A 112,469-nucleotide genomic window follows, 5' to 3' on the forward strand; every position below is an offset into this window, starting at 1 on the left:
CAGTCGCTTGATCACGCCTTCTACGGTCTTCTCGTTGTCGTTGAGCGTCTTGGAGAGCTTGGAGAGCTCGGAGATGTCCTTCTTCAGGGCCGGCCGGGTCTGGTCCAGCAGCCCGGTGGTGGCCGCCGCCAGCTTGTTCATACCGGTGAGCGAGGAACCGATCGCCTTGCGGTCGGCGGACAGCCCGGAGATGACCCGTTGCAGCTGCTTGATCAGGTCGGAGAAGCGGCCGCTGCGCTTGTCGACCGTCTTGAGCACCGTATTGAGGTTGGTGATCACCGAGCCGATGAGCTCATCGCGGTTGGCGAGGGTCGTGGTGAGCGAGGCGGTGCGGGCCAGCAGGCTGTTCACCGTGCCGCCCTCGCCCTGCAGGGTCTTGATGATCTCGGTGGCCAGCTGGTTCACATCCTTGGGGCTCAGCGCGGCGAACAGCGGCTTGAAGCCACCCAGCAGCGCGTTCAGATCCAGGGCGGCCTGGGTCCGGGAGAGCGGGATTGTGGCGCCGGGCTTGAGCTCGGTGCCGTCCCCGGCGCCCTCGGTCAGCGCGATATAGCGCTGGCCGACCAGGCTGCGGTAGCGGATGTGGGCGGCGGTGCTGGTGAGCAGTGGCCGGTTACGGTCGACGCTGAACTCGACCTCCGCCTTGGTGCGGTCCTTGATCCGGATGGCCTTGACCTCGCCGACCCGAACTCCGGCCACCCGGATGTCATCGCCCTCCTCCAGGCTGGTGACATCGCTGAACACCGCCCGGTAGGTGTCCTTGGGGGCAAAGGAGATATTGACGATGGTGGCCGCCAGCACCGCGGTCACCGCGATGGTCACCACGGCGAAGAGCAGAAACTTGACCAGGGGCCCGGTGATGGACCGCGCGTTCATCTGGCTCATGCGACGCTCACCTCCGTGCCCCGGGCCATCGGACCGAAGAGCAGGGTGGCGGCCGCGGGCACCTCGTCGGCGGATACGCCCATGACGGGGGCCACCAGGGGGCCGATGAGCCGCTGCTCCGCCTCGGTGGCGGAGACGGTGTCCGCGCCGCCGGACCCGAGGGGTGCGGTCTTACGTTCCTTGGTGCCGTCGTTCAGCTTGTGGTACCCGGCAGGGGTCGGCGGGTGCGGCAGGCCCGCGCAGTTGGGGCCGGAGCGTTCGGCGTAGCGCGGCTCCTCGCCGGGCTCATAGCCGGGCCTGGCACGGACGAATTCAAGGGTGATACGCATCTTCCCGCCCCGGAAGGCCCGTTCGGACCGCTTGTTCTGCTCGACCAGACCGGCCAGCAGACAGGGGTACTGCGGTGAGTAGCGGTCGAAGAGGGCGAGGGTGGGCCGGGAGACCCGGCCGATCCTGATGAACCGGTCGCCGTTGCTGTCCAGGAACTTCTCGCCGGTGTTGGCGGCGGTGGCGGTCCTGGTGAGGAAGGCGGCCAGGGTGTCCTGCTTTTCGACCAGCGTCCTGCTGTTGGTGATGGTGTTCTTCAGGGTGCGCAGCAGATCGGGTGCGGCGTCATCGTATATCTCGGTCACATCAGCGAATTGGGAGATATTCTTCTGAATGGTTGGCATATGGGGGTTGAGCTGGCGCAGATACTTGTCGACCTTGACGAGGTTGTCGCCGATCTCATCGCCCCGGCCCTCCAGCGCGGTGGCGAAGGCGGTGAGGGTGGCGTTGAGCTTGCCGGGCTGGACGGCGCGCAGCAGCGGCAGCAGATCGTCCATCAGCTGCTGCAGCTCGATGCCCACGGTGGTGCGGTCCTGGGTGATGGTGTCCCCGGCGCGGATGGGCCTGCCCGTGGAGTTCTCCGGGACGACCAGGTCGACGTACTTCTCGCCGAACAGCGTCTTGGGCAGCAGCCGGGCATGTACATCGGCGGGGATGAGCGCGGTGTGCTCGGGCTTGAGCGCGAGGTCCAGGGTCGCCTTCGCCCCGTCCGCCCGTACCTCCCTGACCTCACCGACGAGCAGTCCGCGCAGCTTGACGTCGGCGCGCTCGTTCAGCTGGTTGCCGAGGGAGTCGGCTTGCAGGGTGATCCGTACGACGGAGGTGAACACCTGCTGGTAGACGGCGACGGTCAGGGACAGCAGCAGTGCGAGCACAATGAGGAAAACGATTCCGTAGAGCCGCAGGCGCGTGGTGGGTGCTGGACTGAGCATCGGCTACCCCGCTATTCGTACGGTCGTGCTGGCGCCCCAGATGGCCAGGCTGAGGAAGAAGTCGAGGATATTGATGGCGACGATCGAGGTACGCACCCCTCGGCCGACCGCGACACCGACACCGGCCGGGCCGCCCTTGGCGTAGTAGCCGTAGTAGCAGTGCACCAGGATGATCACGATGGCGAAGACGATCACTTTGCCGAAGGACCACAGCACATCGATCGGTGGCAGATATTGCTGGAAGTAGTGGTCATAGGTACCGGCCGACTGTCCGTAGTAGCCGGTGGTGATGGTGCGGGCGGCGAAGTAGGAGGAGAGGAGCCCGACGACATAGAGCGGGATGATCGCGATAAATCCGGCGATCATCCGGGTGGTGGCCAGGAACGGCAGCGAGGGGACGGCCATCACCTCCAGGGCGTCGACCTCCTCGTTGATCCGCATCGCGCCCAGCTGGGCGGTGAATCCTGCGCCTACGGTGGCGGACAGCGCGAGCCCGGCCACCAGTGGGGCGATCTCCCTGGTGTTGAAGTAGGCGGAGAGGAAGGCCACGAAGTTGGAGGTGCCGAGCTGGTTGAGCGCGGTGTATCCCTGAAGGCCGACCTCGGTACCGGTGAAGAAGGAGAGAAAGGCGATGACGCCGACGGTGCCGCCGACCACCGCCAGCGCGCCACGGCCGAAGCTCACCTCGGCCAGCAGCCGCAGCACCTCCTTCTTGTAACGGCGGAGTGTACGTCCGGTCCAGGCGAGCGAGCGCCCGTAGAAGACCAGCTGGGTGCCCAGCTCCTCAAGGGATCTCAGCGGGCGCTGGATGAGGCGGCGGCTCGCCTGTTTCGGCCTGTCCGGCAGGGCCATCGCTATCCCCTCTGCGGAATGATCTGGAAGTACACGGCGGTCAGCACAAAGTTGGTCACGAAGAGCAACATGAAGGTGATGACCACCGACTGGTTCACGGCGTCTCCGACGCCTTTGGGTCCTCCCTTTGCGGTCAGCCCCTTGTACGAGGCGACAATCGCGGCGATGGCACCGAAGATGAGTGCTTTGATCTCGCCCGCCCAGAGATCGGGCAGCTGGGCGAGGGTGGTGAAGGAAGCCAGATAGGCACCGGGAGTGCCGTCCTGCATGATCACGTTGAAGAAGTAGCCGCCGGACACCCCGACCACCGAGACCAGCCCGTTGAGCAGGGCGGCGACCACCATCGTGGCCAGCACCCGGGGCACCACCAGCCGGTGGATGGGATCGATGCCCAGCACCTGCATGGCGTCGATTTCCTCGCGGATCTTGCGGGAGCCAAGGTCCGCGCAGATCGCGGTGCCCGCGGCCCCGGCGATCAGCAGCGCGGTCACAATCGGCGCGGCCTCACGCAGTACGGCCAGCACCGAGGCGGCCCCGGCGAAGGACTCCGCGCCCAGCTGCCGCGTCAGGCTGCCGATCTGCAGCGCGATGACAGCGCCGAAGGGGATAGCGACCAGCGCCGTGGGCAGGATGGTCACGCTGGCGATGAACCAGGCCTGCTGGATGAACTCCCGGATCTGGAAGGGCCGCCGGGGCAGGGTGCGCAGCACATCCAGGGCCATGGCGAACAGGCTGCCCGAGTGGCGGGCCGCTGCCTTGGGGGAAAGGCTCATGAGCCGGTCCCCTTCGACGCCTCGAACGCCCGCTCCAGCTCGGCGATCCGCTCCCAGCGCGGCGAGCGGGGGACGCCGGCGCTGGGCAGCAGCCGGGGCACATCGCCGATGCCCGCCCCCTTACCGCCCTGCGGACCTCTGCGGTCGCCGTTCTCCAGCTGAGCGAGCTCCTCCTCCACCTGGGCGGCGTCCTTCTCCTCGGCCATGCCGATCGGCCCCTGCATACGGCCGCCCAGGAACTGCCCCACGACGGGTTCCTCGCTGTGCAGCAGGAGCGCCCGGGGGCCGAACATCACCAGCTCACGGCGGAAGAGCAGCCCGATGTTGTCCGGTACCTGGCGGGCGGAGGCGATGTCATGGGTGACGATGAGGAAGGTGGCGTCGGTCTGCGCGTTGAGATCGACGATGAGCTGGTTGAGATACGCCACCCGCACCGGGTCCAGGCCCGAGTCGGGCTCATCGAAGAGGATGATCTCCGGGTCGAGGACCAGCGCCCGGGCCAGTCCGGCCCTTTTGCGCATACCGCCGGATATCTCCCCGGGCAGCTTCTCCTCGGCGCCGATCAGGCCGACCATATCCATCTTTTCCAGGACGACCTTCTTGACCTCGCTCTCCGTCTTACGGGTGTGCTCCCGCAGTGGGAAGGCGATGTTGTCGTAGAGGTTCATCGAGCCGAAGAGGGCACCGTCCTGGAAAAGGACACCGAACAATTTCCGCACTTCGTACAGATCGTGCTCGCGGAGCTTGGTGATGTCCTTGCCCTCGATGGTGATCGAGCCCCGCTCCGGCTTGAGCAGCCCTACGAGCGACTTGAGGAATACCGATTTGCCGGTGCCCGAGGGGCCAAGCATGACCGAGATTTCCCCGGCTGGCAGAGTCAGCGAGACGTCCTGCCAGATGACCTGCTGGCCAAAGGACTTCGTAAGCCCTTTGACAGAGATCTCAACACCCATCCGGTACACCCTTCAGCCGTGGAGCAGGTCCGTCAGCTGCTCTACGGGGAGGGGCGGGGCGTCCGTCGCCGTGGGGCGGAATTTTTTTCTAGGGGATGTCGGGAAGGTTGCCGGAAGGGTTTACGGGCAGGTCAGTGGGTGCATCCATGGAGGGACGCGGGCTACCCGAAGACGGCGCCGAGGAGGACGGCAACGGAAGTGGCACATCCGGAGATTCCGACACATCAGGGATTTCCCCGGCTTCGGGAAGACCGGGGAGGCTCGGAGTATCGGGGAGGCTCGGAGCATCGGGGAGGTGAGTATTAGGCAAGTGAGTATTGGGGAGATCAGGGACGCTGGGGATATCCGGCATATTCGGTACATCGGGAACGTCCGTCAGGGCGGGCACCTCCGGCACCTCCACCTCGGGGAGCTCCAGATCCAGCAGGGACATCCCGGAGCGCGACGGGCTCGGCGAGGGACCGCTCTCCCGCGCCGCCGGGGGCCACGGCGAGGGATTACGGCCGGACCCGGTCCGGCCGAAGTCACCCGGGGACGGTGTATCGGCGTGGGAGGTGGCGGGCTGCCGCGGTTTGCCGCTGTCCGGGGGCGGGCTGCTGCTGGGCAGCGCCAGGCCCAGTACGGCCAGCGTCGCCACGGTGGAGACCGCACCCATGGCCTGAACGCCGCTGCCACCGGTCCGTGGTCGGCGGCCGATCAGCCACAGCGTGAGGGCGAGTGTCCCGGCGAGCGAGTTACGCAGGGTCCGGCGCGCACGGGCGAGCAGTGACTCCACCGTGCGGTAGTTCAGGCCCATCTTCCGGGCGACCTGTCCGACGTCCAGGTCCTCCGCCTTGAGCCACAGCGCCTCCGCCTGGCGTACGGGCAGGTCGCAGCTGCGGCGGGCCAGCCAGCTGGCCTCCGCGCGGTCGCACACCGCTTCCTCGACCGGCACCACGACCGTATGCGCGCTGCGGCTGCCCACGGCGGCGTCCCGGTTGAGCTGCCGGTGCCGGTCGACGCACAGCCGGATGGTCACGGTCGTCAGCCAGCCGCCCAGCCGTTCATCGTCCAGATGCGGGCGTTCCGAGGCCCGCACCATCGCCTCATGCACCGCGTCCTCGGCATCGTCCATGCTGACAGAACGCCGCCGGGCCACCTTCAGCAGCTGCTCACGGTGGCTCCATATGCGAAGCCACCGCTCCGTTTCCTTCGTCATCAGGGCCCCTTCGTGCACCGGGGGCATGACCCTACCGTCCAGTAGGCATCATGTGGAGGGGTCTGCATGACCGGAATCCGCCCGTCCGGACCAGCTCAGCGGGCGGACCGGTGGCGGGCGCCGCACGATGAGGGAGAACTCGCCCACCACCTTCCGCGGGGAGAAGAACCGCTGTGACCCTCAGCCATGAGCAACTGCGCCGCTGCACGCTAGCCGTCGATATGGGGACAACCCGGACCCGTATCTATGTGAAGCAGTCCGGGCTCGTCGTCGATGAGCCGTCTGCCGTCGCTGTGAATACCCGGAGCGGGGGGCTGATGGCCGTGGGCCAGCCCGCCGCGCGGATGGCCGGACGCACCCCGGCCCATATCAAGCTCGTGCACCCCGTCTCGCAGGGGACGGTGGTGGACATCCAGATGGCACAGCGGATGCTGCGCGCCATGGCCGGCGAAAAGCTCCACCGGGCCTGGCGGCGCAAGCCGCTGCTGCGGGGAGCGGTGTGTGTGCCGCATGACGCCGATCCGCTGGCTCGGCGGGCGGCCGAGGAAACGCTGAAGGGGCTTGGGGTCCGGCGGGTGGAGCTGGTCGACACGTTGATCGCCGCGGGAATCGGCTGCGGCCTGCCGGTCGGGCAGCCCGAAGCGACGATGATCGCGGTGTGCGGGACCGGGGTCACCCAGGTCGCGGTGCTGTCACTGGGCGAGATCGTGGCCGCCGCGACGGTGCCGGTCGGCGGGGAGACGATCGACCAGGCGGTGCTGCAGCATCTCCGGAACCAGCATGAGCTGATGCTGCCCGGCCAAGCGGTACGGGAGCTGCATCTGGAGGTGGCCGCCGCCGGCCCCATGTCGCCGGTCACCGAGGTGCACGGCCGGGATGTGGCCACCGGGCGGTCCCGTACGGCCAAGGTCGACCCGCGGGAGGTGCAGGCCATCATGCAGAGCCTGCTGGCGGGTCTGGTCGACGCGATCCGCGACGTACTGCACCGCTGCCCGCCCGAGCTGGTGGCCGACCTGGCCGACCGCGGGATCATGCTGGCGGGCGGCAGCGCGCTGCTGCCCGGACTGGACGAACGGCTGCGGCGGGCGACAGCGATGCCGGTACGTATCGCGGAGAACCCGGCGGTGGGAGCCGTCAACGGCCTGGCGGCGATGCTCAAGGGCAAGGTCCAGCCACTGGTCCTGGACCCGCTGGCGCGGTGAGGCGGGTACAGCGGTAGGGCGGTAACCGCTCGTGGAAGATCTCCGGTCGGTTCCCCGTCATTGACAGCAGCGCGAAAACAGTGGACAAATGGTGAGCAAGGGCCTTCGGTCCATGCAAGGAAAGGCTGGCATTCGCGATCTCCTTGAGCAGCTGCGCACCATCGAAACCCGGCAGAACAGACTCCGTGAGGAGCACGCGGCGGTAATCCGCGAGATCGTGGCGAGAGCCGGCGGGGTCAGTCAGGCCGCCGCCCTGCTGGGCCTGGACCCCAAGACCGTACGGGCCCGCGAACGCGCCGCCGGTGTGGTCATGGTCGTCTACCGCGGCATACACACGGCGAAGGTCGCCCCCGACGGGCGGCCCCACGGCGAGACCGGCCGGGGCGAGGACAGCCCGGCCCAGCGGGACGCCGACCGCATGTGGTTCACCATTGGCAAGGACAAGCGCCCGCTGCTGCGTGGCGTTGTTTACGTGGTCGACGGGCGGGTCGTACGCGTCCGTGAGGTCGAGGACGGCCCGTGGCAGGAGGACGCCGCGGGCAAGGTCGCCCTCCCCCTCAGCCCGCCGCTCACCCCTGCAGCCCTGGCCGACCGCTTCGCCACCCTCCCCCTGTCCATTGGCGCCCCCAGGCCCATGGTGCGGGGCAGAATCCGCGAGTACATCGCGCTGTGAGACCGGGCCACGCGGCCCGTCCCCACCGCGAGGCGCGGTGCGGCCAGGACACCCCCCAGACACCGGGACACCGCCCGGACCATCCCCCCACCTGCAACAGAGAGGACTCCTCCCGATGACGACGCACACCGCGGTCCGCCCCCCACCACCGCCCACGTCCGGCAGTGACTTCGCCCGGCTGTCGAAGAAGATCGCCGACGCCGGTCTGATGGGCCGCCGCCCCGGCTACTACACGGCCCGTATCACGGCGGTGGCCGCGCTCTACGCCGGCGGCTGGACCGCCTTCGTGCTCGTCGGCGCCAGCTGGTGGACGCTGGCGGTCGCCGCCTTCCTCGCCCTGGTCTTCGGCCAGGTCGCCCTGGTCGCGCATGACGTCGCCCACCGCCAGGTGTTCCGGCGGCGGAAAGCCAGCGAGATATCCGGGCGGATCGCCGGGAACGCCGGCATCGGAATGGGCTACGGATGGTGGCAGGACAAACACACCCGCCACCACGCCAACCCCAACCACGAAGAACTCGACCCCGACCTCAATCCCGATGTGCTGGTCTGGTCCCAGAAGCAGGCCCGCGCCGCCAAGGGGCTGCCCCGCCTGATCGGCCGTACGCAGGCGTTCACGTTCTTCCCGCTGCTCACGCTGGAAGGCTTCAACCTGCATGTGGCGGGGGTAAGGGCGCTGGCCAACCGCTCGCTCAAGAACCGCACGCTGGAAGGCACGCTGCTGATCGCGCACTTCGCGGTCTATCTGGCCGCGCTCTTCCTGGTGCTGCCGCCCGGTATGGCGATCGCCTTTCTCGCCGTTCACCAGTGCCTTTTCGGCGTCTACCTCGGCTCCATCTTCGCCCCCAACCACAAGGGCATGCCGACTCTGACCGGCAAGGACCGCCCGGACTTCCTGCGGCGTCAGGTGCTCACCTCACGCAACGTGAGCGGCGGCTGGCTCACCGATCTCGCGCTGGGCGGGCTGAACCACCAGATCGAGCACCATCTGTTCCCCAGCATGCCCAGCCCCCACCTGCGCAAGGCCAAGGCCATCGTCCGGCACTACTGCGAGGAACTGGGCGTGGACTACGTGGAGACCGGACTGATCACCTCCTACCGGCAGGCCCTCACCAGCCTCCACCGCGCCGGCGCCCCACTCCGGCAGGCCCGCGTCCCCGTCCAGGGCTAGCGGCACCGGCGGTCCCTCGCCGACCGGCTGCCGGCCCCGCCCGGCGGCACCGGTCCCCTCCGGGTGGGGCCCGTCGCTCAGGCCGTGGCCGGGTGGCCTTTCCCCAAACGCCGCCCCTTCCCGGCTGTGCCGATATGCGGCTCCGCCGCGTGGCGGGGGCTTCGCCCGGCTGCTGCGGGGTGCCGTGGGTGGGTTTCCCCGTATCCGCCCCTTCCCGGAAACCGGGGCTCCGCCCCGGGGCCCCGGGGGTGGCCGGTGCGGGCCGGTGGCCGGGTGTTGTGCCCACCAAGCGTCGCGAGCTCCATTGCGGGGTTGGCCGGAGCGTCGTGGCTGGTGTGGATGGGTGGTTGCGTAGCAGGGCGGGCCCACGCCCCTCGCGGGGCTGCGAGTGCCCACAACACTCGGGGGTCCGGGGGCGGAGCCTCCAGTTTTCGGGAAGGGGCGGGGTTGGGGCTAGGCGCTCGCGCCCTCGTCCGGGCGCAGGGCGTCGAGGATGAGGGTGAGGCCGAAGGTGAACTCGTCGGCGTAGTCGTAGCCGGGCTTGAGGGCATGTTCGGTGACGAGCTCGGTGAGGTGGGGGTAGGCGTCGGCGGGCATCTCGCGCAGGATGGCGCCCGCGACCTCGTCCAGCTCCGCCGAGCCGCTGAACGGCAGGCTCAGCTCCTGGATCACGAAGCCGTACAGGTAGCTGTCGATCAGCGAGAAGGCGTGCGCGGCCATCGGGACGGAGAACCCTCCGGCGCGCAACGCGCCGATGACGGCGTCGTGGTGGCGCAGGGTCGCGGGGCCGGGCCGAGTGCGGGAGTCCATCAGGGCGACTGCCCACGGATGGCGCCGGAGCACGGCGCGGGCGGAGGCCGCGCGGTGGCGCATGGCGCTCTTCCAGTCCGTGTCGCGCGGCGGCAGGTCGATCTCGCCGAACACCGCGTCCACCATGCCGTCGAGGATGTCCTCCCTGCCCGCGACGTGGTGGTAGAGCGACATCGCCTCGACGCCCAGCGGTTCCGCGATGGCCCGCATGGTGAGCGCGGCCGAGCCCTTCTCGTCCGCCACCGCCATCGCGGCTCGGATCACGCGCTCGCGACTGAGCGGGGTGCGCGCCGACGCCCTGCGCTGGCCCTTGCCTCCCTCGCGCATCCGCCCCTCCTTTCGCTCCTCTTGACTGCCTTACAGCATAAGGCTAGCGTACCTTACAACATAAGATCAGCATTCCGGCGAAAGGGCTGCGCCATGGGCACGGATCGTGTGAAGAAGGTCTGCATCATCGGGGCTTCGGGGAAGCTCGGGCAGTACATGGTCCGGCACGCGCTGGAACGCGGCTACGAGGTGGTCGGCGTGTGCCGGGAGCGCAGCGTGCCGAAGCTGGCCGCGTTCGAAGGCCGGATGACCGTCGTCCCCGGACCTACGAACGACCCGGAGGTGATCCGGCGGGCGGTCGCCGGGTGCGACGGGGTGCTGACGGTGCTGGTGCCCTGGGGCGTGCAGCAGTACGCGTCGGGCACGGCGCAGGCGGTGCTCGACCACGCACGGCCGGGCGCACGCCTGGTCTTCTCCTGCGGCTGGCACATCACGCGCGACGGCAAGGACAAGTACTCCCGGATGTTCAGCATGGGCGTCCGGATCGCCGCCGTGCTGGGCAAGCTGGTCCGCGCCGTCGAGATCGACGACCAGGTGGAGGCGTGCAGCCGGGTGTTCGCCAGCGACACCCGGTGGACCGTGGTGCGCGGCAGCACCCTGGAGGAAGGCGAGAGCCAGGGCCTGCCCGTGTGGAGCCGGCACGTGGGTGACCCGGTACTGGCCAGCAACCTGACGCGCCGTGTGGACTTCGCGCTGTTCATGGTGGAGGCGCTCACCGACGACGCGCTCGTCCAGGAGGCCCCGGCGATCGTCGGCCGCCTCACCCCCAGCGCCCTCGCCCACACCGGCGTCCCCCACGACCACGCCTAGAGCACGTCTCACGGATCAAACCGGGCCCGCGCCCCCTGGCCCGCACTCCCCCAGACTTCTCCCCCAGCTACCGCTGGGGGAGCTAGTTGGGGGATCCGCTGTTCCGGCAAGATCCACAAGACGGGCCCTAGTCCCGTTCGCGTTCCCGGATGCGTTCGGCGATGACGGCAGCCTGGACGCGGCGGCCTACGCCGAGCTTGGCGAGGATCGAGGAGATGCGGTTTTTCACGGTCTTCTCGGCGAGGTAAAGGCGCTCAGCGATCTGGCGGTTGGTGAGGCCGTCGCCGATCAGCTCCAGGATCTCCCGCTCCCGGGGGGAGAGCCGGGCCAGTTCGGCGGGGGTGTCCGGCTCCGGTGTGCTGCGCAGCCTGGCCATCACACGGGAGGTGGCGCCCGGGTCAAGCGTGGACTGGCCGCTGGCTACGGTGCGGATGGCCGAGACCAGGTCAGAACCCTTGATCTGCTTGAGGACATAGCCCGAGGCACCCGCCATGATGGCGTCGAACAGCGCCTCATCGTCGTCAAAGGACGTCAGCATCAGACAGGCCAGCTCCGGCATCCGGGCGCGCAGCTCACGGCAGACCTCGATGCCCTCCTCGTCGCTGCCCTCCGCCGTGTCACCGAGCCGTACATCCAGAACGGCGACATCCGGGCGCAGCGCCGGGGCGCGGGCCAGGGCCTCACGGGCATCCGCCGCCTCGCCGACCACGGTGAGGTCGGCCTCGGCCTCCAGCAGATCACGCAGGCCTCGGCGTACGACCTCGTGGTCGTCGAGGAGGAAGACACCGATGGGGGTGGCCGGAGCAGTCATACGTCCCAGCGTCGCTCAACGCGGGTTGCGCAGCCAGGGCCGTTCGGCCCTGTCCCCCGTGCAACTCCCGTACTAGTCCCCTCAGCAGGTCATTGCCGCTGACGTTGCTGACGTCGCAGGTGTCGCCCGGCGAGACAGAGCTGGAGACGCCGGTACGCAGCCGGGAGAGCGTCCAGCAGGGAGGTGCCCCGGGCGGTGCCGGGGGACAGGCCAAGGCAGTTGGGGCCGACCAGCCGCATGCCGTAGCCGCGGCAGATCTCCTGGAGAGCGACTCCCTGGGCATCGGTGAGCCGAGAGCTGACGGCGATCAGTGCCCGTATGCCCTGCTTGCCGCAGCGTTCGGCCGCCTCGGGAACGGCGTGCGCGGCGATGACGAGTACGGCCAGATCGGCCCCGGCGGGCAGCGGGTCCCGCTTGCCGACCGCGTACAGCTCACCGGTGAAGCCGTGTTCGCGGATCCTGCGCAGGATCGCGCGGTCGGCCGAGTCCGGTCTTCGCCCGGTTCCGATGACGACGACCGAGCGGGGTCGCGGCAGTGGCTCGTCGACCGCGCTCAGTTCTATGGTGCAGTGCATCTCGGCGTCCGCGCAGCGGATGGTGGTACGCAGTCCGAGGTCGGCGACCAGCCTGAACAGCGGGCCGTTCGCGGCGAGCGCGTCGGCGGTCAAGGCGCGGACGCCGTCCCGGCGGGCCAGCGGTACCAGGTGTTCCATCAGCAGGGTTCCCACACCCCGGCGGTGCCAGTCCCCGGCGACGGCGATACCGACATCGGCCGTATCACCACCGGGCTCATTACGGTGGAACTCCGCTGCCCCCAGCACCTGTTCGCCCCGCAGCACCACCAGCGCCCGGTCACCAGGGCGGTCATCGGCACAGATGCGCTCGGCGGACCGTTCAGTGACACGGTTGCCCGCCCCGAGGAATCGCATCCGCAGATGCTCCGGCGACATCTCCCGGTACATCCGCAGGACCGCCTCGCGGTCCGCCGCCCGTGCGGACCGGATGCGTACGGGCGTCCCATCGGCCAGCAGTGCGTGTGCGCCGTCCATATGAGCGGTGGGCCATGCTGCGGTCGTCGTCATAGATGGCTCCCTGGGTCTCTCGCTACTGACACATGGGTCCGCCCGGCTCACCGAGTGAGCCGGGCGGACCGGACCCACGGGCGGGTCACCCCCCACGAGTGCCACAGCCCGTGTACCCCCCGGAACACAGCGTGAGGCATGAGGCAGTTGTCCGCATGGGGCCGAATGGCCCCTTCCAGGGACCGGCGCGCCTCTGTAGCTGTGGGACCAACCAGGACACGGTTGCGAAAACGCAACGAAAGGCAGCGAAAGGCGGTGTGGGGATGGAACTGGTCAAGCCCGTGGTCGTAGGGATCGATGGCACTGAGTCGGCGCTCGACGCCGTGGAGTGGGCGGCCGACCGCGCGCAGCGGCAGGGCGCCCCGCTGCTGCTCGTACACGCGGTTCTGCGGGAACGGTACGCGGGCGCGGATCGGTTACCGGCCGAGCGGATCCGTAAGGAGGCGATGCTGGCCACGGCGGCGGGCCGGGCCGCGCTGCGGGCTCCCATGGTGAAGGTGATGACCAGGCTGCTGCCCGATCCTCCCGTGTGGGATCTGCCGCGCGTAGCCGTGGAGGCCTCCCTGCTGGTGGTGGGCTCGCGTGGCCGGGGCACGCTGGTCTCGCTGCTGCTGGGGTCGGTGGGCTCGGGGGCAGCGGCGTTCGCGGGTTGTCCGGTGGTCGTGATGCGCGGCCGGGTGGGGGTACCACAGACCCCGCGCCCCCGGGTGGTGGTGGGGGTGGCCGAGCAGGAGCCGCACGCTGCCGTTGTGGAGTTCGCCTTCGGCGAGGCGGCACGGTGCGGCGGTGAGCTGCTGGCCGTACGGGCCTGGCGGGGGCAGCCCCAACAGGCCTCGGATTCCCTGGAAGACGCGCTGGCCGAGGGGCTGCACGGGCGCCATGGGGTGCGTGTGGTGCGCCGCGTCGTCGAGGGCTCCGCACACTCGGCGCTGCTGGACGCCTCCTATGGCGCGGAGCTGCTGGTGGTGGGGGCCAGGCCCCGGGAGGGCCGCAGGGGGATACGGCTCACTCCGCTGCATCACGCCATATTGCACCGGTCACACTGTCCGGTGGCGGTGGTCCCCGTACCCTGTTGAGGGGGAGAGACGAGCTGGGAGGGGCACATGCCGGATGCCGCGGGACAGGGGCGGCAGAAGCATCAGTCGCCGGATCTTCCCCAACTGCGGCTCGATGAACTGCTGGATGAGCTTCAGCAGCGGCTGGACGCTGCCCGTACCTCACAGAACCGGATGCACAGCCTGCTTGCGGCCGTACTGAGCGTAGGCCGCGAGCTGGACTTGGAGCAGGTACTGCGGCGGATCATCGAAGCGGCGGTGGCACTGACCGATGCCGCGTACGGTGCGCTGGGCGTCGTCGGCGACCAGCAGCGGATCTCCAAGTTCCTTACGGTCGGCGTCCCGGAGGAGCTGATCCAGAAGATCGGCCCCTGCCCCTCCGGACACGGCATTCTCGGGGAGCTGATCCGCAATCCGGAGCCGCTGCGGCTGACCGACTTGACGAAGCATCCGGCCAGCTATGGCTTCCCCGCCCACCACCCCCCGATGCGAAGCTTCCTGGGCGTGCCGATCCGGGTCCGCAATGAAGTCTTCGGCAATCTCTATCTCACCGAGAAGCACGGCGGCGCCCAGTTCGACGCCGATGACGAGGCGGTGCTCACCACCCTCTCCGTCGCCGCCGGGGTCGCCATCGACAACGCCCGGCTCTACCACGAGAGCAGGCGCCGCGAGAAGTGGCTGGAAGCGAGCGGCGAGATCACCCGCACCCTGCTGTCGGGCGCCTCGGCCGAGGCCGTGCTGAGCCTGATCGCCCAGCATGCCCTCCAGGTCGCACAGGCGGACTCGGCGTGTGTGCTGCTGCCGACCAGCGACCGCAGCGAGCTGTGTGTGACGGTCGCCGAAGGGCTGGAGGCCAGGAAGCTCACCGGTCGCACCGTGCCGATCAACGACTCGCTGGCCGGTGTGGCCGCGCGGACCGGTGAGCCCACCGTCACCGCGGACATCCGGACAGATGAGCGCGGCCACGCCTTCCCGGAGCTCAAGGAACCCCATGGCCCGACCGTCGCCGTACCACTGTTCTCCGCGCAGGAGCAGGCACCCGGTGCACTCCGGCTGGCGCGGCTGGCGGACCGTCCGGAGTTCGACGCCACCGAGGTCAAGCTGCTTTCCAGCTTCGCCGCCCAGGCGGCCCTCGCCCTGGAGCTGGCCCGGCACCGGGCGGAGGCCGAGCAACTCACGCTGCTCCAGGAACGGGACCGGATCGCCCGCGATCTGCACGACCTGGCGATCCAGCGGCTGTTCGCCACCGGCATGACGCTGCAGAGCGCGGGTCGCCTGATCGAGCGGCCCGAGGCGGCGGACCGCGTGGTCCGGGCGGTGGACGATCTGGACGAGACCATCAAGATCATTCGATCCACCATCTTCGCCCTCCGGTCCACCGGGGGCAGGACGGACGAGAAGGGTCTGCGTCACCAGATGATCCAGACCGTGGAAGCCGCCGTACCGGCCCTGGGCTTCCTGCCCTCCCTGACCATGGACGGCCGCCTCGACACCGACGTCCCAGCCGAGATCGCCGACCACGTCCTGGCCGTAACCGCCGAAGCCCTCAGCAACGCCGCCCGGCACGCTGTCGCCCGCCGAGTCGACGTCGCCCTCACGGTCGCGGACGAGGTCACCCTGACGGTCACCGACGACGGCGTAGGCATCGGCGCCACCCCGCACACGGGCGGCCTGACCAACATGCGCTCCCGCGCCGAACAGCTGGGCGGCACCCTGACCGTGGGCCCGCCGCCAGAATCGGGCACCGGCACCCGCATCAGCTGGCAGGTCCCGCTGCCCAGCGACTGATCGGCGGCTCGCTCGGGGCGTTTCCCAACGGCCGCAGCGATGAGTTTTGGCGGCGCAGCCGGTCCGTCTGTTCGCAGGCACTCAAGCTCGGGCAGCGAGGAGAACGCATCATGCAGAAGATCACCAACTGTCTGTGGTTCGACACCCAGGCCGAAGAGGCGGCGAACTTCTACACATCGGTTTTCGACGACTCCCGGATCGTGGATGTGCAGCGGTACGGCGAGGTGGGGCCCGGGGAGCCGGGGTCGGTGATGACGGTCACCTTTGAGCTGGCGGGACAGCGGTTTGTCGCGCTGAACGGCGGCCCGCACTTCACGTTCAACGAAGCCGTCTCGCTCCAGGTGGACTGCGCGACGCAGGAAGAAGTGGACTACTTCTGGGCGAAGCTCGGCGAGGGCGGGCAAGTACAGCAGTGTGGCTGGCTGAAGGACAGATTCGGGCTGTCGTGGCAGGTCGTCCCGAGGCAGTTGACCGAGCTGATGAGCGACCCCGACCCCGCCAGGTCCGGGCGGGTCATGAAGGCGATGCTAGGCATGGAGAAGATCGATATTCGGGCTCTGGAGGACGCCCACCGGGGCTAGGACCTGTCAGACAAGACCTAGGCGCCCCCGCTGAGCCCGTTCTCCGGTGGCCAGTGGCTCCAGGGGGTGGGCCGGACGTCCCGCGCGCTGGGGCCGGTCAGCCGTATCTTGCGGGAGCCCCCGGGGGCCACGGTGAAGGACTGGCCGGGGACCACGATCTGGATCGGCGCCTGGGCCGAACGCGGCAGGCTGATCCGGAAGGTCTCGTCCTGGAGCCGTACCCGTACGCCCCAGTGGCCCCGGTAGCGTATGGAGAAGCTGAAGCCGGACAGCTCCGGCAGCGGTGCCGGGTCGAACCACAGCTCGTCCTCGCGGGCCTCCAGGCCGGTCAGCCCGCGCTGTACGAGGTCCAGGGTGCCCGCCATGGCGCCCAGGTGGATGCCCTCTTCGGTGGTGCCGCCGTGCAGGTCCGCGACATCGCCGAGCAGCGCTTCCTGCATATACGTCCAGGCGTCGGGCCGCCGCACCCGGGCCAGCACCCAGCCGTGCACCAGACCGCTCAGGGTGGAGCCATGGCTGGTCCGGCGCAGGTAGTAGTCGACCGTGCGGTGCCAGAGGGCTTCGTCCAGGGGATAGCCGAGCCGCTGGAAGAGCGCGGTCAGTTCGGCGGGTGAGAAGAGGTAGCCGAGCATCAGCACATCGGCCTGCTTGGACGCCTGGTAGTGGTTGACGGAGTCGCCCTCGGCCTCCAGGATCCGGTCGAGCCGGCGGATATCCCCATGCCGCTCGCGCAAGCCGTCCCAGTCGAGCTCGGCCAGCTCACCGTAGCCCTCGAACTGGCTGATGACGCCCGCGTGGAACGGGATACGCAGCCGCCGGGAGACCTCTTCCCAGTGGTTCAGCTCGGCGGGGTCCAGCTCGAGTTGTTCGCTCAGCTCCTGACGGCGCGGGGCCGGGAGGTCGTGCAGCAGATCAAGGGCGCGGGCCAGGGTCCAGGAGGCGGTGACGTTCGTATAGGCGTTGTCGTCGATACCGGCCCGGTCGGCGTCCGGATACGCCTCGTGGTACTCATCGGGGCCGACCACGCCCCGTATCCGGAACCGTGCCTCAGCGGGGTCCCATTCGGCGATGTCGGACCAGAAGCGGGCGATCCGCAGCAGCATCTCGGCGCCGTTGGTGTGCAGGAACTCCGTGTCGCCGCTGGCCTGCCAGTAGTGCCAGATGTTGTACACGATGGCCGAGCCGACATGGTGCTGAAGCCGGGAGAAGTCCGGCAGCCAGCGCCCGGAGCGCGGGTTGAGATGCAGCGTCTGGGTCTCCTCACGGCCGTCGCTGCCGCTCTGCCATGGGTACATGGCGCCCTTGTGCCCGGCGTCGGCGGCCGCCCGGCAGGCCTGCGCCAGCCGCTGGTGGCGGTAGTTGAGCAGTGCCCGGGAGACCTCGGGGAGGTGCAGATTGAGGTAGGGCAGCACGAACAGTTCGTCCCAGAACACATGGCCGCGGTAGGCCTCACCGTGCAGACCGCGGGCCGGTACCCCGACATCGAGCCCGGCGGTGTGCGGCGAGAGGGTCTGCAGCACATGGAAGAGATGGAGCCGCAGGATGTCCCCCGCCTCGTTCGGTACGGACAGCTGGGCGCGCTGCCAGAGCAGCCCCCAGGCCTGCCGTTGCGAGACCAGCAGCTTGTGGAAGGCGGGCGCGCGGGCCACCTCGTCGAGCGAGGCGTGCAGCGGGTCGCTGATGGCCGGGTCCCGGGAGGTGTGCAGGGCGACGGTCTTCTCGACGGTGACGGGCTGACCGGGCGCGATGGGGACGGTGAGCAGATAGGCGGCCCGGTCGTCGGTGAGACGCGGCTCCATGGCCTGTGGCTCGCCCTCGGTGACCCGGGTGCGGGCGGCGAGCGCGATCCGGATATCCGACTCCGAGGTGCGGCAGCGCAGCCACATCTCACCGCTCCCGGCCCCGGGTACCCCGGTGTGTATATGGGTCAGATGCTTCCCGGCCAGCGCGCGGTAGCGCTCCACCCCCTCATTGGCCACCGCACCGTCGAGCGCGGACTCGATCTCCAGCGTGCCCGACCAGTCCTCGGCGGTGAAGGTGGTGCGCAGGGCCGCCAGATGCGGGTCTCCCATATGGACGAGCCGGCACTGCTCGACCCGCAGCCGCCGGCCCTGTGGGTCCTCGTACCGCAGCGACCGGGTGAGGGTGCCATGGCGCAGATCGAGGATCTGCCGGTACTCCAGCAGCCCGTCCTGGTCCGGTGTCCACCAGGACCCGTCGGGCAGGACGCGGAAGCGCAGCGGCAGCCAGTTGGGCAGGTTGACCATGTCCTCGTTCTCGACCTGCCGCCCGGCCACCTCCGACACCAGCCGGTTGTAGCAGCCCGCGACATAGGTGCCCGGATAGTGCACATCGCACGCGGTGGTCTCCGGCGCCGCGCCCCGGGTGGCGAAGTAGCCATTGCCCAGAGTGCACAGGGCTTCCCGCAGCCGCTCTTCCCTGGGGTTGTACCCCTCGTACTCCCACACCCAGCCCGGCATCGTTCGCTCACTCCTCCCCTGGCAGCAATTCCGACAGATCCCGCACCACCAGATCGGCGCCATGGGCGCGCAGCTCGGCGGCGGTGTCCGGTCCCGCTGTGCGGTCGACCCCGATGACCGGGCTGAAGCCGCCCCGGCGGCCCGCCTCCACCCCGGCCAGCGCGTCCTCGATGACCGCCGTACGGGAGGCGGGCGTGCCCAGCCGCCGGGCCGCCTCCTCGAACAGCGCGGGGTCGGGCTTACCCGGCAGCCCCAGCTCGGCCGCCGTACGGCCGTCGACCACCGTCCGCAGCAGCTCCAGCACCCCAGTGCTCTCCAGCAGCTCGCGGGCGTGCCGGGAAGCGGATACGGCGGCACAGGGCACCCCGGCGCCGCCGAGGGCGCGCAGCAGCCGCACACTGCCCGGCCAGACCTCGGCCTCGTTACGCCGCAGCGCGGCGGTGAACGCCTGCTCCTTACGGGCGGCCACGGCCTGCACCGCCTCGGGCGGCAGCCGCAGGCCGCGGGCCGCGAGGAAGTCGGCGGCGCCATCGAGCCGGGACTTGCCGTCGACGAAGCGCCGGTACTCCTCCTGGGCGTCAAACGGCCGGAACGGGGTGCCGCTGAGTTCCGCCTGCTCCCGCAGACAGGGGTCGAAGGCCTCCTTCCAGGCCGCCGCGTGCACCCGCGCGGAGTCGATGATCACTCCGTCGGTGTCGAGCACCACGGCCCGCACTTCCCGCAGCCACGGCGCGAAGGGCACGGAGCTCATCTGCTCACCTCCCGTCCTCCCAGCGTAGGGACGCAGGCGAGCCGGCGCCGGTCGAGTCTTCCCGGGCTGAGGCCGACTGGTCCCCGTCAGCGGTGGATGGCCGGTGGCGCGGGCAGCCGGAAGCGGCGGGCGGACCGGCGGGGCTGCTGGCCGATGCCCATGCCTTCCAGGCCCCGTCCGGGCTCAAAGCCCACATCGGCGACTTCCTCGGTGCCGGTCAGCACCTCGTACAGCCGCTGTGCGTCCTCGGGCAGATCACGCCGCCAGCCCATCGCCACCACCGGCCAGAGCAGCAGCAGGCCTCCGGTCAGCGATGAGGTGACCTGGACCCCAACCCGGCAGCTGTGCGGTCCCCGTGGCCACAACCGGAAGTCAAAGCGCGGTACCTGGGTGCCCAGGGGGGTCCACATCCGCTGGCCCAGAAACCCGATCCGGACGCCGGGCTCATAGACGCAGCGCTCCAGCCGGAAGTCACGATGCCGCCCCGGGAACCGGTACTGGTAGGTGCGGCCCCCGACCCGTTGCTGCCCGCTGTTGGTATCGGAGTGGACCTCCATCACACCGGAGTGCCAGCGGGGCAGGTTTCGCGCGTCGGCGAGGAAATAGAACACCTCGTCGACGGGAAGTGGAATGGATACGTAGACGTGCACCTGCGGCATGCGGCACCTCCTACGAGCGAGGTGCCTAGCACGTAGCGGCTGGGCACCCGCTCCCCGGCCCGGGTGTACCTCGTGAACCCAGATTGGGAGGATTTATCCGCACTGTCTCGCGTAACTACTCCATTCAGGCGATCGCGCTGTGTGTTCAGCCGATCAGCCTGATGACCCCATTCAGCCCAGGATGTGCACCAGGAACCACCCGGCGAACACCACCCAGACGGCCGCGAAGACCGCGCGACCCGGATGGGTGTGGGTACGGAACCAAGCGCGGACGCGCTCAGAAAGTGTGTCACCGGCTTTGGTGTTGAAAATTGCGAAAACCTCATAGCCGACCCCGGCCAACAGCAGGACGCCCCAGATCAGGTCGGGTGTCATAGCACCGACCTCCTTTTGACGGTATATACCCGCGAAGCCCGCACCCGAGTCAGCGAACCCACGGTTGACTGGCCCCGGTTGCGGGCCACGGTCGGCATCCCGGAAGCGGGCGCGGCGGTACGGCGCGCAGAGGGGCACTGGCGGTACGGCGCGCAGAAGAGGGCGTTAGCGGGAGGCGTCCGGTCCTCCGCGCGCCGCGCGCTCGGCTGACGTAGCGGGACAGCGCGGCGCGGATCACGGCGCCCGGCGCGTCGTTAAGCGGGGGTTGCGAGGAGGAGGGCGAAGCGGGTGGTGGGGTCGGTCCACCAGTGGTGGACGGTGAAGCCGGCGTGGGCCAGTTCGGTGGTGAGAGGGGCGCGGTGGAATTTGACGGAGATCTCGGTGCGGAGTTCTTCGCCCCGGTCGAAGTCGACGGTGAGGTCGAGCGCGGGGAGGGCCACGGTCTGGGTCAGCCGGGAGCGCAGCCGCATTTCGATGCGGGAGGCGGGGGCGTTCCACACGGCGCGGTGGTCAAAGGTGTCCGGGTCGAAGTCGGCGGAGAGTTCGCGGTTGAGGACGTGCAGGACATTCTTGTTGAACTCGGCGGTGACGCCCTGGGCGTCGTCGTAGGCGCGTACCAGTGTGTCCGGGTCCTTGACCAGGTCGACGCCGAGGAGCAGCGCGTCGGTGCCGGTGAACTGACGGCGCAGGGAGGCGTAGAAGGCGCGGCGCTCGGCGGTGTCCAGATTGCCCAGGGTGCCGCCGAGAAAGGCGACCAGGCGGGGGCCCTCGGGCGGGAGGGTGAGGTCGGTCTCGTAGTCGGTGACGGTGGCGGTGACGCGTAGTCCTGGGTAGTCGCGGCACAGGGCTTCGCCCGCTTGGCGCAGTGCGTCGGGGCTGACGTCCAGGGGGGCGTAGCGCTCCAGGCCGCTGTGCCGGGTGAGGGCGTCGAGCAGCAGGCGGGTTTTACGGGAGGATCCGGAGCCGAGTTCGATGAGGGTGTGAACCTCGGCGGGCAGGGCGGCGGCTATGGCGGGGGCGTGGTCACGGAGGATTTCGTGTTCGGCGCGGGTCGGATAGTACTCGGCCAGTCCGGTGATCTCCTCGAAGAGCTCGCTGCCCCGGGCGTCGTAGAACCACTTGGGCGGCAGGGTCTTGGGCTGGTCCGTCAGGCCCTTGAGCGCGTCGGCGCGCAGCGCCTCGGTGAAGTGGCCTGCGGGCAGCCGGTGTTCAAGGGAGAAGCAGCTCATCATGCGGTGCGGTCCTCTCGACGGCGCGGACGGGAGCCAGCGGGATGGTGCGGACAGTGCGGGGGGTGGCCATCAGGAGGGAGCCCTCGGGCACCTCCTGCCAGCCGTCGGTGGCGTCCGGCTCGGAAGCGACCAGGACGCTGGGGACATCGTCGAGGCCCCCGCGGTACCAGAGGGTGTCACCGTGCCGAACAGCGGTGATCGTGCGGCCGTCGGTGAGCAGAAGGTTCAGCCGGGCGCCGGGCCGGACCGCGGCGATACGCCGGGTGACGTCGGCCAGCGCACCGGCGGGCGGCTCACCGGCCCGTAGCCGCTGTTGGAGCAGCGCCCACAGCAGAGCGGAGTCACAGCCGGCCTCCAGACCGAGCAGATCGGCCGTGGCCAGCCGGACTCCGAGATCACCGGGGAGCTGCCGCCAGTCGGGGATGGAACCGTTGTGGCTGAACAGCCAGTGGTCGTACGCGTAGGGGGCGGCGGCGCACTCGTCCTGGCTGGTGCCGGGGGTGGCGTCACGCACGGCGGCCAGCACGGCCGGGCTGTGGATCGTACGGGCGAGATCGGGCAGGTTGGGATCGGCCCAGATGGGCACCGAACGGCGATAGCGGGCGGGACGGGGCGGGCCATCGGCGATATACGGGTACCAGCCGAGCCCGAAGCCGTCGGCGTTGACGGTGCCGTGCCGCTGCATACGCGGCGCCCAGGACTGCTCATACAGCCCGCACTTCGGCTCGGTCACCAGCCCGGCCAGTGTGGTGGACGGCCCCAAATAAGCGAGGTGACGGCACATCACGCATCCCTCGCCGTACGGAACCCCGCGAAGATCTGTCGCCGGATGGGGAAGTCCCAGTTCCGGAAGGTGGACCGGCAGGCGACCGGATCGGTGCCGAAGGAGCCACCCCGCAGCACCTTGTACGTGGCGGCCTCCCCGCCGAAGAACACCTCGCTGTACTCCCGGTAGGGGAAGGCGGTGAAGCCCGGATAGCCGGTGAAGTCGGAGGCGGTCCACTCCCATACGTCGCCGAGCAGCTGCCGCGCCCCGCAGGGGGCCGTACCGGCCGGATACGCACCGGCGGCCGCGGGTTCGAGGTGGCACTGGCCAAGGTTGGCGTGCTCGGGGCCGGGGTCCGTATCGCCCCAGGGATGGCGTGCCGAGTGGCCGGTGTCCGGGTCATGGCGGGCGGCCTTCTCCCACTCCGCCTCGGTCGGCAGCCGCCGCCCGGCCCAGCGGGCGTAGGCATCGGCCTCGTACCAGCTCACATGCATCACCGGTGCGGCCGGTGGTACGGGCTCCAGGCTGCCGAAGCGTCGGCGCAGCCATATGTTGCCCTCGCGCCGCCAGAAGAGCGGGGCGCTCAGCTGGGTCTTCCGTATGTACGCCCAGCCGTCCGGGTGCCACCAGCGGGACTTGGTATAGCCGCCGTCGGCTATGAACTCCTGGTAGGCGGCGTTGGTGACCGGTGTGGTGTCCAGCCAGAAGGCCGGGAGGTCGACGGTGTGCGCGGGGCGTTCGTTGTCCAGCGCCCAGGGGTCGGTCTCCGGGTCGGTGCCCATGGTGAACGGTCCCGCACGCACGAGGACTTCGCGGGGCAGGTCACCGCCGACGGCTGATGGCGGCGGCGGGGCCTTGAGCACGGCTGGGCCACGGCGCAGCTGGTGGGTGGCGAGCATCGTCTCGTCGTGCTGCTGCTCATGCTGGGCGACCATCCCGAAGACAAAGCCGCCGTGGAAGAGCGGATGGCCGGTCAGCGGCGCGACGGCCAGCACGTCCAGCGCCCGCTCCCGGACCTCGGCGACAAAGCGGCGCGCGCGGTCGGGCGACAGCATCGGCAGCCCGGGCCGGTCGGCGCGCGGGGTGCGGAACGCGTCGTAGACCGGGTCGAGTTCGGGCCGTAGCGCGGGCTGGCCGCCCGCCTCGCGCAGCAGCCAGATGTCCTCCTGGTTGCCGATATGGGCCAGATCCCAGACAAGCGGTGACATCAGCGCCGAGTGCTGGGCCATCAGCTCCGAATCATCCAGGCAGCTGGTCAGGGCGTGAGTGCGGGCCCGGGCCTGCTCCAGCGCGGTGAGCGCACGTTGTCGGACAGCGGTGTCGGCGGTGTCGTTCAGCACGGGCATCTGGGGCTCCTAGTCGGTGCTGGTTGGCGCTGGTCGGCGCCCATCGGTGCTAGTCGGTGAGGTGGTCGTCGGCGGGGCAGCGGCCGCGGTCGGCGTACCGCTCGGCGAAGGCGGCGACGGCGCGATGCGGTACGCCGCCGGGGTCGCTGCGGTACAGCGCGGACTCGGCGGCGGCGACACAGGTACGTACCGCCGGGCCCAGCAGCGGATCGGCGGGCCCATGGCGGGCGGCGCGCAGCCAGATGTCGGGCGCGGTGAGCGGCTCGGTCGCGGCATGGGCCAGCTTGGCCGCGTAGGGGTCATCGAGGAGTGTGGTGGCGATGGCGGTGGCAGCGATCCAGCCGTCACCGCGCTGGGCGTCGATCATCCGCAGCTCCAGCCAGCCGCGCGGCCGGACCGGCGGGAAGAGGGTGCTGAGGTGGTACGCCAGGTCGGCGCGGGTGGGCGGCCGTTCCGGGTGACCGCCGCGCAGCCAGGAGCGGAAGGAGAGCTGCGGCGGGGCGGTCCAGTCGGCCGGGGCGCCGTTGTGGGACCGGCGCCGCAGGCACAGCAGGGGGGCGTCCAGCGCGTAGCGGGTCCACTGCTCGCGCGGCGCGGCGCTGGGCGGTGGGGGGAGGGTGCGGCCCGGGTCGGTACGGGCCCAGACCCGTTGCCGGGTGGAGACCCAGCCGGTGCGGCGGCCGCGCCACAGCGGGGAGTTGGCGAAGGCGGCCACCAGGACCGGGCCCAGCCGGTGGGCGAGCTGCCAGCGGTGCCGGTAGCCGGAGGGGCCGTCGGAGTCGTCTCCGGCGTCCAGGCTGATCTGCACGGCGGCGGTGGCCCGCATCATCACCCGGCCCCAGGGGCCGTCGCGGTCGAAGTGGGTCTCCATCGCCTGGTAACGGGGATGGTCCAGCACCCGGGGCGGACTGCGGTACGGATCGAGCCCGCGGCCCTCGAGCGCCGCACCCGCCCTGCCCAGCGCCGCCTGTAGTACGTCCACGTCAGCCGCGGCGGTGGTGACGCATTCGGCCAGCGACTCGCCCGGCGGAGTGCTCAGCTCCAGCTGCCCGCCGGGTTCCCGGGTGAGCCTGCTGCCGCCCGGCAGCCCCCCGGGTGGGAAGAGCGGCGCGAGGACCGGATCGAGCCGTTCGGGCGGTACGAGGCGGGTGGAATCTGCCTGATCACGTACGAGCCATTCCAGCTCCACACCCACCCGCGTGGGTGGCCCGGTCTTGAAGCAGATCCCTCCGACATACGCCTCGGCATCGGCCTCCGACAGAGGCTCGGACAGAGCGGTATCCATGGCAACTCCTCCCGGGATGGCAGACCATGGGAACCCACTGGGGCGCACAAGACATTTCCCTGCCCCGGGAGGCACCTTTGTCAAACCTGCCTACGCCGCCCGGTCCTTCGCCCGGTCTTTCGCTCGGTCCTTGCGCAGGAACCGGCGCAGTCGCCGCAGCGTCCAGGTGTTGATGACGTCCTCGCCGGTGAGCCAGCCGCGCTGCGCCGTTCCCACCCCGTAGCGCAGATTGCCCAGTTCACCAATGGAGTGCGCGTCGCTGTTCACGGCGAACTTCACGCCATACCGCTTGGCCCGCAGAATGTGCTCATCGGACAGGTCCAACCGGTCCGGGCTCGCGTTGATCTCCAGTGCGGTACCGGTGCGGGCGCAGGCGGCGAACACCTCGTCCAGATCGGCGTCGACGCCCGGACGTTTGCCGATGAGGCGGGTCGTCGGATGGCCGATGATGTGCACATACGGGTTCTCGCAGGCCCGGATGAGCCGCCGGGTCATCGCGTCCCGGCTCTGGCTGAAGTGGGAGTGCACCGACGCGACGCACAGGTCGAAGTCCTGGAGGAACTCGGGCGGCCAGTCCACACCGCCGTCAGCGTCGATATTCAGCTCGGTCCCGTGCAGCAGCCGCGGTCCACGGTGGTGACGGCGGTGCTGCTCGTCAAGCTCGCGCACCCGCTTCCGCTGGGCGAGCATCTTCTCGTCGGTCATGGCCTGCATCCGGAGCCTGGGCGCGTGATCGGTGATCGCGTAGTACGAGAGTCCGCGCTCCGCCGCCGCGGCCACCATGTCCTCCAGCGACGCGCGGCCGTCCGTGAGGTCGGTGTGGGTGTGCAGATCACCGCGGATGTCCGGATCGGCCACCAGCTGGGGAAGCTCACCGCTCTGTGCGGCCGCCACCTCGCCACGGTCCTCGCGCAGCGTTGGCGGGATCCAGTCCAGGCCGAGCCTGGCGTATACGTCCTCCTCGCTCTCCGAGGCGATCTTGTCGCCACTCTCCGCGTCGAAGAGGCCGTACTCGGAGAGCTTGAGCCCATGGCGTACGGCGATGGTGCGTACCCGGATGTTGTGCGCCTTCGACCCGGTGAAGTACTGCAGCCCGGCGCCCCAGGAGTCCGGCGGCAGCACCCGCAGGTCCGCCTGCGGTCCCGTGGTGGTGCGGATCGACGACTTCGTATCGCCGTGCGCGATGACCTCGGCGGTGAAGGGCGCGTTGATGAACGCCGCCATGAACGGGCCGGAGTCTTCCGCCGCGACCAGGATGTCGATGTCCCCGGTGGTCTCCCGCATCCGGCGCAGCGATCCGGCGTACGCGCACCGTTCACAGCCGCTCACCTCGGAGAGCGTGGCCAGGATCTCCTCGGCCAGCTCCATGGTGGTGTTGAGCTGGAAGCGGTCGCTGGCCGCCCGCATCAGCTCAATGCCGTGGCGGATGTTGTCCTCGGTCTTCGGACCGAAGCCCTTCAGATCGCGCAGCCGCTCGTCGTCGAGCGCGTCGGCCAGCTCGTCGACGGAGGAGATGTCCAACTCCTCATACAGCACCATGGCCTTCTTGGGCCCGAGGGTGGGGATGGCCGTGAGCTGCCGCACCCCCTCCGGGATCTTCGCCCGGGCTTCCTCGACGGTGGAGACGCTGCCCTCGCGGAAGTACTCGACGACCTTCTCAGCGATCGATTTTCCGACGCCGGGGATCTCCTTGAGGTCCTTGAGGTCAAGCTGGGAGACATCGGCGTGATGCCCGCCGATCGCCCGGGCGGCCCGCTCATAGGCACGCACCTTGAACGCGTCGCCGCCGGTGATGGAGAGGAGGTCGGCATACTCCTGCAACAGAGCCTCGACCTCCGTATTAGGTCGGGCCATGTGTCAATTTTAGGCAGCCTGGTACCCGGCTCGCAGGCCGGGACAGACAGTCCGATGGACCGACAGGCCGACGGAGCAACAGGGAACGATGGCGCGACAGACCGATCGGAGGTAGTGCCATGACACTGCCGGTACGCCGTTCAGGCGGCGCCCCCGCCCGCCGTACGCACCCCTGGGGGATCCGGGATTCCTTCAGCGAGTTCGAAACGCTGTGGGACGAGATGGGACGGCTCGTCGAGCGGGCCGCGGCCCCCGTGGGCGAGCACCCCTGGATGCCGCTCGCCGAGGAGATGGAGACCGAGGACGCCTATGTGGTGCGGGCTGAGCTGCCCGGTGTCCCCAGCGAGAACGTGGCGGTAGAGCTGGAGGGCAATGAGCTGTGCATCACCGGTGAGATCACGGAGGAGCAGCAGGGCAAGGTGCTGGCCCGCCGTACCGGACAGTTCAGCTACCGCAGCACGCTGCCCGGCGGTATTGACAGCGACAACATCGAGGCCGAGCTGGCTGACGGGGTGCTCACCGTACGCGTCCCCAAGGCCGAGCAGGCCAGGCGCCGCAAGATCGAGATCGGCAGGGGCAGGGAGTAGCGAAGCAGTCCAGCGCGCTCAGGTGAATGTGGGCATGTCTCCCTTGGTCGTCTTGGGGTCGATGAGAGCGAACTTCGCGCCCTGCTGGTCGGCGACGCCCGAGATACGGCCGAAGGGAGTGTCCATGGGCTCGAAGCTCACATGACCGCCGAGCCCGGTGACCGTGGCGACCGCCTCATCGCAGTTGTCGACGGCGAAGTAGACCTCGGTGTACGGCGGCATCTCAGCGGGCATGTCCGGGGTCATCTTGAAGCGGCCCGCCACGGTCTCGCCTGCGATGCCCCACGCCTTGTAGTCCATGGCGGGGTCCTCCATCCGCTTCACCCCGAAGGGGAAGACGGCCGGGAAGAAGGCATCCGCGGCATCGGGATCGCGGGTGGCGATCTCGGTCCAGCAGAACGATCCCGGCTCGCCCTTCTTCTCAAAGCCCCGGTGGGTGCCCGCCTGCCAGACGCCGAAGACGACGCCGCCCGGATCCTGGGCGATGAGCATCCTGCCGAAATCCCCCACGGTCATCGGCTCCAGGAGGATCTGTCCGCCATGCTCCCGGACCTTGGCGGCGGTCGCATCGACGTCCGGTGATGCGAAGTAGACGGTCCAGGCCGTGGGCCACTCCTCGCCGCCGGGCATCGGGGGCGCGAGCGCGGCGACCTTCTTGCCGTCGGAGAACGCTTGCGTGTAGTAGCCGTACTCCGCTGAGCCTTCGTCGAAGGTCCAGCCGAACAGCTCACCGTAGAACCTCTTCCCCGCCGCCAGATCGGGGACCGTGACGTCGGCCCAGCAGGGCATACCCTCGGGCTGTTCAGGCATGGCAGGCATGGCAATGCCTCCTCAAGGTGAGGAATCAGTGTGCCTGCCACGCTAGCGACGCCTGGACCATTCCGCAGCCGAAGTATTCGAACGCTTGGTCAATTACCTTCTGGTACAGGCCCGATCCAGCCCGATCCATGGCGCCGCCGTCCAGGGCCACGACGTACGCGGCGAGTTCGTGGGGGCAGGCCGCTCTGTGCGGGTCACCACGTCAGATCCGCACAAGGGTGGTCTCGGTGGCCTTGACGCTCGTCCATACGGGTGTTCCGTCCGTGAGGCCGAGCTCGGCGGCTGCCTCCGGGGTGATTTCGGCGACGAGGTCGGGGGCCTGGCCGGAGGTGATCAGGACGCGTAGCCGGCTGCCGACGGCGGTGATCTCCCTGATGGTTCCGGGCCACACATTGCGCGGGCTGCCGGAAGGCCTTCCCCGGTGGACGGAGACGGCTTCCGGGGCGATGATCGCGAGCGCTTCGGTGTCCGCGAGAAGCGGGTCGGCGACGATGAGACGGCCGCCGCCGGGCAGTTCGAGGCCGTCGGCGGTGGCGGTGCCGGGCCAGGCGTTACGGCCGAGCATGCGGGCGACCCAGGGTGAGCGCGGGTGCCGGGTGACTTCGGCGGGCGGGCCGTCCTGGAGGGCACGGCCTTCGTCGAGTACGAGGACCCGGTCGGCGAGCGAGACCGCCTCCACCGGGTCGTGGGTGACGATCAGGCAGACACCGCCGAACCCTTCGAGGTGGCTGCGCAGGGTGTGCCGGACATGGGCCCGGGTGGTCTGGTCGAGGGCGGCGAGGGGTTCGTCGAGGAGCAGCAGCCGGGGGCGGGTGGCCAGGGCACGGGCGAGGGCGACCCGCTGGGCCTGACCGCCGGAGAGCTGGGCGGGCTTGCGGTGGGCGAGGTGGCCGACACCGAGGCGGTCAAGCCACCGCTGGGCGGTACGACGGGCCTCGGCGCGGCTCGCCCCGTGGGCACGCGGTCCGTAGGCGGTGTTGGCGAGGGCGTTCAGGTGCGGGAAGAGGGCACCGTCCTGGGGCACCCACGCGACCCCACGGCGGTGCAGGGGCAGGGTGGTGGCATCCAGGCCGCCGAGGCGAAGGGTGGCATGGGCACGCGGGGTGAGGCCGAGGAGGGCCCGTAGCAGGGTGGTCTTACCGGCGCCGTTGGGCCCGACCACGGCGATGGTGGTCCCCGGTTCGGCGTCCAGGGTGAGCTGGGTGAAGCCGGTCAGGTCGGCGCGTAGGGACCAACGGTCGGTTGTCGCCGGGGACTCAGTCTCCCCGGCCTCTGCGGCCTCCTCACTCTTCGCTTCCGGCTTCCGCTCGCGTTGCCGCCCTGGGCCGCGTGAGCTGTCCGCCGTCGCGCCGGTCCAGCGACCGCGCAAAGCGATCAGCACGGCCATGGCGATAACGAGGAGCAGGAGGGAAACGGAGGTCGCGGCCTCCGGCTGGTCCTGGAGCAGCAGATAGACCTGCAGCGGCAGCGTCTGGGTGGCGCCGGGGAGATTACCGGCGAAGGTGATGGTGGCCCCGAACTCGCCCAGCGCCCGCGCCCAGGTCAGCGCGGCTCCGGCAACGAGGCCCGGGGCGACCATGGGGAGGGTGATGGTGAAGAAGACCCGTACCGGCGAGGCGCCCAGCGAACCGGCGGTCTCCTCGTAACGGGGCCGCAGCCCGGCGATGGTGCCCTCCAGGCTGATGACCAGGAAGGGCATCGAGACAAACGCTGCGGCGAGTACGGCACCCGAGGTGTGGAAGGGCAGCGTTATGCCGAAGGTGCCCTCCAGCCAGGGCCCGAGCAGCCCCCGGCGGCCGAACCCGAGAAGCAGGGCGACACCGCCGACGGTGGGCGGCAGCACCATCGGCAGCAGGACCAGCGAACGCACCAGTGCCTTGCCGGGGAAGTCCACCCGCGCCAGCGTCCAGGCAAGCGGCACTCCGAGCAGCAGGGACAGGGCCAGTGCCCAGCAGGACACGACCAGCGACAGCCGCAGTGCCTCGGTGACCCCTGGGCTGGTCAGATGACCGCCGACGTCGCTCCACGAGGTGCGGGCCAGGATCCCGAGCAGCGGCAGAAGCAGAAACGCGACCGCCAGCAGGGCAGGGAGGGCCAGGGTGACGGGGATACGCGCAGGCGTACGGGTGTGTCTCATCTGGGTCTCATCTGTGTCTCATGGCAGCTGGAAACCCGTATCCCGCAGGATCTTCTGCGCCGCGGGCGTGCTCAGCCACCGCACGAATGCCCCCGCGGCGCCCGCTTCCCCGGAGCTCTTCAAAGGAGCGGCCGGGTAGGAGGCCACGGCGTTCTGCGCGTCCGGGATGCCGATGGCATCGACCTTGTCCGCCGCCGTGGCGATATCCGTGGCGTAGACGATGCCGGCGTCGGCCTCACCGAGCTCGATCTTGCTCAGTACGGCCCGGACACTCGGCTCCTGGGAGACCGGCTTGACGTCGACTCCCCCGGCCGCCTCCAGCACCTGCTTGCTGTACCGCCCGACCGGCACCTCAGGGGCCGCGAGGACAACCTTCAGTCCGCCGCCACCAAGATCCTTCAGACCCCGGACCTTCCTCGGGTTGCCCTCACCGGTAGCGATCACCAGACGGTTCTCGGCGATCACGGTCGGGGTACCGGTCTCGCCCCTCAGCCCGTTCATGGTGTGGGTGTCCGCCGTGACCACAACATCCGCGGGGGCGCCCTGCTTCACCTGCGCGGCCAGCTCCTGAGACCCGGAGAAGGAGAACCTGACCCTCATTCCCGGGTTCTCCCTCTCATACACGGCACCGGCGGTCTTGAAGGCATCGGTGAGCGAGGCAGCAGCCAGCACGGTGATCTCAGTCCTGGACGCACCGCCGTCATCTGTCCCCTTCCCGCATGCGGCCAGCGGCGCGGTCAGGGCAGCGGCCAGCAGAGCCGCAGCGACGCCGCGTCCGCCGAAGGCTCTCGGCATGGTGATGACACTCCAGATCAGCTGCGGTCGATGTGCACATTGGTGGACTTCACCCGGGCGGTGGCCCGCATGCCGACCTCCAGTCCCAGCTCCTCGACGGCCTCCCTGGTCAGCAGGGAAACCAGCCGGTGCGGGCCGGCCTGGATCTCCACCTGGGCCGCGACATCACCGAGCTTCACGGCGGTGATGATGCCGGGGAAGGCGTTGCGGGCCGAGGTGTAGGGGGCGTCCTCCTCCCCCGTACCGTCGGCACCGCTCTGCGCGAGCTCGACCGAGAAGGCGGCCAGATCCCGGCCGTCGATAAGCCGCCGACCGGCCTCATCACGGTGAGTCGCCACCCGTCCAGCGTCCGCCCAGCGCCGCGCGGTATCAGGGCTGACACCGAGCAGCCGCGCCGCCTGACCAATCGTGTAGGACTGCATGTGCGCCAAGATAAGCCAGGTCTGCTGGCAGCTGCAGCCTACAGACCACATCTCTGTAGCAAATGCCACCCTCATTGGAGAAAGCCCCAAGGCCTTCCAGGGTGAGCACCGCGCCCGGGCGGCCCGCGGCACTCCGGCGCGGTAGGAAGATTTACTGGACTCTTAGGTAAGACCCGTAGGGTGGCGCCTTATGGTTACCAAGCGCAACAAGGACACCGAGATGGCCGACAGCAAGCCCGAGGGCAACCAGGAGGAAGCCACAGACCCGGAGCAGTCCCGGGAACCCTCCCCGGAGAAGCCCACAGACACCGACACCGAAAAAGACACTGAAGCCGGCGCCGGAACAGACGCCGCCTCCGGCACCTCCGAGGACAGCGACAGCCTCGACGACTCCGATGAGGGGCACGACGACTTCTCGGACCTCCCCGCCGACACCGGCTCCGCCGGCGGCTTCGCGGCGGGTGCCGCCGCCGTCGTCAGCGCCGCGCTCGGGCTGAGCTCCCTCGTCGGTACCTCCCTCAGCGACATGCTGCGCTCCCGCAGGGAGATCATCGGCCAGATCGAGACCGGCGGCGGCGGTGGTGGCGACCAGATCGAGGCCTTCTACGGCGCCCCCTGGCACACCGCGGCTCTCGTCAACAGCGTCTTCGCCCTGATCGCCCTCGCCATCGGCGGTGTGCTGCTGGCCGTGCTCACCGGGCGGGCCGACACCCGGCCCTGGGTGAAGTCCGTCGCCCTGGGCGGCGTCATTCTCGGCGTGCTCGGCCTGCTCGTCGCGGCTGGCATGTACTTCGACCTCTTCGCGGCCGCACCCACCCTGCCCGGAGCGCCCTCCTGAGGCGCCTGGGGGTGTCTGGTGGATCTCCGTGGAGGAAGGAGCGGCGTCTGGTGCGTGCGATCGCAAGGCGGAGGAGGAAGCCAACCTGGTTGGTTGGCGACCGACGACAACGCGGCGAGCGTGCGTGCCAGGCGTCGCGACGCCGCGGAGACCCACCAGACACCCCCTGCCGCAGGCATCGCGGCGTGGCAGCGTGGTGCCTGCGGCAGCTTCCGCACGCTCACCGCAGAGTGAGCGTGCCGTCCGGCTGGCGGCCGACGCGTGCGCCGAAGCCGCGGCTGAACCGGTCGAGAGTCGCCCGTAGCCATTCGGAATCCTTACCCGAGGCGTGCTCCAGCCGCATCCGCCGAGCCCGCATCGGCACCATCCGCATACCGGCCAGCTTGCCGGTCTCCGGCTCCACCGAGACCAAGTACAGCAGCCGCAGGTCATCCCGGTACTCCTCATAGCCGCTGATGCCCTCGTAGTCGTCAATGAAGTCACCGCAGCCGTAGAGAACGAGCCTGTCCCGGTACACCTCAAGAGGACGCGGATGGTGTGAGGAGTGCCCGTGCACCACATCGACGCCGCCGTCGATCAGCGCATGCGCGAAATGGACCTGCTCATCTGAGACTCCATAGCCCCAGTTGGACCCCCAGTGAATGGAAGCGACCACAACATCGCCCGGCTGCTTCGTCTGCCGGACGCGGTCAGCGATCCCGGCCGCCGCGGCGTCCGACAGCTCGGGTACGAAGTCAACACCGGCCCGCTCCTCACCCGCGGCCCAGCTCCGCGGAATACCGCTGGACGGCATCCCGAACGAGAAGACCAGCACCCGCCCCCCGCCCGTAACAGGGACAGTCGCGGGCCGACGCGCCCCGCTGAGGTCCCGCCCCGCCCCCGCCACCCGTAGCCCCGCACCTGCCAGGGCATCCAGCGTGTCCTCCAGCCCCTGATGGCCGAAGTCCAGCACGTGATTGTTCGCCAGCACACAAGCGTCGGGCCGGACTGCCGCCAAGCCGGGGAGGTTGGCCGGGTTCATCCGATAGTGCACAGCCTTCCCCGCCGCGAACTCGCCCCGCCGTGTCGCGCTCGTCTCCAGATTCACCACCCGGGCATCGGGCGCGACCTCATCGAGTACCGAGAGGGCATCTCCCCACGGCCAGGAAAAGTCGACGGGCCGGGGAATCGCCCCGTTCACCGCCTCCGCCAACCCGACGTAGCTGCGGGCATCCGAGACATACGTTTCCCGCAACACCGGGTCACCAGGGTGCGGAAGGATCTGGTCCACGCCGCGGCCGAGCATCACGTCGCCGCAGAGAAACAACGTCACCGGGTCGGCAGGCATTGCTCCACGTTAAGCGCTCGCACACCCACTAGCCGGGAGGCCGGGCTCGGCTACTGATCGGGCTGGTCGGGCGGCGGCTGAGGCGGGTCGGGCTGATCCGGCTGCGGCTGGTCCGGCGGCTGGGGCGGGTCGGGCTGCGGCGGCTGGGGCTGATCCGGCTGGTCCGGCGGCTGCGGCTGGTCCGGCGGCTGCGGCTGGTCGGGCTGAACCGGCGCCTGGGTCTGCTCGGATTCCGTGACCACGTCCACCTTGTTGGACGCCGCGGAGGCGTTGCCCGAGGCGTCGACCGCCCTCACCGTAAAGGTGTATTCGCTCCCGGCCTCAAGGCCGGAGACGCGTGCTCCTTTGCTGTCCGGGAGGACTTCCTGGACCGGCTTACGCTCGCCCTTCTGGAAGACCTGGTAACCGGCGACCTTGACGTCGCCTTTGGACGGCTTCCAGGTCAGCTCGACGGTATTGGGCCCGGTGGCCCGGCCACGGAACTTCAGCGGCGGACTCGGGATGACCTTGTCCTTGTTGTTCTTCGCGCTCTTGCTGTTGATCGGGCGCTCGATCCAGGTCTCCTTGACCACGTCAAAAAGCCGGATCTTCGTGAGCGGCCGGGATGCCGGGGTGACCACGATGGCCCGTTTCGGGTGGTAGCCGCGCCAGGCGGTGCCCTGGTGACGCGCGGTGCGCTTCAGCGCCGTCGGTGAGGTCAGCGGGTTGCCGCAGGCACAGCGGACCCGGGGCACACCCTCGTTGTCGACCAGGACCGCGGTGCCGGCCTGAAGCACCGAAGGAAAGTCTGTGGCGCGGCCATCCGCGAAGCCATGGCTGGTGACCCGGATGTCCTTGCGCAGGACGACCGAGGTCAGTGAGCGCAGATAGTCAGGGAGGAGGGACGTGCCGACCCCGGCCACTTTGGCGAAGGCACGCTCCCTGTCCTGGTCCTTGGTGAGGAAGCGGATCTGCTGTTCGACATCACAACTGTCGACACCCCGCGAACCGCCGTACAGGGTGTCGCTCGAGCCCTTGACGGACCGGTGACTGGCGGGCTTGGCGGGCGGCCGCCGTGTGGGCGTCGGTGAGTTGGCCGGGGACGGCAAGGCATCGGCGGGTGGCTTGGCGGCCGTCGACTGGGTGAAGGGGTCCGGCCCGGTATCCGCGACTGACTGCAGGAGGAGATCCCCGGCGGTGTCCGCTGCCGCAGGCTGCTCATCCTCACCGCCGCCGCAGGCAGCCGCGGAGACCACGACTGCGAGGGCCACCACAGTGGCGCTGGCCATCCGCACGGTGCTACGCGCCGCAGATCGACGAGACACGGGACCGCCTCCGGTGATCAGTTCGGTATCGTCCATCCCAATTGTCAGCTTCGTCGCCGCAGATTCCGCAAACCAAGAGCGTCCATCAGTGGCCCCCAGCCACTACGCCACCACCGTGGCCGAGACCATGCTTGTCAACTATTGCGGACGCGGATATCCATGTGCACATGAGTTCTGTTCGCATAAGCGGGCAGCCAGGCCAGCGGCGACCCAGACATGAAGGACGGCCATGAGCAGCGAATCAGCAGGCGACGCCGCTGGCCCTCCAGTGCTGGGGAAGTTCGACCAGCGACTCAACGAGCTGATTCAGGCCATGTACCCCGATGAGCGAAAGAGACCCGGGTACGCCCGGCTGGCCAAGGAGATCAGCGATACCACCGGCGGCGCTATCTCCGGGACATATCTGTGGGAGCTGGCCACTGGAAAGAAACGGAACGTAACACTGGAGCAACTCGACGTTCTGGCACGCTTTTTCGGAGTCCCGCCGGAGTACTTCCTCAACGAGGAAGCCTCGGAACGGGTCAGAGCCCATCTGGCGCTGGCCACCGCGCTGCGTGATGCCAAGGTCCGCAATCTGGCACTGCGCGCCGAGGGGCTGTCGCAGGCGAGTCTCGACGCCCTGCTGACGATGGTGAATGAAGCCCGCAAGGTCCAGAACCTGCCCAAGTTGGATTCGCGCGAGGCAGAGAACGAGGCAGAGAACACGGATGTGGACAGCTGACGTCACGTGCGATTTCTGTCCGTGGGAGTGAGGGCTTGCACGCCCAGACCGCAGAGGTGGGGACCGCCATGCCACGTTGTACGAGCGCCTATCGACGCTGCCCGAGGAAGGGCCCCAGGGAAGACCATATGCCGTACCGATATCTCAGACTGCGTCAGCGCTGCCAGTCCGTAGTCGATCAGATCAGCCTCCCCCAGCCGTTCTCCGTCGACGCTCTCTGCCGGCACATCGCCGGCCAGCGCGGGAGACCGCTCTATCTCCATCCCCTTCCGCCGGAGGCCTCGTCGGCCGGTACCTGCGGTCTGTGGCTTGCCACTGCCACCGACGACCACATCTTCTACGAGCGGCACACATCCCGACTGCACCAAGAGCACATCGTGTTGCACGAGCTCGGCCACATGCTCTTCAACCACTATGCGGTGGAGGAGGGGGATGCCGACGGTGTGGGACGCCTGCTGTCCAGCTTGGACCAGCAAGCGGTGAAACATCTCCTCGGCCGCACCAACTACACCACCCGCCAGGAGCAGGAAGCGGAGATGCTCGCCAGCCTGATACGGACGACCGCCGACCAGCCGGTCCAGGAACAGCCACGCGGTGTCACCGGCAAGCTCGGATCGGCCATGGGCATAGGGACATTGGACGATGAGTGAGCTGAGCGACTTCGGGCGGGCGCTCGAGTATCCCGGAATCCTCTGCCTCTGGATCGCGGTACTCGTGCGGCTGCCCTCGGCCGTCCGCTCCCCGCAGCAACGCGGGTTGTGGCTGGCCGTGGCCACCGCGGCCGCCGCTATGACGCTGCATCTTCCAGCCACCACCGATCTCATCGCCCGGCTCTCCGGGCCGGTCCATCTCACCGCACTGACCAGGAACATGTCCGGGGCGCTGTCAGCCGTCGCCGTGCTCTACTTCGTCGCGTCCTCCACCAGTGGCCGACGGCTCAGAACCGCTGTGTGCGTCGCCGGGAGCGTCGCGTTAGGAGCCCTGCTCCTGCTGGATGCGACAGCACCGCCGCACCGGGAGCACGAGATCCCCGCGACCGGTGATCCGGTCCCCTCCCTCGCGTACTGGCTGACCTTGATGGGCGCCCATCTTGTCGCCAACACCGTCTGTGTCTTCATCTGCTGGCGATACGGCCGACGGGCGCAGAACCGCTCCCTCGGTCTCAGCCTGTACCTGTTTGGACTCGGTACCGCCCTCGCTGGACTGTTCTGGCTGGTCTACCTGCTGCGGATCACCTTCGGCACCGGCTGGGCCATGCCGTTGATGCCGCTGTTCATGAACCTGCACGCGCTGCTCAGGGCAGCAGCCATCCTCGTACCGACCTTCCTCACCCTCAGCCGGGCGACCGCCGATATCGTGACCGCGTGGCGCCTGTGGCCGCTGTGGCGTGATCTGGTGGACGCCGTGCCGCATGTGGCCCTGACGAAGCCCCGCAGGAGGACGCTTGAGTTCCTGTGGCCACCCGTCCCCCGCAAGCTGCTGATCTACCGCAAGGTCATCGAGACCCGGGACGCCATCCTGGTCCTCAACGACTACGTCCCGCCCGGCACCCACGCTCTCGCGCGCGATCATGTGACCGAGGCCGGGGTCCCCCACTCCAATATCGACGCGGCCGTACTCGCGTGCATGATGAGAGCGGCCCGGAGCGCCAAGCTCGCCGGTCGTCCCCAGCAGCCGCCCGCCACCGGCTCATTCAGCCTCGACAGCGGCGGCCTCGCGGGCGAGAAGGCGTTTCTCCTCGACATGGCGCGAGCCTATGCGTCCGCCCCCGCAGCAGCCTTCACCATCACCCCAACCGCATCCGAAAGCAAGTGAGTTCGATGACCACCGTTCTGATCACCGGAGCCACCGCTGGCATCGGCGCGGCCTTCGCCCGCCGGTTCGCGGCCAAGGGCAGCGACCTCGTGCTGGTCGCCCGGGACAAGGACCGCCTGGACCGCACAGCTGCCGACCTGCGGACGCGGTTCGGTATCACCGCCGACGTCCTGGCGGCCGATCTCCTCGACCCGGCGCAGTGCCGTACGGTCGAGGAGCGCCTGGCCATGCCCGACCGCCCCATCGACGTCCTCGTGAACAACGCCGGCTTCGGGCTCCCGGCGCCGTTTCCGCACAGCCCGGTCGACGACGAGGAGCGGATGCTCGACCTTCTGGTCCGCGTCCCGCTCCGCCTCACCCACGCGGCCGTCCCCGGCATGACCAGCCGACGGCGGGGTGCCATCATCAACGTCTCCTCCGTGGCCGGTCTGCTGCCCACCGGAACATACGGCGCCGCCAAGGCCTGGATCACCAGCTTCAGCGAGTCCCTCCGCGTCGACCTCGCACCGCACGGCGTACGCGTCCTGGCCACCTGCCCGGGCTTCACCCGTACCGAGTTCCAGAAGCGAGCGAAGATGGACGTCAGTTCCCTGCCGTCCTGGGCCTGGCTGGACGCGGACCGAGTGGTGAGCCAGACGCTGAAGGACCTGCGCAACAACAGGCCCCTGAGCATCACCGGCTGGCAGTACAAGGCGTACGCCCTGGCAGCACGGCATCTGCCGCGCACAGTGGCCGCCAGGATGGCCCGGTCCCGCAAGCCTCCGGAGTAGGGCACGCCCGCAACACACCAGCCGTGCCGCGTGTGGCGTGTGGTACCGAAGGGCTATGGGAACAGCGTGTTCAGGAAGGGGCTACTGAAGACCCCTGCGGGGTCATGCCGGTTCAACACGGCGGCGGCCGAGCGCAACCAGTCGTTCCAGTCGTCGGGCCAGACGCTGGCGAGTTGACGGCTGTCCGACCAGGCTCCGTTCGCGCCGTATGCCCATCCCTTGGACCACTCGGGACGGACCGCCGACCACCCGCTGAAGTGCTGGATCATCCACTGCTCAAGAGAGCGAAGGAACGCGTCGGCCCCGGGCGTACCGGGAAACGCCATCGCGTTGAACCACACCACGGTGTCCCAGGCGGGCCGGCCGGGCCGGGGACGGGCAGCCGAGAGCAGGGGCACACCGGCACCCGCGTGGTCCGCCGCCGTGACCCGGATACCGACCGGTCCATTGACCGGGTACACGCCCCGTGCCCGGTCCGCTGCGAGGCGCTGTGCGAACCGCGAGTAGAAATCGTGCACCACCCGCTGGACATCGCTGCGCGCGCACAGCACCGCCCAGCCCCCGACCGCGTACCGCAGCGTGTTGGGCCGCAGGTAGAGCAGTGTGTTCTTCGACCAGCCCCACAGGTCCCAGGTGACCGTCGCGGTCAGGCCCAGCCGGATCGCCCCCTCCACGGCAGTGGTGAACAGGGGAGTGGTCGCGGCGGCTCCATGAAGAATCTCCCGCGCGAGATCCGAGACCGGTTCGGGCAGGTTGTCGTAGAAGGAGTACGGATACGGGGCGTCAATCCGGCGCGACGCGGCGGGCCGCACCGGCTCCTGGGTCCACACTTTCAGCCAGGGCCACCGGGTGTACGGCAGCCACTGGACCTCGATCCGGCCGGCACGCGCCACATCCTGTTCCAGCGTGTGGCCCCCGCTGCCGGGCGGACCGAGCAGTTCCTCTACGGGTACGTCGAGGGAACTGCGGCAGCGCAGCCGGATGTTGACCGGAACCCGCAGGGTCGCCTCGGTGATGAAGGCACGGCCGAGGTGGACCAGCAGCGCCGCGGTGTCCGGGTTCTCGCGCGAAAAGGTCCTCAGTGTGTGGCGTCCGGCCGCGTCGTCCCAGACCACGGCGGTGAGCGAGTCCACGAGATCGCTCATGGTGCCGAAGCCGGTGCCCGCCGGAACGGCCCGACCGGGCAGCGGCACACCGGTGCCGTGTGCGCCGATGGCCAGAGCGCCGCCGAGGGTCAGGTCACCGATCTGAGGAACACCCGTCAGACCGTACCCCCCGGCCTCCAGGGCGCCGTGCAGCACGTCCATGGTCGTACCGGCCTCAGCGGTGAGCATCGCGGGGTCGCCCCCGCGCAGCCGGAAGCCGGTCAGATACGCCGTCGTGTCCACCAGGACAACGCGACCGATGTCCTCACCGTTGCGCACGATGAGCGGTGACCAGCCATGGCCCATGCCCTTGGCGCGCAGCCGCCAACGGTGGTTACGGGCCCAGTCGGCCAGAGTGACAACGTCGCCCGCGGAGGCGGGGAGCGCGGTCCACACCGCGTCGAGGGCGATCTCCCCCGACCAGTTGCGAAACGCCTGCCGTACCAGGCGGATCCCTGCCGGGAACCCCGCAGGGGCCGCAAGGCCCGCGGCATGCGCCTCCAGCCGGAAAGCCGGCGTCCAGCCGACAGCTGCCCCGGCGGCAACCGCGGCAGCGGCGAGCACCCGGCGTCGGCCCAAGTGCTCCGGACTTTCCCGCTTTTCACCCATCGACCGGCCCTTTCTGCTGATGACCACATCAACGAGTGACCCGGGCACGGATTACGGCCATATGGCGTCCATATGACGGCCATACGGCCGTGACCAGCTGGCCTGTTCAGGATGAGCGGGCCACCGCCCAGGCGAAGCCCAGCGCGGTGAGGGTGAGCCCGCCCAGGGCCAGGGCCGTGCCCGGGTAGCCGGCCAGGCTCAGGCCCAGGCCGCCGAGGGCCGCGCCGACGAAGACGCCCAGGCTCATCCCGGCCGCGTTGAGGCTCAGCGCGGTGCCGCGCAGAGTGCCGCAGCGGCGGACGAGGAGCGTAGTGACGCAGGCGGCGACCGTCGCGTGGCCGACACCGATCAGCGCGGTCAGTGGCAGGGCGAGCAACAGGGAGTGGGTGAAGTAGAGGGCGACGAGCGCGCCCAGCGCCACTACCAGGGCCAGGAGCATAAGACGTTCGGTGGTGATCCTCGGCCGGTCGGAGCTCAGCACACGTCCGGTGAGGAAGTTGCTGACGAAGAACGCCGTGCCGCTCAGGGTCCACACGAGCGCGAAGGGACCGGGTTCAAGGGTGAAGCGCTCGTGGTAGAAGGCCGCCAGGTAGGCGAGATAACCCATGAAGGCGGCCGTGCGCAGGAGCGCGACGAAGAGGAGCGGGATCACCCCGGGGAGAGCGGCCAGTGCCCGGAAGGAGGCAAAGTAGCCGAGTTTCTCCTGCTGGCTCGGCTCGCTCGGCTCGCTCTGCCGGCTCTGCTGGTTTCCGGCGGCTGGGGTCTCTTCGCTGCGGGTGCGGCCCTTGGCGAAGAAGAGCGCCGCCAGGAGGCAGGAGACGACGGCGACGGCCCACATGTTTCCCTGCCAGCCCCACAGCACGGCTGGCAGGGCCACCGCGGGTGCCGCCATCAGCGCGGTGAACGACTGGGTCGCGGTGACGAGGGTCGCCGCCCGGCCGGCCGCGGCACCGTTGCCGAAGCGATCCGCGGCCGCTGCGGTGAGCGCCGGGTTCAGTACGGCCGTACCGGCCCCGACAAGCAGGCAGAAGGCGGCGATCAGCAGGAACTCTCCGGTGGCGCCCAGGGCCGCGGAACCAGCCAGCACGGCGAGGCCTCCGGCGGCCGCCCAGTCCTTGCGTACCCGGTCGATCAGCGGGGCCAGTGCCGTTCCCACGGCGAGGGCGGCCAGGCCACCCAGACCGCGCAGTTGACCCATGGCGGCGTTGCTGCTGTCCGCCGATTCGGCGATCGGCACCAGGAAGGTGCTGTAGATGGTGAAGGGCAGCAGCCCGACCGCCGAGGCCAGCAGCAGCGGCCACAGGGTCCGGGTCATCCGCAGATCGCCGGGTATGGGTTCGGCGGCCTCTTCCCTGGCCTCAGCGGTGTGGTTGGCGTGCTTCGTTTCGCTGCTCATGCGGGGGCTCCCCGGTACCGGTAGAGGACGGTCGCGTCGGCGCTGAACTGGGAGAAGGGAAAGGGCTCCGCGGACAGAGCGGTGACACCGGCGCCCAGGAAGGCGCGGGCCACGGCGCTGCCGGTCTGGGCGTACACCACCAGCGGGATGTCCCGGGTGCGGCAGTGGTCCAGGATCGCGTCGAAGCTGCCGTTGCTGAGTGTCATGCCGGTGGCGACCACGGCGTCGGCCGCTGCCAGGACCTCGGCCATATCGTCGGTGACCGGGTCTCCCCATTGCGTGCTGCGGAGGTTGAAGTCGCAGGGCAGGCAGGTGCCGCCGCGTTCCCGGATCGCGGCGACCAGGGGGTTGACGACGCCGATGAGGGCGACCTTGGCACCGGGTGCGATGTCCAGCAGCCCAGCGACGGCGGCGTCCCTGGCCTGCGCCCTGGTTTCGGGGGTGCCGGTGGGCAGGGTGACGGGTTCGGCTTCGGGTGCGTCGCGGTGCGGGTGGACCCGGGCGAGATAGGCGTCGAGGGCGGCGATGCGGACCGGGGGAACGCTGTGCCGTATGAGGGTGTCGAGGGTGTGCCCCGAGGCGTTCGCGCAGAAGTCGGGGTCGAGTTCGCCGGCCTCGAAGGAACAGGCGCCAAAGGCGTCCCCGGTGCGGGTCAGCAGATAGTGGTTGCGGTAGGTGACCTGGCTGCCGGCCAGCCGGGTGGTGTGGTGGAGCCAGAACGCGCTGGTGACGGTCAGTTTTTGGGGCGGCGTCCCGTAGGCACCGGCGAGCACGGCGTCGCTGAGCTCGGTCACGGTCTGCGGTTGTGGGTGGGCCATGTCGGCGTCTTTCTTCTGGTGTTGTTCTGGGTTGTGCGGGGTCAGGGCGAGTCAGCTGCCGAAGAGCCGTGTCATGCGGTTTCGGTCAGCAGGGCTGGTTCCCGACGCTCGTCCGCGTCGTTCGGTGCGCTGTCCAGGACGCTGTCCGGGGGCGGCCAGGACAGTGCGGACCAGGGGTGCCTGAGCTCTTCGCGGGTGGTGGCCTCGTACGGGCGCATCGATCCGAGGCCGTGCGCCCGGGGGTGGCTGGCGTAGGCGTTGTCGACATAGCGGTGGCCGGTGTCGGCGGCGATGAAGACATACGTCCTGGACGCGTCCCGCTTGGTCTCCCTCTCCCGCTCCCTCTCCCAGAGCGTGGCCAGATAGGCCGCTCCGGCCGAGAGACCGGCGAATATGCCGCTCGCTCGCAGGAGTTCGACCGCACCGGACATGGCGTAGTCGAAGTTCACCCAGTGGATACGGTCGTACAGCTCGTGGCGGACGTTCTCAAACGGTATGGAGCTGCCGATACCAGCGATGATCATGTCCGGATCGGAGATGTGCTCGGCGCCGAAGGTGACGCTGCCGAACGGCTGGACGCCGATGAGCGTCACATCCCGTCCGGCCTCGCGCAGATACGTGGCGATGGAGCCGGTCGATGCGCCGGTGCCGACGCCCCCCACCAGGGCCAGCGGGCCCTGCGGCACCTCTTTCTCGATCAGGTCGGCGACGTCGCGGTAGCCGAGATAGTGGATGGCATCGTGGTACTGGCGCATCCAGTGGTAGTCAGGGTTGTCCCGCAGCAGCTCGCCAATGCGCTCCACCCGGAGGTTCTGGTCAAGTCGCAGGTTCTTGGAGGGGCGGACCTGTTCGAGGGTGGCGCCGAGTATCTCCAGCTGGACACGGAGCGTCCGGTCCACGGTCGTCGAGCCGATGATGTGGCAGTTCATTCCGTAGCGGTGGCACGCCAGCGCCAGCGCGTGGGCGTAGATGCCGCTGGAGCTGTCGACGAGTGTGTCGCCGGGCTTGACCTGCCCGGTCTCCAGGAGATGCCGTACCGCGCCCAGCGCCGAGTAGATCTTCATCGTCTCGAAGCGCAGGCAGACCGCTCCCGGCGGGACGGTGACCACGTCCGGCTCCTTGATGGCCTCCGCGATGTGCTCATGCATGGTGTCTGTCCCCTCAGCTGTCGGCGCGGAGCTTGAAGAAGTACGCCTGGCGGTTGTCGTCCTCCCGGGCTTGGCGGTGCAGCACCTCGGGCGTGAACCCCGCGTCCATGGCGTAGCCGGTGATCTCCTTCAGCTGGGCGGTATTGGACATGACCAGGTAGACCTCACCGCCGGGCGCGAGCAGCTTCCGGTCGGTGAGCTGGTCGAAGAAGCGCGTCACGATGTCGGTGCCGACGCAGACGTTGCGGATCACCGTCGGGTCGTCGCTGGTCTTCACGCTGACCGCGGGCGGGTTGAAGGTGATGACGTCCAGCCGGACGGAGCCGGGGAACTCCTCGAAGAGGTTGGAGACCAGCGGGTGGAAGAGGGTCTCCGGGCGCTCGCCGACGATCCGTTCGTAGTGCCCGGCCGCGGTGGCGACGCTGTCGGGGTGGATGTCCGCCGCGTAGATCTCACGGGCTTCCCTGGTTCCGGCGATGACGGCCTCGACTCCGGCGCCGGCGCCTATCGCCGCGTACGAGCGTCCGGCCAGCTCAATGGTGCCGTCCAGCAGCCGGTCGTGGACGATGCGGCTGCTGGCGTCCGGGCGGAAGACGCCGGGCGGCAGCTCGAAGGTCCAGCCGTTGTAGGCGTAGGTGCGGTGCGTGTGGATGTCGGTGGTATGGCTGTTGAGGGCGAGGACCTCCGCCAGCGGGAGGGTGCCGGGCAAGCTGGCGAGCAGCTCCCGGGCGCCGGTATGGGATTCGGATCGGGCTTCGGATCGGGCTTCAGTTCGGGCTTCGGGCTCGGGCAAGGTTCCTCCGTTGATCTGCGGTGGGCGGGGGTCTCCCGGCGTCAGGTGCCGGGGGCGGATACGGCGGCCCGGTCGGGGGCCGAGGGGGCCGGTTGGGCCGATGGGGTGACCAACGGGCCCATGGCACACACGAGTTGCCGGGTGATGTCGGCTTGCGGGTGGTGCAGCACCTGCCCTGCCGCGCCGCTTTCCACGACGTGGCCGCCGTCGATGACGACAATGTGCTGGGCGAGGGCCGCCAGAAGCTCCAGATCGTGGCTGACCCAGAGCAGCGCGGTGCCATGTTCGGCGCGGAGCCGGGAGAGTTCGGCGAGGACGGCGTCCCTGGCCTCGGGGTCCAGGGCAGTGGTGATCTCGTCGCAGATCAGCACATCGGGGGCGGCCAGAAGGGCGCGGGCCAGGGCGGCCCGCTGGAGTTCGCCGCCGGACAGCCCGCCGGGGCGGCGCTGGGCGGCGCCGGGGGCCAGGCCGAGCCGGGTGAGCAGCGCCAGGGCTTCCTCCCGCGCCTCGCCCGGGCTCTGCCCGTGCAGCCGAATACGGGTACGGGCAACCTGTTCGGCGACAGGGCGGCGTTCGTCGAAGGAGCCGCGCACCTCCTGCCAGACGTACTGCACCCGCCGTTTCTGCTCCCGGGTACGGCGGCGCAGTACGGGCAGCGCGGCGCCGTCCAGCAGCACCTGGCCGCGGTAACGCTCGTGGAGTCCGGCGATACACCGGGCGAGGGTCGTCTTGCCGCCGCCGGAGAGCCCGGCCACGCCCACGCAGCCGCCGGCGGGCAGCGCCAGGTCCACGGCATGCAGCACCGGGTCACGGCGCCGGGTGCGCACATAGGCCGTAAGTCCCCTGACCCGCAGCACCGGTGGTACCGGCGGCACCGGTGGCTGCGCGGCGTCGGCGGGGGCGGGGGCGGGGGGCGGTCCGGGCGCCACGGTGCGGGTCAGCGGGCGGCGGTCGGGCAGCGCGTGTCCGGTCACGCGTCCGCCGCCGAGCACCACCACGTGGTCGGCCAGCGTACGTACCAGGTCGTGGTCGTGGCTGAGCAGCAGGATCCCCAGGCCCGTCCGGGCCAGCTCAGCCAGCTCTCCGGCCAGCCGCATCCGGGTGACCGTATCGAGGCCGGTGCTCGGCTCGTCCAGGATGAGTACGCGGGGGCGGCAGACCAGGGTCTGGGCGAGCGCGACGCGCTGGCGCTGGCCACCGGAGAACTGGTGCGGGAAGCGGCGCTCGGTGTCCCGGCCCGGCGGCAGCTGGGCGGACCGCAGCGCCTCGGTGACGGCGGCCTGCCCGGCGGCACCGTGGTGCAGCCGGGCGAGCTCGGCCAGCACGCTGCCGGTCCGGCGGGCAGGGTTGAGGGTGCTGCCGGGGTGCTGCGGCATATACGCGACCACCCGCCCGCGTACCCCGGGGGCCTGCTCCGTGGTCCCGTCACCGTCCACGACCGCTACGCCGTCGACGGCCACCCGCCCGCCCAGCCGTACGCCGGGTCCGGCCTCCCCCAGGAGCGCCAGGGCGGCCGTGGTCTTGCCGCTGCCCGAGGGACCGACCAGCGCGGTGACCCGACCCGCGTGGACCTCGAAGTCCACCCCGTCGAGCAGCACGGCGTCGCCGGTGCGCGCGGTGAGCCCGCGCACCGTGATGACGGGGTTCATCGGACCTCCCGCGTACGGCGGTTGTGGGCCAGCAGCCGGTCGGCGAGCAGGTTGAGCCCCACGGTGAACATGACGAGCATCGCGGCGGGTGCCAGCACCGCCCATGGCTGGAGCAGCAGCGCCTCCCGGCTCCGGGAAATGCTCACCGCCCAGTCCGGTGCGGTCGGATCCAGGCCCAGGCCGAGGAAGTTGGCGGAGCCGACCAGGAAGACGGCGAAGGTGATCCGGGTGCCGATGTCGGCGGCGACCGGGGAGAGCGCCGAGCGCGCGACCCAGTCGAGTTGGATACGCGCCCGGGACTCGCCCTGCACCCGCAGCGCCTCGGCCACCGGGCTGCTGGCCGCCTCCAGCGCCGCAGCGCGCACCAGCCGGGCCACGGGCGGTACGTTGACGACCCCGACGGCCAGCGTGATCGCGACCGGGGAGCCGCGCCACCCCACCGCCACCACGCTGATGACCAGCAGCGTGGGCAGCGGCAGCAGCACGTCCAGGGGGCGGATCAGCAGTTCGTCGGCCCAGCGGCGCCGGGTGGAGGCCGCCGCCAGGCCTACGATGCCGCCCACCAGACAGGCGACCGCCACCGCGCCGATCGCCATGCCCAGCGCACTGCGGCCGCCGAGCAGCAGCAGGGCGAGCACATCGCGGCCCAAGCCGTCCGTGCCGAGCGGGTGTTCCGCGCCTCCGGCCGCATAGGGCGCTCCCGCCCCGGGGGCCGCCGGTTCCGCGAACAGCGGGCCGAACAGCGCCATGCCGACCGGCAGCACCAGCAGCAGCCCACCCATGGACACCACCGGCAGAGGTATTCGCGAGCGCCTCACCGAAGGGCCTCCGTCCTCGGTACCAGGCGGTGGCACACCAGGTCCGCCGCCAGGCTGAACAGCAGCGCCGCGACCGCCAGTACGAGCGTCAGACCCTGCACGGTGGGCACGTCCCTGGCCTCAACGGCGCGCACCAGTGCCGTGGCGACGCCGGGAATGGCGAAGACGGCCTCCACGATCAGCACGCCGCCGATGAGGTTGTCGCCGACCCGGGCGAGTTCCTGGATGCCCGGGACCGCCGCGTTGGGCAGCACATGGCGCAGCAGCACCGTCCGGCGCGGCACGCCAAGGCGCCGCGCCTGGGTGACGTAACCGGTCTCCAGCACCGTCACCATGCCCGCCCGTATCTGCCGGGAGAGCAGGCAGACCATCCGCGCGGCGACCACCGTGACCGGCAGCACCAGCAGGGCAGGCTGCCCGAGCAGGTCGCCGCCGCCCACACCGACCCACGTCGCGGGCAGCCAGCCCAGCCGCAGCGACAGGCCCGCGATGAGCAGCAGGGCCAGTACGAAGTCGGGGATGGCGTTCAGGGCGAGGGTGACCGAGGTGACGGCCCGGTCCAGGCGGCCGCCCTCGTGCAGGCCGGACGCGATGCCCAGCAGCATCGCGAGCGGGACCACCACCGCGATGGTGACGGCGGCGAGCACCAGGGTGGCCCCGGCCGACTCGGCCAGCACCCCCGCCACCGGGCCGCCGCTGACCAGTGAGGTGCCGAGATCACCGGTGAGCACGCCGCCCGCCCACTGGGCGAAGCGTTCCAGCGCGGGACGGTCCAGCTGGAGCTGCTCCCGCAGGGCGGCGACCTGCTCTTCGGTGGCGTCACCGTCGTAGCGCACCGCGGCGGCGTCACCGGGCAGCAGTGAGGTGAGGGCGAACACCAGCACCGCGAGCAGCGCCAGCTGGACCACGCCCAGCGCGAGGCGCTGCAGGACGTACCCACGCACGGTCAGGCCAGCCACACCTGGTCGAAGCGGGCCGAACCCAGCGTGTTGGGCGGCGCGGGCTTCATCCCGCGCACCCGGGCGGAGGCGGCGTTCAGCCAGTCCGCGTGACCCCACATCAGCAGGCCGCCCTCCTCGTGGATGGTGCGCTGCAGGCCGGAGTAGAGCTTGGCGCGTTCGTCCTTGCCGGTGGTGGACTGCGCCTTGGCGAAGGTGGTGTCGAAGTCGTCCCTGCGCCAGCCGGAGGCGTTGAAGGGGGAGTCGGACAGCAGCCGGTCGTTGATGTAGTTGGGAATCGTCATCGCGCCGGAGCGGTGGCTGCCCATGACGCCCTTGGTGAGCTGGTCGGCGTAGTACGTCTCGGCGGAGCCGGTGGTCACCTTCACCCGCAGCCCGGCGTCGGCGGCCTGCTCCGCGAAGAGGGTCGCCGCCTCGACGAACCCGGCGGCGACATCCGAGGTGTAGAACGACAGTGTCTTGTTCAGTGCCCCCGCCTTGCGCAGCAGCGAGCGGGCCTCATCCACATCGCGCTCACGCTGTGGGATGTCCTCGGGGTAGTACTGGTAGCCCTTGCCGAACATGTCGTTGCCGACCGCCCCGCGGCCCGCCAGCACCACATCGACCAGCTTCCGGCGGTCGGCGAGCAGCTTGAAGGCGAGCGTCACCTTCGGGTCGTCAAAGGGCTCCTGATCGCACTTCATCACGATGGCGTGCGCGGCTCCGCCCTCGGCGGCGAGGATACGAACCCCCTGGTCGGCTTCCGCGCTACGGGCGAACGTCGGGGTCATCTCGTAGGCGAACTCCGCCTCGCCGCCCCGCAGGGCGTTGCCCCGGGCATCGGTGTCGGCGGGCAGAATCCGCAACTCATCCACGTACGCGCCGCCGTCCCAGTGGTCGTCGAAGCGCTCGGCGACGAAGGACCGGCCGGCCGCGAAGGACTTCAGCCGGAAGGCGCCGGTGCCGACCGGCTTGGCCGGGTCGTCATAGCGGGAGCTGACGATGGCGGTACCCAGGGTGCCCAGCAGTGCGGGGAACTCGGCGCTGGGCTCGCTGAGCGCTATCTCGACGGTCCGCTTGCCGGTCTTCCGGCAGTTCTTGAGGTCGATGGCGGACAGCAGTCCCTGGGCGAAGTGGTTGCTGGCCTTGGGGTCGAGAATGCGGCCGAGGCTGAAGAGCACATCCTCTGGGCTGAGCTTCTTACCGTCGTGGAAGAGCGCGTCCCGCAGCGTGAACCGCCACACGGTGGCCTCGCTGTTGGACTCCCACTTCCGCGCCAGCCGCGGCACCGGCGCCATATCAGGGCCCAGTTCAACGAGCCGGTCGAACATGGCCTTGGTCCGCGCCATGTCGATGGCCAGGCTCTCCGCGTGCGGGTCGATGGTCTCCGCCTTCCCCCCACCAGCGAACACTGCCCGGAACCGCCCGCCCCGCTGCGGCGACGCCTTGGCATCCGCGCCACCGCCGCCGCTGCCACCACAGCCGGTGAGGACCAGGGCCCCGGCTGCTCCGGCGGCACCCGCCAGACCTATGAACTCTCTGCGGCTACGGGCGTTCGGCATGTCGCTCCCCACACATCAGTTGGCACAGCCGGACGACCGGCGCGGTGTGAAGCCTGCCAGTAAATGAAAATGATTGTCAATATGGATGCGTCATCGGCTAGAAAAATGAAACCCGCAGGTCAGAACTAGACCTACGGGTTCCGGTCGCAACCGCCGCAGGGAAACGACCCAACCTAGTCATGACAAAAGCCCCAGTGATCGTGACGCCCGTGACGCCCGTCGGCGAGCATCTCCACCCGGATCTGGTTCTTCGCGGTGCCGTCTCAGGCAGGGCCGCTCTGGTTGCGCTGGGTGGTACCGGGCTCTCCCGTCTCCCGCCTCCACTGCACGAGAAGTCCGGACGACGCCCTCGACTGCGATGGCATCACCCTCTACGCCTACCGCGGGCACTGGGCCATCGGCGCCCAACTCACCCCCGACGGCGACGTGCTGGGCAAGATCGGTACCGCACCAGAGCCCAACCCCGAGGCCGCCATGGAGGCCGTTCAGCTGTGGATCAAGAACTACTGCGACCGGAACGGCCTGACGCTCCTCAGCGCTGAGAACCTCAACCGCCACCCCCGTCCGAGCTGGCCCCCCTACTCTGTCCTGGCCCGCTTCACGATCGCTCGCAAGCGCGCTGAGACCACCCAGGTGGCCACCTTCCGGGGCGTGTTCACCCGTTAGGGGCATGCGGGGAAGCCTGGTGGATGGCCTTGGGGGTAGTGGACAGGATCGGGGGCATGTCTGAGTTTCTGAATGACAAGCTGTCCCGGCGCTTTCGGACCTGGGACCGTGACGGCAACGGGTACCTGGAGCGGAGCGACTTCGTGCAGGGCGCGGATCGGCTGGGGGATGCCTTCAACCGGCCCGCGGACTCCCCGCAGCGGCAGCAGATGCGGGAGATGTGCCAGCGGCTGTGGGAGGGTCTAAGGAAGTTCGCGGATGCCGACGGGGACGGCCGCGTCTCCGAGGCCGAATACCGGCGAGCGTTCACCGAGCTGATCGTTAAGCAGCCCGGCGCGTTCGACGCGGCATACGCGCCGTTCGTGAGCACCTTGATGGCCATGGCAGACCACGACGGCGACGGCAGGCTGGACCGGGACGAATACCGCAGTTGGTTCGTGACTGCCTTCGGCATCACCGAGCACGACGCCGATACGGCCTTCGACAAGGTCGATGCCGATGGCGACGGGCACGTTACCGAGGAAGAGATGGTGGCCGCTATCCGCGACTACTACTTCAGCAACGACCCCGACGCTTCCGGCAACTGGCTGCTCGGACCACCCGCGCCACAGAAGTAACCCCCGGCTCTCCGTAGCCGGCACGGCGAGCGGCCGCGCCGCACAGCCACCTCGGGGGACCACGGGGACGCTGCCCGCTTTCCACGCCGTCGGCGCGCCCGGCTCTCGGGCCGGTCGTCGAGCTCATCCGGTGTCGAGGGGACTGACGCGACTCCGGCGCCGTGTCCCCAGGCTGTCCCCACCGGGGGACTCCGCTCACGCAATGGCCCTTCCATGATCGCCATGGAAGGGCCGTTCTTGCTCCAAAAACAGAGAAAGTGCAGGTCACCGGGAGTGTCCTGCACTTTCTCCGAGAGAGCCGCCTAGGGGAGTCGAACCCCTGACCTACGCATTACGAGTGCGTCGCTCTGGCCGACTGAGCTAAGGCGGCAGGCTGCGTGCGTGCCAGCTTGGCAGGCGCAGCGCCGATAAGTCTACACAGTTCCGAGGGGTGCTCCGCACGGGTTGCGGGGGGTGGTGGGGGCGGGATGATGTTGGGGGAATGTGGCTTTTGGGGTTGGTGCGGTGAAGGGATGGGTGGCCCGTGGGTCGGACGTCTTCCCGCTGGGCGACGCTTGCTGTGCTGTGTGCCAGCCTGCTGCTGGTGGCCATGGACGCCACCATTCTCAATATCGCGCTGCCGTCACTGATTGATGATCTTCAGCCGAGTGGGCGGGCCCAGCTGTGGATCATCGATATTTATGGGCTGGTGCTGGGCGGGCTGCTGGTGACCGCCGGGGCGCTGAGTGATCGGTGGGGGCGGAAGCTGCTCTTTTTGGTGGGCTTTGTACTGTTCGGGGTGGCTTCTGTGGTGGCGGCTACTGCGGGGAGTTCTGAGCAACTGATCGCTGGGCGGGTGCTGCTTGGGGTTGGCGGGGCCATGGTGATGCCGTCGACGCTGTCGCTGATCCGCCATACGTTCACCGATGCCCGGGAGCGGGCGATGGCCATTGGGATCTGGGCGGCGGTGGCCGGGGCTGGGGCGTCGGTGGGGCCGTTGATCGGTGGGTTCCTGGTGGAGCGCTATGGGTGGTCAGCGGCGTTCTGGGTGAATGTGCCGGTCGTGGTGGTGACGGTTGTCTGTGGGGTTGTGTTGTTGCGGGAGTCCAGGGATCCGCATCCGGCGGGGATCGACTGGGCTGGGGCGGTGCTGTCGGTGGTGGGCATTGTCTGTCTGGCGTGGGGGATCAAGCGGGTCGCCAAGGGGAGTCTGGGACTGGATGATCTGGCGGTGCTCGCGCTTGGGGGGCTGCTGATCGGGGTGTTTGTGCGGCGGCAGCTACGGCTGGAGGATCCGCTGCTGGATGTGCGGCTGTTCGCCAATCGCGCCTTCAGCGCCGCCGCGCTGGTCATCTTTATGGCGATGCTGGCGATCGGCGCCGCGCTCTATCTGGTGGCACTGTGGCTGCAGTATGTACACGGGTACACGCCGTTTGAGGCAGGGCTGCGGACCGTGCCCGCGGCGCTTGCGGGGCTGGTCGGGGCGCTGGCCGCGCCGCGGCTGATGCGCCGGTTCGAGGTGCGGGGGCTGGTGGCGACTGGGCTTGGGGTGATGGGGGCGGGCTTCGCGCTGCTGGCGCTGGCGCCGACGCCCACGCCGTATGCCGTTATCGCGGTGATGCTGGGGTGCCTTGGCTTCGGGGATGGGCTGGCGATCACCTCGGCTACGTCGGTGCTGGTCTCGGCTGTGCCCGCGCACCGGGGCGGGCAGGCGGGGGCGGTTTCGGAGTCGAGTTATGAGATGGGGGTTGGTTTTGGGGTGGCGCTGCTCGGGACCATCCATGCGGCGGTCTTCACCAGGAGGATGATCGGTACTGATCTCCCATTGGAAGGAAGGGAGTTGGGGATCGCGCGGGGGTCTGTTGGGGGCGCGGAGCATATCGGGCGGCAGGTGGGTGGGGAGCGGGGGCGGGTTGTGGTTGATGCTGCGGAGCGTGCGTTTGAAGGGGCGCTCGCTACTACCGCTTATGTGTCGGTCGGGATTGTTTTTGCGGTAACGGTGCTGACGGCGTGGTTGGTGCCTCGGGGGTTCAAGGCAACCGCGGGGCACTGAGGGTTACTTGCAGCGTTTGCTGGCCTTGGGGGTCTTGCCCTCGAGGAGGTAGGTGTTCACCGCGGAGTCGACGCAGGGGCCGCCACGCATATACGCGGTGTGACCGTCGCCCTCGTAGGTGAGCAGGGTGGCCGAGTCGAGTTGGTCGGCAAGGGCCTCGGACCAGATGTAGGGGGTGGCCGGGTCACGGGTGGTGCCGATGACGAGGATCGGGTCGGCGCCCTTGGCCTCGATCCGGTTGGGCTCGCCCGTGGGCTTCGTCTCCCAGCCCGCGCAGTTCAGTGCGGCCCAGGCAAAGTTGCGGCCGAAGATCGGGGAGACCTTCTCGAAGGACGGCACAGCCTTTTTGACCTCGGCCGGGCTGGTGAAGGCGGCGGGCTGGTCAAGGCAGTTGATCGCGGTGTTGGCGTACATGATGTTGCCGTAGGAGCCGTCCGCGTCGCGCTGGTTGTACTCGTCGGCCATCGACAGGAGGGCGGCGCCATCGCCCTTCTTGGCGTCGGTGAGTGCGTCGCGCAGCATCCCCCAGAGGCTCTCGTTGTACATCGCCTGGAAAACCCCGGTGGCGGCGAGGGACTCGCCGAGCTTGCGCTTCTCGCCGGTCTCCAGCGGCTCCTTGTCGACTTGATGGAAGAAAGCGGTGAGTCGCTTCCCCGCGTCCTGCGCGCTCTTGGTGCCCAGCGGGCACTTGGAGCGTTTCACGCAGTCCTCAGCGAAGGCGGTGAAGGCGGTGTGGAAGCCCGCGGTCTGGTCCCGGTTGAGCTGTTCCGCCGGCAGCGACGGGTCCATGGCGCCGTCCAGAACGAGCCGTCCGGAGCGGGAGGGGAAGAGCCCGGCATAGGTCGCGCCGAGGAAAGTACCGTAGGAGAAACCGGCGTACGTCAGCTTCTTGTCGCCCAGCACCTCGCGCAGGACGTCCATATCGCGGGCGGCCTCGATCGTCGAGACATGGCCGAGGAGCTTGTCCGCCTGCTTCTTGCAGCCCTCGGCGAACTTCTCGTAGGCGGAGGTGAGCTCGTCGATCTCGCCCTGGTCGTCGGGGGTGAGGTCGACCTGGGTGTGCTGGTCCATCTGGTCGCCGGTGAGGCATTCGATGGGTTCGCTGCGGGCGACACCGCGCGGGTCCATGCCGACGATGTCGTACCGGTCGCGCACCTCGGCCGGGAAGCCGATACCGGCCGCCATCTGGACATAGTCGACCGCCGAGCCGCCGGGACCGCCCGGATTGACCATCAGCGAGCCCAGTGACTCGCCGGAGCCGTCCGCCTTCTTGCGGGTGACGGCAAGCTTCAGGTCCTCGGCCGGGTCGGGCTTTTCATAGTCCAGTGGCGCCCTGAGCGTGGCGCACTGGAAGCCGGGGGCACCGCAGTCGCGCCAGCTCAGCTTCTGCTCGTAGTACGGCTTGAGACTGTCCGGGATCTGCTCCGGAAGCGGCTGAAGCACCTTGGACACGCCTGACTCACGCTTCCCCGTGGCCGGGGGTGAGGATCCCGATCCAGCCGGGCTTCCCGACGTACACCCCGAGATGAGCAGCGCGGCCGCCGCGAGGATCGTGCCGGAGGTGCGGAGCACCCGCTTCGTTTCCATCGATGTGGCCCCATTGCTTGTCAGTGCCCGTGGGTGTGTCGTATCCAGAGCGTATTCCGGAGCGTATACGGTCAGCCCGCACGCAGTGCTACGGTCATCGCTTCTACCGCGAGCAGCGGGGCTACATTGCGGTCCAGGGCCTGGCGGCACTCCAGGATCGCCTCCATCCGGCGCAGGGTCTGCTCAGGGCGGCTCTGGGCCGCAATCCGCTCGACGGCGTCCCGCTCCACGCCGCCCCCGGTACCCGCCGAGGTGCCCAACTGGCGGGCCAGCACATCACGGTAGAAGGCGGTCAGCTCGGTGAGCGCCAGGTCCAGCGAGTCGCGCTGGGTGCGGGTGGCGCGGCGCTTCTGCTTGTCCTCCAGCTCCTTCATCACCCCCGCCGTGCCACGCGGCATCCGCTTGCCCTCGGTGCCGCCGAGGGCGGTGCGCAGCTCGTCGGTCTCCTTGCCGTCCAGCTCCCCGGCGACCTGCTTGGCGTCCTCGGTGGCGGTGTCGATCAGCTCCTGTGCGGCCTTGAGGCAGCCGCCGACGCTGTCGACACGGAGGGGCAGCTTGAGAACGGCGGCCCGGCGGGCGCGGGCGCGCTCATCGGTGGCCAGGCGCCGGGCCCGCCCGATATGTCCCTGGGTGGCCCGGGCGGCGGTCATCGCCAGCTCGGGCTCGACCCCGTCACGCCGCACCAGTACGTCGGCCACCGCGCCGACGGGGGGCGTACGGAGGGCGAGGTGACGGCAGCGGGAGCGGATCGTCGGCAGTACGTCCTCGGTGGACGGCGCGCACAGCAGCCAAACCGTACGGGGGGCGGGCTCCTCGATGGCCTTCAGCAGGACGTTCCCGGCGCCCTCGGTGAGCCGGTCGGCGTCCTCCAGCACGATCACCTGCCAGCGTCCGCCGGCCGGGGAGAGCTGGGCCCGGCGCACCAGCTCACGCGTCTCCTTGACGCCGATGGTGAGCAGGTCCGTACGGATGACCTCGACATCGGCGTGGGTGCCCACCAGGGCCGTATGGCAGCCGTCGCAGAACCCGCAGCCGGGGGCACCGCCCAGCCGCCGGTCGGGGCTGACGCACTGCAACGCGGCGGCGAAGGCGCGGGCGGCCGTGGCGCGGCCGGAGCCGGGCGGGCCGGTGAACAGCCAGGCGTGGGTCATCGCTGAGCCGGAGGTCTCCGGCCGCCGGCCGGACCCGGCGGCGCTGACATACGCGTCCGCGTCCCGCGCGGCGGCGGTGAGCTGCGCCGCCGCGCGGTCCTGCCCGACCAGGTCGTCCCACACCGCCATGGCTTCCCTCCCGCTGCTGGTCCGCTCGCGTGTGCCGCTCGTACGTGCTGTGCGTATCTGGGCTGTGCGTATCTGGGCTGTGGGGGTCCATTGTCCGCTATACGACTGACACCGCGGGCCGCCGCCGGTGCGAACGGCCCGCCTGGTTCAGCGGCGGCCTCTGCCGTCCTCGGGGTCCTCGTCGCGCTCTCGCGGGCCAAGCAGCTCATCGGCGAGGGTCGGGAGGTCGTCCATGGGCGTCTCCTCCGCCCACTCCCGGCGGCGGGTGCGCTCCTGGGGCTCCGCGGCCGCGGGGGTCTGCGGCAGCACGGCGGTCTCATCGGCGTCCGCGGGGACTTGCGGCAGCACGGCCGTCTCATCAGTGTCCGGCCGGGCGGGGGGCTGAGCGGGTTGAGCGGGCTGTGGGGGCTGTGGGGGCTTCGGCGGCTGCGGGGGCTGGACGCGGGGGACCTGGATGGTGTCCTCGTTGTCGGGGGCGTCGCGGGTGTCGGGGGTTTCGCGGTTATCGCGGTCGTCGCGTGTGGACTCCGTTGCCGCACGGGCCTGTTCGGCCCTCAGCAGGGCCTCCTCGGCCTTGCGCTGCTTCTCCAGCCGACGCTCCTCCGCCTGGGCGCGGAGCCGGGCCTCCTCCTCGGCCTGGCGGCGCAGCCGCTCCTGCTCCTCACGGCGGACCTGCTCCTCGGCCTCCCGGCGCTTGCGCTCCTCCTCCGCCTGGTGGCGGGCCTCCTCGGCCTCCTGGCGGCGGCGCTCCTCTTCCTCGGCACGGAGCTTGGCGAGCTGCGCCTGGCGCTCCCGCTCCAGCCGCTCCTCCTCGGCCTTACGCGCCGCCTCCTCGGCCGCACGCCGCTTACGTTCCTCCTCGGCCTTCTTACGGGCCTCCTCCTGCGCGTTGATCTCCTGCTCGGACAGCGGCAGGACCTGGTCGAGCCGGTGGCGTACGACCGTGGTGACCGCCTCCGGCTCCTGGCCCGCGTCCACGACGAGATAGCGGGTCGGGTCTGCGGCGGCCAGCGTCAGGAAGCCGGCGCGCACCCGCTTGTGGAAGTCGGCGGACTCCGACTCCAGCCGGTCCGGTGCCTCGGTGAAACGCTCGCGGGCGGTCTCCGGGGAGATGTCCAGCAGGACGGTGAGGTGCGGTACGAGCCCATCGGTGGCCCAGCGCGAGATACGGGCGATCTCGGTCGGCGACAGATCCCGGCCCGCGCCCTGGTAGGCGACGGAGGAGTCGATATAGCGATCCGAGATCACCACGGCGCCGCGCTCCAGTGCGGGCCGTACGACGGAGTCGATGTGCTCGGCGCGGTCGGCGGCGTAGAGCAGCGCCTCGGCACGGTGGGAGAGACCGGTGGAGGAAACATCGAGAAGGATGGACCGCAGCCGCTTGCCTATGGGGGTGGCGCCCGGTTCACGGGTGACGACCACCTCGTGGCCCTTGCCGCGGATCCACTCGGCAAGCGCCTCGGCCTGGGTGGATTTCCCGGCGCCGTCGCCGCCCTCAAGAACGAGGAAGAAGCCGGTGGGGAACGGGGCCTGAGCCGGGTCCCCGCCGCGCACCGCGTCGGCCAGGTCCCGGCGCAGCGGCACGCCCTGCCGGTCATCGACACGGCTGAGGACCAGTGCGGCGACCGGCAGGAGCAGGGCGCCAACAAGCATCAGGGTGAAGCCCGCGCCGCCGTATTCGAAGACGAACTTACCGCTCTCGACACGGTGTTCGCCGATCAGGCCCGCCAGGACCGGGGCCGTTATCGCGCTCACGGCGATGGTGAGCCGTACGACCGCGTGCAGATGCTCGGTGGTGCGGGGGCGGCGGAAGTCCTCGACCTCCTGGTCGAGCAGGGTGTGCCCGGCGTTCGCGGCCGTACCGGCGGCAAGGCCGGAGAGCAGGGCGGCCAGCAGCACGGTGGCGGTGTCGGAAGCGAGCCCGGTGACCAGCAGCGCCAGCCCGGTGACCGTGATGGCCAGGGCGAGCAGCCGTCGCCGGGAGAGGACCGGGGCCACCTTGGGTGCCCAGTGGATACCGCCGGCGGTGCCGCCGGTCAGGCCGAGCACCAGCAACGCGAAGGTGACCGGGCCGCCGCCGACGTCAACGGCGTGCAGCGCGGCGAGCGCCACGGCGGCGGCGATCGCGGCGGCGATGGCGGCAGCCGAGATCACGAGCAGCGGAATCGCGCCGGTACGGCCCTTGTCGGTGCCGGTCGCGGTCTTGGGGCGGCGCAGTCCCTCCAGCGGCGAGCGCGGGCGCGGGGTCTCGGTACCGGGGAGCTGGAGGAAGTAGAGGACCGAGACGGACGCGGCGAACAGTCCAGCGGCGACATAGGAGCCGAGTGCTGCCTGATGCTCGGAGAACCAGGCGATGCCCGTGCCGAGCAGATTGCTGATGAGGGTGATGACGAGCAGCGCGGCGGCGGCTGCTGGGAGCGCGAGGAAGCCGGTACGGATCCAGAGGCGGCGCAGGGCGTCATAGTGGTCGGGGAGGGGGCGTACGGCGGCACCCTCGGGCGGCGGCGCGGGGAGGAGCGCCGGAGCGGCGCTGTCCTTGGCGACGGTCCAGAAGCGCTCGGCGACGCCGGTGAGGAAGACGGTGATGAGGATGTACGCGTAGGCGTTGTCCGGGGTCCAGGTGATCCACAGCGGCGCGATGATCAGTAGCGCGAGGCGGACGCCGTCGGCGCTGATCATGGTCCAGCGGCGGTCGAGGGCGTTGCCGGGGGCGACGAGCGAGGACAGCGGGCCGAGCAGGACCGCACCGAAGAGCAGCGTGGCCAGTATGCGGGTGGCGAAAACGGCGGCGACGGCGAGCGCGACCCCGCTGTAGCCGGTACCGAAGGGGGGTGTGCCGCCCGTGACGACGACGCTCAGCGTCGCCTGCAGGGCGAGAAGCGTCAGTACGAGTACGGCGAGGGCGTCGGCGACACCGCTGACGCACTGGGCACTCCACAGCCGCCGCAGCGGGGCGTGGTTGAGGAGAGCCCGGACGGCGCGCTCGCGGGAGTCCGCGGCCAGGGCGTCGGAGGCGGGGTTCGTGGAGTTCCCAACCGGAGGCTGCTCTGCACGCGTCATATTGGCCAGCGTATCGGGAAGGGAGTGGGGGCGGGATGGCGCCCGAACGTTTGAGCAGGCTGCTGCCCGGCCGTACGTGGCTGGGGTGTCCCGCCGTGGGTGTTTTGTACCTGCCTCGGGTCCGTTGTGGGTCGGGGGTGGTCCGGGGTGGGCCGTTCCGGACCCATGATTTACGGCCCGACGCGCGGTTACGTTGAGTTGGCCGGTGGGGTCTGTGTCGGCCCACAAATCACGGGCAAGCGTCCGGAACAACCCACCCCTCCCCACCCCCTCACGCGTTGTGGGCACTCGGGCCGCCCGAGGGGCGGTGGGGGTCCCCCCATGCCCTTAAGGCTATGGGGGAGGGTGGGCACAACACCCGGCCACCGGCCCGCCCCGGGCCAACCCCGGGCCCCGGGGCGAAGCCCCGGTTACGGGAAGGGGCGGGATCGGGGAAACCCACCCACGGCACCCCGGATCCGGGCGGAGCCCGGCCACGCGGCGGAGCCGCATATCGGTACAGCGCCGGGAAGGCGGGGGGCAGCCGCAAGGCTCGGGGCCGGGGCTAGTCCGGCTTCTTCGTGGTGGTCTTCTTGGCGGCGGCCTTCTTCGCGGTCGCCTTCTTCGCCGTTGTCTTCTTCGCGGCGGCCTTCTTGGCCGGCGCCTTCTTCGCGGCCGTCTTCTTCGCCGTCGTCTTCTTCGCGGCCGTCTTCTTCTTCGCCGGGCCCTTGGCGCGCTTCTCCGCCAGGAGCTCGAAGGCTCGCTCGGGGGTGATCTCCTCTACGTCGTCGTCGCGGCGCAGTGTCGCGTTGGTCTCACCGTCCGTGACATACGGCCCGAAGCGGCCGTCCTTCACTACGACCGGGCGGTCGTTGGTGGGGTCGGTGCCCAGTTCCTTCAGCGGGGGCTTGGCGGCGGCGCGGCCACGCTGCTTGGGCTGGGCGTAGATGGCGAGGGCTTCGTCGAGGGTGATGGTGAAGAGCTGCTCCTCGCTCTCCAGGGAGCGGGAGTCGGTGCCCTTCTTGAGGTACGGGCCGTAGCGGCCGTTCTGGGCGGTGATCTCCTGGCCGGAGTCGGGGTCGGTGCCGACCACCCGGGGGAGGGAGAGGAGCTTGAGCGCGTCGTCCAGCGTGATCGTGTCGAGGGACATCGACTTGAAGAGCGAGGCCGTGCGTGGCTTGACCGCGTTCTTGCCGGTCTTCGGGGTGCCCTCGGGGAGGACCTCGGTGACGTACGGGCCGTAGCGGCCGTCCTTGGCGACGATGGGGTGGTTCGTGGCCGGGTCGATGCCGAGTTCGAAGTCGCCGCTGGGCTTGGCGAGCAGTTCCTCGGCGAGTTCGACGGTCAGCTCGTCCGGCGGGAGGTCGTCGGGGACATCGGCGCGCTGGCCGGTCTCGCCCTCGGGGCCGGGCTTTTCCACGTACGGGCCGTAGCGGCCCACGCGCAGGACGATGTCGTTGCCGACGGGGAAGGACGAGATGCCCTTGGCGTCGATCGCGCCCAGATCGGAGACGAGCTCCTTGAGCCCGCCGAGGTGGTCGCCGTCGCCGTTGCCCGCCTCGGCGGCGCCGCTGGCCTCGCCCTTGCCGAAGTAGAAGCGGCGCAGCCACGGCACGGCCTCGGCGTCGCCGCTGGCGATGCGGTCAAGGTCCTCTTCCATCTGGGCGGTGAAGTCGTAGTCGACCAGGCGGCCGAAGTGCTTCTCCAGAAGGCCGACGACGGCGAAGGAGAGGAAGGACGGCACGAGGGCTGTGCCCTTTTTGAAGACATAGCGGCGGTCGAGGATGGTGCTGATGATCGACGCGTAGGTGGAGGGACGGCCGATCTCTCGCTCTTCGAGCTCCTTGACGAGCGTCGCCTCGGTGTAGCGGGCCGGGGGCTTGGTGGCGTGGCCGTCGACCGAGATCTCGTCCGCGGTCAGGGCATCGCCCTCGGTGACCTGCGGGAGACGGCGCTCGCGGTCGTCAAGCTCGGCGTTGGGGTCGTCGGAGCCCTCGACATACGCCTTGAGGAAGCCGTGGAAGGTGATGATCTTGCCGGTGGTGCTGAACTCGGCGTCGCGGCCGTCGGCGGAGCGGCCGCCGACCTTGATGGTGACGGACTGGCCGGTGGCGTCCTTCATCTGGGAGGCGACGGTGCGCTTCCAGATCAGTTCGTAGAGCTTGAACTGGTCGCCGGTCAGCCCGGTCTCGGCGGGAGTGCGGAAGCGGTCGCCGGAGGGGCGGATCGCCTCGTGCGCTTCCTGGGCGTTCTTGACCTTGCCCGCGTAGGAGCGGGGCTTGTCCGGGAGGTAGTCGGCCCCGTAGAGCTGGGTGACCTGGGCGCGGGCGGCGGAGATCGCGGTGTCGGACAGGGTCGTGGAGTCCGTACGCATATAGGTGATGAAGCCGTTCTCGTACAGCTTCTGGGCCACCTGCATCGTGACCTTGGCACCGAAGCCGAGCTTGCGGCTGGCTTCCTGCTGGAGGGTCGTGGTGCGGAAGGGGGCGTACGGGGCCCGGCGGTACGGCTTGGACTCGACCGAGCGCACCGAGAAGTCGGTGTTGGCAAGGGCCTCGGCGAGGGCGCGGGCGTTCTCCTCGTTGAGGTGGAGCGTGTCGTTCTTGAGCGCGCCGTCCGGGCCGAAGTCGCGGCCCTGGGCGATACGGCGGCCGTCGACCGTGGTGAGGCGGGCCGTCAGCACGTTCGGGTCGGAGGAGTCACCGGCGCGACCGGTGTTGAAGGTGCCGGTCAGGTCCCAGTACTCGGCGGAGCGGAAGGCGATACGGTCGCGCTCGCGCTCGACGACGAGCCGGGTGGCGACGGACTGGACACGGCCCGCGGAGAGGCGGGGCATGACCTTCTTCCAGAGGACCGGCGAGACCTCGTAGCCGTAGAGGCGGTCGAGGATACGGCGGGTCTCCTGGGCGTCGACCAGGCGCTGGTTCAGATCCCGGGTGTTGTTGACGGCCTCACGGATGGCGTCCTTGGTGATCTCGTTGAAGACCATCCGGCGGACCGGGACCTTGGGCTTGAGCACTTCCTGGAGGTGCCAGGCGATGGCCTCGCCCTCCCGGTCCTCATCGGTGGCGAGGTAGAGCTCGTCGGAGTCGGCGAGGAGCTGCTTAAGCTTTTTGACCTGGTCTTTTTTGTCACTGTTGACGACGTAAAGCGGTTCGAAATCGTGATCGACGTTCACGCCCAAGCGGGCCCAGGGCTCGCCCTTGTACTTGGCGGGCACCTCGGCTGCGCCGTTCGGCAGGTCGCGAATGTGCCCGACGCTCGCCTCGACGACATAGCCAGGGCCAAGGTAGCCCTTGATCGTCTTCGCCTTGGCGGGCGACTCGACGATCACGAGTCGGCGCCCGCCGTTTGCGGTCTCGCTGGTCGGGGACAACTTCTCGCTCTTCTCTCCGGTCGACTGTCGGCACTTATGTGCACTGTGATGACGCTGCGGAGTGTGACGGTACCTCCCGGTCCCCTGTCAAACGGAAAAAGTCCGCAACGCCACTCGAACGGTAACCCGACAACCGTCATTCCTGCCGCTCGATGGCGGCTGGCAGTATGTCGGGATCATGGTGGCGACGGGTCTACGCCAGGTTTTCGGGGGCGGTTTCCGGTGCTGAGGAGCAGGTGAAAATGGGCCACGGTCGCCAGTCGGTCCACCCGGCCGTAGCACCGCTGGCCACGTTCGCGGCGGGCGGCGCGGGCGCGGCGTATCTGTGGGGGGTCAACCCGCACGAGGCGGGGAATCTGCTGCCACGCTGCCCCCTTCAACTGGGCCACCGGGCTGCTCTGCCCGGTCTGCGGCGGTACCCGGATGACGTACGACCTGCTGCACGGGGATCTGGCCGCCGCCTTCCAGGACAACGCGGCGCTGCTGACGCTGGGGGTTCCGGCAGCGGCGTATTTCGGCGGGCGCTGGCTTGTCGAAGCGCTGCGTGGGCGCCGCTATCAGCCAACGCTCAGCGGGCGTGGCACGGCGGTGGTGGTGGGGATCGCGCTGATCTGGATGATTGTCCGGAATGTGCGCTGAGCGGCGGGTGCCGCCGTCGCTCACAGGCTCAGCAGGAGCCCGAGGCCGGTAGTGACGAACGCCACGCCGAAGAGCACGCTGAGTACGGCCGCCGCGATGGGGTGGGCTCCGGCTGCGACCGGCTCGCCCCGCCGGAGCCGGGTCGCGGTCCACAGCAGCAGCGCCATGCCGAACAGCGTGCAGACGGCTCCGGTGAAAACGGCGGGTGGGCTCTCCATGACGGCGAGCGTGCCACCCGACGGCGACATACATACGAACTGCGGGTGAATGCTCAACGGTCCGCGGGAAGGAGAAAACCCTGCTCGACCAGGAGCCGGATGGCCTGCGGGGTGCGGTCGCGGAGCTGTACGGGGTCCTCGCCGACAAGCTGGGCGATGGCGTCGAGGATGCGCCCGGCGGGCAGGGATCCGTCACAGACGCCCGCGAAGCCCGCGCCGACCGTATCGACCTGGGTCGCCCGGCGCATACCGCGGTGCTGGCGGAATACGACGTGCTCAGGGTCCTCGGCACCGGGGGCGCCGACCTGCTCCTGTACGACATCGTCGGCGAGCCGGAAGTGGGTGTTGAGGAGAGCCGCGTCATCATGGGTGCGGAGGAAGTCCTGGCGCTCGAAGTGGGAACGTACGGCGTCACCGAGCGGCTGTTCGACCGGGTGAGCCCACTCCTCGATGGTGATGGACGGAGCGTTGGTTTCTGTTTTACGCAGGGTGATCCAGCCGAAGCCGATGGCGTGCGTATTGCTCTGTTCGAACGCGTCCAGCCAGGCGTCGTAGCGGGCCGCGTATTCGGCTGGATCGGAGCGGTGGTCACCACTGTCGCGCAGCCATAGCTCGGCGTACTGGGTGATGTCCTGCACCTCACGCTGGACGATCCAGGCGTCACAGCCGCCCGGCACCCAGGAGCGGAGCCGGTCGCGCCAGTCCTCGCCCTCGATGTGCTGCCAGTTGGCCAGCAGCTGGCAGTAGCCGCCCTCGGTGAGGTGGTCGACGGAGTTCTGGACGAGGGTGCGGCACACATCGTCGCCCGCCATACCGCCATCGCGGTATGTGAGGCGTGCGCCGGGCGAGATGACAAAGGGCGGGTTGGAGACGATCAGGTCGTACGGGTCCTCGCGGGCGACCGGTTCATAGAGTGAGCCCTCGCGCAGGTCGGGCGCGGGTGCCCCGGAGAGGGCCAGGGTGAGCCCGGCGAAGCGCAGGGCGCGGGGGTTGAGGTCGGTGGCGGTGACATGGGTGGCGTGCTGGGCGGCGTGCAGGGCCTGGACGCCGGAGCCGGTGCCGAGGTCCAGGGCGCGGGCGACGGGCGTACGGACCGTGATTCCGGCCAGGGTGGTGGAGGCGCCGCCGACGCCGAGGACGATGTCCTCGCTGCGCTGGGGCCTGCCTTCCGGGGTTCGAATGCCCGCGGCGCCGCCGACCGCGCAGCCCAGATCGGAGACGATCCACCAGTCCTGCCCCTGGGGTCCGCCGAAGGGGCGGATGTCTACGGTCGCGCGGACGGCGCCGCCATCCTGGACAAGCCAGTTGTCGGCGAGGGCATCGGCTGCCGGGAGGGCGGCGCGGGCTCGCTCGTAGGGCACCGGATGCTGGAGGAGGAAGAGCCGCACCAGGGTCTCCAGCGGCCCGTCACCCCGGGTGGCGCGCAGGGCGGGCACGGTCTCGCTGCGGGCGAGGGCCGCGTAGGCGGGGGCGCCGAGGAGTTCGAGGAGGCCGTCCGCCGTAAAGGAGACGGCCAGGAACGCGTCGCGCAGCCGGGGAATGGTGGTGCTGGTGGCGGTGGGGAGGTGCGTACTCACGGCCCCATTGTGTCCCGGAACCCTGCTACGGGGTGGGCGAAGTCGTCGTGGCTGGTGTGGGTGGCGGGTTGCCTTGCGGGGTTGAGCCCGGAACCCGGCTGCGGGGTGGACGCAGGCGGCGTGGGTGGTGCGGGGTGGTAGGTGCCCTGCCGGGTTGAACCCCGAACCCCGCTGCAGGGTGGACGCGGGCGCCCTGGCTGGATCGCGCCGCCGAACCCGGCTGCGGGGGCCAGCGTCGGCGGCTCCTGGGCTGGGAGCCGCCGGGGGGCTGGTCAGGCTGGTGGGGAGGGCAGGGGGGTGGTGGGGGTAGGAGTGGGGCTGGGGGTCGCCCCGGGCGATGCCTGGCAGCCCTCCTGCTCGGACATGGCCCGGCCGAGCTCACCGGACTGGAGCTTGTTCAGCGACTCATCACCGCTCGTGCCGAGCTTGTTGAGCTCCTCGACGATCTCCTTGAGGCCGTCGGCGAACTTCGCCTGGTCCTTGGTGTCCATCGCGTCGATCTTGTTCTTCAGACCGGCGTAGGACGAGGAGATGGCGTTGAGCTCCTTCACCGCGTCCTGCTGGAGCTCGGCGCCGTCCTCGACCGGCGGCGGGCCCGCCTCGTCAACCGCCGTGGCGAGGGACTTATAGGCGTCGCTGATCTGCTGGAAGGCCCTGGAATCAGCCTTCTTGACCTCTTCCGGCGAGCTGTCCTTGCTGCTCACCTCGTCGATGGTGGCGTTGGCGTCCTGGATCCTCTCCACCTGGGGCTGGACCTCGTCACAGACCTCCTTGGCCCACGCGTCGGTTTCGTTGTCGCCGTCGTCGCCACCGCAGCCGGTCAGCGCCACTGCCAGTACCACGCTGCCGCACAGCGCGGTCGCGAGCTTCTTGTTCACCGGATCCGTCCCTTCCGTGACTTCCCGGCCCGGAAGATACACGCCAAGGGGGTGGTCGCGGCGAGTTGGGTGAGGGACTTGGCTGCTTTTAAGGGGTAATGCAGCCATTTGCACCAAGGGGTTTCTCCCGGAGGCGAACATACGGGCGGGCGGCGTGCTCAAAGCACACCGCCCGCCCGGTCGTTGGGAGCGTAAACCGGTCGTTGGGACCGTAAGGCCGCTTAGGAGGCCGCTACGGGGTCGGTTGACTTGGCTGTGTTGTCAGGGTTGCCCTCACCGCCCATCGTGACGCCGCGCCGCTTGGAGGCGTAGACGGCGCTGACGATGACGGCGATGGCGATGACGGCGATGGAGATACGGGCGAGCAGGCTGGCCTGGTCCCCGTAGGAGAACATCACCACAGCGGGGGCGATCAGCAGCGCCACCAGGTTCATCACCTTCAGCAGCGGGTTGATCGCGGGCCCGGCGGTGTCCTTGAACGGGTCGCCGACCGTATCGCCGATGACGGTGGCGGCGTGCGCCTCGCTGCCCTTGCCGCCGTGGTGACCGTCCTCGACGAGCTTCTTGGCGTTGTCCCAGGCGCCGCCGGAGTTGGCCAGGAAGACGGCCATCAGGATGCCGGTGCAGATGGCGCCCGCGAGGAAGGACGCGAGCGCGCCGACGCCCAGGGAGAAGCCGACGGCGATGGGGGACATCACCGCGAGCAGACCGGGCGTGGACAGCTCCCGCAGCGCGTCCTTGGTGCAGATGTCGACGACGCGCCCGTACTCCGGCTTCTCGGTGTAGTCCATGATCCCGGGGTGCTCACGGAACTGCCGCCGTACCTCGTAGACCACCGCGCCCGCGGACCGGGAGACGGCGTTGATGGCCAGCCCGGAGAAGAGGAAGACGACAGCGGCGCCGAGGATCAGACCGACGAGGTTGTTCGGCTGCGAGATATCGAGGCTCAGGCCCATCTCCTCGGCCCTGACGTTGTACTCGATGACGGCGTTGCCGATCGCGTCCCGGTACGAGCCGAAGAGCGCCGCGGCGGCGAGGACCGCCGTGGCGATGGCGATGCCCTTGGTGATGGCCTTGGTGGTGTTGCCGACGGCGTCGAGGTCGGTGAGAACCTGGGCACCGGCGCCCCGCACATCGCCCGACATCTCGGCGATGCCCTGAGCGTTGTCGGAGACCGGGCCGAAGGTGTCCATGGCGACGATGACACCGACGGTGGTGAGCAGACCGGTACCGGCCAAGGCGATGGCGAACAGCGCCAGCATGACGGAGGTGCCGCCGAGCAGGAAGGCACCGTAGACGCTGAGCCCAATGAGCAGCGCGGTGTAGACCGCGGACTCCAGACCGAGGGAGACCCCGGAGAGGATCACCGTCGCGGGGCCGGTCAGCGAGGTCTTGCCGACATCGCGTACGGGCTTGCGGCTGGTCTCGGTGAAGTACCCGGTGAGCTGCTGGATGAGTGCGGCGAGCACGATGCCGATGGCGACCGCGACCAGGGCGAACACACGCGGGTCGCCGCCGTGGGCAGCGATCTCGGTGTCCGTGATGCCGTTCAACTCGGCGAAGGTGGCGGGGAGGTAGGTGAAGGCGGTGATCCCCACCAGCACCAGCGAGATAATCGCGGAGATGAAGAAACCGCGGTTGATGGCGGTCATACCGCTGCGGTCGCTCCGCCGGGGGACGACCACGAAGACGCCGATCATCGCGGTGAGGACACCGATGGCCGGGACCATCAGCGGGAAGGCGAGACCGGCGTCGCCGAAGGCGACGGTGCCCAGGATCAGGCTGGCGACGAGGACGACGGCATACGACTCAAAGAGGTCGGCGGCCATGCCCGCGCAGTCGCCGACATTGTCGCCGACGTTGTCCGCGATGGTGGCGGCGTTACGCGGGTCGTCCTCGGGGATGCCCTTCTCGACCTTGCCGACGAGGTCGGCGCCGACGTCGGCGGCCTTGGTGAAGATACCGCCGCCGACACGCATGAACATCGCGATCAGCGCGGCACCGAGACCGAAGCCCTCCAGCACCTTGGGGGCGTCGGCGGCGTAGACGAGCACCACGCAGGCGGCGCCGAGCAGACCGAGGCCGACAGTGAACATGCCGACCACACCGCCGGTCCGGAAAGCGATCTTCATCGCCTTGTGGGAGACCGCGGTGAGGTCCTTGGCGGGTTCACCCTCCGCTGGAGTGGCCTCGCGTGCGGCGGCGGCGACGCGCACATTGCTGCGTACCGCGAGCCACATGCCGATATAGCCGGTGGCCGCCGAGAAAGCGGCTCCGACCAGGAAGAACACTGAGCGGCCAATGCGCTGGTTCATATCATCGGCCGGTAGCAGCATGAGCAGGAAGAAGACCGCTACGGCGAAAATGCCGAGCGTGCGCAACTGTCGTGCGAGGTAGGCATTGGCGCCTTCCTGCACAGCGGCAGCGATCTTCTTCATGCTGTCGGTGCCTTCACCGGCCGCGAGCACCTGGCGTACCAGCACCACGGCGACGGCCAGGGCAGCCACAGCGACCGCGGCGATCACCAGCACCAGGCCGCGGTTGCCCGAGGTGAGCACCGCGTCGGCGAGCTGGTGATGGTTCTGAAGAGGGGGGAGTTGCCCCGCCATTCGTCCTCCTTGACGTTTGGCACATGGGCGCGCGCAAACACGCTCAGGTGTCCTGCTGCAAAGATGTGGACGGATTCTAGGGAGCCGCCCTTGATCAAAACAGGGCGCGGCAGTGGGAATTCGCCTGCACTAGCGAAGATCAAAAGTCTACGGGCTTGGGAATTCCCTCACAAGGAGGAATGGCGAAAATTGACTGACACTCTGGAAATGATCACATTAACGGTCTATGAGACATGGCTGCGGCCCTGCTCAGCAGGGCTGCGGCGGCCAGACAGGTGACGCCGGACGCGGGCGCCGGAAGAAGACAGTCACGAGCCTCTGGGGCGGGCCATCAGGGGAACGGTCAGTGGAGCACGGGAGCCGGAGTGGTCGGCCAGGTCATCCGAATGAGGCCACCGCGCTCGTCGGTAGTCACCTCGACATCGTCGACCAGCCCGCTGATCACCGCGAGCCCCATCTCGCCATTGCCCTCCGCCGACTCCTCCTCGCCGGGCTCGGCGGGTGCTTCATGCCCGCCTGCCGCCTGGCTGGGGGTGACGATCGGTACGTCATCGCCGACCTCGATGGAGAACTTCTTCTCGTCCTCGATCAGCGCCACCCGCACCGGAGTATCCAGGCCGTTGCTTATATGCAGCCCGACGGCGCGGCTGCACGCCTCGCCCACAGCAAGCCGCACCTCATCCAGCACCGCCTCATCGACCCCGGCCCGCCGGGCCACGGCAGCCGCCACCAGCCGTGCTGTCCGCACATGCTCGGGCAGCGCGCTGAAACGCAATTCGACGGTAGCCATGCATCCCCCTGGAGGTTGTACGGGCGTGCCTCCCAGGGGCCGGGCCGCCTACGGCAGCCGGGGCCCCTGGCGCGGCCTCTTGGGACTCGAAATCCGTCAGTCGGTGGCCGAGACGGCGTCGTCGACCGAGGTGTGGATCGGGAACACCTTGGTCAGCCCAGTGATCCGGAAGATCTTGAGAATGCGCTCCTGGTTGCAGACCAGGCGCAGCGAACCCTCATGGGCACGCACCCGCTTGAGGCCGCCGACGAGCACGCCGAGACCAGTGGAGTCGAGGAAGTCAACACGCTCCATATCCACGACGAGATGGAAGCGCCCATCGTTCACCAGCTCCACAAGCTGCTCCCGCAGCTTGGGAGCGGTGTATACATCGATCTCTCCACCAACCTCGACGATCGTACGATCGCCGACGGTACGGGTCGACAGGGACAGGTCCACGGATCCTCCAGCACCTTGCTATCGAGCGGTCGCCCCCTGGCGTCTTCCCCACCCTGGGGCAGGGAATGGGGTCTCCCCACCGAAGGTAGGGGACTGATCGGCAGCCGCAGAGGCATTCAATCACTTACCCACGGTGTGCACGATGCCTTGCGGCCATTGTCCGGCCTGCCAGTGACACACTCGATGCCGATGGCAAGTAACCAGCACCCACGCTCGGCGGGCCCCCGCCCCGCCCCGCCGTCACCCCGGACAGTCCTCGAAAGACTCGCCGCCGGGGTGAGCCGAGGTACGCGCATCACCCATACGGAGCATTTGCCCCCTCGGCTCGGACGTCATGCGGACTGGCCCGAACCGATCCGGGCGGAAGTGATCGAAGCCGTTCAGGCAGCGGGGATCGAGCGGCCCTGGGAACACCAGGCTCGTACCGCCGAGCACGCGCTGCGCGGCACGTCCGTGGTCGTCGCGACCGGCACCGCCTCGGGTAAGTCGCTCGCCTACGCCCTGCCCGTGCTCAGCGCGCTGCTGGACGGCTCCGAGGCGCCCAACGGGCGGGGGACCACCGCCCTCTATCTCGCCCCGACCAAGGCGCTCGCCGCCGACCAGCGGCGGGCCCTGGGCGAGCTGGCCGCCCCGCTGGGCAACGCCGTGCGCCCGGCCGTCTACGACGGCGACACCCCGGTCGAGGAGCGCGAGTGGGTACGGCAGTACGCCAACTATGTGCTCACCAACCCCGACATGCTGCACCGCGGCCTCCTCCCAGCTCATCCCCGCTGGTCCTCCTTTCTGCGCGCGCTGCGCTATGTCGTCGTCGACGAGTGCCATACCTACCGGGGAGTCTTCGGCTCCCATGTCGCCCAGGTGCTGCGCCGACTGCGCCGGATCGCCGCCCGCTACGGCGCCGAACCGGTCTTTCTGCTCGCCTCCGCGACCGCCGCCGAGCCCGGCACGGCCGCCACCCGGCTCACCGGGGTGCCCATCACGGAGATCACCGAGGACACCTCACCCCGCGGTGAACTCGCCTTCGCCCTCTGGGAGCCGCCGCTCACCGAGCTGCGGGGTGAGCGCGGCGCGCCGGTACGCCGTACCGCCACCGCCGAGACCGCCGAACTCCTCACCGACCTGGCCGTCCAGCGGGTCCGCACGGTCGCCTTCGTCCGCTCCCGCCGGGCAGCGGAACTGATCTCCATGATCGCCCAGGAGCGGCTGGCTGAGGTGGACCGCTCGCTGGCGGGCCGGGTCGCCGCCTACCGGGGTGGCTATCTGCCCGAAGAGCGCCGGGCTCTGGAGCGCGCCCTGCACACCGGTGAGCTGCTGGGGCTCGCCGCCACCACCGCGCTGGAGCTCGGGGTGGACGTCTCCGGCCTGGACGCCGTCCTGCTCGCCGGATACCCGGGCACCCGCGCCTCCCTGTGGCAGCAGGCGGGCCGCGCCGGACGGCAGGGCCAAGGTGCCCTCGCCATCCTCATCGCCCGGGACGATCCGCTGGACACCTACCTCGTCCACCACCCGGAGGCACTCTTCCGGCAGCCCGTCGAGACCACCGTCCTCGACCCCGACAATCCCTATGTCCTCGCCCCCCATCTGTGCGCCGCCGCAGCCGAGATCCCGCTGACCGAGTCCGACTTCCCGCTCTTCGGTCCCTCGGCCGCCGAGCTCATACGCCACCTGGAGCAGCGCAAGCTGCTCCGCCGCCGTGGCTCGGCCTGGTACTGGACCCGGCGTGAGCGGGCCGCCGATCTCACCGACATCCGGGGCGAGGGCGGCCAGCCCGTCCAGGTCGTGGAGGCCGGCACGGGACGGCTGCTGGGCACCGTCGACGCCTCCGCTGCCCACACGACCGTCCATGAGGGCGCGGTCCACCTTCACCAAGGCCGTAGCTACGTCGTCCAGCAGCTGGACCTGGAGGAATCGGTGGCTCTGGTCGAGGAGGCGAGCCCGCCATGGTCGACCATGGCCCGCGACACCACCGCCATCGCCGTCCTGGAGACCGACACCGAAGTCCCCTGGGGGGACGGCCGATTGTGCTTCGGCTCGGTGGAGGTCACCAACCAGGTCGTCTCCTATCTGCGCCGTAAGCTCCTCACCGGTGAGGTCCTTGGCGAGACCAAGCTCGATCTGCCGCCCCGGACGCTGCGCACTCGCGCGGTGTGGTGGACGGTCACCGAGGACCAGCTGGATGCCGCCCGGATCAGCCCGGAGGTGCTGCCCGGTGCCCTGCACGCCGCCGAGCACGCGGCCATCGGCATGCTGCCGCTGTTCGCCACCTGTGACCGCTGGGACATCGGCGGTGTCTCCGTACCGCTGCACCGCGACACCCTTCTTCCGACGGTCTTCGTCTACGACGGCCACCCTGGCGGGGCGGGATTCGCCGAACGCGCCTTCCATACGGCGCGGGAGTGGCTGGCCGCCACGCGCGAGGCGATCGCCGCCTGTGAGTGTGAGAGCGGCTGCCCTTCCTGTATCCAGTCGCCCAAGTGCGGCAACGGTAATGATCCGCTGCATAAGCGCGGTGCGATTCGGTTGCTCGCGGAGCTGCTGAAGGGAGGGTAGGGGTGGCTGGGTGGGTGGGAGTTCCCCTAAGCCCGCCCCTTCCCGGAAACCGGGGCTTCGCCCCGGGGCCGCGGGGTTTACCGGTGCGGGCCGGTGGGCCGGTGTTGTGCCCTCCCGTGCCGCCCCTCTGGGGGTCTGGGGGCGAGGCCCACACCTCGTCGTGGGGGTGCCGGGGAGGGCGGCTGGGCAGGGTTTTGCCCGGGAGCGGGATTGGGGGGTGTATGGGCCCCATGCCACCTGTGCCGTGAGATCGGCGATTCCGTCTTGGACCACGCACCGCGTCACCCGGGCACCCTGTGCTTCGGCGACCCGGCGGGCGGCCGCGCAGGCCGGGCCCGCGCCTTCCAGCGCGTGGTCAGCGGCGGCCAGGGCAGCCAAGTCCGCCGCCCCGCCAGCCCGATGACGGGCGGACACCGCCTGACCCAGCGCCAGCACCGCCGCGAACACCACACACAGCACCGTCGCGCAGGCCACCGCCCATACCGATGCCGAGCCCCGGTCCCGCGTGACCTCAGGATTCCTCCGCATGGGCCACCGCCTCCGCCCGCACCCCTATGGTCAGTGGGCCAGGACCGGCCGAGCGGGCGGAGACCCGCACCCGGACCAGCTCGCCCTCCCGCGCCAGCTCCACCTCCGCGCCGCGGGGCGCCACCGAGCGGGCCACCGCCATGGACTTGGCGAAAGGCTCGGCCCGGGCGGCGGCGCGGGCACCCGCCCGCGCCGCGTCCACGCACTGGATCTGCGCGGCCGCCACCAGCACGCCCCAGGCCAGCATCGCGGTGAGCAGTACCAGGGACGGCACTACGACGGCCGTCTCGGCGGTGACTTGCCCCCGGTCGGGCCCGTGCCAGTCAGAAAGCGGCATTGAGCGCCCTCTCGACGAGCCGCTGCACCGCCGAGCTGACGGGATCGCTGGTGACCACCTTGTAGAGCACGGCTGCGAAGCCACTCGCCGCGATCGTGCCCACGGCGTATTCGGCGGTGCTCATTCCGATGTCCCGGGGCCGGTCGCGCAGGGCGCGACAGACTCGTGCCACTCGTGCCACTCGTCCCATGAGTGCTGGCATGGCTTTTCTCCTCGTGTGTCAGGTGTGCCTTTTCGGATTCAGAGCAGTTCAGAGCAGTCAGAGCGGTTCAGAGCAGTGATGTGGCGAGTCCGATGACTACGGGGACCACTCCCGCGAGCAGAAAGGCGGGCAGGAAGCACAGCCCCAGCGGGGCGGTGACCAGTACCCCGGCCCGGCGAGCCCGTGCCGTCGCGGTACGCGCCTGACGGGCCCGGCATTCAGCCGCCAGCCTGCTCACCGGTTCCACGGCCGGTGCTCCGGATGCCTGGGAGCGTTCCAGACAGCGGGCCAGCGCGACGGCGTCCGGCAGCTCGGCGAGTCGCACCCAGGCCGCCGCCGGTTCAGCGCCGAGGCGTAGCTCGGCGGCGGACCGAAGCAGCCGTTCCCCGACCGGGCCGCCGAGGGAGTCCCCGACCGCCCGGGCCGCTTCCCGTGGCCCCGATCCAGCGGCGAGGCAGGCTGCCATCAGCTCTGCGGTGAGCGGCAGTTGTGCCGCCGCGACCCGCTCCTGGGCCGCCTTGGCGGCCTGCTCGCCGGGGACCGTGTGCTGTCGCAGCCACCGCCATATGCCGAAGGCCACCGCGAGTCCCACCAGCAATCCGGCCACTCCGCCCAGGAAGATGAACCCGAGCGATCCGGCGCCCAGCGCCGCCAGGCCATCTCGCTGCGGCCCCTGCCGCATCGCCCGTGACCATGGCCCGGACGGCCGCCAGGCTTGTATCCGGAGTGCCGGCTGCGGGGCCGCCCCGAGCAGCGTGGCCAGCCGTCTGCCCCGCGCGCGTTCCCGGCGGCTCGCCAGCACCGCGCCGAGCGGTGTCAGCACGGCCAGAGCGACCAGAAAAGTTGTCCACAGCCTGTGCATGGTCTCTGCGCTCATGCCGCCTTCGCCCCTTCCGCCGCTCGTACGATCTGGGCGACCCAGGCCAGCCCGGCCCACTCCAGCAGCCCGGCGGCGGCCAGCACGCCCCAGCCCACCGGGGAGTGCAGCAGTACCCGTAGCGGCTCGGCACCCATGGCGGTGCCCAGCAGCAGCCCGAACAGCGGCAGCAGGGCCAGCACCAGCGCCGTTGAACGCGGACCCGCCAACTGGGCCCGCAGCTCCTCCCGTTGCTCCCGTTCGGCACGCAGCGCGTCCGCCACCCGGTCCAGCCCATCGGCGAGCCCCGCGCCGCCATCCACCGCCACCTGCCAGCACGCGGCGACCCCAGCGAGCCCGCCCGCCCCCGGCTCCCGGGCCGCCCGGCGCAGCGCCCCCGGCACATCCCCGCCGAAGCGAGCCGCCGCGAGCACGGCGGACCCGGCCTGCCCGAGCCCTCCCGCCCCCGAGGCCAACAGGGCCCGCTCCGGCTGCTGCCCGGCCCGCAGCTCGGCAGCGACACCGGCACACAGCTCGATGACCGCACCCTCCCGCCGCTCGGCCGCCCGCCGCCGCTCGCGCCGACGCAGCCACCGCCCCAGCAGCGGTACCGCCGCTACCGCCGCCAGCAGCGGAAGCACCGACTCCGCCAGCACCGCCAGCACACCGCCGACCGGGAGGCACAGCCACTGCCGCCCCACCCTCCCGGCGAACCGCCGCACGGCACCGCCCAGCGCGACGATCCGCCCACCGGGCACCGGCCGACCACGACCGACCGCCCCAGCACCAGTCACGCCATCACCAGCCGAGCCATCACCGGCCGCGCAACCGCCGGCCAGCAGCAGCCGCGCCCGGCGGGAGCCGGCATCCGGGCCACCCATCAGCCAGGCCGCCGCCCCCACACAGACCAGCGCCGCATACACCGGGCCCGGGTGTGCTCCGGCCACCGCATAAGCCGCCGTCACAGCGCACCACCGCCCCGCTCACACAACAGCCGCAGCCGAGGCCAGCCCCGCTCCCGGGTAAAACCGTCCGCATCCCAGAACGCGGCGGGCACGGTGTGCACCATTCCGTCCCGGTCCCGTTCCAGCACATGGATCTCGGCGATCCGCCGTTGCCCCGAACGGTCCCGCACCAGATGCACCACCAGTGAGAGAGCCGCCGCCAACTGGCTGTGCAGAGCGGCCCGGTCGAGCCCAGCCGTCATACCCAGCGCTTCCAGCCGGGCGGGCACATCGGCCGCCGCGTTGGCGTGTACAGTCCCGCACCCGCCCTCATGGCCGGTGTTCAAGGCAGCGAGCAAGTCCGTCACTTCGGCCCCACGCACCTCACCGACGACCAACCTGTCGGGACGCATCCGCAACGCCTGCCGGACCAGGTCCCGTAGCTCCACCAGGCCGGCACCTTCCTGGTTGGCGGGCCGCGCCTCAAGCCGCACCACATGCGGATGATCGGGCCGCAGCTCCGCCGAGTCCTCGGCCAGCACGATCCGCTCCCCGCGCCCCACCAGCCCCAGCAGAGTGCTCAGCAGCGTCGTCTTGCCCGTCCCGGTACCACCACTGATCACGTACGACAGCCGGGCCGCCAGCACCGCCCGCAGCAGCCGGTCGCCACCGGGCGGCACGGTTCCGGCCGCGATCAGCTCCGACAGCCGGAAGGCCCGGGTCCGTCCTACCCGCAGCGACAGACAGGGCGAGTCCACGGCCACCGGCGGCAGCACCGCGTGCATCCTGGTCCCGTCCGGCAGCCGGGCGTCCGCCCAGGGCCGGGCGTCATCGAGCCGTCGGCCCGCCGCTGTCGCCAGCCGCTGCGCGAGCCTGCGCACCGCCGCGGCGTCCGGGAAGCGCACCTCGGTGCGCTCTACCCCACGCCCCCGGTCGACCCATACCTCTTCTGGTCCGGTGACCAGCACATCGGTGACCTGCGGGTCAGCGAGCAGCGGCTCCAGCGGACCGGTGCCGACCAGCTCCGAGCGCAGCGCTTCAACGACTCCCAGCACCGTGCTGTCGCCGAGCAGCCGCCCCTGTGCACGCAGCGCAGCCGCCACCCGGGCCGGAGTCGGCTCGGCACCGGACTCCACCAGCCGCAGCCGGACCGCGTCCACGAGGTCCTGTGACGCCGCTCCTGTCATGCCGGCACGCTCCCCTGGCCCTCGCTCGGCAGCGCCCGTGCCCAGAAGGCGGAACAGAAGCGGGCCAGCGGACCGTTCGGCATGGCACCTGGCGGCACCCCGAGGTCTACGGACTCCAGCAGCCCTTTTTCCGGCAGCAGTTCACCAGCGAGCGGCAGCCCCAGCAGTCGTGCGATCTCCGCATCGCCCAGACCGGCCCCGCAGGGTCCGCGCACGACCGCCCGCAGATCCCGCAGCACCATGGCGAGCCGACCGGCCACCCGGTGCGCCGCGGCGACCGCGCGCAGCTCGGCGGGGACCACCAGCAGCCCCAGATCGAGCTGTGCCAGCACTTCGGTGACCGCCTCGTCCATGCGACGGGGCAGATCGACCACGACCACCCCGCCGCGCCGTCTGGCCGCGCCCAGCACCGCGCGCATCGCCTCCGGTGGGACGAGGACGCTGGCGCCCCGGTCCCAGCTGAGCACCCGCAAGTCATGGAGCCTTGGCAGCGACTCCTCCAGCGCCACGGCACCGACGCGCCCCCGTGACTCGGCAAAGGCGGGCCAGCGCAGCCCCTCCGCGGATCCCCCGCCGAGCAGGACATCAAGGCCGCCGCCGAGTGGGTCGGCGTCGATGAGCACGGTCCGCTGCCCGGCCCGCGCCGCGGTGACCGCCAGCGCGCAGGCCAGGGTGGAAGCCCCGGCGCCGCCTCGGCCGCCGGTCACCCCGACGGTCAGCGCCTGCCGCCCGACCCCCTCGGCGGCGTCGGCGATCCGGCCCGTCAGCCAGGACTCGGCATCAGGCAGGAAGACCACATGCTCGGCGCCGATACCTACGCCCCGCTCCCAGACCTGATGGTCGTCCAGATCCCGGCCGACCAGGAGCACTCCTGGTCGGCGCGCGGGTCCGTAGAGCGACCCCAGAAGCGGCCCGGCACGGTCGTCACCGACCAGCACGAGCGGGGCGGAGCGCCAACTCCCCTCTTTCACCAGCGCGCCGTGCGCCACTTCCGCCTCGGCCCCGGCAGCAGCGCAGAGCCGCAGCAAATCGTCGAGAAGTTCCGTGTCCTCCGTGACGATCAGGATGGATTCAGCCACCTGACCTTCCCCCTTCCGCCTTCGCACTCTCGCATCCGCGAACGTCCGTGGACGCCTTGCGGAATCACCGTGCAGAAGTGCGGAAAATCTTGGGGATCTTGGTCTAAAACTGTGGACAACTCACCGGTTGTGAATAACTTAGCCGTCCATCTCGGTGGCTCCCGGAGAGCACCCTTGCGATTACACTCAGTTACTTGTCTCATGGGTCGCGGGCAGCCGCCGCCGGAGGCCGACCAGAGAGGAGAAGGGCATGCCGAGACCGGAAAAGGGCTCCGGACATGCGACGACCCCCGCCGGGGGGGAGAGCGGGGGTCGTCCCCACGGCCGACTCGGGGGGGGAGGAGTCGGACCGGGTTAGCACGGTCGCGAACGATCCGTGACTTCCATGGTGTACCCGAGAGCCTTCTCAGGCAAACCCACGCGCCACACCTTACGCCGAATGGTGGCCCCCTATCCTCTCTCTTGTGGAAAAACAGTCGTTGCCTCGGACAGCCGCCTTCTTCGATCTGGACAAGACGGTCATTGCGAAGTCGAGCACGCTCACCTTCAGCAAGTCGTTCTACCAAGGTGGCCTGATCAATCGCCGGGCCGTACTCCGCACTGCCTACGCCCAGTTCGTATACCTGGTGGGCGGCGCCGACCACGATCAGATGGAGCGGATGCGGGAGTATCTCTCCTCGCTCTGCCGGGGCTGGAACGTCCAGCAGGTCAAGGAGATCGTCGCCGAGACCATCCACGATCTCATCGACCCGATCATCTACGACGAGGCCGCGTCCCTCATCGAGGAGCACCATCTCGCGGGCCGCGATGTCGTGATCGTCTCCACCTCCGGCTCCGAGGTCGTCCAGCCCATCGGGGAGTTGATCGGTGCCGACCGCGTGGTGGCGACCCGGATGGTCGTCGAGGACGGCCGCTACACCGGCGAGGTGGCGTACTACGCCTACGGCCCGACCAAGGCCGAAGCCATCGCCGAGCTCGCCGAGTCCGAGGGATATGACCTCTCCCAGTGCTACGCCTACAGCGACTCGGCCACGGACGTTCCGATGCTGGAGTCGGTCGGCCATCCGCACGCGGTCAACCCCGACCGAGCCCTGCGCCGGGAGGCGATCATCCGCGACTGGCCGATCCTCTCCTTCTCCCGCCCGGTGCGGCTGAAGCAGCGGGTGCCCACGCTGTCGATGCCGCCTCGCCCGGTCCTCGCCGCAGCGGCCGCGGTGGGCGCCGCTGCCGCCACCGCCGGGCTGGTCTGGTACACCAGCAGACGCCGCGCCCGGTACGGCCTCCACTGAGGGTCCAGGAGGAGGTCCTGGACCCTTGGACCCCTCGGACGGCCTCGTCGGCCTCGTCGGCCTCGGACGCCTCGCGGGCACACCTTGGGCGCCTTGTGAGTGGACCCTTTATGCCTGCTTAGCTCGTCTTCAGATGCTTTGAGCGCTTTAAGCGCCTTGCGGCGGTGTTCGCTGTTTGACCTGAAAAGTAAAGATCTGTGGCCAGGGCTTCCGCTTCACCCCTGAGCGTTGTACAAAGGACTCAAGGCCCGCGAGACCTACGGCAATCCGAGAGGATCACCGAAGAGGAACAAGGCCCACGGACCGAGCATGAAAACCGGGAACCCACGCGACGCCGACCCGTCGATTACGGGCCTACCGCATCAGGTGACGGGCAAAGTCCCGACCTGATCGGAAACAAATCGAGCACGCACTGGTACCCCGGTGGACATGCCAGCGGCGGCATCGATCCCAGACCGGTGTCGCCGCAACTCTGTCTGTGCCTCTGCCTGCGTCGCGCCTCTGTCTGCGTCCCGCGGCTCTTACCGCCCTTACGCCGCCCCGCGCTGTAGCGCCTCGCAGACCGCGGTGGACTCCCGCACCCCCAGTTCCACGGACCGCCCACAGTGCGTGATCCAGTCCACCATGCCCTCCGGAGTCCCGGAGGCGTAACCGTCCAGCGCCTGTAGGTAGGCATCCCGCCCCGGCTCCAGGTGCCCGACCTCCGCCGGACAGATCGACTTCGGGTCCAGCCCACTGCCGACCAGGATGATCCTCTCCGCCGCCCGTGCGATCAGCCCGTTGTACGAGCCGAACGGCCGCAGTGTCAGCAGCTCCCCGTGCACGACCGAGGCCGTCACCAGCGCGGGCGCCGAGGATCCGGTGACGATGAGCTCGGCCAGCCCCTCAAGCCGCGCCGACACCGCACCGGCGGCTGGCAGTTCCAGCTGGACGAAGGGCTCATCGACCGGCTCCCCGGGCAGCCGCGGCCGCCCCACCGTGTCCGCCGTGTCCGCCGCGTCCGCGGGATCCCCGGGACCCGCCGCGGCCTTCGGAGCGGTGCCTCCCGCTGCCACCAAGTGCAGCCGCGCCAGCACCCGCAGCGGTGACTGCCGCCATACGGAGAGCAGCTGCCCCGCCTCCGCGGTCACCCGTAGCGCGGCGCCCACCAGCCGGGCTTCCTCATCACCGCCGAAGTCGGAGCGTCGCCGCACCTCCTCCAGCGCCCAGTCCGCCCCCGCCAGCGCCGCCGAGGCGCGCGCCCCGCGCAGCACCGCCTCCGAGGTGACCTCGGCACTGCGCCGACGCATCACCCGGTGGCCGTAAACCCGGTCCACCGCCTTCCGTACCGATTCGACGGAGTCGGCCACCCCCGGCAGAGCGCCGAGCGGGGCCAGCGGGTCGGCAGGGTCGGCGGGGCCAGCGGGCTGAGGACTCGTACTCATGAGTACGACCCTACGCCCCACGATCGAGTGGTCTTCTTTCCGCGCTCCCGCCCAGCGCCGAGTGCGGACACGTACGCTAACGAACATGAAGATCGCTTTCGTAGGCAAGGGCGGCAGTGGCAAGACCACCCTGTCCTCTCTGTTCATCCGCCATCTCGCCGCTCACCGCATCCCTGTGATCGCGGTGGACGCCGACATCAACCAGCATCTGGGCGCCGCCCTGGGACTGGATGAAGCAGAGGCCGCCGCCCTGCCCGCGATGGGCGCCCATCTCCCCCTCATCAAGGAATACCTGCGCGGCACCAACCCCCGTATCGCCACCGCGCAGACCATGATCAAGACGACCCCGCCAGGCGAGGGCTCCCGGCTGCTCCGGATTGATGAGGACAACCCCATCTACGACGCATGCGCCCGTCCCGTCACCCTCGAAGGCGACGACGTCCGGCTGCTGGCCACCGGCCCGTTCACCGAGTCCGATCTCGGGGTCGCCTGCTATCACTCCAAGGTCGGCGCTGTCGAGCTCTGTCTCAACCATCTGGTGGACGGGCGTGGGGAGTTCATGGTCGTCGATATGACGGCGGGCTCGGACTCCTTCGCCTCCGGCATGTTCACCCGCTTCGATATGACGTTCCTGGTCGCCGAGCCCACCCGTAAGGGCGTCTCCGTCTACCGGCAATACCGCGATTACGCCCGCGACTTCGGCGTACCGCTCAAGGTCATCGGAAACAAGGTGCAGGGCCCGGATGATGTGGCGTATCTGCGCGAGGAGATCGGCGATGATCTATTGATCACGGTCGGCCACTCGGACTGGGTCCGCACCATGGAGAAGGGCCGACCGCTTCCCTTCGCGCGGCTTGAGGAGCCCAACAGGCAGGCGCTGCATACTCTTTACGAGACGGCTGACGCAGCCTACGAGCGGCGTGACTGGGAGCGGTACACCCGGCAGATGGTGCACTTCCATCTGAAGAACGCGGAGAGCTGGGGCAACGCGAAGACGGGGGCTGATCTGGCCGCTCAGGTCGACCCCTCGTTTGTGCTGTGCGAGGAGCAGGCTGCTCCGCAGCCCGCGTAGAGCACCCCGCGTAGTGCGCCCCGCATAAAGCAACCCGCGTGAAGCAACCCGCGTAAAGAGGTGGCTGGACGAGTCCCCGGGACCGGGCTCACCCCGGGCCCGGGTTCTCCAGGCCGCCCCGTGGGGCCAGCAGGGCTAGCCGGGCTGGCGTGTCGTGAACCGTTGCCAGCCCTGCTCTGGCTGTTCGCCCACGTCCAGGGTGCGTAGCTGGTTCAGCAGCTTCGGGTCCTGGGCGTCGAGCCAGTCGATGAGTTGGCGGAAGGAGACACACCGGACCTCGTCCTGGACGCATACCGTCTTGATGACGTCCTCGACGGCCCGCATATAAATGCCGCCGTTCCAGTCGTTGAAGTGGTTACCGATGATCAGCGGCGCGCGGTTGCCGTGGTACGCACGGTCGAAGCCCTGGAGCAGGCCTTCCCGCGTCTGCCGTTCCCACTGGGGGTGCATGGCGGGGTCGCCGCTGCCCGGTCCGGACTGGTTGACCATGAAGTTGTAGTCCATGGACAGCGTTTCGAAGGCCCGCCCCGGCATCGGGACCAGTTGTAGCGGCACATCCCACAGGCCCTGCTTCTTTCCCGGCCAGACCTGTTTGCCGATGCCGCTGGAGTCATAGCGGAAGCCCATCTCCGCCGCCGCCTTCAGCACATTCTGCTGCCCTTCCAGACAGGGCGTCCGACCGCCGACAAGCTCCTTGTCATAGTCAAAGGGCAGTGCGTCCGTGTCCGCCCAGCCGGTCGTGGTCTTCCAGTTCTTGACAAACCACTTGGCCTGCTCGATCTCGCTCTTCCACTGGTCGACCGTCCAGGTGCCGACACCGGTCGCGCCACAGAAGTGCCCGTTGAAGTGGGTGCCGATCTCACTGCCGTCCGTCCAGGCGCCACGCACCTGCTCCAGCGTCGCCCTGATGTTCTCGTCCTTGAGGTAGCCGATGGCGGACGCGCCTGCCCGGTGACCCGGCGGGTTGTAGCGCTTTGCCTCGCGCTCGGGCAGCAGATAGATGCCGCTGAGGAAGTACGTCATATGCGCGTCGTACCGCTTGCCGATCTTGCGGAAGTGGGAGAAGAGCTTGTTGCCGTCCTCACCGGCCCCGTCCCAGGAGAAGACCACGAACTGCGGCGGTTTCTCGCCCGGCTTCAGCTTCCTCATCGTCGGCTGGTTGGGCTGCGACCCCGTGAAGGACGTAGAGCCATCGCCGATGACCTTGGGCTGAAAGGGCTTGCCAGCCAGCAGTTCGTCGAGCTTGTTGGTCTTGCCGGACCCATTGGCCTTACCGGACCCGTTGGACTTGCCGGTCGCGCTGCTCTTCTCGCTGTTGTCCGCTGATGACCCGCTCCCACAGCCGACTGCCAGCGTGGCCATCGCCGCCGTCATGGCCACCATGGTCATGCCAGCGGTGCCGCCAGCGAATCTCCGCACGCCTGCCATCGGTCCACCTCGCACTCGTTTACGGCACACAGCCCCCAATCCGCCGTAAACGTCGCATAAACGTAGAAATAGGCCAGTATGACAAGCCGTCTTATCGCGCTATTCACCCGTTAGGTAGAACGCTCGACTCATTTGCCTGTGATCACTTCCCGAGCGGCTTTACCCGCCATTACGATTCGTTTACCTCCACTTGGGAGTAATCAGAACTGCACAGACCGTGACGGATTCTTGCGACGGAGACGGAAAAGATGTCCGCCTGCGCCCCTGCCCAAAGCTTCAACGCCGCCCGCCGACAACGCCCGGGCAGCCGACGAGCCGCCGATCTCTCCGCGTCGATCTCCGTCTTCCTGATCGCGCTTCCGCTCTCCCTCGGTATCGCGCTGGCCACCGGCGCCCCGCTGCAGGCCGGACTGGTCGCCGCGGCCGTGGGCGGCATCGTCGTTGGCCTGCTGGGTGGTGCGCCCTTGCAGGTCAGCGGACCGGCGGCCGGGCTCACCGTGGTCACCGCCGAGCTGATCCAGCTGTACGGCTGGCGCACCACCTGCGCCATCACGATCATCGCCGGGCTCACCCAGCTCGGCCTGGCCTATCTACGCGTAGCCCGTTCCGCGCTGATGGTCAGCCCCGCGATCGTGCACGGCATGCTCGCCGGTATCGGGGTCACCATCGCCCTCGCCCAGCTGCACATCGTGCTCGGCGGCAGCCCCGAGAGCTCGGCCATCGCCAATGTGAAGGCACTCCCCCAGCAGCTCTCCGACCCGCACCCCGCCGCCCTGTCGGTCAGCGTGCTCACCATCGCCGTGCTGCTGCTCTGGCCACGGCTACGGGGCCGGACCGGCCAGCTTGCACGCAAGGCCCCGGGTGCGCTGGTCGCCGTGGTCCTGGCCACCGCGTTCGCCAGCCTCGCCGGGCTGCATCTGCCCCGGGTCGAGCTGCCCTCCTGGCGCAGCCACGCGCTGCCCGAGATGCCGCACGGGCCAGTGCTCGGACTGCTCGCCGCCGTGCTCACCATCACCTTGGTGGCAAGCGTCGAATCACTGCTGTCCGCGGTCGCCATCGACAAGCTGGCCGCCGCCCGCAAGGGTGCCGACCGGGTGCCGCGGGCCGATCTGGACAAGGAGCTGCGCGGCCAGGGCGCGGCCAATGTGGTCTCCGGCGCGCTCGGGGGGCTGCCCATCACCGGGGTCGCGGTGCGCAGTACGGCGAATGTGCGGGCGGGCGCGGTCAGCCGTAACTCCACGATTCTGCATGGGATCTGGGTGCTGCTCGCCACCGGGCTGGCGGTCGCCCTGCTGGAGCTGATTCCGCTGGCCGCGCTGGCCGCGCTGGTGATGGTGATCGGTGTCCAGATGGTCAATCTGACCCATATCCGCAGCGTCACCCGGCACCGTGAGGTGCTGGTCTATCTCGCTACCACGGTGGCCGTGGTGCTGCTCGGGGTGCTGGAAGGGGTGGCGATCGGTGTCGCGGTGGCGATCGCGGTCGCCCTGCACCGGCTGGCGCACACCCGGATCACCCATGAGCCGGGCGGGGCCGACGGTCCGGAGGGGGCAGCTCACCGGGTGCTGGTACGGGGCCAGTTGACGTTTCTCGCCGTGCCACGGCTCAGCCGGACACTGGGCCAGCTGCCGGAAGGGTGCAAGGTCGTCGTGGAGCTGGACGGCTCCTTTATGGATCACGCGGCATACGAGACGCTCCAGGACTGGCGGACCGCCCATACCGCCCACGGCGGCGAGGTCGACATCACCGGCCGCGCCGGGGCACGCATCGCGGAGCCCACGACCGCACACAGCTGCACCCCCTGGACCCCCTGGCGCAACCACCACTGCACCCGCCCTCAGACAGAGCCCGATGCGGAGCTCTCGCCCAGTTCCCGGCCCGAACGGCGCGGCCAGCTGCTGGGGGGCGTACGGAACTTCCAGCGGATCACCGCACCGCTGGTACGTGAGGAGCTGGCGCGGTTGGCCCGTGATGGCCAGCAGCCCTCGCATCTCTTTCTGACCTGCGCCGACTCCCGGCTGGTCACCAGCATGATCACCTCCAGCGGTCCGGGTGATCTGTTCACCGTGCGCAATATCGGCAATCTGGTGCCGCCACCCGGCCGGGAGGTCAGCGACCACTCGGTGGCGGCAGCGATCGAGTACGCCGTCCAGGTCCTGAAGGTCGGCTCCATCACGATCTGTGGGCACTCCGGCTGTGGCGCCATGCAGGCGCTGCACGCCAGCCGCCAGGCCACCGCTCAGCCCAGCACGGGTCAGTGCGCCGCCTCCGCCGCGCTCCCCACCTCGCTCTCCCGCTGGCTCAGCCATGGCCAGCCGAGTCTGGAGCGGCTGTCCGCACAGCTGCACTCGCCCCGTGGCTCGGCGCCACGGATCGCCGACCGCGTGACGACCGATGAGATCGAGGCACTCTCTTTGACCAATGTGATCCAGCAGTTGGAGCATTTGCGGGCCCATGAGTGTGTCTCCAAGCGGATCGCTGAGGGCTCGCTGGAGCTCCACGGCATGTATTTCCATGTCGGCGAGGCGCAGGCGTATGTGCTCGACAGCTCTTCCGACCCCTCTGGCCCCTCTGGCCCCTCCAGTCAGGGGGCCGTCTTCACCCCGGTACGAGCCGTCTGACCGTCCGCTGTCCGTCCTCCCCGGCATTACCGCTGGGCGGTGCCTCCAGCCGTTCGCGGAGGGGGATAACCGTTCGCCGCAACAGGTCTAAACCACTTGCCTGAGGGCCCTTGTCAGGGCCCCAGCGAGCTGCTGAGGTATGAGCTGGGACACAGCGCACACCCTGGGAAAGGGAGATGTCGTGAGCAACGAAAGCCTGGCCAATCTGCTCAAGGAGGAGCGGAGGTTCGAGCCGCCCGCCGAGCTGGCTGCCGACGCCAATGTGACCGCTGAGGCGTATGAGCAGGCGAAGGCCGACCGGTTGGGCTTCTGGGCCAAGCAGGCCCGTCGGCTGAGCTGGGACACCGAGCCCACCGAAACACTTGACTGGTCCAACCCGCCGTTCGCGAAGTGGTTCCAGGACGGCAAGCTCAATGTCGCCTACAACTGCGTCGACCGGCATGTCGAGGCCGGCCACGGCGACCGGGTCGCCCTGCACTTCGAGGGTGAGCCGGGCGACAGCCGTACGACCACCTACGCCGAGCTGCAACGCGAGGTGGCCAGGGCCGCCCACGCGCTGACCGAGCTCGGCGTCGAGGCCGGTGACCGGGTGGCCATCTATATGCCGATGATCCCGGAGACGGTCGTCGCCATGCTGGCCTGTGCCCGGATCGGCGCACCGCACTCGGTGGTCTTCGGCGGCTTCTCCGCCGACGCGCTGGCGACCCGTATCGAGGACGCCGACGCCCGGGTCGTCATCACGGCAGACGGCGGCTACCGCAAGGGCGGGGCGAGCGCGCTCAAGCCCGCCGTGGATGAGGCCGTCGAGCGGGCCGGCCAGGTCCGCCATGTGCTGGTCGTACGCCGCACGGGCCAGGAGGTCGGCTGGACGGAGGGCCGCGATGTGTGGTGGCACGAGGCCGTCGAGCGCCAGCCCGAGCAGCACACCCCGCAGGCATTCGACGCCGAGCATCCGCTCTTCATCCTCTACACCTCCGGTACGACCGGTAAGCCGAAGGGCATCCTGCACACCACGGGCGGCTATCTGACCCAGGCCGCCTACACCCACCACGCCGTCTTCGACCTCAAGCCCGAGTCGGATGTCTTCTGGTGCACCGCCGACGTCGGCTGGGTGACCGGCCACTCCTACATCGTCTACGGGCCGCTGGCCAATGGCGCGACCGAGGTGCTGTACGAGGGAACCCCGGACACCCCGCACAAGGGACGCTGGTGGGAGATCGTGCAGAAATACGGCGTCACCCTCTTCTACACCGCGCCGACCGCGATCCGCGCCTGCATGAAGTGGGGCGATGAGATCCCGGCGAAGTTCGATCTGTCCTCGCTACGGCTGCTGGGCTCGGTCGGGGAGCCGATCAACCCGGAGGCGTGGGTCTGGTACCGGCAGCACATCGGTGCCGACCGCACACCGATCGTGGACACCTGGTGGCAGACGGAGACCGGTGCGATCATGATCAGCCCGCTGCCCGGGGTCACCGCGACCAAGCCCGGCTCTGCTCAGGTGCCGCTGCCCGGTATTTCGGCGACCGTCATCGATGACGAGGCGCGCGAGGTGCCGGACGGCGGTGGCGGCTATCTCGTCCTGACCGAGCCGTGGCCGTCCATGCTCCGTACCATCTGGGGCGACGACCAGCGCTACCTCGACACCTACTGGTCACGCTTCGAGGGCAAGTACTTCGCGGGCGACGGCGCCAAGAAGGACGAGGACGGCGACATCTGGCTGCTGGGCCGGGTCGATGATGTGATGCTGGTCTCCGGCCACAACATCTCGACCACCGAGGTCGAGTCCGCGCTGGTCTCCCACCCCTCGGTCGCCGAGGCCGCGGTCGTCGGCGCCGCGGATCCGCAGACCACCCAGGCAATCTGCGCCTTTGTGATCCTGCGCGGCACCACCGCGGCGGGCGCGGAGGGTGAGGACCTGGTCGAGGAGCTGCGCGCGCATGTCACCAAACAGCTCGGCGCGATCGCCAAGCCGAAGCGGATCCTGCCGGTCGCCGAGCTGCCGAAGACCCGTTCCGGCAAGATCATGCGGCGGCTGCTGCGCGATGTCGCCGAGAACCGCGAGCTGGGCGATGTGACCACGCTGACCGATTCCTCGGTGATGGAGCTCATTCAGAGCAAGCTGCCCAGCGCCTCCAGCGAGGACTGAGACGGGCCGGTTTAGACGCAAAGCGGGGTGAAGGGCTCCGGGGAGAGGTCTCCTCTCCGGAGCCCTTCACCCGTGTTGGTTAGTCTGGGGGCGCCGCGTAAAGATCGGGGCAAGAATCAGGGCGCGCCGGGAAGTCTGGTCGGCACACAGCACACGTGTATGCCCAGCACCACTCCTGGAGGTCACAGCCTTGTCCGCGCCCGAGACGCACGATTCTGATTTCCTTCACCGGCCAGATCTGAAGGAGCGCAGAGTCCTCGCGGACATCCTGCGTATGGAAACCGTCGGCGGCATGCTGCTGCTCCTCGCCGCCGTGGCCGCACTGCTCCTGGCGAACACCGGGCTCAGCGGCCTCTACTCGGACATCAAGAACTTCGAGTTCGGCGTTGAGGCACTGCATCTGAAGCTCTCGGTCGCCGACTGGGCCAAGGACGGCCTCCTCACCGTCTTCTTCTTTGTCGCCGGTGTGGAGCTCAAGCGTGAGCTGGTCTCCGGTGAGCTGCGTGACCCCCGGGCCGCCGCGCTGCCGATCATCGCCGCCGCGTGCGGCATGATCGTGCCCGCGCTGGTCTACGTCGGTTTCAACGCCGGCGGCCGGGGTGACATGGACGGCTGGGCCATCCCGATGGCGACCGACATCGCCTTCGCGCTGGGCGTGCTCGCCGTCCTCGGTACCGCGCTGCCGTCCGCGCTGCGTGCCTTCCTGCTCACCCTCGCGGTCGTTGACGACCTCGGCGCGATCATCATCATCGCCCTCTTCTACACCTCCAGCATCAGCTTCGGCGCACTGGCCGCCTCCGTCGCCGGCCTGGTCCTCTTCTGGTTCCTGCACCGCAAGGGCGTCAAGGGGTGGTACGTCTATGTCCCGCTCGCCCTCGTCATCTGGGCCCTGATGCACGCCAGCGGCGTCCACGCCACCGTCGCCGGTGTCGCCATGGGCCTGCTGCTGCGCTGCACCCTCAAGGAGGGCGAGGAGCACTCCCCGGCCGAGCACATCGAGCACCAGGTGCGGCCCCTCTCCGCCGGTCTGGCGGTGCCGCTGTTCGCCCTGTTCGCCGCCGGTGTCGCTGTCTCCGGTTCCGCGCTCGGCGAGGTGTTCACCAAGCCGGAAACGCTGGGGGTTGTCCTCGGTCTGCTGGCCGGCAAGACGCTCGGTGTGTTCGGCGGCGCCTGGGTCGCCGCCCGCTTCACCAAGGCCGAGCTGAACCCGGATCTCGCCTGGGCCGATGTGCTCGCCATCGCGGCGCTCTCCGGCATCGGCTTTACGGTCTCGCTGCTCATCGGCGATCTGGCCTTCGAGGGCACCCCGCTGGAGGACCAGATCAAGGCATCGGTGCTGATCGGCACCTTGCTGGCCACGGTACTCGCGGGCATCCTGCTCAAGCTCCGTAACGACCACTACCGCGAAATCGTCGACGCCGAGGACCGCGACGAGGACGGCGACGGCGTCCCGGACATCTACGAGGAGGGCCAGCCGGAGTACCACCTGCGGATGGCCAGGATCTTCGACGAGAAGGCGGCGGAGCACCGACGGCGTGCCGAACTGGCGGCTGGGAGCACCTCCCGGGGCGGCGAGGGCCGAGGGGGAGAAAGCGGTAAGAGCTCCGGTCCGGCATGATGACCGGGGAGTACAAGGAGTAGCAGCGACCGAAGAGCAGAGGGAGTAAGCGATGAGCGCAGCCGACGACGGCCGTAGCCTCGGTCAGTTGGTCGCCGCGGCCACGGCTGAGATGTCCGCGCTGGTGCATGAGGAGATCGCGCTGGCCAAGGTCGAGATGAAGCAGTCCGCCTCACGTGGTCTGGTCGGCAGCGGAGCGATCATTGTCGCCGGTGTCCTCGCTCTCTTCTCGCTGCCGGTGTTCAGCTTCGCGCTGGCCTACTGGCTGCACGCCTGGTGGAAGGTCCCGCTCGCGGTCGCCTTCGTCATTGTGGGCGGGCTGATGCTGCTGTTCGCGGTGTTCTGTGGGCTGGTGGCGCGGGCCATGCTGAAGAAGATCCAGGCGCCCAAGCAGACCATCGCCTCGGCCAAGGAATCGGCGGCCGTACTGCAGAGCGTCAAGCCGCGTCCACGAAGCACCTCCGGGGCTGCCTCCCAGCCTGCCAGGGCCGAGGGAGGGAAGCCGGTCTCCGTGGGCGCGGAACAGTGACACACTCGGCCGCATGACGGTCTCCGTACCCATGTCCGCAGCACTGGACGGCCCCTGGAACCACCGGGATGTCGCCGCCAACGGTGCCCGCTTCCATATCGCCGAAATGGGCGACGGTCCGCTGGTGCTGCTGCTGCACGGCTTTCCACAGTTCTGGTGGACCTGGCGGCATCAGCTGCCCGCGCTCGCGGACGCGGGGTATCGCGCGGTGGCGATGGACCTGCGCGGCGTGGGCGGCAGCGACCGCACGCCCCGGGGTTACGACCCGGCGAATCTGGCGCTCGACATCACCGGGGTGATCCGCTCGCTGGGCGAGCCGGACGCCGCGCTGGTCGGGCACGACCTGGGCGGCTATCTGGCCTGGACGGCGGCCGTGATGCGGCCGAAGCTCATCCGGCGGCTGGCCGTCGCCTCGATGCCGCATCCACGGCGCTGGCGGGCGGCGATGCTCAGCGACGCACGGCAGACGGCCGCCGGTTCCTACGTATGGGGCGTCCAGCGGCCATGGGCGCCGGAGCGGCGGCTGATCGCGAATGACGGGGCGCTGGTCGGCCGGTTGATCCGGGAGTGGTCCGGGCCACGGCTGCCGGACGACACGGATATCGAGACCTATCAGCGGGCGATGTGCATCCCGTCCACGGCACACTGCTCAATCGAGCCTTACCGCTGGATGGTGCGGTCGATGGCCCGGCCTGACGGCATCCAGTTCAACCGGCGGATGAAGCGCCCGGTACGGGTGCCGACCCTGCATCTGCACGGTTCACTCGATCCGGTCATGCGTACGCGTAGCTCGGCGGGATCGGGAGAGTATGTCGAAGCTCCGTACCGCTGGCGGCTATTCGATGGTTTGGGGCACTTTCCGCATGAAGAGGACCCGGTGGCGTTCACCACCGAGCTGATCGACTGGCTGAAGGACCCAGAGCCGGACCGCTGACCAGTCGGTCAATCACACAATTGCCCGACGCATAGGCCAATTGAAGGGCCATGCGGCGGTTACCGACCTAAGGGCCCGGGCAGAGTCCGGGGTATGGGCTGGACGCACGACTACCGTGACGTGTCTCGCAACATCCGGGAGAAGGGCGCCGTGCAGGGCACGGCCTCCCACTCCCCGCACAACAACCCTCGCGATCCGCGTGATCCCCTGGGAATTCCGCGCATTCTCCGGCGCCGCGCCCGCTGGGTCAGCGCCCGCCTACGCCACCCACGCGGCTAGGCCGCTGCGCGGGTGGGCTCCCCTGACCCTCCCCCAGCTACCTCCCCCAGACTCCGTCTGGGAGGTGCCCCCAGGAGGTGTCCCCACCTTCCCGAAACTGGGGGCATCCGCCCCCAGACCCCCACAGCGTTGTGGGCACTCGCAGCCCCGCGAGGGGCGTGGGCCCGCCCTGCTACGCAACCACCCACCCATCCCAGCCACGACGCTCCGGCCAACCCCGGGGCGGAGCTCGCGACGCTTGGTGGGCACAACACCCGGCCACCGGCCCGCACCCGGCCAACCCCGGGGCCCCGGGGCGAAGCCCCGGTTTCCGGGAAGGGGCGGGAATTGGGGAAGCCCACCCACGGCACCCCCGCAGCCGGGCGAAGCCCCACCACGCGGCGGAGCCGCATATCGACACAGCCGGGAAGAGGCGGGATCGGGGAGCGAGCCCTACATGGCGCAGCCCTGGGTGTCAGCCGGCCCCCGCGCCGCGCGGCCGCGAGTGATGTCCTCCCGGACCTCATCGACGGTCAGGGCGTAGCCCGTATTCGCGTCGTCCAGCGACTTGGCGAAGATGACGCCGTACACCTTGCCGTCCGGGGTGAGCAGCGGCCCGCCGGAGTTGCCCTGCCGCACCGTGGCGTAGAGGGAGTAGACATCGCGGCGCACCGTACCGCGATGGTAGATGTCCGGGCCGCTGGCCTGGATACGGCCGCGGACCCGCGCCGAGCGGGCGTCAAAGCCGCCGTTCTCCGGGAAGCCCGCCACGATGGCGTCGTCACCGGTGGCCGCGCCGCCCTTGGCGAACTCCAGCGCGGGGGTGTCCAGCCGGGGCACATCGAGGACAGCGATGTCCCGCTCCCAGTCGTAGAGCACCACCTCGGCATCGTAGAGCCGCCCCTCGCCGCCGATCTGCACGGTCGGCTCGCTGACGCCTCCGACGACATGCGCGTTGGTCATCACCCTGCCCTCGGCGAACACAAAGCCGGTGCCTTCCAGGGCCTTGCCGCAGCTCGGGGCGGTGCCCGTCACCTTGACAATGGACTGCTTGGCGCGGGCCACCGCCGGATTGCCCGAGAGCTTCGGGTCGGGCTCTGGTACCGAGGTGATCGGCTCATTGGCGAAGGGCGAGAAGACCTGCGGGAAGCCGTTCTGTGCGAGCACCGAGGTGAAGTCGGTGAACCAGGTGTCGGCATGGTCCGGCATCAGGCGGGAGACACCTTGCAGCACCGTGGAGTTACGCACCTCCTTGCCGAGGGTCGGCAAGGTCGTGGTAGCCAGCGCGGAGCCGATCAGCCAGGCGACCAGCAGCATCGCCGCGACATTGACGAGCGCGCCGCCCGTGGCGTCGAGCGCGCGCGCCGGTGACCAGGTGATGTAGCGCCGGAGTTTATTGCCGAGATGGGTGGTGAAGGCCTGCCCGACGGAGGCGCACACGATCACAATGACCACCGCCGCGACCGCGCCGAGCGTGCCCGGGGAGGCATCGTCGCTGAGCTTCCTCCACAGCGGTGGCAGCACCAGCACCGCGACCAGACCGCCGCCGAGGAATCCGATGACCGACAGGACGCCGACGACAAAGCCTTGGCGGTAGCCGATGATCGCGAACCAGACAGCAGCGAGCACGAGCACGACGTCCAGCACGTTCACCGCTACAGCCTCGTCTCGTCGTCACCAGTCAAAAACACCCGGGTACCGTCTCATGCGTGCCAGTCGAGCGGCATACTCCGGTCCCGGTTCCAGGGCTGCTCCCAGCCCGCGAAGTGGACAATCCGGTCGATCACCCCGGCCGTAAAGCCCCACACCAGGGCGTCAGCCACCTGGAAGCATGGCCCGCGGTGTCCGCTCGGGTGTACGGCGACACCGCGGTTGGCCGGGTCGGCCAGGTCGGCGACCGGCACGGTGAAGACCCGGGCCGTCTCGCCCGCGTCCACCGCCACCACCGGGGTCGGCTCCCGCCACCAGCCCAGCACGGGGGTGACGACAAAGCCGCTCACCGGGATGTACAGCCGGGGCAGCACGCCGAAGATCTGCACCCCGGCCGGATTGAGCCCGGTCTCCTCCTCGGCCTCCCGCAGGGCGGCCCGCAGCGGGCCCTCCCCCTCCGGGTCCCCGTCCTCGGGGTCGAGGGCACCGCCGGGGAAGGACAGCTGACCGGCGTGTGAGCGCAGGCTGGACGCCCGCTCCAGCAGCAACAGCTCCGGCCCCCGCTCACCCTTCCCGAAAAGCACCAGCACCGCGGACTGCCGGCCGCCGGTGGACGGCGGCAGGAACCGGCTGAGCTGCTCGGGCCGGACGGTCGCGGCCGCCCGGGCCACGGGCCGCAGCCACTCGGGGAGCCCGTCATCGCTGACGGCGACCGTGCGGGCCTGGCGGGCTGTGCTGGGTGTACTGGCTGTACGACCCGAGCTGGGTGTACTTGCCGTACGGCCCGTGCTGGCCGTGCTGGCCTGTCCGGGCCCCTGATGCCGCGCGGGCGTCACCGCGCCCCCAGCGGCGGCGCGGGCTGCCCCGGATAGTCGGCCGGGGGCTTGAGGCGCTGGCCGGGCTGGCCGCCCAGCTCGTATTTGAGGAGCTTCTTCGCCTTCTCGGGGTCCGTCTCGCCCTCGCCGTACGCGGGGCAGAGGTGCGCTATCGGGCAGGCTCCGCAGGCGGGCTTACGGGAGTGGCATACCCGCCGACCGTGGAAGATCGTCCGGTGCGAGAACATCGTCCACTCACTCTTGGGGAGGATTTCCGCGATCTCCGCCTCGATTTTGTCCGGATCGGTCTGGTCGGTCAGGCCCCAGCGCCGCACCAGCCGTCCGAAGTGGGTATCCACGGTCAGGCCCGGCACCCCGAAGGCGTTGCCCAGCACTACGAAGGCTGTCTTACGGCCCACCCCGGGCAGGCTGACCAGGTCTTCCAGACGGCCGGGCACCTCGCCGCCGAAGTTGTCCCGCAGCGCCGCTGAGAGGCCGAGCAGCGACTTGGTCTTGTTGCGGAAGAAGCCGGTCGGGCGGATCAGCTCCTCCAGCTCCTCGGGGTTGGCCGCCGCCATGTCCTCGGGGGTGGGGTAGGCGGCAAAAACTGCGGGCGTGGTCTGGTTGACCCGTAGATCTGTGGTCTGGGCGGAGAGCACGGTCGCTACGAGCAGCTGGAACGGGTTCTCAAAGTCCAGCTCGGGGTGTGCGTAGTAGTAGACCTCGGCCAGCTCGCGGTTGATACGCCGCGCCCGGCGGACCAGCGCGAGCCGCGACTCAGGCTTGGCAATTTTGACCCCTTTTGTCGCTTTCGCCTTCTTGGTGGACGCCTGTTCGCCCACAGCGGAATCTCGGGATGCCGTCACCCGCCTGACCCCCTTTCCATGTGCTCTCACCGGGGTATTGGACACTCGGCCAGCGTAAGGGGGACCGCCGACATTCGCCCCGCTCATGGGTGATTCACAGCTCGATAGGCCCCCTGCCGTACGCCACCCGCGTGGAGTGCGTCAAACTTGTGACTGATCGCACTGTTTCAAACGTCCGGCATTATGGGGGCCACACCCCATGGGCACGGTCGACAAGGAGAGAACTCGTGGACGACGTTCTGCGGCGCGCCCCGCTCTTCGCGGCGCTCGATGAGGAGCAGGCCGCTGAGCTGCGTGCCTCCATGACCGAGACAACACTGGCCCGCGGTGAGGCCCTGTTCCACGAAGGCGACCCCGGCGACCGCCTCTATGTGGTGACCGAGGGAAAGGTGAAGCTGCACCGCACCTCACCCGACGGCCGGGAGAACATGCTGGCCGTCCTGGGCCCCGGCGAGCTCATCGGTGAGCTCTCCCTGTTCGACCCGGGCCCGCGTACGGCGACGGCCTCCGCGCTCACCGAGGTCAAGCTCCTCGGGCTGGGCCACGGTGATCTGCAGCCCTGGCTGAACGTACGCCCGGAGGTCGCCACGGCGCTGCTGCGCGCTGTCGCCCGGCGGCTGCGCCGGACCAATGACTCCATGTCCGACCTGGTCTTCTCCGATGTTCCGGGCCGGGTCGCCAAGGCTCTGCTCGACCTGTCCCGCCGGTTCGGCGTCCAGTCCGAAGAGGGCATCCACGTCGTCCATGACCTCACCCAGGAGGAGCTGGCCCAGCTGGTCGGTGCCTCCCGGGAGACCGTCAACAAGGCCCTGGCCGACTTCGCGGGCCGTGGCTGGCTCCGGCTGGAGGCCCGTGCGGTGATCCTGCTGGATGTGGAGCGGCTGGCCAAGCGCAGCCGCTGAAGCACCGCCTCAGAACCGCGTGCACAGCTTCCGCCAGGCCGCCCAGTCCGAGGGCGCCCAGTCCCGAGGGCAGCGCGGACAAGGGGCGTCTGCCAGGTCGGCTGAGCCGGTCAGAGGATCCCGTCAGACGAGCCCGTCAGACGAGCCCGTGCTCGCGCAGATATTCCAGCTGTGCGCGTACCGACAGCTCGGCTGCGGGCCACAGGCTGCGGTCCACGTCCGCATAGACATGGGCGACCACCTCGGGCGGCGTGCGGTAACCCCTCTCCACCGCCGTCTCGATCTGGGCGAGCCGGTTCGCGCGGTGCACCAGGTAGTAGTCGATCGCGCCCTGGGCATCGGCCAGCACCGGCCCGTGTCCGGGCAGCACCGTCCGTACGCCGTCGTCCACGGTCAGCGAGCGCAGCCGCCGCAGCGAGTCAAGGTATTCGCCCAGTCGCCCATCAGGATGGGCGACCACTGTGGTGCCGCGGCCCAGCACCGTATCGCCGGTCAGCACGGCCCGGTCCGCCGGCAGATGGAAACAGAGCGAGTCCTCGGTGTGCCCCGGTGTGGGCACCACCCGCAGCTCCAGACCACCCGTGGTCACCACATCACCCGCAGCCAGGCCTTCGCCGCCGAGCCGTAGCGCGGGGTCCAGCGCCCGTACGTTCGCACCCGTCAACTCCGCGAAGCGGGCCGCGCCTTCGGCGTGGTCCGGGTGGCCGTGGGTCAGCAACGTAAGCCCGACCCGTCGGCCCGCCCGCTCGACGGTGTCGATGACATTCCGCAGATGCCCCTCATCCAGCGGACCCGGATCGATAACAACCGCGAGCCTGGAGTCCGGCTCGGCGACGATCCAGGTATTGGTGCCGTCCAGCGTCATCGGCGAGGCGTTGGGCGCCAGCACACACTCGGCCCGCTCGGAGGCGGGTCCGCTGATCGTGCCGCCACGCGGCTGCCCGGGAAGGGCGGCGGCGTTCGTCATTCTGTGCAGATCCTTTTCTCGAACTCATCGTGGCCCGGCCAGCTCAGCACGATCTGCTCACCTTCCAGCCGCGCCCGCGCCTGTACGGGCGTCAGGTCCTGTCGTCCAGCGGCGGCCAGCGCCCCCGTCGCGCTGTGGTGCGGCGCCAGCTCACGCAGGGTGGCGATCGTCGGCGGCATCATCAGCAGCTCGCCCCTGTCATAGCCCGCCGCCGCGTCCGCAGGCCTTGTCCACACTGTACGGTCCGCCTCCGTCGACGCGTTCCGGGTGCGCTGTCCCTGGGGCAGGGCGGCGACAAAGAACCAGGTGTCATAGCGCCGCTCCTCAAACTCCGGCGTAATCCAGCGTGCCCAGGCACCCAGCAGATCACTGCGCAGCACCAGGGACCGCCGCGCCAGAAAATCCGCGAAGGGCAGCTCACGGCGCACCAACGCGGCCCGGTCGGCCTCCCACCCCGCACCGGTCGTATCGGCGATCACGGAATCCACGTCCTCCCCGGCGAGCAGCACCCCCGCCTCCTCGAACGTCTCCCGGACGGCCGCGCACACAATGGCCTGCGCCTCCGCCGCCGTATCGACCCCGAGCCGCCCGGCCCACTCCTCCCGGGACGGCCCGGCCCACCCCACCGCACCCTCATCGCGCGGATCGACGGCGCCGCCGGGATACGCGTAGGCACCCCCGGCAAAGGCCATGGAAGCCCGCCGCCGCAGCATATGAACGGACGCTCCGCCCACCTCATCCCGCAGCAGCATGACGGTGGCGGCCCGGCGCGGGACCACCGGGGTGAGCTCACCACGCGCGAGGGCCCGGATACGCTCCGGCCACTCGGGCGGGTACCACTGACCGTTCTTCGACATGGGCGGATGGTACGGCCTCACGCGTAAATGTTCGAGAGTGGGCCCAAGATGCCGGATTAGGCCAAACGGGGGACAGTAGGAAGAACCGCCACGCGCTGGCGTAAGGAGCGAGCTTGTCCCAGCACCATCAGCAGGAGTGCCAGAAGAACACCGCCGCTGAGCAGCAGAAGGCCACCGTCAAGCGCTGCGGGCGGGGTTGAGCGGAAGATCAGGGCACAACCCGCACCACCTGCTGACCTGGGGCCGGACACCGATCCCCGCATATGTGCGCAACCCCCAAGCGCCTCATGGGAGTCGAGCACGCCCCAGCCCGCTGCACGCCCGATGAGCGGCGGGACGCATGCGCGCGTATTACCTGTCGAGCTATCGAGGGTGTCGCGGGCAGCGTTACCTGAACTGCGACGGCACCGGTGAGGAGCTGCCCGGATGGACGACGTCATGGATGGCTACGGCGAAGCCGGCGCGGGTCGTACATCGCTCGGCGTGATGACTTTGCATCCGCTGCCGGAGTCGGTGCCCCGGGCCCGCCGCTGGTTCCGGAAGTTCATCGCCCCGTACGGCATCGCCTGTTCCCTCGACGACTGTCTGCTGATGCTCTCGGAGCTGGTGACCAACGCGATCCTCTACGGCCAGGCCAAGGGCGAGTGGCGAGTGCGGGTCGAGTGGTGGCGGGACGGGACGTCGCTGCGGGTCGATGTGCACAATCCAGGGTTGCCGGACAAGGTGCGGATGCGTCAGGCCGCCGCCGATGAGGCCCATGGGCGTGGTCTGTGCCTGGTCAGCGCGCTGGCCGACTCCTGGCACGCGGGACCGAGCCGGTTCGGCGGCACGATGGTTTCGTTCGTTGTCGCCGACGCCTGGCCCTGAACAGCTCGCCACCTGATGGAGCGTCAATGACAATCTAGCTGTTGGCAGACCGCGCGGCTTCGATGATGCCCTGTACGGCCTGATCGATCCGCTCCGCGGCCAGCTCGGGATCGGGCTGGCCGGCGTCCAGCCAGCCGATGACGGCCTCGGTGGTGAACGAGGGGATCACATGTGCCGCCCAGTCCAGCCACGGTCCGGCGGGGATGCGCTGGGCGAGGTTGCGCTGAGCGATCTCGGCGGAGGCCACGGTGAGGGTGTCGATGAGGTCGCAGAACTCCGGTTCCCTGGCGGCATGGTGGAACAGCAGCCGGAAGGCGTCGGGGTCGGCTGAGGCGGCGCGTACCAGGGCGGGTATCGAGTCGCCGTCGAAGTTGTCGCATCCCACCGTCTCCGCCAGCCGGGTGCAGGCGCGGTCCAGAGCCGCTCGGTACATATCGGCCTTGGACTCGAAGTGCCGGTACAGCATCACGCGGGTGATACCCGCCTCAGCGGCGACATCGTCGAGGCCGGTGGCGGCAAATCCGGTGCGGGCGAACGCCCGGGTGGCGGCGTCGAGTATCTGCTCACGCCGCTCGGCCCGGCGCATCCGCCTGACCGGCGCGGGTCCGGGGGCTGCCTGCTCCGCTGTTCGCTCCGCTGCTTGCTCTGCTGTCATCCGGCGGACCGCCTCCCGCGCGTTTACTTGCGAGTATACAAATGGCGCCGCGACCATCGTCGTCCAGCTCGGCCTGGGCGCCCGGCACTGGCGATGTACCCATCTCCGTCGCCCAGCTGATCCCGCACGCGGAGATCCTGATCGTCACCACACCGCAGCTCGCCGCCGCCGAGGCCGCCGAACGCGTGGGTACAGGCCGACGACCGTCTTGCCCGTCCCCGCCGGACCGCTGATCAGTGCAGGGCCCGCCCAGTTGCGACGGACGAGGGTGACCTGGTCGGGGTCGAGGAAGGTCATCCACTGCTCGATCGTGACCCGTCTCGCTTCTTCTAACGCCGCCTCGCCGACCGCCGAGCCCTCGTACTCGGGAAAGACCCGTTCCATATGGTCGGCGAGGGCCCGGACCTGCTCCGGGCGGAGCCGACGGTACTCCGAGAGCAACGCCGGCCCGACCTCGTACTCACCCAGCACCCGGATCCGCCCAGCTCGGGTTGACCGCTGCCCAGCGAAGACCATAAGCGGCTGTACGGCCACTGGGGACAGCCCCAGGGACGCCACCGCGCCTTCCGCGGTCTTCGTCACCGCCAGCAGCTTGCGCACATGCTCATCGCGCGACTGGCCGTCAGCCCAGAGCCTTCCATCCGATATCTCCGGCGCGGCTCGCCAGTTCTTGACATCGATGACGAACACACCGCTGGGGCCGACCAGCAACATATCCACATTGGCCGCCCGCGTACCCGGCCAACGCCGGTCCACCAGCAGCCGCCACTTCCGCTCGGTCAGCACCAGCAGTTGGGCGGCAACGCTTCGCTCCCCCTCGCTCGCCGCCTCCCACCTGCGGGCCTGGCGGCGAGCGGCCTGCCACTGCTCACGTAACAGCCGTTCTTGCCGCCGCGCCTCCAGGGCCCGCCGTGACGCCGAACCGCCTGCAGCCATGCCTCGCCCCCCTCGAAGCCCCCTTGAACACGGAGTAATGATCATAGGACGGCACGCAACCTCCCCGATAGGCGTACGCCGCTGGAGGACGCAGCGCGCCACATCAAATCCGCCCCCTCGCACGACCGGCCACCCCTGGGGGCGCTTGCACACGCATACCGCTCCCCGGTCCCCCGCTCCCCCTCGAAAACCCTGCGCCCGCCGCCAACGCCGCATGTCACGCCGCCTGTTGCAATACGCTGGCCGCTGTGGCATGACGCGCCGATCCGAAGTCCTTCTCATGGCCTCGACCGAAGCGCGGTCGGGGCCCCTCCCTGCTTATGCGCTGGTCTTGGGCTCAGACAGCCGTGCCATTCCCTGCCCGTTGGCCAAGACTTCCTCCCGGAGCCACGGCGGCGTGGGCAGGGCCGAGATCTGTCTTCCTGTGCCGGACAGAGCGCTGGCCCCTGAGGCGTGCGTCTCGGTGGTGTAGATGCTGGCCTCGTTCGCCCTGGAAAGCTTGAAGCGGCTGAGCGGCCGGGCTGGCCCTCCGTGACGGTTCCACCACGAACAGCGTCCGACGCATGCCAGAATCCCACCCGGTCGACCATCACCGCGGGCAGGCTTCGCGCCGCCTGCCACACCCAGGAGGGAAGCCCCAACATGGCCGTGCTGTCGTCGAGTCCGAAGTGGCCCACCGTGCCCGACTACTTCCACGACTGGGCGCTGGTGGATGTGGAGACCTCCGGGCTGAGGCCCGGCAGGGACCGCGCCCTTTCCCTGGCGGTCCTCACGCTCGACGGACACGGCCGGCAGACAGGAGAGTTCTCCACTCTCCTCAATCCGGGCTGCGACCCCGGCCCGGTGCACATCCATGGCCTCACCCCAGCGCGTCTTGCGGGCGCGCCCACCTTCGAGGAGATAGCGCCGCAGGTGGGGGCACTGCTCAGCAGCCGCGTCCTGGTCGCCCACAACGCGCAGTTCGACTACGACTTCCTGGCCCATGAGTTCGCCCGTGTCCGTTCCTGGGTCCCGGTCAGCAGACGCCTGTGCACTCTGGCGCTCAACCGCCTGGTCGGGCCCGTGACGCCCGACCTCAAGCTGGGCACTCTCGCCGCGCACTATGGCGTGCGCCAGGAACGGGCCCACGACGCGCGGGACGATGTACGGGTGCTCTCGGGCGTCCTGCAGGGCTCGTTGGACGCCGCCAAGCAGTTGGGCCTGCCCTTGCCGCTGTTGTCCTGCCCACCCCGCCAGGACTACAAGCCCTACGTCCCCAAGACCCCCTGCGCCTACCGCAATCCGGGCCGCCTGGCGGAGGGCGGGCCACTGGTGCAGGGGATGAAGGTCGCCATCACCGGGGACACCCAGGTCTCCCGCGAGGAACTGGCCGCCCGCTCGGTGGCGGCCGGGCTGAACATGATGACCTCGGTCAGCGGCCAGACCAGCGTCGTCGTCACCAACGATCCCGGCGCCGCATCCGGCAAACTGCGTCGCGCCGCAGCCGAGGGCGTCCCCCTCGTGGACGAGCCGACCTACCTCCAGCTGCTGGAGAATGTGCAGCCCGGCCAGGCCAAGGGCACCGCCCGCGCCGGCACCGCCGGGCAACGCCGCACGGCCGAGACACCTGGTAACGCGAGGACCGCAAAGTCCACGCCCACGCCGGACGTCCCCGCACAGCCCACCACTGCACCGACCACACCCACCGCCGACGCGGACCGGTCGCTGGCCGGGCGTCGGGTCCTGGTCCTGGGCGGCACTCACGAGGAGGCCGCGGCGGCACGCGCTCGCGTTGTCGCCCTCGGTGCCTCCGCAGCGGTTAACCTCTCGGCCAGAGTGACCGACATCCTGGTGCTGCCCGGCGGCGAATCGGACCGGCGTATGAGCCGCATCGCCTCCCTTGGACTACGCGTGCACGACGCCGACTGGCTCCTCGCACCCGCCCCTGCCCCGATACCCACGTCGGCACAGAGCACGCCCGGAAACCAGCCGGACACGGCAGAGGTACTGGTCCGAGGCGCCGTCATCGACCTGCCCGACGCCGACACAGCCTGGACGGTGGCCGCCACGTGGGGCCAGCACACCGCCTGCGACGTGGACGTCGCCGCCTTCACACTCGACGCGCATGAGCAGGTGGCAGGGGACGAGGACTTCGTCTTCTACAACGCGCCCGAACACCCGGACGGCACCGTACGGCTCGCCACGGACAGCCCGACGGAGCAGGCTGTCACCGCCGACCTGGATCGGCTGCCCTTGGAAGTCAGCCGGGTCGTCATCGCCGCCGCGATCGACGGCGCCGCGACATTCTCCGACGTCGGCGCCATCGAGATCACCGTCACCTGCGGGATCGGCGAGTCCCCGACCGCCCGGGCCACCCTCGACGCTGCCACCACCGAGCGCACCCTGATCCTTGCCGAGATCTACCGCCGAGGCGACGGCTGGCGGCTGCGCGCCGTCGGACAGGGCTACGACCACGGCCTGGCCGACCTGGCCCGGGGCTACGGCGTCGACGTCACCGAATGACCCAGGAGACGCCCGCACGGCTACCGGCGCTGCTCGGCCCGTGCGGCGTGCCTTCGACCGTGCGGTGCAAGGCTCACGCCAGGGCGAAGCCGAAGGATTCACGGGGCTCGTAGTGGGGGTGACGTCACCGACCAGGCCGCCGACGGTCACATCGAGGGCGGGCGGCGCGGCTGAAGTCGAGGCCGTCGAGGTGGGTTCAGAGATGTCGGGGCTGAAGGAGACTCGAAGGCGTAGATCCGGTGGGTCAGGTCAGCCAGGGTGCGGTCATGGAGATGTTGGGGCGGGCCGGGACCGGAATGCCGAAGGGCTGGGCGGCGTTGCGCATGACATTGAGCACGGCGGCGTACGCGCGGGCGGGAAGCGCTGGAGGTAGTAGCCGACGCGGACGGACTGCTCGGCTGCCTCGGTCGTGCCCGGCAGCGGTTCCTCACCACCGAACCCGCTCCGATGCATCGTCGCCCGAACTTCCAGCCGCCGTTGCCGATTTGGTGCTTTTGAGGCGCTTAGGCGTGCTAGGCAGCGACCGCCCGGGTGGGGCACGATTGGTCGTCGTATTAGCAGACGGGGGGTGCATGGACACGGAGTCAGCAAGATCTGCGGAAGATAAGGCAGACGGAGCTTGGTCGCTGCTGAAGATGCCGACGGTGCCGCTGTACGGGGTGAATGGCCACCATCCGGCCGGCCAAGGCACAGGCGGAATGACCGAGCCCACCCGATTACTGTGCGCGGTCGCGCACCTGCGGCCGGACAGAGCCGAGGAGTTCGCCGAGAAGCTCGGAAAGTGGCGGCGGAAGAAGGCAAAGCAGCTCGGCGACAGACTCACCCCCAAGAAGGTGCGCGAGCGGCGCCTGGAGCAGGCCGCGAAGCGAGCCATCGCTGATGAGCAAGTCGATCTGAAGAAGCTGTTGGACGACGAGGAGGAGCCGACCGCGCCCAGTCAGCCACGGGTACCGGTCGGCCACGAGTACGCGCGATGGGTGCGCCGCCGGATCGCGGCCGAAGGACGGCCGGTGCCGTCGCAGGGCTTCGACCTGGAGCCCGTACTGAACGCGTGCGCGCAGGCGCAACGCCTGCTGTGGCTACGTCGTGCTCTCACTGTCCTGGCCTGTGTGGCGGGCGGGCTGTGGGTGCTGCACCGCTCGCCTACCTGGCGCCGCTCGCGGCCCTGATCGGACTGTGGGCGGCGTGATGCCGGCCAAGCCGAGGGACGGGGACGACGGCCAGGGCTCTGAAGACGGAAAAAGCCCTTTGCGTGCTCTGCCCAGTGTGGAGGAACTGTTGGCCGGGGCCCGTCCCGGTGACGGGGTGGTCCGGTTCACCCCGGACGACCTGCACGCGCATGTAGCCCGCGAACTGCAGCGTCCCATCAAGCCGCTGCCCGACTTCCACCCCGACAGCCAGCAGGAGGTGTTCGGCGTCGCGGCTATCGCCGCTGCCCGCTGGGAGACGCTGACGCCCGAACTGTGGGAGGGGCTGATCACGCTGGCCCGGGAAGGCGTGATGGCAGCGGACGCGCAACGTGCGCCGAAGGTCGCCCGACGTTTTCTGTGCGCGCGGATGACCTCTTGGGACGGCGAGCTGGTGGCCTCGATCTTGGTGGGCTTCGCCTACGAGAACCACTACCTGCGGGTCGTCGTGCGCCCCCACGTTGTCAACCCGGTCCACCCCGTTGTACGCGAGGCGGAGAAGAAGGCGGCGGGCGCCGGGTGGGCATGGCGGCGGCGCACGGCGTATCTCGCTGCCGTGGACACGGGCTGGTTCGTGGTCCGGCTATTCAAGCGGCCCAAGAGCAGCGAGCTGCGGCCCGCACAGGACCTCGGTAATGGGCCGGTGAGCCTGCGGGAGGTCTACTCGACCCGATACATGGACGACATGCTCCAGTACGACGACGCCCGCCGCTACATCGAGATGATGCAGGGCCGCGTCCTAGCTGCGGTCGAGGGTTTCCTCGTCGAGCACAACGTGGACACCGGCGAGTACAGGGAACGAATCACGGTCGTCCTCAACAACGGCATCATCAACACTGGTGAAATGAGCAACGTGCAGAACCAGCCGGGGGCCGTGGGCTCTCATCAGAAGGCAGGAGGGGCAGTGTGATGTTCGGCCGCAGGCAGCAGCCCGGTGGCACCAACACGGGCATTCAGAACAGCGGATCAATGCAGAATGGTGCAGAACCAGCCGGGGGCCTTCCAGTCAACCCAGAGCCAGGACAACTCCGGCCTCGGCCGGGATGAGTTACAGGGCATCGCCGAGCTCCTGGTGCGGATCCGGCAGGGCGTGGAGCGTGAACGGGACCACCTCGAGGACTACGAGTTGTGCGTCGGCTTCCTGGACACGGTAGCCGAGCAACCGCCCCTCGCCGCCTGTCGTGCGTGGGCAGTGTGTCGACGAGGGTGGCGAAATCCGATGGTTACGCCAAGCGTCGCGGTTGCCAATGACGAACAGGGGGCGCTTGGCGCGGCTGACGGCGACGTTCAGGAGATTGAAACGGGAGGCGGCCCGGGCACGGGCGCCGGGGTGTCGCGGGTCGGTGCCGAGGATGAGGAGCACACCGTCGGCCTCCTTCCCTTGAGTCGTGTGGATGGTGCCGACTCGCCCGTTCGGAGAGCAGACCACGGCAGGTCCTCCGTGCCCCAGCCACGATGGTGCGGAAGGGGCTGATCACGTACACCTCCCGGGTGAGGTCGACACCGCCGTCGTCCCGCAACCGTTGCAGGATGGGGCGCAGCGCCCTCCCCCTCATCGGGCCTCCCCCACCAAGACGGCCGGGATCCCATCCACTGGTCGTAGGCCAGCAGCCGCCCGACCAGCGCCCGCACCTCGACCAGGTCGGCATCGGTGACCGGCACCTCCCGCAGACGTACCCGCAGCCGGTGAAACTGCGCCCCGGCCCTGCCGCAGTCCTGGGCTGGCCGCCCGGCCACCCCGTCCAGTGATCCGCAGGCGGCCACCGCCGCGTCGGCAGGCTGCTGGACCGTAACCGCATCGTCCAGTACGGCCAGCACAGTGCCCGCACCTGGGATGCTCGCGGCACACGGACGGCAGCGGGGCGATGACGACGCAGGCAGGAGAGAAGGCGAAGACCGCCGTGCCACAGGCCAGTGGCCGACGCGAGCCCGGGCAGGGCGAGAGCGCTGAGTACGGGTATGGCTTCTCCTGGTCAGCACGGCTGAGCCAGGGACCGTCAGCGGATGCCTCCGCAGCTGCGGTGAGCCCCATCACCGGCACGCCCCCGCAAGGAAGGTGTGTGCTCTTCCAGTGTGCGCCTCACTCCATTCCAAGCCACCCCACGGTCACCCGTCTTGGACCGGTGGGGGCAGCGTATGGCTGCTTTCTTTGGCTCTCGGTTCGCACGTTGGTTTGCTTCATTTCCGTCAATTCCTGTCTGTCCATTGAGTATTGGGGTGGGCCGGGTGGTTCCCACTCGACGTGGGCACCACCCGGGGCGCATGTGGTCAGCGCCTGAAAGCGTCCTTGGCCTTGTCTCCGGCCCGCTTCAGGCTTCCGGAGACCCGGTAGGTCCTGCCTTCGCGCTGCAGTCGACGATTGCGGGTGGTCCGGCCGATGCGTTCGGTGATCCGGCCCTTGAATTCCTGTGTTTTGTGCCTGATCGTCTGTCCGACGCTCATAACTGTCCTCTGTATGTCGGCTGGAGGGGATCCCGCGCGTGATCGCCGTACAGGCCAGTCATTCCCGCGGGGTGAGATGGGGCATGGAGTGGATTACCTGCGGCCGCGGCTGTACCGGCGGCGGCCACCGCTGCGACCGCGCTTGGCGAAGCCGACGATCCAGACGACCAGCAGGACGGCCGCGACCCACCACAGGATCTGCATCGTGAAGCCGAACCCGAAGACCACCAGGATCAGCAGAAGGAGAAGAATCCAGAACATTGCCGGGCCTCCAGATCGCGGGGATTTCCTTGATTCCGCGGGGTCCGGGCGAAGCGGGAAGGTGGAATGCTGCGCCCGAATGATCCGGAGTGGCATAGCCCTACGCCGTGCTGCCAGTCAACGCCCGGCATCCTCCCTTGTCAACGCAGCTCGACACTGGGGAGTTCTGGGAGCTGGGCTGGGGCCGCTGGGGTGAACGGAGCCTCGGCGAGGGCTTCGACCGGCCCGGTCGGCGGCGTCGGCAGGATGTGGTCCTCCCACCAGGACATGCCCAGCACGGTGGCGAGCAGGACGAAGGGGGTCGAAGCGGGAACGATCAGCGCGTACATGGGTACCGCCCGTTGTGGGATTCGTGCGACGCGGCGGGCAGCAGATCGGTGCCCGCTTGGGGCGCATCGGGGCGCGACCGGGATCGCGTGACGATGGGCGTGTGCGGGAACGGCCTCGCTCGTGACGCGGCGGGTTCCGGCACCGATGCGCAGGGTGCGCCCTCTGGGGAGCGCGCTGGCGGTGCGACGCTGCCGGGGGCAGGGGCGGCATGTCGCACGCTAGCCCTCGCAGCAGTTCCCCGACAGGTGTCAAGCAGCCATCCATGCCGGGCAGGACGCGTTGACGTCGCACGGTATCCACAACCCTTGGGCAGGACTACGCTGTGGGGTGAGGCCCCAGTCCCCGGCATCGATGCTGTGTCCCGCTCCCGGGGAGGCCCTCCGTGTTCGTCCTGCTTCTCGTCCTCATCGTGGTCCTGTTCGGCTTCGGCTTCCTCAATCCCATCTGGTGGGTGGTCGCAGCGGCGCTGGTCTACGCCGCCACCCGCCACGGCCGCGATCGTGGCGGAGGCTGGAGCCGTAGCGGCAGTTCCGATCTCGGGGACTACCGGGACTACCGGGAGCGCCGGGATCGTCGGGAACGCTGGGACCGCCGCTACGGCCGTCAGAACCGGGCGCGCTGGCGGCGCGAGGACCGTCGGGACCGCGAACACCGCAGGTGACCCGTGAAGTGGCCCGGTAGCCACGGGTTCCGGGACGGCTCCAGCCAGGCCGGACGCGTCGAGATCGTTGAGAGGTGTATGCCATGCAGCGCACAAGCGTGATCCAAGAGGAGTGGTGGGATCTGCGGGCCGAGGCCACGTGGGGGAACGCGCCGGCGGGACAGGATGTCGTCGCACTGCGCGCCGAGAACGATCAGCTGCGGCGGGCGCTGGCGGGCCGTGCGGTCATCGACCAGGCGCGCGGCATGGTGATGGTCCTGACTCCCTGCCGCCGCGGGGCGGCCAGGGAACTGCTGGTGGATGTCTCTCGGCAGTGCAACGTCAAACTTCCGGAGGCGGCCGCGGCCCTGGTCGCCGCCTGGGAGGGCAAGCCGCTCCCGGTGCGGATGCAGCGTGCGCTGCGTCGTGCGCTGCGGCGATTTCACGCGGAGAACCAGGGGTGCGACTCACGACCGCCAGGCGGGTCGTCCAGGTAGGGAGAGGTCATGATTCACGCAGCCGACGTCCGAGAATGGCGCAACCGCGATGTCGTCGACACCGAGTCGCACAAGATCGGTGTCCTGGAGGCGGTCTATGTGGACACCACCACCGATGAGCCGGCCATGGCCACGGTACGGATCGGACTGCCCACCCGGCACCGTCTGGTCTTCGTACCTCTCGATGATGCGATCGCCGGGCCGGACTATCTCAGGGTCGGCTATGTCAAAACGTTGGTGAAGCAGGCCCCTTCGATCGGTACCGACGACGTCCTGCCCGCCGAGCAGGAGGAAGCGATCTTCAAGCACTACGGACTGGCCTACAAGCCCGGTGCGGCCGGAGAACGGCAACTGGCGCGCCGCTGACCACCTATGGACAGGATGACTGCCCTGTGAGGTACGGACCATGCACCAGGTGACCACGCCCCGTGAAGAACAGCGGCTGTTGACGGCTGTGCCTTCGGCGGGGGACGCGGCTCTGCTGGCCGAGGTCATCGAACTCCGCGCCAGAAGCGAGCAGTTGGAGCGGGCGCTGGCGAGCCGTGCGGTGATCGACCAGGCACGCGGCATGCTGATGGCCCTGGCGCCGTGTTCCAACGACCGGGCCTGGGACCTCCTGGTGGACGTGTCGCAGCACTGCAACATCAAGCTCCGTGACGTGGCCGCGGCTCTGGTCGCCACGACGAAGGACCAGACGCTCCCGGAACCGATACAGCGGGAGCTGCGCCGAGCATTGCGGCGCCTCCATGCGGAGGACCGGAGATGACGGCGTGCGCGCCCAGCGGACGGCACCGGGAGCTGTGAGCTCAACTCTCCGGTGCCTTCGTCCAGGACGGCCGTCGGACGCCTCTGTTGTGTAGCCCGCCTCGTGAATCTCAAACGCCGGTCGTGCGGTTCCTCACCCGTTCTGCCTGATCACTGCTTCGCTGCCGACACGTCGCTGGAAGGCATGACAGGCCCACCGGCCCTCCACACTCCGCATCGCCTGTAGGCAGCCGCAGTTTCCCCTGTTTAAAAGCGGGCTGCCCGGGAACTCGCCCAGTTGCTCCGAGCACAGCCACCCACTGACCGACACTCTCGGTGGCCTGGAGCCCGGCTTCGACCTGATGGTCAACCGTGAGGCGCTCCGCCCGCTGCTGCGGGCACTGCCCGAACACGAACGCAGATTTCCCACGTCATGACCGGAACTGGGGCGGCTCCACCGCCGTCTGATCGAGGACGGCGCAGCGCAGTAACGGTCCCCCGCCAGGGCGTGGGTCGGGTCAGGACCCCAGACTGGCGAGTGGTTCGGAGTCGTCGATGAAGGCACGGGCCACATCGGCCAGGCGCCGATTGTGGGCGCGGGCGTAGCCGCGCAGCGCGCTGAACGCCTGCTCCATGTCGATGCCCTGGCGTTCGGCGAGCTTTCCCTTGGCCTGTTCGATCAGCACCCGGCTGTTCAGCGCTGTCTGCAGCTGTTCGTTGAGCACCGTGCTGCGGTGGACGGTGCGTTGTTGCAGCAGGCTGATGGTGGCGACGTCGGCCAGCGCCTGAGCGATGAGTGTGGCGGGCGGGTCGAAGGGGCCGGGCGCGGCGCGGAAAAGGTTCAGGGCGCCCACGGTCTCGTCCCGCAGGCGCATGGGCAGGGCCTGGACGGCCCCGAATCCGCTGCGGTGGGCCACCCTGACGAAGCGCGGCCAGCGATCGACCTCCCGGGTCAGGTCGTGGATGATCACCGGTGCGCCGGTGCGGAAGCAATCGAGGCAGGGGCCTTCGTCGTTCTGGAGCTGGAAGAGCTCCAGCAGGCGTACCTGTTCGTCGGAGGCGGCCATGACGCGGAGTTTGCCGTCCCGGTCGGCGAGCAGCACCCCGGCGGCGCTCGCGTCGAGCATGCCGACGCAGCGGTCGGTCAGCAGGCGCAGGAAGTCGATGAGGTCGAAGTCGGCGACCAGATTGTCGGCCAGCTCGACGAAGGTCTTGGCCAGAAACTGTTGATCCATCGTGGGCACCCTTGATTGAGACTAGTCCCTGCCTGAAGGGGCGGGAAGTACGGCACGTTTCTCGGTCGGCACCGATCGGTCAGGTTTCCTCATCGGCTTGGTCCGGCTCCGCGCCCGGTGAGAAACGGAGCCGACGGGCCACCACGTCCGCGGCCACGTCGGCGAGCCGGCGTCCCTGCGCATAGGCGTAGGCGCGGAGCCGGACGAAGGCTTCTTCGATGCCGACGCCGAGCTGGACGGTCAGGATGCCGCTGGCTTGGTCGATCTCCGCCCGGTACGCGCCCAGGTCCTCGACGGGGCCACCGCGCGGCCCGCCCGTCTCGTCGATTCGCGCGGCGAGCAGCACCAGAGTCGCGAGATCGGCGAACGCCAACGCGTCCGCCAGTTCCTCTGCGTTCAACCGGACCGGAACGTGGGCGTACAGGTCCAGAACTCCCGGGCTGATCGCTCCCATCTGCAGAGGGAGCGCGAACACCGCGCGTGCCCCGGCTTCCAGGGCCGCCTCGGCGAACACCATCCAACGGTCCTGCAGGTCACGGGTGAGCAGATCGGGTGTCAGTACGGCCGAGCCGTGCAGGAAGGCGTCCACGCAGGGCCCCTCGCCCAGCGTGAGCTGGAGCTCTTCCAACTGCTCGCTGATGTCGTCGGTGCTGCACAGCGGGTGGCTCGGCGCGGTCCGGGACATCGCCGACAGCCCGGCCCCGCCGACCGGCAGCGCGGCCACGGCCGCAGTGCACACGTCCACCACACCGACCCGGGCACCTCGTCGGGCCGCCTGCTCGGCCACCAGCATCCGAATGCGGGTCGACCGGCTGTCAGGGCCCACCCGGGCCACCGCCTCCAGGCATCGTGACAAGGCCCTCCAGCCTCGCCGTGGTGCGTTCCCCGACGGGAAACACCAGCGCGCGGAACGTGGTGGGACCGGCCGGCCTGCGGAACTCTCCGATGTCCAGCCACCCCCGGGAGAGGAGCGCAGCGGAGGTTGCACGATCGGCCCGGTCCACCAGCGTGGCACCGAGTGACGCCTGGTGGTCGGTCAGCAGCCGTTCCTGCACACGACGGGCGAGGCCCCGGTCCTGCGGGTGCGGCCGAATCAGGAGGTCACCGAACGCGAAGGCCCTGCCGGACACCGTGAGTTGATCGATGCTGCGCGGCAATGCTCCGTCGAAGCCGAACCACCAGGAGCCGTCGCCGCGTACCGGGAATCCGAAGGCGCATCCCATCAGTCCGTCCATCTCGGCGATCACCATGGCGAATCCCGGTCGGCGCATGTCCGTGGTGAGACGGTTCAGGAAGTTCTGGCGGCTGGGACGGCGGTACGCATCACCCGGCGCCGTTGCGCGGGACTCCACATACAGATCCGCCAGATCCTCACGCACGCCCTCCACCAGCCAGCGGTTCAGCCGACGCAACAGCGCCGGAGCCATGGCGGAGGGCTCGCCGTCCCCCGGCTTCCGTGACTGGCCCCGCCCAGGTTCGGCCGTCATCGCACATCACCCGAGAGGACAGGCACCAGCTGGACAGACTCGTGCGGCGGGGCTGGAGCGGGCGTGGCCGGGGTGTCCCCGAGAGGAGGTGGCAGGAGGCCGAACGGAAGGCCAAGGAGGAGGAACCCGCAGCCGGCGAGGTCGAGAATCCGAGCCAGCGTCGTCGGCGGATGGTGCAGTCGCAGGGTCCCGCCGACCACGGTGGCCTGTTGCGCAGCGCGGAGGAATGCGTTGAGTCCGCTGCAGTCGCAGAAGGCGACGGGGGTGAGGTCGACGTCGATGGTGCGGATACCGTCCCGCAGGCACCGCTCCAGGGACACGCGCACCAACGGCGCGGATTCGAGGTCGATCTCACCTGCCAGGGTGATCAGCGCCCGTTTCCTTCGATCATGGCGATAGACGGTGAGCTGTGGCAAGGGCATGATGCCTCGGTTCGGAAGACCATCCGGCAGCGGGCACGGTGGGCCGGAGTTCTGGCCCTGTGGGCGCGCTCCCGGCAGGGGCGTATTTTCGGCGGAGGCAGAGCAACGGCCGGTCAGACAGCCTGCGCAGCAGGACAGAAGACCCACCCAGTTCCCTCCAGGGATGCGCCGGGCGACAGACGAAGAGTCCGCACCCCGCAGCCATCTGCGTTCAACAACAGCATGCCGCCGGGGTCTGGGACGTCTACACAGCAGCGTAGTCCTCACGTCTTTCGATGGGAGGTTCGAAGCTGCCCGATCCCAGGATGTGGACGGTGCAAAAAATGCGGTGGCTCGCGCATGTCCGAGGCATCGCAACGGCAGTCGGACGGAAAGCACTCATGACGGCCGCCCGAGTACGGCACCCCGTGCACCGCGCCAGGCGGTGGCTCGCATGACGGAGTCGAACAGTTCGACTCCGCAGAATCCGGTCGCGTGATTCCCCAGGGCTGGCGTCACGTCATTCGGTAATCCCTGTTCCCTCGGGTCACGTTGCTGACGTGGGGGCTCGTTGAGGACCCCAGTTCCGTGTGCGGCCGTGGTCAGGGGCGTACCGGCGGACAGCCAGGGGCGAGTGCGCACCGAGGTTGGCCAGACAGCGGGTCCCTGTGGCGTCGGCCCTGTCTTCGGTGGTCGGTTGTCGGCTCACTCCAGGAGCACCAGGTGGTCGGCGGCGCCCCCTCGCCATTCGATCAGGAAGAGGGTCGCGTCGTCGGTGGTGCGGCAGTCCCGCTGCTGCTTCAAGGCGTGGGAGAGTGAGCGCACCACCGCTCGTACTCCCTTCGCTGTGTGTTCGATGCGGTTGACCCAGTGGATGAGTTGTTCTTCGCCGAATTGTTCTTCGCCGGCTTCGTGCTCTTCGATCAGGCCGTCGGTGAAGCACAGCACTCGGTCGCCGCGTTGGAGCATCTGCCCGCTGATCCGGGGCTCTTCACCGCCGAAGCCGACGGGCAAGGTGGTCGGGCCTCCCAGTTGCTGGACGACCTTGTGGTCACGGATCAGCAGCGGTGCGGGGTGGCCCGCGTTGACCCACTGCAGGTGGCCCGTCGTGATGTTCAGTCGCATCATCTGGGCGGTGACGAAGTGGTCGGGCCCGAACTGCTCGGCGATGGCCCGGTCCATGAACGTGTAGATCTCGGACAGGCCGATGTCGGCACGTCTGGCGTGCCGGTAGGCCCCGACGGCGACGGTCGCCATCGTCGCGGCGTCCAGGCCGTGGCCCATCGCATCGACCATGGCCACGTGCAGGATGTCCTCATTGAGGGCGTAGTCGAAGCTGTCGCCTGCGACGTCGTAGGCGGGCTCCAGGATTCCGGCCACCGCGACCTGCGGGACGGCCATCGCCAGCGGCGGCAGCAGGGACCACTGGATCTCCGCGGCCACGCTCATCGGTTCGCTGCGCCGGGCGAGGAAGAACTGATCGGTGTAGCTGTGCTTGGTGACCAGCATGTCGGCGACCAGGCCGGCGAGCCTGCGCAGCAGCCGCCGGTCGTCGTCATCGACGGTGTCCAGGGTGAGGGCCATCACGCCCACCTGGTCGCTGCCGTCCAGCAACGGGAGGTACATCCGGACGCCGTCGGACTGCGGCACCTCGACAGTGATCGTGTGCAGAAAGGCTGTGCCGGCGGGAGAGTCATCGATCGGCTCAGGCTCGCCGACCATCAGCCGCCGACCCGGCAACGGCACCAACACCAGCTGGCCATAGTCCTGCAACAGGATCGAGACGTCGCGGCCACCGACCCTGGCCACCTCTTCCGCGATCAGCGGGGCGATCAGCTGCGGCGGCATCTCGTGTGCCCGGTCCAGCAGCACCCCCAGCAGTCGCTCACCGAACCCTTCCGACCGGTCCAGCATGCCCTCGTCAGGTCGGCGCTCACCTTCCGCCATAACCGCACCCCCGCACCGGCGTCGTCGAAGCTTCGGCCGCCGTGTCCATGCTCACCTCATGCCGCGAGTCCAGCGCCCGCACCGATACGCGCAGTCCGTCCTGCGGTCACGGCGGATGCGCTCGACCCGCTCACGTGATCTGTACAC

The 112,469-nt window shown here is 69.5% G+C and carries 102 protein-coding genes, 1 tRNA gene and 3 pseudogenes (1 of these 106 running past the window's edge); 37 read left to right on the plus strand and 69 right to left on the minus strand.

The window, feature by feature from the left end:
• From test1122_RS11335 to test1122_RS11360, 6 genes are all read right to left on the minus strand, one after another.
• On the minus strand, window positions 1-885 hold the 5' portion of the coding sequence (locus test1122_RS11335; protein ID WP_232269051.1) for an MCE family protein. The gene continues 153 nt to the left of window position 1, outside the view; only the first 885 of its 1,038 coding nucleotides appear in the window; the start codon lies at window positions 883-885; its stop codon lies beyond the left edge, outside the window.
• On the minus strand, window positions 882-2,144 hold the full coding sequence (locus test1122_RS11340) for an MCE family protein (RefSeq protein WP_232269052.1): 1,263 nt from the start codon (window positions 2,142-2,144) through the stop codon (window positions 882-884). The genes test1122_RS11335 and test1122_RS11340 overlap by 4 nt, the downstream gene beginning before the upstream one ends.
• Window positions 2,145-2,147: 3 nt before the next feature.
• Window positions 2,148-2,996: an MlaE family ABC transporter permease gene (locus test1122_RS11345; RefSeq protein ID WP_232269053.1), complete on the minus strand. Its 849-nt coding sequence runs from the start codon at window positions 2,994-2,996 to the stop codon at window positions 2,148-2,150.
• Window positions 2,997-2,998: 2 nt separating this feature from the next.
• The gene (locus test1122_RS11350) at window positions 2,999-3,769 is read right to left on the minus strand and encodes an MlaE family ABC transporter permease (protein ID WP_232269054.1); all 771 of its coding nucleotides are present in this window, start codon (window positions 3,767-3,769) and stop codon (window positions 2,999-3,001) included.
• Entirely contained in the window at window positions 3,766-4,722 is a 957-nt protein-coding gene (locus test1122_RS11355) for an ABC transporter ATP-binding protein (RefSeq protein ID WP_232269055.1), read from the minus strand. Before test1122_RS11355 ends, test1122_RS11350 begins: the two co-directional genes overlap by 4 nt.
• A gap of 88 nt (window positions 4,723-4,810) precedes the next feature.
• Entirely contained in the window at window positions 4,811-5,920 is a 1,110-nt protein-coding gene (locus test1122_RS11360) for a sigma-70 family RNA polymerase sigma factor (protein WP_232269056.1), read from the minus strand.
• 173 nt (window positions 5,921-6,093) lie between these two features.
• Here test1122_RS11360 and test1122_RS11365 point away from each other — a divergent pair, with 173 nt between their 5' ends.
• The 3 genes from test1122_RS11365 (at window position 6,094) to test1122_RS11375 (ending at window position 8,963) form a co-directional block, all read left to right on the plus strand.
• Window positions 6,094-7,122: a rod shape-determining protein gene (locus tag test1122_RS11365; RefSeq protein WP_232269057.1), complete on the plus strand. Its 1,029-nt coding sequence runs from the start codon at window positions 6,094-6,096 to the stop codon at window positions 7,120-7,122.
• 112 nt (window positions 7,123-7,234) lie between these two features.
• The gene (locus test1122_RS11370) at window positions 7,235-7,795 is read left to right on the plus strand and encodes a hypothetical protein (protein ID WP_232269058.1); all 561 of its coding nucleotides are present in this window, start codon (window positions 7,235-7,237) and stop codon (window positions 7,793-7,795) included.
• Window positions 7,796-7,910: 115 nt separating this feature from the next.
• Window positions 7,911-8,963, plus strand: coding sequence for a fatty acid desaturase family protein (locus test1122_RS11375; protein WP_232269059.1), 1,053 nt, complete (start codon window positions 7,911-7,913; stop codon window positions 8,961-8,963).
• Between the two features lie 453 nt (window positions 8,964-9,416).
• On the opposite strand, the gene test1122_RS11380 is transcribed toward test1122_RS11375, so the two are convergent.
• Window positions 9,417-10,100, minus strand: coding sequence for a TetR/AcrR family transcriptional regulator (locus test1122_RS11380; RefSeq protein WP_232269060.1), 684 nt, complete (start codon window positions 10,098-10,100; stop codon window positions 9,417-9,419).
• 93 nt (window positions 10,101-10,193) lie between these two features.
• Between test1122_RS11380 and test1122_RS11385 the strand changes: the two genes are divergently transcribed.
• A complete protein-coding gene (locus test1122_RS11385) occupies window positions 10,194-10,910 on the plus strand; it encodes an NAD(P)-dependent oxidoreductase (protein ID WP_232269061.1) in 717 nt (238 codons plus the stop codon).
• Window positions 10,911-11,037: 127 nt separating this feature from the next.
• Here test1122_RS11385 and test1122_RS11390 read toward each other — a convergent pair whose 3' ends face one another.
• Complete coding sequence (locus tag test1122_RS11390) at window positions 11,038-11,721, minus strand: response regulator (RefSeq protein WP_232269062.1); 684 nt, start codon at window positions 11,719-11,721, stop codon at window positions 11,038-11,040.
• 89 nt (window positions 11,722-11,810) lie between these two features.
• Window positions 11,811-12,803: a GNAT family N-acetyltransferase gene (locus test1122_RS11395; protein WP_232269063.1), complete on the minus strand. Its 993-nt coding sequence runs from the start codon at window positions 12,801-12,803 to the stop codon at window positions 11,811-11,813.
• Between the two features lie 263 nt (window positions 12,804-13,066).
• On the opposite strand from test1122_RS11395, the gene test1122_RS11400 reads away from it, so the two are divergent.
• The 3 genes from test1122_RS11400 to test1122_RS11410 all read left to right on the plus strand — a co-directional run bounded on the left by test1122_RS11400 (window position 13,067) and on the right by test1122_RS11410 (window position 16,227).
• Window positions 13,067-13,879 (plus strand): universal stress protein, encoded by an 813-nt coding sequence (locus test1122_RS11400; RefSeq protein ID WP_232269064.1) that lies wholly within the window; start codon window positions 13,067-13,069, stop codon window positions 13,877-13,879.
• A gap of 27 nt (window positions 13,880-13,906) precedes the next feature.
• Window positions 13,907-15,646 (plus strand): sensor histidine kinase, encoded by a 1,740-nt coding sequence (locus test1122_RS11405; RefSeq protein ID WP_232269065.1) that lies wholly within the window; start codon window positions 13,907-13,909, stop codon window positions 15,644-15,646.
• Window positions 15,647-15,756: 110 nt separating this feature from the next.
• A complete protein-coding gene (locus test1122_RS11410; protein ID WP_232269066.1) occupies window positions 15,757-16,227 on the plus strand; it encodes a VOC family protein in 471 nt (156 codons plus the stop codon).
• Between the two features lie 17 nt (window positions 16,228-16,244).
• On the opposite strand, the gene test1122_RS11415 is transcribed toward test1122_RS11410, so the two are convergent.
• The 9 genes from test1122_RS11415 to polX all read right to left on the minus strand — a co-directional run bounded on the left by test1122_RS11415 (window position 16,245) and on the right by polX (window position 26,975).
• Window positions 16,245-18,707: a glycoside hydrolase family 65 protein gene (locus tag test1122_RS11415; protein ID WP_232269067.1), complete on the minus strand. Its 2,463-nt coding sequence runs from the start codon at window positions 18,705-18,707 to the stop codon at window positions 16,245-16,247.
• A 7-nt stretch (window positions 18,708-18,714) separates the two neighbouring features.
• Window positions 18,715-19,458: an HAD family hydrolase gene (locus test1122_RS11420; RefSeq protein ID WP_232269068.1), complete on the minus strand. Its 744-nt coding sequence runs from the start codon at window positions 19,456-19,458 to the stop codon at window positions 18,715-18,717.
• 86 nt (window positions 19,459-19,544) lie between these two features.
• A complete protein-coding gene (locus test1122_RS11425; RefSeq protein WP_232269069.1) occupies window positions 19,545-20,117 on the minus strand; it encodes an SRPBCC family protein in 573 nt (190 codons plus the stop codon).
• 171 nt (window positions 20,118-20,288) lie between these two features.
• Window positions 20,289-20,492, minus strand: coding sequence for a DUF7427 family protein (locus tag test1122_RS11430; RefSeq protein WP_232269070.1), 204 nt, complete (start codon window positions 20,490-20,492; stop codon window positions 20,289-20,291).
• A gap of 254 nt (window positions 20,493-20,746) precedes the next feature.
• On the minus strand, window positions 20,747-21,721 hold the full coding sequence (gene egtD / locus test1122_RS11435; RefSeq protein WP_232271868.1) for an L-histidine N(alpha)-methyltransferase: 975 nt from the start codon (window positions 21,719-21,721) through the stop codon (window positions 20,747-20,749).
• Complete coding sequence (egtC, locus tag test1122_RS11440; RefSeq protein WP_232269071.1) at window positions 21,702-22,508, minus strand: ergothioneine biosynthesis protein EgtC; 807 nt, start codon at window positions 22,506-22,508, stop codon at window positions 21,702-21,704. Before egtC ends, egtD begins: the two co-directional genes overlap by 20 nt.
• Window positions 22,508-23,836 (minus strand): ergothioneine biosynthesis protein EgtB, encoded by a 1,329-nt coding sequence (gene egtB, locus test1122_RS11445; protein WP_232269072.1) that lies wholly within the window; start codon window positions 23,834-23,836, stop codon window positions 22,508-22,510. The genes egtC and egtB overlap by 1 nt, the downstream gene beginning before the upstream one ends.
• A gap of 49 nt (window positions 23,837-23,885) precedes the next feature.
• Window positions 23,886-25,121, minus strand: coding sequence for an ergothioneine biosynthesis glutamate--cysteine ligase EgtA (gene egtA / locus test1122_RS11450; RefSeq protein ID WP_232269073.1), 1,236 nt, complete (start codon window positions 25,119-25,121; stop codon window positions 23,886-23,888).
• A gap of 90 nt (window positions 25,122-25,211) precedes the next feature.
• Window positions 25,212-26,975: a DNA polymerase/3'-5' exonuclease PolX gene (gene polX, locus test1122_RS11455; RefSeq protein WP_232269074.1), complete on the minus strand. Its 1,764-nt coding sequence runs from the start codon at window positions 26,973-26,975 to the stop codon at window positions 25,212-25,214.
• Between the two features lie 119 nt (window positions 26,976-27,094).
• Between polX and test1122_RS11460 the strand changes: the two genes are divergently transcribed.
• Window positions 27,095-27,562, plus strand: coding sequence for an Hsp20/alpha crystallin family protein (locus test1122_RS11460; RefSeq protein WP_232269075.1), 468 nt, complete (start codon window positions 27,095-27,097; stop codon window positions 27,560-27,562).
• A gap of 18 nt (window positions 27,563-27,580) precedes the next feature.
• On the opposite strand, the gene test1122_RS11465 is transcribed toward test1122_RS11460, so the two are convergent.
• The 4 genes from test1122_RS11465 to test1122_RS11480 all read right to left on the minus strand — a co-directional run bounded on the left by test1122_RS11465 (window position 27,581) and on the right by test1122_RS11480 (window position 31,735).
• Window positions 27,581-28,372 (minus strand): VOC family protein, encoded by a 792-nt coding sequence (locus test1122_RS11465; protein WP_232271869.1) that lies wholly within the window; start codon window positions 28,370-28,372, stop codon window positions 27,581-27,583.
• A 211-nt stretch (window positions 28,373-28,583) separates the two neighbouring features.
• On the minus strand, window positions 28,584-30,518 hold the full coding sequence (locus tag test1122_RS11470; RefSeq protein ID WP_232269076.1) for an ABC transporter permease: 1,935 nt from the start codon (window positions 30,516-30,518) through the stop codon (window positions 28,584-28,586).
• An 18-nt stretch (window positions 30,519-30,536) separates the two neighbouring features.
• Window positions 30,537-31,313: a molybdate ABC transporter substrate-binding protein gene (gene modA, locus test1122_RS11475; RefSeq protein ID WP_232269077.1), complete on the minus strand. Its 777-nt coding sequence runs from the start codon at window positions 31,311-31,313 to the stop codon at window positions 30,537-30,539.
• 17 nt (window positions 31,314-31,330) lie between these two features.
• On the minus strand, window positions 31,331-31,735 hold the full coding sequence (locus test1122_RS11480) for a TOBE domain-containing protein (protein WP_232269078.1): 405 nt from the start codon (window positions 31,733-31,735) through the stop codon (window positions 31,331-31,333).
• 190 nt (window positions 31,736-31,925) lie between these two features.
• Here test1122_RS11480 and test1122_RS11485 point away from each other — a divergent pair, with 190 nt between their 5' ends.
• Window positions 31,926-32,573, plus strand: a complete 648-nt coding sequence (locus test1122_RS11485) for a hypothetical protein (protein ID WP_232269079.1) — start codon at window positions 31,926-31,928, stop codon at window positions 32,571-32,573.
• Between the two features lie 220 nt (window positions 32,574-32,793).
• Here test1122_RS11485 and test1122_RS11490 read toward each other — a convergent pair whose 3' ends face one another.
• Both test1122_RS11490 and test1122_RS11495 read right to left on the minus strand, forming a co-directional pair.
• Window positions 32,794-33,900 (minus strand): CapA family protein, encoded by a 1,107-nt coding sequence (locus test1122_RS11490; RefSeq protein ID WP_232269080.1) that lies wholly within the window; start codon window positions 33,898-33,900, stop codon window positions 32,794-32,796.
• A 50-nt stretch (window positions 33,901-33,950) separates the two neighbouring features.
• On the minus strand, window positions 33,951-35,168 hold the full coding sequence (locus test1122_RS11495) for a fibronectin type III domain-containing protein (RefSeq protein WP_232269081.1): 1,218 nt from the start codon (window positions 35,166-35,168) through the stop codon (window positions 33,951-33,953).
• A 265-nt stretch (window positions 35,169-35,433) separates the two neighbouring features.
• Between test1122_RS11495 and test1122_RS11500 the strand changes: the two genes are divergently transcribed.
• The 4 genes from test1122_RS11500 (at window position 35,434) to test1122_RS11515 (ending at window position 38,510) form a co-directional block, all read left to right on the plus strand.
• Window positions 35,434-35,925, plus strand: a complete 492-nt coding sequence (locus test1122_RS11500) for a hypothetical protein (RefSeq protein ID WP_232269082.1) — start codon at window positions 35,434-35,436, stop codon at window positions 35,923-35,925.
• A gap of 128 nt (window positions 35,926-36,053) precedes the next feature.
• Complete coding sequence (locus tag test1122_RS11505) at window positions 36,054-36,575, plus strand: ImmA/IrrE family metallo-endopeptidase (protein ID WP_232269083.1); 522 nt, start codon at window positions 36,054-36,056, stop codon at window positions 36,573-36,575.
• Window positions 36,568-37,740, plus strand: a complete 1,173-nt coding sequence (locus test1122_RS11510) for an MAB_1171c family putative transporter (RefSeq protein WP_232269084.1) — start codon at window positions 36,568-36,570, stop codon at window positions 37,738-37,740. Before test1122_RS11505 ends, test1122_RS11510 begins: the two co-directional genes overlap by 8 nt.
• Window positions 37,741-37,745: 5 nt before the next feature.
• On the plus strand, window positions 37,746-38,510 hold the full coding sequence (locus tag test1122_RS11515; protein ID WP_232269085.1) for an SDR family NAD(P)-dependent oxidoreductase: 765 nt from the start codon (window positions 37,746-37,748) through the stop codon (window positions 38,508-38,510).
• A gap of 53 nt (window positions 38,511-38,563) precedes the next feature.
• On the opposite strand, the gene test1122_RS11520 is transcribed toward test1122_RS11515, so the two are convergent.
• The 9 genes from test1122_RS11520 to test1122_RS11560 form a co-directional block, all read right to left on the minus strand.
• Window positions 38,564-40,291 (minus strand): cholesterol oxidase substrate-binding domain-containing protein, encoded by a 1,728-nt coding sequence (locus test1122_RS11520; protein ID WP_232269086.1) that lies wholly within the window; start codon window positions 40,289-40,291, stop codon window positions 38,564-38,566.
• A 79-nt stretch (window positions 40,292-40,370) separates the two neighbouring features.
• The gene (locus test1122_RS11525) at window positions 40,371-41,660 is read right to left on the minus strand and encodes an MFS transporter (RefSeq protein WP_232269087.1); all 1,290 of its coding nucleotides are present in this window, start codon (window positions 41,658-41,660) and stop codon (window positions 40,371-40,373) included.
• The gene (locus test1122_RS11530; protein WP_232269088.1) at window positions 41,657-42,478 is read right to left on the minus strand and encodes a Rossmann-like domain-containing protein; all 822 of its coding nucleotides are present in this window, start codon (window positions 42,476-42,478) and stop codon (window positions 41,657-41,659) included. The genes test1122_RS11525 and test1122_RS11530 overlap by 4 nt, the downstream gene beginning before the upstream one ends.
• Before the next feature lie 71 nt (window positions 42,479-42,549).
• Entirely contained in the window at window positions 42,550-43,626 is a 1,077-nt protein-coding gene (locus tag test1122_RS11535) for a pyridoxal-phosphate dependent enzyme (RefSeq protein ID WP_232269089.1), read from the minus strand.
• A gap of 13 nt (window positions 43,627-43,639) precedes the next feature.
• A complete protein-coding gene (locus tag test1122_RS11540; protein WP_232269090.1) occupies window positions 43,640-44,335 on the minus strand; it encodes a methyltransferase in 696 nt (231 codons plus the stop codon).
• Window positions 44,336-44,460: 125 nt separating this feature from the next.
• Window positions 44,461-46,068 carry an ABC transporter ATP-binding protein gene (locus test1122_RS11545; RefSeq protein ID WP_232269091.1) on the minus strand — a complete coding sequence of 536 codons (1,608 nt, stop codon included), beginning with the start codon at window positions 46,066-46,068 and terminating at the stop codon, window positions 44,461-44,463.
• Window positions 46,065-46,886: an ABC transporter permease gene (locus tag test1122_RS11550; protein WP_232269092.1), complete on the minus strand. Its 822-nt coding sequence runs from the start codon at window positions 46,884-46,886 to the stop codon at window positions 46,065-46,067. The genes test1122_RS11545 and test1122_RS11550 overlap by 4 nt, the downstream gene beginning before the upstream one ends.
• Window positions 46,883-47,830, minus strand: coding sequence for an ABC transporter permease (locus tag test1122_RS11555; RefSeq protein WP_232269093.1), 948 nt, complete (start codon window positions 47,828-47,830; stop codon window positions 46,883-46,885). The genes test1122_RS11550 and test1122_RS11555 overlap by 4 nt, the downstream gene beginning before the upstream one ends.
• Before the next feature lie 2 nt (window positions 47,831-47,832).
• Window positions 47,833-49,386: an ABC transporter substrate-binding protein gene (locus tag test1122_RS11560; protein ID WP_232269094.1), complete on the minus strand. Its 1,554-nt coding sequence runs from the start codon at window positions 49,384-49,386 to the stop codon at window positions 47,833-47,835.
• Between the two features lie 255 nt (window positions 49,387-49,641).
• On the opposite strand from test1122_RS11560, the gene test1122_RS11565 reads away from it, so the two are divergent.
• Both test1122_RS11565 and test1122_RS11570 read left to right on the plus strand, forming a co-directional pair.
• The gene (locus tag test1122_RS11565) at window positions 49,642-50,052 is read left to right on the plus strand and encodes a hypothetical protein (RefSeq protein WP_232269095.1); all 411 of its coding nucleotides are present in this window, start codon (window positions 49,642-49,644) and stop codon (window positions 50,050-50,052) included.
• Between the two features lie 56 nt (window positions 50,053-50,108).
• Window positions 50,109-50,669: an EF-hand domain-containing protein gene (locus test1122_RS11570; protein WP_232269096.1), complete on the plus strand. Its 561-nt coding sequence runs from the start codon at window positions 50,109-50,111 to the stop codon at window positions 50,667-50,669.
• Window positions 50,670-50,965: 296 nt separating this feature from the next.
• Here test1122_RS11570 and test1122_RS11575 read toward each other — a convergent pair.
• Window positions 50,966-51,039, minus strand: a tRNA-Thr gene (locus tag test1122_RS11575).
• A gap of 189 nt (window positions 51,040-51,228) precedes the next feature.
• Here test1122_RS11575 and test1122_RS11580 point away from each other — a divergent pair.
• Entirely contained in the window at window positions 51,229-52,701 is a 1,473-nt protein-coding gene (locus tag test1122_RS11580; RefSeq protein ID WP_277879899.1) for an MFS transporter, read from the plus strand.
• A 3-nt stretch (window positions 52,702-52,704) separates the two neighbouring features.
• Here test1122_RS11580 and test1122_RS11585 read toward each other — a convergent pair whose 3' ends face one another.
• The 4 genes from test1122_RS11585 to topA form a co-directional block, all read right to left on the minus strand.
• Window positions 52,705-54,288, minus strand: a complete 1,584-nt coding sequence (locus tag test1122_RS11585; protein WP_232269097.1) for an alpha/beta hydrolase — start codon at window positions 54,286-54,288, stop codon at window positions 52,705-52,707.
• 71 nt (window positions 54,289-54,359) lie between these two features.
• Entirely contained in the window at window positions 54,360-55,568 is a 1,209-nt protein-coding gene (locus test1122_RS11590) for a DNA polymerase III subunit delta' (protein ID WP_232269098.1), read from the minus strand.
• Window positions 55,569-55,715: 147 nt separating this feature from the next.
• Window positions 55,716-58,628 (minus strand): dTMP kinase, encoded by a 2,913-nt coding sequence (gene tmk, locus test1122_RS11595; RefSeq protein WP_232269099.1) that lies wholly within the window; start codon window positions 58,626-58,628, stop codon window positions 55,716-55,718.
• Between the two features lie 544 nt (window positions 58,629-59,172).
• A complete protein-coding gene (gene topA, locus test1122_RS11600) occupies window positions 59,173-61,983 on the minus strand; it encodes a type I DNA topoisomerase (RefSeq protein ID WP_232269100.1) in 2,811 nt (936 codons plus the stop codon).
• Window positions 61,984-62,225: 242 nt separating this feature from the next.
• On the opposite strand from topA, the pseudogene test1122_RS11605 reads away from it, so the two are divergent.
• Window positions 62,226-62,622, plus strand: a pseudogene (locus test1122_RS11605) (DUF2752 domain-containing protein).
• A 20-nt stretch (window positions 62,623-62,642) separates the two neighbouring features.
• Here test1122_RS11605 and test1122_RS11610 read toward each other — a convergent pair.
• The 6 genes from test1122_RS11610 to bldG form a co-directional block, all read right to left on the minus strand.
• The gene (locus tag test1122_RS11610) at window positions 62,643-62,840 is read right to left on the minus strand and encodes a hypothetical protein (protein WP_232269101.1); all 198 of its coding nucleotides are present in this window, start codon (window positions 62,838-62,840) and stop codon (window positions 62,643-62,645) included.
• 53 nt (window positions 62,841-62,893) lie between these two features.
• A complete protein-coding gene (locus test1122_RS11615) occupies window positions 62,894-64,417 on the minus strand; it encodes a DUF7059 domain-containing protein (RefSeq protein ID WP_232269102.1) in 1,524 nt (507 codons plus the stop codon).
• A 272-nt stretch (window positions 64,418-64,689) separates the two neighbouring features.
• Entirely contained in the window at window positions 64,690-65,295 is a 606-nt protein-coding gene (locus test1122_RS11620; protein WP_232269103.1) for a small secreted protein, read from the minus strand.
• A 221-nt stretch (window positions 65,296-65,516) separates the two neighbouring features.
• Window positions 65,517-67,904 carry a sodium-translocating pyrophosphatase gene (locus tag test1122_RS11625; protein WP_232269104.1) on the minus strand — a complete coding sequence of 796 codons (2,388 nt, stop codon included), beginning with the start codon at window positions 67,902-67,904 and terminating at the stop codon, window positions 65,517-65,519.
• Between the two features lie 343 nt (window positions 67,905-68,247).
• Entirely contained in the window at window positions 68,248-68,694 is a 447-nt protein-coding gene (locus tag test1122_RS11630) for an ATP-binding protein (RefSeq protein ID WP_232269105.1), read from the minus strand.
• A gap of 96 nt (window positions 68,695-68,790) precedes the next feature.
• Window positions 68,791-69,132 (minus strand): anti-sigma factor antagonist BldG, encoded by a 342-nt coding sequence (gene bldG / locus test1122_RS11635; protein ID WP_232269106.1) that lies wholly within the window; start codon window positions 69,130-69,132, stop codon window positions 68,791-68,793.
• 189 nt (window positions 69,133-69,321) lie between these two features.
• On the opposite strand from bldG, the gene test1122_RS11640 reads away from it, so the two are divergent.
• Window positions 69,322-71,682, plus strand: a complete 2,361-nt coding sequence (locus tag test1122_RS11640) for a DEAD/DEAH box helicase (protein ID WP_232269107.1) — start codon at window positions 69,322-69,324, stop codon at window positions 71,680-71,682.
• Between the two features lie 291 nt (window positions 71,683-71,973).
• Here the strand turns inward: test1122_RS11640 and test1122_RS11645 are convergent.
• From test1122_RS11645 to ssd, 7 genes and pseudogenes are all read right to left on the minus strand, one after another.
• Window positions 71,974-72,210 (minus strand): annotated as a pseudogene (locus test1122_RS11645) (Rv3654c family TadE-like protein); the annotation flags it as partial.
• A complete protein-coding gene (locus test1122_RS11650) occupies window positions 72,194-72,547 on the minus strand; it encodes a TadE family type IV pilus minor pilin (RefSeq protein WP_232269108.1) in 354 nt (117 codons plus the stop codon). The gene test1122_RS11650 and the pseudogene test1122_RS11645, both read right to left, overlap by 17 nt.
• Window positions 72,534-72,737, minus strand: coding sequence for a DUF4244 domain-containing protein (locus test1122_RS11655; protein WP_232271871.1), 204 nt, complete (start codon window positions 72,735-72,737; stop codon window positions 72,534-72,536). The genes test1122_RS11650 and test1122_RS11655 overlap by 14 nt, the downstream gene beginning before the upstream one ends.
• Window positions 72,738-72,816: 79 nt before the next feature.
• Window positions 72,817-73,626 carry a type II secretion system F family protein gene (locus test1122_RS11660; RefSeq protein ID WP_232269109.1) on the minus strand — a complete coding sequence of 270 codons (810 nt, stop codon included), beginning with the start codon at window positions 73,624-73,626 and terminating at the stop codon, window positions 72,817-72,819.
• A complete protein-coding gene (locus test1122_RS11665; RefSeq protein ID WP_232271872.1) occupies window positions 73,623-74,486 on the minus strand; it encodes a type II secretion system F family protein in 864 nt (287 codons plus the stop codon). The genes test1122_RS11660 and test1122_RS11665 overlap by 4 nt, the downstream gene beginning before the upstream one ends.
• An 80-nt stretch (window positions 74,487-74,566) precedes the next feature.
• Window positions 74,567-75,736 (minus strand): TadA family conjugal transfer-associated ATPase, encoded by a 1,170-nt coding sequence (locus tag test1122_RS11670; RefSeq protein ID WP_232269110.1) that lies wholly within the window; start codon window positions 75,734-75,736, stop codon window positions 74,567-74,569.
• Entirely contained in the window at window positions 75,733-76,815 is a 1,083-nt protein-coding gene (gene ssd / locus test1122_RS11675) for a septum site-determining protein Ssd (protein ID WP_232269111.1), read from the minus strand. The genes test1122_RS11670 and ssd overlap by 4 nt, the downstream gene beginning before the upstream one ends.
• Before the next feature lie 452 nt (window positions 76,816-77,267).
• Here ssd and test1122_RS11680 point away from each other — a divergent pair, with 452 nt between their 5' ends.
• Window positions 77,268-78,104, plus strand: coding sequence for an HAD family hydrolase (locus tag test1122_RS11680; RefSeq protein ID WP_232271873.1), 837 nt, complete (start codon window positions 77,268-77,270; stop codon window positions 78,102-78,104).
• A gap of 530 nt (window positions 78,105-78,634) precedes the next feature.
• Here the strand turns inward: test1122_RS11680 and test1122_RS11685 are convergent.
• On the minus strand, window positions 78,635-79,528 hold the full coding sequence (locus test1122_RS11685; protein ID WP_232269112.1) for a Fic family protein: 894 nt from the start codon (window positions 79,526-79,528) through the stop codon (window positions 78,635-78,637).
• An 85-nt stretch (window positions 79,529-79,613) separates the two neighbouring features.
• Here test1122_RS11685 and test1122_RS11690 point away from each other — a divergent pair, with 85 nt between their 5' ends.
• Complete coding sequence (locus test1122_RS11690) at window positions 79,614-80,600, plus strand: ATP-binding protein (protein ID WP_232269113.1); 987 nt, start codon at window positions 79,614-79,616, stop codon at window positions 80,598-80,600.
• 135 nt (window positions 80,601-80,735) lie between these two features.
• Here the strand turns inward: test1122_RS11690 and test1122_RS11695 are convergent, their stop codons facing one another.
• Window positions 80,736-82,028 carry a polysaccharide deacetylase family protein gene (locus test1122_RS11695; RefSeq protein WP_232269114.1) on the minus strand — a complete coding sequence of 431 codons (1,293 nt, stop codon included), beginning with the start codon at window positions 82,026-82,028 and terminating at the stop codon, window positions 80,736-80,738.
• 248 nt (window positions 82,029-82,276) lie between these two features.
• On the opposite strand from test1122_RS11695, the gene test1122_RS11700 reads away from it, so the two are divergent.
• From test1122_RS11700 to test1122_RS11725, 6 genes are all read left to right on the plus strand, one after another.
• A complete protein-coding gene (locus tag test1122_RS11700) occupies window positions 82,277-84,649 on the plus strand; it encodes a bifunctional SulP family inorganic anion transporter/carbonic anhydrase (protein ID WP_232269115.1) in 2,373 nt (790 codons plus the stop codon).
• Between the two features lie 181 nt (window positions 84,650-84,830).
• Window positions 84,831-86,795 carry an acetate--CoA ligase gene (gene acs / locus test1122_RS11705; protein WP_232269116.1) on the plus strand — a complete coding sequence of 655 codons (1,965 nt, stop codon included), beginning with the start codon at window positions 84,831-84,833 and terminating at the stop codon, window positions 86,793-86,795.
• A 190-nt stretch (window positions 86,796-86,985) separates the two neighbouring features.
• Entirely contained in the window at window positions 86,986-88,413 is a 1,428-nt protein-coding gene (gene nhaA / locus test1122_RS11710; protein WP_232269117.1) for a Na+/H+ antiporter NhaA, read from the plus strand.
• A gap of 52 nt (window positions 88,414-88,465) precedes the next feature.
• Window positions 88,466-88,942: a phage holin family protein gene (locus tag test1122_RS11715; RefSeq protein ID WP_232269118.1), complete on the plus strand. Its 477-nt coding sequence runs from the start codon at window positions 88,466-88,468 to the stop codon at window positions 88,940-88,942.
• A gap of 13 nt (window positions 88,943-88,955) precedes the next feature.
• Window positions 88,956-89,876 (plus strand): alpha/beta fold hydrolase, encoded by a 921-nt coding sequence (locus test1122_RS11720; RefSeq protein WP_232269119.1) that lies wholly within the window; start codon window positions 88,956-88,958, stop codon window positions 89,874-89,876.
• Window positions 89,877-89,969: 93 nt separating this feature from the next.
• The gene (locus test1122_RS11725; protein ID WP_232269120.1) at window positions 89,970-90,155 is read left to right on the plus strand and encodes a hypothetical protein; all 186 of its coding nucleotides are present in this window, start codon (window positions 89,970-89,972) and stop codon (window positions 90,153-90,155) included.
• Window positions 90,156-90,587: 432 nt separating this feature from the next.
• Here test1122_RS11725 and test1122_RS11730 read toward each other — a convergent pair whose 3' ends face one another.
• From test1122_RS11730 to nth, 3 genes are all read right to left on the minus strand, one after another.
• Window positions 90,588-91,787, minus strand: a complete 1,200-nt coding sequence (locus tag test1122_RS11730) for a MarP family serine protease (protein WP_232269121.1) — start codon at window positions 91,785-91,787, stop codon at window positions 90,588-90,590.
• A gap of 50 nt (window positions 91,788-91,837) precedes the next feature.
• Window positions 91,838-92,464, minus strand: coding sequence for an NUDIX hydrolase (locus tag test1122_RS11735; RefSeq protein WP_232271874.1), 627 nt, complete (start codon window positions 92,462-92,464; stop codon window positions 91,838-91,840).
• Window positions 92,465-92,616: 152 nt separating this feature from the next.
• The gene (nth, locus tag test1122_RS11740) at window positions 92,617-93,465 is read right to left on the minus strand and encodes an endonuclease III (protein WP_232269122.1); all 849 of its coding nucleotides are present in this window, start codon (window positions 93,463-93,465) and stop codon (window positions 92,617-92,619) included.
• Between the two features lie 227 nt (window positions 93,466-93,692).
• Here nth and test1122_RS11745 point away from each other — a divergent pair, with 227 nt between their 5' ends.
• Window positions 93,693-94,367 carry a Crp/Fnr family transcriptional regulator gene (locus tag test1122_RS11745; RefSeq protein ID WP_232269123.1) on the plus strand — a complete coding sequence of 225 codons (675 nt, stop codon included), beginning with the start codon at window positions 93,693-93,695 and terminating at the stop codon, window positions 94,365-94,367.
• 136 nt (window positions 94,368-94,503) lie between these two features.
• On the opposite strand, the gene test1122_RS11750 is transcribed toward test1122_RS11745, so the two are convergent.
• On the minus strand, window positions 94,504-95,334 hold the full coding sequence (locus tag test1122_RS11750) for an MBL fold metallo-hydrolase (protein ID WP_232269124.1): 831 nt from the start codon (window positions 95,332-95,334) through the stop codon (window positions 94,504-94,506).
• Window positions 95,331-96,191, minus strand: a complete 861-nt coding sequence (locus tag test1122_RS11755) for an NUDIX hydrolase (RefSeq protein WP_232269125.1) — start codon at window positions 96,189-96,191, stop codon at window positions 95,331-95,333. The genes test1122_RS11750 and test1122_RS11755 overlap by 4 nt, the downstream gene beginning before the upstream one ends.
• A gap of 426 nt (window positions 96,192-96,617) precedes the next feature.
• On the opposite strand from test1122_RS11755, the gene test1122_RS11760 reads away from it, so the two are divergent.
• The gene (locus test1122_RS11760) at window positions 96,618-97,058 is read left to right on the plus strand and encodes an ATP-binding protein (RefSeq protein WP_232269126.1); all 441 of its coding nucleotides are present in this window, start codon (window positions 96,618-96,620) and stop codon (window positions 97,056-97,058) included.
• A gap of 34 nt (window positions 97,059-97,092) precedes the next feature.
• Here the strand turns inward: test1122_RS11760 and test1122_RS11765 are convergent, their stop codons facing one another.
• Entirely contained in the window at window positions 97,093-97,713 is a 621-nt protein-coding gene (locus test1122_RS11765) for a TetR/AcrR family transcriptional regulator (protein WP_232269127.1), read from the minus strand.
• Window positions 97,714-97,793: 80 nt separating this feature from the next.
• On the opposite strand from test1122_RS11765, the pseudogene test1122_RS11770 reads away from it, so the two are divergent.
• A pseudogene (locus test1122_RS11770) lies at window positions 97,794-97,907 on the plus strand (P-loop NTPase); the annotation flags it as partial.
• Here test1122_RS11770 and test1122_RS11775 read toward each other — a convergent pair.
• A complete protein-coding gene (locus test1122_RS11775) occupies window positions 97,858-98,931 on the minus strand; it encodes an NERD domain-containing protein (RefSeq protein WP_338423532.1) in 1,074 nt (357 codons plus the stop codon). The pseudogene test1122_RS11770 and the gene test1122_RS11775 sit on opposite strands and share 50 nt — an antisense overlap.
• 360 nt (window positions 98,932-99,291) lie before the next feature.
• On the opposite strand from test1122_RS11775, the gene test1122_RS11780 reads away from it, so the two are divergent.
• From test1122_RS11780 to test1122_RS11790, 3 genes are all read left to right on the plus strand, one after another.
• Window positions 99,292-101,151 (plus strand): TerD family protein, encoded by a 1,860-nt coding sequence (locus test1122_RS11780; protein WP_232269129.1) that lies wholly within the window; start codon window positions 99,292-99,294, stop codon window positions 101,149-101,151.
• 698 nt (window positions 101,152-101,849) lie between these two features.
• Entirely contained in the window at window positions 101,850-102,320 is a 471-nt protein-coding gene (locus test1122_RS11785; protein ID WP_232269130.1) for a hypothetical protein, read from the plus strand.
• Window positions 102,321-102,417: 97 nt separating this feature from the next.
• Entirely contained in the window at window positions 102,418-103,248 is an 831-nt protein-coding gene (locus test1122_RS11790) for a hypothetical protein (protein ID WP_232269131.1), read from the plus strand.
• Window positions 103,249-103,386: 138 nt separating this feature from the next.
• Here the strand turns inward: test1122_RS11790 and test1122_RS11795 are convergent, their stop codons facing one another.
• Window positions 103,387-103,701, minus strand: a complete 315-nt coding sequence (locus test1122_RS11795) for a hypothetical protein (protein WP_232269132.1) — start codon at window positions 103,699-103,701, stop codon at window positions 103,387-103,389.
• A 167-nt stretch (window positions 103,702-103,868) separates the two neighbouring features.
• Between test1122_RS11795 and test1122_RS11800 the strand changes: the two genes are divergently transcribed.
• A complete protein-coding gene (locus test1122_RS11800; RefSeq protein WP_232269133.1) occupies window positions 103,869-104,087 on the plus strand; it encodes a hypothetical protein in 219 nt (72 codons plus the stop codon).
• A 519-nt stretch (window positions 104,088-104,606) separates the two neighbouring features.
• Here the strand turns inward: test1122_RS11800 and test1122_RS11805 are convergent.
• From test1122_RS11805 to test1122_RS11815, 3 genes are all read right to left on the minus strand, one after another.
• The gene (locus test1122_RS11805; RefSeq protein ID WP_232269134.1) at window positions 104,607-104,780 is read right to left on the minus strand and encodes a CsbD family protein; all 174 of its coding nucleotides are present in this window, start codon (window positions 104,778-104,780) and stop codon (window positions 104,607-104,609) included.
• A 93-nt stretch (window positions 104,781-104,873) separates the two neighbouring features.
• The gene (locus test1122_RS11810) at window positions 104,874-105,041 is read right to left on the minus strand and encodes a hydrophobic protein (RefSeq protein WP_232269135.1); all 168 of its coding nucleotides are present in this window, start codon (window positions 105,039-105,041) and stop codon (window positions 104,874-104,876) included.
• 140 nt (window positions 105,042-105,181) lie between these two features.
• Window positions 105,182-105,370: a hypothetical protein gene (locus test1122_RS11815; protein WP_232269136.1), complete on the minus strand. Its 189-nt coding sequence runs from the start codon at window positions 105,368-105,370 to the stop codon at window positions 105,182-105,184.
• A gap of 383 nt (window positions 105,371-105,753) precedes the next feature.
• Here test1122_RS11815 and test1122_RS11820 point away from each other — a divergent pair, with 383 nt between their 5' ends.
• From test1122_RS11820 to test1122_RS11835, 4 genes are all read left to right on the plus strand, one after another.
• Window positions 105,754-106,032 (plus strand): hypothetical protein, encoded by a 279-nt coding sequence (locus test1122_RS11820; RefSeq protein ID WP_232269137.1) that lies wholly within the window; start codon window positions 105,754-105,756, stop codon window positions 106,030-106,032.
• 83 nt (window positions 106,033-106,115) lie between these two features.
• A complete protein-coding gene (locus test1122_RS11825; RefSeq protein ID WP_232269138.1) occupies window positions 106,116-106,508 on the plus strand; it encodes an ANTAR domain-containing protein in 393 nt (130 codons plus the stop codon).
• Between the two features lie 9 nt (window positions 106,509-106,517).
• Entirely contained in the window at window positions 106,518-106,874 is a 357-nt protein-coding gene (locus tag test1122_RS11830) for a PRC-barrel domain-containing protein (protein ID WP_232269139.1), read from the plus strand.
• Window positions 106,875-106,914: 40 nt separating this feature from the next.
• Window positions 106,915-107,274 carry an ANTAR domain-containing protein gene (locus test1122_RS11835; RefSeq protein WP_232269140.1) on the plus strand — a complete coding sequence of 120 codons (360 nt, stop codon included), beginning with the start codon at window positions 106,915-106,917 and terminating at the stop codon, window positions 107,272-107,274.
• A gap of 496 nt (window positions 107,275-107,770) precedes the next feature.
• Here the strand turns inward: test1122_RS11835 and test1122_RS11845 are convergent, their stop codons facing one another.
• The 5 genes from test1122_RS11845 to test1122_RS11865 form a co-directional block, all read right to left on the minus strand.
• Window positions 107,771-108,487 carry a GAF and ANTAR domain-containing protein gene (locus test1122_RS11845; RefSeq protein WP_232269141.1) on the minus strand — a complete coding sequence of 239 codons (717 nt, stop codon included), beginning with the start codon at window positions 108,485-108,487 and terminating at the stop codon, window positions 107,771-107,773.
• A gap of 79 nt (window positions 108,488-108,566) precedes the next feature.
• Entirely contained in the window at window positions 108,567-109,343 is a 777-nt protein-coding gene (locus tag test1122_RS11850) for an ANTAR domain-containing protein (protein WP_232269142.1), read from the minus strand.
• Window positions 109,303-109,974 (minus strand): hypothetical protein, encoded by a 672-nt coding sequence (locus test1122_RS11855; protein ID WP_232269143.1) that lies wholly within the window; start codon window positions 109,972-109,974, stop codon window positions 109,303-109,305. The genes test1122_RS11850 and test1122_RS11855 overlap by 41 nt, the downstream gene beginning before the upstream one ends.
• On the minus strand, window positions 109,971-110,396 hold the full coding sequence (locus test1122_RS11860; protein WP_232269144.1) for an STAS domain-containing protein: 426 nt from the start codon (window positions 110,394-110,396) through the stop codon (window positions 109,971-109,973). The genes test1122_RS11855 and test1122_RS11860 overlap by 4 nt, the downstream gene beginning before the upstream one ends.
• 684 nt (window positions 110,397-111,080) lie before the next feature.
• Window positions 111,081-112,322: a PP2C family protein-serine/threonine phosphatase gene (locus test1122_RS11865; RefSeq protein WP_232269145.1), complete on the minus strand. Its 1,242-nt coding sequence runs from the start codon at window positions 112,320-112,322 to the stop codon at window positions 111,081-111,083.
• Between the last annotated feature and the right edge of the window lie 147 nt (window positions 112,323-112,469).

The organism is Streptomyces gobiensis, from assembly GCF_021216675.1.
In the GTDB taxonomy this organism is placed as follows: domain Bacteria; phylum Actinomycetota; class Actinomycetes; order Streptomycetales; family Streptomycetaceae; genus Streptomyces; species Streptomyces gobiensis.

Excerpts from the sequence above, each read along its gene's own strand:
- test1122_RS11545 (WP_232269091.1), bottom strand. The coding sequence starts at position 46,068 with ATGAACCCCGTCATCACGGTGCGCGGGCTCACCGCGCGCACCGGCGAC.
- test1122_RS11715 (WP_232269118.1), top strand. The coding sequence starts at position 88,466 with ATGAGCGCAGCCGACGACGGCCGTAGCCTCGGTCAGTTGGTCGCCGCG.
- test1122_RS11400 (WP_232269064.1), top strand. The coding sequence starts at position 13,067 with ATGGAACTGGTCAAGCCCGTGGTCGTAGGGATCGATGGCACTGAGTCG.
- test1122_RS11480 (WP_232269078.1), bottom strand. The coding sequence starts at position 31,735 with ATGCAGTCCTACACGATTGGTCAGGCGGCGCGGCTGCTCGGTGTCAGC.
- test1122_RS11380 (WP_232269060.1), bottom strand. The coding sequence starts at position 10,100 with ATGCGCGAGGGAGGCAAGGGCCAGCGCAGGGCGTCGGCGCGCACCCCG.
- test1122_RS11370 (WP_232269058.1), top strand. The coding sequence starts at position 7,235 with ATGCAAGGAAAGGCTGGCATTCGCGATCTCCTTGAGCAGCTGCGCACC.
- test1122_RS11505 (WP_232269083.1), top strand. The coding sequence starts at position 36,054 with ATGCCGTACCGATATCTCAGACTGCGTCAGCGCTGCCAGTCCGTAGTC.
- test1122_RS11345 (WP_232269053.1), bottom strand. The coding sequence starts at position 2,996 with ATGGCCCTGCCGGACAGGCCGAAACAGGCGAGCCGCCGCCTCATCCAG.
- test1122_RS11855 (WP_232269143.1), bottom strand. The coding sequence starts at position 109,974 with ATGACGGCCGAACCTGGGCGGGGCCAGTCACGGAAGCCGGGGGACGGC.
- test1122_RS11410 (WP_232269066.1), top strand. The coding sequence starts at position 15,757 with ATGCAGAAGATCACCAACTGTCTGTGGTTCGACACCCAGGCCGAAGAG.
- test1122_RS11590 (WP_232269098.1), bottom strand. The coding sequence starts at position 55,568 with ATGGCGGTGTGGGACGACCTGGTCGGGCAGGACCGCGCGGCGGCGCAG.
- tmk (WP_232269099.1), bottom strand. The coding sequence starts at position 58,628 with ATGACGCGTGCAGAGCAGCCTCCGGTTGGGAACTCCACGAACCCCGCC.
- test1122_RS11830 (WP_232269139.1), top strand. The coding sequence starts at position 106,518 with ATGATTCACGCAGCCGACGTCCGAGAATGGCGCAACCGCGATGTCGTC.
- test1122_RS11420 (WP_232269068.1), bottom strand. The coding sequence starts at position 19,458 with ATGAGCTCCGTGCCCTTCGCGCCGTGGCTGCGGGAAGTGCGGGCCGTG.
- test1122_RS11800 (WP_232269133.1), top strand. The coding sequence starts at position 103,869 with ATGGGGCGCAGCGCCCTCCCCCTCATCGGGCCTCCCCCACCAAGACGG.
- egtB (WP_232269072.1), bottom strand. The coding sequence starts at position 23,836 with ATGCCCGTGCTGAACGACACCGCCGACACCGCTGTCCGACAACGTGCG.
- test1122_RS11375 (WP_232269059.1), top strand. The coding sequence starts at position 7,911 with ATGACGACGCACACCGCGGTCCGCCCCCCACCACCGCCCACGTCCGGC.
- test1122_RS11460 (WP_232269075.1), top strand. The coding sequence starts at position 27,095 with ATGACACTGCCGGTACGCCGTTCAGGCGGCGCCCCCGCCCGCCGTACG.
- test1122_RS11495 (WP_232269081.1), bottom strand. The coding sequence starts at position 35,168 with ATGGCCAGCGCCACTGTGGTGGCCCTCGCAGTCGTGGTCTCCGCGGCT.
- test1122_RS11815 (WP_232269136.1), bottom strand. The coding sequence starts at position 105,370 with ATGTACGCGCTGATCGTTCCCGCTTCGACCCCCTTCGTCCTGCTCGCC.
- test1122_RS11360 (WP_232269056.1), bottom strand. The coding sequence starts at position 5,920 with ATGACGAAGGAAACGGAGCGGTGGCTTCGCATATGGAGCCACCGTGAG.
- test1122_RS11720 (WP_232269119.1), top strand. The coding sequence starts at position 88,956 with ATGACGGTCTCCGTACCCATGTCCGCAGCACTGGACGGCCCCTGGAAC.
- test1122_RS11685 (WP_232269112.1), bottom strand. The coding sequence starts at position 79,528 with ATGAGTACGAGTCCTCAGCCCGCTGGCCCCGCCGACCCTGCCGACCCG.
- test1122_RS11640 (WP_232269107.1), top strand. The coding sequence starts at position 69,322 with ATGGCAAGTAACCAGCACCCACGCTCGGCGGGCCCCCGCCCCGCCCCG.
- test1122_RS11490 (WP_232269080.1), bottom strand. The coding sequence starts at position 33,900 with ATGCCTGCCGACCCGGTGACGTTGTTTCTCTGCGGCGACGTGATGCTC.
- test1122_RS11660 (WP_232269109.1), bottom strand. The coding sequence starts at position 73,626 with ATGAGCGCAGAGACCATGCACAGGCTGTGGACAACTTTTCTGGTCGCT.
- test1122_RS11835 (WP_232269140.1), top strand. The coding sequence starts at position 106,915 with ATGCACCAGGTGACCACGCCCCGTGAAGAACAGCGGCTGTTGACGGCT.
- test1122_RS11560 (WP_232269094.1), bottom strand. The coding sequence starts at position 49,386 with ATGCCGAACGCCCGTAGCCGCAGAGAGTTCATAGGTCTGGCGGGTGCC.
- test1122_RS11690 (WP_232269113.1), top strand. The coding sequence starts at position 79,614 with ATGAAGATCGCTTTCGTAGGCAAGGGCGGCAGTGGCAAGACCACCCTG.
- test1122_RS11570 (WP_232269096.1), top strand. The coding sequence starts at position 50,109 with ATGTCTGAGTTTCTGAATGACAAGCTGTCCCGGCGCTTTCGGACCTGG.
- test1122_RS11530 (WP_232269088.1), bottom strand. The coding sequence starts at position 42,478 with ATGGCCCACCCACAACCGCAGACCGTGACCGAGCTCAGCGACGCCGTG.
- test1122_RS11750 (WP_232269124.1), bottom strand. The coding sequence starts at position 95,334 with ATGACGAACGCCGCCGCCCTTCCCGGGCAGCCGCGTGGCGGCACGATC.
- test1122_RS11500 (WP_232269082.1), top strand. The coding sequence starts at position 35,434 with ATGAGCAGCGAATCAGCAGGCGACGCCGCTGGCCCTCCAGTGCTGGGG.
- test1122_RS11525 (WP_232269087.1), bottom strand. The coding sequence starts at position 41,660 with ATGAGCAGCGAAACGAAGCACGCCAACCACACCGCTGAGGCCAGGGAA.
- test1122_RS11805 (WP_232269134.1), bottom strand. The coding sequence starts at position 104,780 with ATGAGCGTCGGACAGACGATCAGGCACAAAACACAGGAATTCAAGGGC.
- test1122_RS11630 (WP_232269105.1), bottom strand. The coding sequence starts at position 68,694 with ATGGCTACCGTCGAATTGCGTTTCAGCGCGCTGCCCGAGCATGTGCGG.
- test1122_RS11430 (WP_232269070.1), bottom strand. The coding sequence starts at position 20,492 with ATGACACCCGACCTGATCTGGGGCGTCCTGCTGTTGGCCGGGGTCGGC.
- test1122_RS11845 (WP_232269141.1), bottom strand. The coding sequence starts at position 108,487 with ATGGATCAACAGTTTCTGGCCAAGACCTTCGTCGAGCTGGCCGACAAT.
- test1122_RS11485 (WP_232269079.1), top strand. The coding sequence starts at position 31,926 with ATGGTTACCAAGCGCAACAAGGACACCGAGATGGCCGACAGCAAGCCC.
- test1122_RS11355 (WP_232269055.1), bottom strand. The coding sequence starts at position 4,722 with ATGGGTGTTGAGATCTCTGTCAAAGGGCTTACGAAGTCCTTTGGCCAG.
- test1122_RS11670 (WP_232269110.1), bottom strand. The coding sequence starts at position 75,736 with ATGACAGGAGCGGCGTCACAGGACCTCGTGGACGCGGTCCGGCTGCGG.
- test1122_RS11390 (WP_232269062.1), bottom strand. The coding sequence starts at position 11,721 with ATGACTGCTCCGGCCACCCCCATCGGTGTCTTCCTCCTCGACGACCAC.
- test1122_RS11465 (WP_232271869.1), bottom strand. The coding sequence starts at position 28,372 with ATGCCTGAACAGCCCGAGGGTATGCCCTGCTGGGCCGACGTCACGGTC.
- test1122_RS11755 (WP_232269125.1), bottom strand. The coding sequence starts at position 96,191 with ATGTCGAAGAACGGTCAGTGGTACCCGCCCGAGTGGCCGGAGCGTATC.
- test1122_RS11535 (WP_232269089.1), bottom strand. The coding sequence starts at position 43,626 with ATGCATGAGCACATCGCGGAGGCCATCAAGGAGCCGGACGTGGTCACC.
- test1122_RS11470 (WP_232269076.1), bottom strand. The coding sequence starts at position 30,518 with ATGAGACACACCCGTACGCCTGCGCGTATCCCCGTCACCCTGGCCCTC.
- test1122_RS11765 (WP_232269127.1), bottom strand. The coding sequence starts at position 97,713 with ATGACAGCAGAGCAAGCAGCGGAGCGAACAGCGGAGCAGGCAGCCCCC.
- test1122_RS11650 (WP_232269108.1), bottom strand. The coding sequence starts at position 72,547 with ATGCCGCTTTCTGACTGGCACGGGCCCGACCGGGGGCAAGTCACCGCC.
- test1122_RS11725 (WP_232269120.1), top strand. The coding sequence starts at position 89,970 with ATGGGCTGGACGCACGACTACCGTGACGTGTCTCGCAACATCCGGGAG.
- modA (WP_232269077.1), bottom strand. The coding sequence starts at position 31,313 with ATGCCGAGAGCCTTCGGCGGACGCGGCGTCGCTGCGGCTCTGCTGGCC.
- test1122_RS11860 (WP_232269144.1), bottom strand. The coding sequence starts at position 110,396 with ATGCCCTTGCCACAGCTCACCGTCTATCGCCATGATCGAAGGAAACGG.
- test1122_RS11810 (WP_232269135.1), bottom strand. The coding sequence starts at position 105,041 with ATGTTCTGGATTCTTCTCCTTCTGCTGATCCTGGTGGTCTTCGGGTTC.
- test1122_RS11700 (WP_232269115.1), top strand. The coding sequence starts at position 82,277 with ATGTCCGCCTGCGCCCCTGCCCAAAGCTTCAACGCCGCCCGCCGACAA.
- test1122_RS11775 (WP_338423532.1), bottom strand. The coding sequence starts at position 98,931 with ATGAGAAGGACTTCGGATCGGCGCGTCATGCCACAGCGGCCAGCGTAT.
- test1122_RS11510 (WP_232269084.1), top strand. The coding sequence starts at position 36,568 with ATGAGTGAGCTGAGCGACTTCGGGCGGGCGCTCGAGTATCCCGGAATC.
- test1122_RS11610 (WP_232269101.1), bottom strand. The coding sequence starts at position 62,840 with ATGGAGAGCCCACCCGCCGTTTTCACCGGAGCCGTCTGCACGCTGTTC.
- test1122_RS11405 (WP_232269065.1), top strand. The coding sequence starts at position 13,907 with ATGCCGGATGCCGCGGGACAGGGGCGGCAGAAGCATCAGTCGCCGGAT.
- test1122_RS11625 (WP_232269104.1), bottom strand. The coding sequence starts at position 67,904 with ATGGCGGGGCAACTCCCCCCTCTTCAGAACCATCACCAGCTCGCCGAC.
- test1122_RS11780 (WP_232269129.1), top strand. The coding sequence starts at position 99,292 with ATGGCCGTGCTGTCGTCGAGTCCGAAGTGGCCCACCGTGCCCGACTAC.
- egtC (WP_232269071.1), bottom strand. The coding sequence starts at position 22,508 with ATGTGCCGTCACCTCGCTTATTTGGGGCCGTCCACCACACTGGCCGGG.
- polX (WP_232269074.1), bottom strand. The coding sequence starts at position 26,975 with ATGGCCCGACCTAATACGGAGGTCGAGGCTCTGTTGCAGGAGTATGCC.
- test1122_RS11385 (WP_232269061.1), top strand. The coding sequence starts at position 10,194 with ATGGGCACGGATCGTGTGAAGAAGGTCTGCATCATCGGGGCTTCGGGG.
- test1122_RS11785 (WP_232269130.1), top strand. The coding sequence starts at position 101,850 with ATGACCGAGCCCACCCGATTACTGTGCGCGGTCGCGCACCTGCGGCCG.
- egtA (WP_232269073.1), bottom strand. The coding sequence starts at position 25,121 with ATGGATACCGCTCTGTCCGAGCCTCTGTCGGAGGCCGATGCCGAGGCG.
- test1122_RS11425 (WP_232269069.1), bottom strand. The coding sequence starts at position 20,117 with ATGCCGCAGGTGCACGTCTACGTATCCATTCCACTTCCCGTCGACGAG.
- test1122_RS11350 (WP_232269054.1), bottom strand. The coding sequence starts at position 3,769 with ATGAGCCTTTCCCCCAAGGCAGCGGCCCGCCACTCGGGCAGCCTGTTC.
- test1122_RS11585 (WP_232269097.1), bottom strand. The coding sequence starts at position 54,288 with ATGGAAACGAAGCGGGTGCTCCGCACCTCCGGCACGATCCTCGCGGCG.
- test1122_RS11655 (WP_232271871.1), bottom strand. The coding sequence starts at position 72,737 with ATGGGACGAGTGGCACGAGTGGCACGAGTCTGTCGCGCCCTGCGCGAC.
- test1122_RS11665 (WP_232271872.1), bottom strand. The coding sequence starts at position 74,486 with ATGGGTGGCCCGGATGCCGGCTCCCGCCGGGCGCGGCTGCTGCTGGCC.
- test1122_RS11825 (WP_232269138.1), top strand. The coding sequence starts at position 106,116 with ATGCAGCGCACAAGCGTGATCCAAGAGGAGTGGTGGGATCTGCGGGCC.
- test1122_RS11865 (WP_232269145.1), bottom strand. The coding sequence starts at position 112,322 with ATGGCGGAAGGTGAGCGCCGACCTGACGAGGGCATGCTGGACCGGTCG.
- test1122_RS11515 (WP_232269085.1), top strand. The coding sequence starts at position 37,746 with ATGACCACCGTTCTGATCACCGGAGCCACCGCTGGCATCGGCGCGGCC.
- egtD (WP_232271868.1), bottom strand. The coding sequence starts at position 21,721 with ATGAGCTGCTTCTCCCTTGAACACCGGCTGCCCGCAGGCCACTTCACC.
- test1122_RS11695 (WP_232269114.1), bottom strand. The coding sequence starts at position 82,028 with ATGGCAGGCGTGCGGAGATTCGCTGGCGGCACCGCTGGCATGACCATG.
- test1122_RS11760 (WP_232269126.1), top strand. The coding sequence starts at position 96,618 with ATGGACGACGTCATGGATGGCTACGGCGAAGCCGGCGCGGGTCGTACA.
- test1122_RS11415 (WP_232269067.1), bottom strand. The coding sequence starts at position 18,707 with ATGCCGGGCTGGGTGTGGGAGTACGAGGGGTACAACCCCAGGGAAGAG.
- test1122_RS11395 (WP_232269063.1), bottom strand. The coding sequence starts at position 12,803 with ATGACGACGACCGCAGCATGGCCCACCGCTCATATGGACGGCGCACAC.
- test1122_RS11340 (WP_232269052.1), bottom strand. The coding sequence starts at position 2,144 with ATGCTCAGTCCAGCACCCACCACGCGCCTGCGGCTCTACGGAATCGTT.